Source organism: Labrys neptuniae (assembly GCF_040797145.1).
Taxonomy (GTDB): Bacteria; Pseudomonadota; Alphaproteobacteria; order Rhizobiales; family Labraceae; genus Labrys; species Labrys neptuniae.
In genome coordinates, this window is the sequence record NZ_JBFNQD010000001.1 from 96733 (window position 1) to 210290 (window position 113558).

Consider the following 113558-nt stretch of genomic DNA (forward strand, 5'->3'; position numbering starts at 1 on the left):
GCCGGCAACGAAGACGATCATCAGCTTGAGCGGGGGCGAGGTGCCTTCCGATGCCGGCCGCATGACCAGCCGCCGGCCGCGGCTGCGATCGTCCGGCAGGGACAGGCCGGCGAAAACCGTGAGTGCCGCCAGGATCGCCAGAATCGGCGGCACCGTCGTGATCGGCAGATGCTTCAGCACCAGACCGGCGGTGAGTCCTGAAACGAGCCAGGCGAGCGAGCCCCATTGCCGGATCTGGCCGTATTTATGGCCATGCAGGCTGACACCGCCCAGAACGATGGTGTCGAGCAAGGGCGTGGTTGCGGCCACGAAGGCAAAGGCGATGGCCAGATTGATGGCGACCGCGGTGAAACTCTCGGCAAAAGTGAGGCCGGCATAACCGAAGGCCGCGCAGCACACCATGAACAGAAAGGTGCGGCGTGGGCCGAGCGGACCGTCGCCGACCCAGGCGAAGGGGGCCGAAGTCACGCGCATCAGCATGGGGATGGCGAGCAGCAGGCCCATATCGCTGGCATCGAAGCCCCGCTCGACCAGCCAAAGGGGAAAGAAGGGCGTGTAGACGCCGGGGCCGGAGAGCAACAGGGCGTAGGTCACGCTGGCTGCGATCGCAGATTTGCGTGAGACGCTCCAATCCTTGAAGGAAATCAGCGACATCGGGGGAAAACAACCGCACAGGATTGGCTCCGGGCGGGCGCTTTGGATTATATGGGGTGAGAATCAGGACAACGACGATTCGTTGATTCTCTTACGCCCGCCTGTGCCAGTTGACGAGGGCCATTTCATGCAATCGCTTTCGCCCGAAACGCTGCTCAGCGAAGAGGATTACGGCGCCATCGAAGCGGCCGTGATGGAGACGGCGCGGGGGCGCTGGTTCCTGGCCGAATATGCCCGCCGAAACCGCAATGCCGACACCGAAGTGGTCTTGGCGGCGATCCGCCGTCTCGAGCGTCTCGTCCATAGTGCCGGGGCGCTGGATGCCCGTGACGAGGTCACGCGCGGTATGGCCGATATCGCGCAGGCGATCGCCGCTGCCCAATCGGCTCCGGTAACCGTGGAGGTTGCTGCCAGCGTGGCTTCGTCGCCGGGGAATGCACCGCCCTCCCTTGTCGAGCGCCGCGTGGAAGAGCAGACGTCGGTTTTCGGAAGGAGCGATGCGGCAACCCAGACAGACAGCACCGGATCCGTTTCCGAAGCCGGATCGGATGGCGTGGATGCTGGTTCCGCCATGACTCCTGAACTGGCGGAAGATACGCCCAAGGACGAAGTTGCAGAGCCGATCGAGGCGGAAGCTTCCACGATGATGGCGTCGTCGACCGCCGAACCGGAGCAGGCTGAACCGGTTGCCGGGCACGGGGCTGAAGTCACTGGCACCGATCGGGGATGGGCAGGGCTCGAACTTGCGGCAACCGAGATCGCGTCCTTGGGTCTGCCGCCCGACCTGGCGAGCCCTGACAGCCCCGATGCCCCGTTCACCCAGCTGGCCGACGAGCAGGCTGGAGGCGAGATCGGCGCCACTGCCATCGAGCAAGACGAGGCTGTTTCCGCGACCGGCGGCGGCACGGCGGAACCCGGAGAGCTCTTTCCGATCCTGGAACTCGATGAGGAGGCGACCGAGGCGTTGCTGACGCTGGACGTGCCGCGCCAGGAACTGATCCTGCCGCCCAATCACCTCGCTACTCAGCGCTGGCACAGGGAACTGGCGGCCGGCGAGGAGACGGCTCAGCATCGCCTCGACAAATGGGCGGCAATTTCGGGCAAGGGCGATGGCGCTGCCGGTCTTTCAATACCGGAGAGCGAGCGAGACAAGGTGCTCGACATGGTGGCGGTGGTGGAGGAAGCACTCGAGCCTGCACCTCCTCCCGGGCTGGTGACCTTCATCGATGAGGAACCGATGGAGGAGGAGCACTCGATCTTTACCGCTCCCCTCAGGCTCGAGCCTGAGGCGGTGGTGGACAAGGACGTTGAGGTCGCCGTCGCACACCGGCCCGCCCCGCCGAAGGCACGCGAACTCGCGCCTCACCTGACTCTCGGCGAAATCGAGATCATGCCGTTCACTAAGAAGGCTGCGCTGTTCAGCTGAATCGAACCGGCAGGCGGCGGAGGCATGATCGCCGGGGCGGGTTGAAGGGAATCAAAGGATATCCCTTTTGTTTCAATCTATTATGATTGAATCTTAATCGAAATTATGATGCCAGGGATGCCTTGCCCGTCGTCCAGGCCACGATCTCGATCAGCACTTTGCGCAGGGCTTGATCGAGGGTGGCGGAGGCCTGCTGACCGGTCAAGCCGGCGGCGGGGACACGGGCGGAAAACAGATTGGCGGCGACGATGCGCCCCGATTTCTGGCTGACCACCCGGGCGGCAACCGTGACCACGGCGACGGGCGAAGTGCCGGCATCGATCTGGAAATCACGCAGTTCCGTCACCAGCAGGGCATCGGGCGTGAACTTGTCGTCGGGTCGTCCAACCATGCCGATGCGGTGGGCATTCTCGAAGGTCTGGATCAGGCGGGCCTGCACCAGCACGGGCAGGCGGTCGGCCCATTGGGCCGCAGGCAGATAGGAAATCTGGCTGTTGGCGCTATGCACCAGGATGCGGTCGCTGTTGATGGCCTGCAGCGCGGTCGGCTCGGCCACCATGATCTGGGCGCGGCTGTTGCCGCGTGCCTCGACGTCCCGGGGGGCGCTGAGGTCATAGGTGGCCGGCGGTGGCGAGCCGGCCAGCGTGGAGCACCCGCCGGCCAGCAGGGTTGCCGCGAGCGCCAGGGCCTTTGCCGGACGGGCGGGCAGGGGGCGGAGGAGGGAACGCATACCGACACCACGCATATCATTTACCCTTGTAATCAGGGATATTCGATTTCGGCCCGAAGATCAGCTGTTGTGGATTGCGCTGAAGTCCGTTGAGGGTTCGCTGCAGATTCTGCAGGGTTTTCTGTCCGTCAACGGCCAATTGCCGATAATCCCGCAGACCGGCGCCGGTGAACTGGTCGAGATTCTTGGCCAATGCCGCAGTACGGGCGTCAAGATTGGTGGCGAATTGGCGGATGGCTTTGGCCGCTTCGGTGATCTCGGCGAACATGCCCTGGCCGCCCTGGCCCGAGGTCATGGCGGTGATGTTCTTCATGATGCCGTCGAGCTGGTCGGCTGCGCGGTTGAGCTTCTTGGAGATATCGCCGGCATCGGCGACCACTTGGCGGACCTGGGCGCTGGAGTCGCCGAGGGTGGTCGCAAACTTGTTCACATTGGTGACGACGCCGTCGATCTTGGCCGGATCGAGTGCGGTCGCGACCCTGTTGAAACTGTCGAAGGCAGCGGCAAGCTTGGGCGTCATTGCCGACAGGTCGCCCGAAATCCTGCGGGCATCCTTGACGAAAGCCGTGATTTCTTCGGCGTTCTGGCCGAGGGCCCCGGTGAAGGCGGCGACGTTGTCGACCACCTGGTTGACCTTCCCGCTATCGACGGCAGCTGTGATGCGGTTGATGTTTTCGAGGCCCGCATCGAGCTTCGGCGCCATCGCATTGAGCTGCGCCGTCAGCGAGGAGGCATTGGTGGCGAACGCCTGCAGCGGCTCGCGGCTGTCGGCCAGGGTCTTGCTGAAGGCCGTGATATTGTCCACGGCAGCCTGCGCCTTGGCGGCGTCGAAGGCCTTGGTGAACGACGTCAGATTGTCGGAAGCCAGGGAAACGTTGCTGACGATATGATCAATCTTCTCGGGTGAAACCGCCTTGAGCAAGGCCTGCAGGTCGGATGTCATGCCGTTGAGGTTGTCGGCCACGCGCTTGATGCTCTGGGCAGCCTCGCCGGTGCTGTGCAGGAAGTCGGAGACATTGGCGGAATTGTCGGCGAGCGCCTTGGTGAAGGCTTGGACGTTCTGGATGGTCGCCGTGGCATTGCCCTCGTTCTGGGCGATCCAGCCATCCAGGCGGTTCATGGTGGAGGCCGCCTGGGTGATGGTGTCGCGCGCGCCATCGACCAGGTTCTGCAGCTCCGAGCGCTGGGCCTGGATCACGGCATATTGCTGGTCGTCCTTGGGCTTGAGGTCCTCTGTGTTCGGCTTGCCGCCATAGAGCTGGATGTTGGCGCCGCCGGTGATACCGGTGAATTCCAGTCTCGCCGAAGTGTCGACCTTCACCGGGGTCTTGTCGCGGACGCTGATGATGGCGATCACGCCCGAGGGATTGTTGGGATTGATCTCCAGCGTTTCGACCTGGCCAACCCGGATACCGTTGAAAGTGACACTCGACCCGACGGTAAGGCCCGTGACGGAACCGGCGAAATCCACCTGGAAACGCCGGACCGTCTGGCTCTCGCTGATGCGGGCGAACCAGACCACAAAGCCGAGCGCTGCGGCGACGACTGCAAGCGTGAACAGGCCGATCAGGGCATTGTGAGCGCGTGTTTCCATGGGTCAGGCACTATCCATGTTCAGCTCGATGTCCATGCTCAACTCGGTCTCCATGCTCAACCCGGTTTCCTGGCGCCGCTACTGGCGGTCGCCAAGGCGGCGCGGGCACGGGGGCCATGGAAATAGGCGCGCAGCCAGGGGTGTTCGGAAGCGAGCATGGTCTCCATCGGGCCTTGGGCCAACACGCGTCCCTCGCCGATCGCCACGATGCGATCGCAGATCGCGTGGAGACTGTCGAGGTCGTGCGTCACCATATAGACGGTCAGGCCGAGTGTCTGCCTGAGCGTGGCGATCAATTCGTCGAATTCACCGGCGCCGATCGGATCGAGGCCGGAGGTCGGTTCGTCTAGGAAAACCAGGTCCGGATCGAGGGCCAGCGCCCGCGCCAGTGCCGCGCGCTTGATCATGCCGCCGGAGAGTTCCGAGGGACGCTTGTCGGCAGCATCGGGCTTGAGGCCGACCAGCGCGATCTTCAGCATGGCGAGCTCGTCCAGCAGCTTGGGCGAGAGCTTGAGATATTCGCGCATCGGAACCTGGATGTTCTGCTTCACCGTCAGGGAGGAGAACAGGGCGCCTTGCTGGAACAGCACCCCCCAGCGCCGGGCGATGCGCTGCTGTTCGCGCGGGCGCAAATTGAGATAGTCCAGGCCGAAGACCTCGATCTGTCCGGAGTGAAGCGGCGCCAGGCCGATGATGGTGCGCATCAGTACCGATTTGCCGGTGCCCGAAGCGCCGACAACCCCGAGGATCTCGCCGCGGTAGACGTCCAGGCTGAGACCGTCGAGGATGAATCGGGGTCCGAAGTTCACGCGGACGTCGCGGGCGGAGATGATGGTTTCGCGGGATTGGTCTGGGGGCGCCATGGTCAGAAACTGATGGATGCGAAGAAGATGGCGAAGAGGCCATCGACCACGATGACGATGAACATGGATTTGACCACCGAGGCCGTGGTCTGGCGCCCGAGCGATTCAGCCGATCCCTGGACCTTGAAACCTTCGATGCAGGCGGTAATGCCGATCATCAGCGCCATGACCGGCGCCTTGATCAGGCCGACCAGGAAAGTGTGCATGGTCATCGAATCGCGCAGGTTCTGCAGGAAGGTGGTGGGCGTGATGCCGCCATAGCCCCAGGCCACCAGAGCGCCGCCGAACATACCCGCCATCGCGGCCAGGAAGGTCAGCATCGGCAGGGCGATGATCAAGGCGAGGATGCGCGGGATGACCAGGACTTCCATGGGATCGATGCCCATGACGTGCATGGCATCGATCTCCTCGCGCATCTTCATCGAGCCGAGTTCGGCCGTGATCGCCGAACCCGAGCGGCCGGCCACCATGATGGCCGCAAGCAGCAGGCCGACTTCCCGGAACATCAGCACGGCCAGGGTGTACACCACCAGCAGCGTGGCACCGTAATAGCTCAGCTGCAGGATCATCTGCTGGGCCAGAATGGCCCCGACGAGGAAGGAGATCAGCGCGATGATCGGCACGCCGCGCAGGCCGATCAATTCGATCTGGTTGACCACTGCGGCCCAGCGAAAGCGTGTACGCGCCGTAAGCAGGCGTCCGATCGCGCGCATGGTTTCGCCGAGGAACACATTCATGTTCACGGCATCATGCACGATCCGGCGCATGGACTGGCCGAGATCGGCCAGGAGTTCGATGAGATGATGCGCTTCCGGCGGCTGTGGGGGCGACGTAATGTTCTGCGCCGCGATCTCCGCCAGCAGGATCGCCTGCGCTTCGGTAGCATTGGTGATCTCGAGCGTGGAGTTGCGCGCGCCGAAGGCCGCCCGGATATTCTCGATGACGACCCCACCGAGCGTGTCGAGCTGCGAGACGCCGGACAGGTCGAACTCCACCACCGTATTGGCCGGGGCGGCCTTGATCATGATCGCGGAGAGTTTTTCCAGATGCCGCGAATTGCGTGCGACCCAGGCGCCTGTTGGCGCCAGCCGAGCGGGACCCGTCTGGGTCAGATCGCTGTTGTCTATGTCCTGCTCGGGCTTCAAGTTGCGAAACGGGCTCTTGCGGGGGAATCACTGGAGGTCATACTAATCTTTCGGGCATGATGCGCAAAAAGCCCCGTGCCATTTTGCCAATATTTCTGTGCAGTCAATAGGATAGCGTGTGACGGCGCGACCCGGCAACCACTGCGCGCATATCTTCAGGAAGGTCGCCGCCCCCATGCAGATCGAAAAGCCCTATCTGATGTTCGTTGGCGACGTGGCCGACCAGCTTGCCGCCAAGACCGCGGCCGGTATCGTCGACTGGCGCAGGGACTGGTGCCTCGGTCAGTTGCGGCTGCCGGGGTGCAGGGCGGATCTGGGGCTGGAGGACATCGGCATTGGCGAGGGTGTTCGACGTGGCGCGCGGACGCTGGTGATCGGGGTGGTCAACGCCGGCGGCGTCCTGCCGGAGCATTGGATCAGCGTGATCGTCGAAGCGCTGGAAGCCGGGCTCGACGTCGCCTCGGGCCTGCATCGCCGGCTGGAGGAATTTCCGCAAATTGCCGAAGCCGCCCGGCGCCATGGCCGGCAGCTTCACGATGTGCGTATCCCGGGCCAGAGTTTTGCCACCGGCAAGGGCACCAAGCGCAGCGGCCTGCGTCTGCTCACTGTCGGCACCGATTGTTCGGTCGGCAAGAAATATACTGCCCTTGCCCTGGAACGGGAGATGCGGGCCCAGGGCCTCGACGCCGATTTCCGGGCCACGGGGCAGACCGGTATCCTGATTTCGGGGCGGGGCGTGGCTGTGGATGCGGTGGTGGCCGATTTCATTTCCGGCGCCGCCGAATGGATCAGCCCCGATGCCGACCCCCGTCATTGGGACGTGATCGAGGGGCAGGGCAGCCTGTTTCATCCCTCCTTCGCCGGCGTGACCCTCGGGCTGCTGCATGGCGCCCAGCCCGATGCTTTCGTCGTCTGCCATGAGCCGACCCGCACGACCATGCGTGGCGTGCCGGCCGCCTTGCCGAGCATTCGAGCCGTCATCGACGCCACCATCGCCAATGGCCGCCTGACCAATCCGGGCATTCAATGTGTCGGTATCGCCGTCAACACCCAAGCCCTGGACGAGACGGCTGCCAGGGCCTGCCTGGCCGAGATCGGCGAGACCGAAGGCCTGCCCACGACGGATCCCGTGAGGTTCGGTGTGGCCGATATCGTCAGGCGCTTGAGGGAAGTGTTCGACTGACTTGCGCTTGTCGGCGCGATGAGCCGGAGCGTTCTAATCAACCAGGAAGATCTTGCGATGGACTATGTCATTGAACCGCCGCCACAGGCCTTCGTAGCGGTCGCCGGTGAAACCGCCGTCTTTCCGGTGCGGCGCATCTGGTGCGTCGGCCGCAACTACGCCGATCATGCCCGCGAGATGGGAGCCGATCCTACGCGCGAGCCGCCCTTCTTCTTTGCCAAGCCTGCCGATGCCGTCAATCCCGGCGGCCTGTTGCCGTTTCCGAGCCAGACCTCGGATCTGCATCACGAAATCGAGCTTGTGGTCGCCATCGGACGGGGCGGACGGGACATGCCGGTCGAACGGGCGCTCGACCATGTCTATGGCTATGCCGTCGGCCTCGACATGACACGCCGGGACATCCAGGCCGAGGCCAAGAAGCTTTCCAGGCCGTGGGAGCTCGCCAAGGGCTTCGACCAGTCCTGCCCGATCGGCGCCATCGTGCCGGCGGCGCGCATCGGCCACCCCGACAAGGGCAGGATCGAGGCGACGGTCAACGGCAAGGTGCAGCAGTCCGGCGATCTGTCGCAGATGATCTGGTCGGTACCGGAGGCGATCGCCTATCTGTCGCGTTATGTGGCGCTGGCGCCCGGCGATCTCCTGATGACTGGAACACCGGCCGGGGTCAGCTCGGTGAAGCCGGGCGACACCCTGCGCGGCAGCTGCGAGGGGATCGGGGAGATCGTCGTGAGCTACGAGGAGTGACGGGGCGACGGCTTGTTCGCCGCACATTTCCCATGAAAATCCGGGCGGGACCGTAACCACCAAGGCCGCAGCAATCACAAATCCGCCGGAAAAGCCTGCGATTGCTGGGCCGATTCATGTAGATGATAGAGTTGGAATGACGAGGCGCATGATCGGTATTGGTGTTTCGATACTTGCGCTGACAGGAGCGTTCACGGCTTTGCCCGCGATGCTTGATCGCTCGGGGCTCCACCTGCCGTTCAAGGATGAAAAACCGCCTGTTTTTGCCGCCCTTCCGCCTGGTATTCCGCTCGAACAGCGTCACCTTCAACCCATACCGATGTCGGTTCGAACGGTGATGGCAAAAGCAGGCATGAAGAGCGCCGATCCGGTGTTGATCCGCATATTCAAGGCCGAAAACGAGCTTGAAATCTGGAAGAAAGGCGCAGACGGGCGCTTTTCTCTTCTGAAGACATGGCCCATCTGTAGCTGGTCGGGTGAACTCGGGCGCAAAAGGCGCGAAGGCGACCGTCAATCGCCGGAAGGGTTCTACACCCTGACCAAGACCTCGCTCAATCCGCGCTCGGCCTATTACCTTTCCTTCAACCTCGGCTTTCCCAACTCGCTTGAACGCTCCCTTGGCTATACCGGGTCTGCCCTGATGGTGCATGGTGCGTGCCGCTCTGTCGGCTGTTTCGCCATGACGGATGGTGGCATCAACGAAATCTATCCGCTGGTGCGCGACGCCCTGGATGCCGGGCAGCAAACCATTCAGGTGCAGGCTTTTCCTTTCCGCATGCATGCCCGGAACATGGCCGTCAATGCGAGTGGCCCCGACCTGACCTTCTGGCTGAATCTGAAGGAAGGGCATGATCATTTCGAAGCCACGCGGCGGGAACCAACCGTGGCAAGCTGCGGCGGGCGCTACGTCTTCAACGCCCGCAGCACGGTCCCGCTGGAGCCGGCAAAGCCGTGTCCTTCGCTGGTTGTCTCCCCGGATACTCTCGCTGCCGTTGCAAAGTACCGCGCCGGAGACGAAGCCGATTTTACCAAGGTGGCGGTTGACGTCGCACCAAGCTGGCGCCGCTGGCTGACTCGATTGGGTGCCAGCCTCTGATCCGGATGGATGTCACTTCAACGGCAGGTTCACGGCCGTCAGCCATTCGGACGGCGGCGCGCTACGCGGGTCGTTGAGATATTCCTCGAAGCAGGGCGCCTCGCCCGGCTGACGCCCGGAATGCGGCAGCCAGCTGTGGTAGAGATAGGCATAGGCGATATCGAGATCGGCATAGGGGCCCTTGTGCACAAGCCGGGCCACGGGGCCGCCGCCAACCTCGCGCCAGGCCATAGCCGGGGCGAGAGGACTATCTTCCGGTACGGCGAGCCCGGCTTCCGAGCGCAGTTCCGCGAGAGGCTTGCTGTCGGGATCGTCATAGTAGATGCCGATCATGCGGACGCCTGGGCGCAGCAGGCCGTGGCCGCCAGCCCAGGCCAACAGGCGCTCGAAACTGACGCCGATCTTCTGGTAGTCGCCGCGATGGGGCAGGGTGGCCAGGCGGAGTTTGGGCACAGTCTCGATGGTGACGTCGTAGTGCAGGGTTGAGCGCAAAGCAGTGGCACGGGTCATGGCTTGAGATCCTGATGGCTGAAGGACCGGGCGCAGATCCTGGCCCGCACGCCGATAGGCGGCCGGCGGCGAGCCATAGGAGGCCGCAAAAGCGCGGGTGAAGGCCGCCACCGATCCGTAGCCGGCCCGGGTGGCGATGCGTACCAGCGCGTGCTGCGAGCGATTGAGCTCGACGGCGGCACGATGGAGGCGCAGCCGCCGCACAGCCTCTGCCACGGTTTCTCCCGTGACCGCTACGAAAACGCGGTGGAAGTGGTAGGGCGAGAAGCAGGCAATGTCGCTCAGATCGTCGAGTTCGAGCCTGTCGTCGAGATGATCGGCGATATGGCTCATCACCCGTTCGATGCGAGCTGCATAGGCAAGGCTGGTTTCGTGTCGGGTCATGATCTGTCTCCGGTGGCCTCACCCTAGCTGCGCTGATTTGATCATGATTGCGGAGTTGACGAGGGCATGCGCTTCGTTGACTTTGGTCAGCCTTGCTGCCCTAGAGCAAAGCGCGTTTAGACGGAAACGCCGCATTGCTCTCACTCTTTGATTGGACGCGTCTTTGCGATTCTTGGCGATTCCGCCAAATCGCAAAACGCTTTAGAAGCTGCTGTGAACCACCTATCGGACAGATCATGACTGAGATTATCAAGACCGACGTGCTCATCGTCGGCGCCGGGCCTGTCGGCCTGTTCTCCGTATTCGAACTCGGTCTGCTCGATATCAGGGTGCATGTGGTCGACATTCTCGACAAGATCGGCGGCCAGTGCGCCGAGCTCTATCCTGAAAAGCCGATCTACGACATTCCCGGCTTCCCGATCGTGACGGGGCAGGAACTCGTCGACAATCTGCTCAAGCAGATCGAACCGTTCTCGCCCGTCTTCCATCTGTCGCGCATGATCTCCACGATCGAGCGCATCGGTGATCCCCTGTTCCGCGTCACCACGGATGCCGGCGACGTGTTCGAGACCAAGACCGTGGTGATCGCCGCCGGCGGTGGCTCCTTCCAGCCCAAGAAGCCACCGATCGAGGGCATCGAAGCCTATGAGGGCAAGTCGGTTTCCTATGCCGTCAGGCAGATGGAGGCTTTCCGCGACCGCTCCGTGCTGATCGTCGGCGGCGGCGATTCCGCCCTCGACTGGACGCTGAACCTGCAGCCCATCGCCAAGCGCGTGACCCTGATGCATCGCCGCGATGCGTTCCGGGCTGCTCCCCATTCGGTGGAGAAGATGCGGGCCTTGGCGGCAGAGGGGGCGATGGACCTGAAATTCGGGCAGGTCGTCGGCCTGGAGGGAGCGGATGGCCAGCTCTCGGGTGCGGTGATCCGCGAGGATTCCGGCACGGTCTACACCTTGCCGGTCGAGCACATGCTGCCCTTCTTCGGCCTGACCATGAAGCTTGGACCGGTGTCGAGCTGGGGGCTCGATTTGCACAATGACGAATTGGTGCTGGTCTCCACCGAGACCTTCGAGACATCGCAGCCGGGCATTTTCGCCATTGGCGACATCAACTGGTATCCCGGCAAGCTCAAGCTGATCCTGTCGGGCTTCCATGAAGGCGCACTGATGGCGCAGAAGGCTTTCCGCTATATCTACCCGGAGAAACGCTTGACGTTTCAATACACAACCTCATCGTCTTCCCTGCAAAAAAAACTCGGTGTGCTCTGAACTTTTTGGCATCCCAAGCGTTTGCAATTCGTCAGGGGGCCCTATATCGATTAGGTACAGCCATCTAAGGATGGCTGGGGCGTGCTCTTTCAACTGAGGCGTGACGCCATAACGTCTATTCTGTTCTGTGCGTCAGCTCGGCCAACGGGAGTAGACAAGATGTTCAAGTCGATCGTCGTTCCTGTCGATATTGCAGATCTGAAACTGGCCAGACTCGCCATCGACAGCGCAGTGAAACTTGCCGATACCGCCGGCGCGACGCTGACCCTGGTCCATGTCGTGCCGATCATGCCCCTGATGATGCTGGATACGGTGCCCGTAAGCTTTGAAGGCGAAGTGGCCGAAAAGGCCAAGGGCTCGCTCGCCGATCTCGCCCGCACGGTACTGCTGCCGGGCGGCCAGGTGCAGAGCGTGGTGCGGATCGGCGGCATCTACCACGAAGTTCTGGCCATCGCCGAGGAACAGAAGGCCGATCTCGTGGTGGTCGGTTCACACCAACCGAGTGTCGCCACCTATCTGCTCGGCTGCAATGCGAGCGCCATCGTACGCCATTCCGGCTGCTCTGTGCTGGTCATCCGTGAGGAGAAGCCGCACGCCGAGGAAACCACCGACGATGTGTCGCCGCATTTCGCCTCGGTCGACGATGCCATGCGGGCAGCCTGGGAAGCCGACAAGCTGCATTGAAGCGCGAGACGGCGCCGTTCCTGATGGATTAGGCCTCTGCCTCATAAAAAAGGCGCAGCGAGGCCGCGAAGGCCACAGCCTGTCCCGGGGCGTCGGGCTCTCAGGCGCCGCAGGACGCCATGGCGTCGTCGAGCGTTTTCGAGGCGTCTTCGGTCGGGATCGCTTCCGATCGACCGACCGGCTCACCGGCCTTGTCGAGCACGGCGACGGTGAGATTGCCGCTCCTGCGCAAATCCCTGACATCCTTGGCGGCGAGCAGGGCGGCAACGCTCTGTTCGCCATTTCCGGCCGCCTCTACGCTGTCTATCGCAATCTGGCGCCCGGCAATTCTAAGCGATCGCGCCGAGACGGCAGCAGCCCGCATACGTTCGAGATCGAGCGGCGCCAGGGCCTTGAAGGATAGTTCGAGGCGCGCCGTCTTGCTGTCGCGGCAGGCGAGGGCGACACGGAACTGCTCGCTGGCGAATTCCGCGGTTGCCGGCAGGCCCGCGGCCTGGATGAGGGTCCAGCGGCCGTGGCCGGCCGGCGGGATGCCCGGCGAGGCCTTGAGCCCCACGCTCGGCTTGGCGACAGCGGCCATCGGCTGGTCGTTCCCCCTGCCGTTGAGCAGGCTCGAGGTCGTAACGGGTTCATCGGAGGCCGGCAGCAGGGTCGTGGCGACCCCGACCGGGATCCACTGGCTTTCGGGCAGTACGTCGAGGCTGTTGAAGGGGGTGCGCAGGGTAGTGGTGAAGAACGCTTCGTTCACCCCCAGAGTCTTGACGAAATCATAGACACTGACGACCTCGCGACCATAGTCACGCACGATCTGGCCCATTTCGCGGGCATCGAAGCTTTCGCCATCGGTGAATTGCGGCGAGAACTGGTGCACGCCGACCTTCGAGCCCGGCACGACGAAACGCGCTGTACCGCCCAGCATCACCATGGTGCAGGCCGAGAAGCAGCCGGCCTGATTGAAGACCGGCTGGCCGCGCTGAAGGCGGGCCTGGCCGATCACGGTCGTCCATCCGGCCTTGCGGATGCGGCGCCCCATGATCAGGGCAGGCTGCACCTTGCCGCCGATCGACTCGAAAGCGATGATGACCTTCGTCGCATCGCTTGGTGGTAATTGCCCGTCCGCAGGTTCCGCCGGCAGCACACCGCTCAGGCGGTTCTGCGAGAGGAAGACGGCAAAATTTCGCGAGGTTTCGTCGACGATCTGGCCCGAGGCATTGATCACCACGCATCCCGGACAGGATTTGCCGGAGGCAATGATGCTGAATTGCATGGGCTGCGAATCGTCGCCTGCCTGGACCGTGCCGGTTGCTGCGAGCAGGGCGAGAACCGCGAGGCTGGCCGGTTTGCCCGGCCGTGGCATGAATTGTTTCGCAATGGCGGTTGCCTGGCGCAAATCCACGGCCTCTCCGATCCCGTACACAACACTTGGGTGGCAGCTTTCATGGCCGCAAGCGCTGCTTCGTTGCAAGGGTGAAATCGGCGAAATTGCCTTGAATCATGAGACGGTTGGTCGGCGTGACAATCCTGCCACAGCCATCGCTCCTCAAAATTGTGCTGGGGGCTCGATGTGCTTTTTCGCGCGTTCGATGTGTTAACAAAAGGTGATACTCTGTGAAGGTGCATAAGACCGGTCGGGCCATGATGATGCGACGTTATATGTGGGGTCTTTTTCTGCTCGCCGGCCTGCTTGTCGGGGGCGAGGCTCTGGCGGCCCAGAAGGCGGCGCTGGTGATCGGCAACAGCGCCTATCGCTCGGTGACGCCTTTGGTGAACCCGGCCAATGACGCCAACGACATGGCGGCGGCGCTGGGGCGGATCGGCTATGCGGTGACCCTGGTCAAGGACGGCGACCTGGCGGCGATGAATGACGGGCTGAGGGCGTTCCTGCGCGATGCCGACCATGCCGACAGCGTGGTGGTGTTCTATTCGGGCCATGGCGTGCAGGTGAAGGGGCGCAACTACCTGGTGCCTGTCTCGGCCAAGATCTCGGACGAGCTCGATCTGGACACCCAGACCCTGTCGTTGGACAAGCTGCTGGAACTGGTCGACAGCGCGGCGCCGAAGGTGAAGATCGTGATCCTGGATTCGTGCCGGGACAATCCCCTGACGCGCCAGCTGACGCGGGGGGCGGGGACGCGCGGGCTGGCCCGCATCGATCTCGACGCCTCCTCGGCCAAGGGCACGCTGATCGCCTTCTCTACGGCGCCGGGTTCAGTGGCGCAGGACGGCAGCGGGCGCAACTCGCCCTTCACCACGGCGCTGCTCGCCCATATGGAGACGCCCGGCCTCGACATCCGCCAGATGTTCGGCCAGGTCAGGGCCGATGTCGACCAGTCGACCCAGGGCGGCCAGACCCCCTGGGTGAACGAGGCCATCATCGGTTCCTTCGCCATGGCCGGAAAGGTCGAGACACCGCAACCGGTCAAGGCGATAACGGTGGAACCTCAGGTCACGCCTCAACCGACGCCCCAGCCCGTCGTGGAGCCCCAGCCGCAGCCTGAATTCCAACAGCAGGCGGCGATCGAGCCGGCGGAACCCACGCCCGCACCCCGCAACAACCAGGTTGAATTCATCTTGCCGGATTCGGGGAGCAGGCGATTGAACTGGAACGATATTTCGGGCCTGTCGGGGCAGCAGTTGCGTCTGGCCCGCAACGAGATCTATGCGCGCCGCGGCCGCTATATGAAGGACACGCAATTGCGCGCCTATTTCTCCCAATTCTCCTGGTATCGTCCCTGGACCTGGAATGTCGAACTCAGCGCCGTCGAAAAAGCCAATGTCGCCCTGATCCAGCGCGCCGAGGCCGGTCAATGAGGAATGTCGTTCGGACCGGAACGCTGGCCCTCGCTCTGTCGATGGCTTTTGCATCGGCGGCGATGGCCGATCCCACCCTGGATACTCTGGTGGCGGCCTATCCTGATTTCATCGCGGGCTACGACGCCAAGGATCTCATTCTGAAGAATGGCCAGCATATCGCGCTTTCCGACGGCGCTGCCAACAAGACGCCGCAGCAGCGTATCGAGAAGGCCGATATCCGCGACATGTTCGTGATGCCCTATACGCTCGGGGCCCATTACAAGCAGCCGGCCACGCCGGCGGACGATCCTGGCCGCGCTCGCAACCAGGCGCTGTTCGATGCCATGTATGGCGATTGCACGAAGGGGCAGGTCAAGCTCAAGACCATTCAGTGGCTCCCTGGTTTGGGAGGCGGCACGCTGCGCGTGGCCACCGCCAATGGCGTTGCCGATCGGCTGGAGGCCGTCTCGCGCGATCTCGAAGCCCTCCCGGCTAAATTCCACGTCTATCTCAAGCCTTCGGCCGGAACCTTCAACTGCCGCGTGATCGCCGGCACGTCGCGCATGAGCATGCACGCCTATGCCGCGGCGATCGACATCAATGTGAAATTCACCGATTATTGGCGCTGGGGCGGGGCCAAGAAGGAGACGGACAAGGTTTCCTACAAAAACCGTATCCCGATGGAGATTGTCGAGGTTTTCGAAAAGCACGGTTTCATCTGGGGTGGAAAATGGTACCATTACGACACCATGCATTTCGAATATCGACCTGAAATCATAGCTTTGTCGAAGAACTCTAAGTGACTGATTGATGAAGCGCCTGATATTGCTGCGGCACGCGAAATCGGACTATCCCGACGGTGTTTCCGATCACGAGCGTCCCCTTGCGCCGCGGGGGCAGCGGGACGCCCCGCGCATGGGAAGGGAGATCGCCCGCCGCGGTCTGCAGCCCGACCATGTGATCGCCTCGACCGCACGCCGCACGCGCGAGACGCTGGCCCTGATCGAGGGCAGCCTGGGGCCGCACACGCTGCATTTCGAGCGGGCGATCTACGAGGCACCGCCGGAAACGATACTGCGCGTCATTCGGGCGGTGGCACCCGAGGTGCAGACCCTGCTGATCGTCGGCCACAATCCCGGCCTGGAACAGGTCGCGGCCTTCCTGACACGGGGGGCGGGGACGGCAGCCGATCCGCTCAGCGGCAAATTTCCGACCGCTGCCCTTGCCGTTCTCGACTTCGAACTCGATGATTGGGCCGGGATCGCCGGCCATCAGGCGACGCTGGCCTTGTTCCTCTCGCCGAAGATGCTGGACCGCTAGCACCCGTTTTGGGCTGATTGCCGTGCCCATGCAGATGATTGGAGGGAGCCGCTGATGCGATTGATCGGAAACCTGATCTGGTTCGTCTTCGGCGGCATCTTCCTGGGGATCGCCTGGTTTCTGCTCGGCCTGCTGGCCTTCATCACCATCGTCGGCATCCCCTGGGGGCGGGCCTGCCTGACGATCTCGAATTTCTGCTTCTTTCCGTTCGGGCGCGAGGCGATCAGCCGGCGCGAACTCTATCAGAGGGACGATATCGGTACCGGCCGCCTCGGCCTGATCGGGAATGTGATCTGGTTCGTCTTCGCCGGCCTGTGGCTGGCGATCGGCCATGTCTGCTCGGCGCTGTTCTGCTTCGTCACCATTATCGGCATTCCCTTCGGCATCCAGCACCTCAAGCTCGCCGGCATCGCCATAGCGCCAATCGGGCAGACCATCGTCTCCAGGGAGGTGGCTGAGGCTGCCCGGCGCAGTAGCGCGCAGGCACGGGTCGAGACGCTGCGGCGCCGGTAGAAAAAATGCCGATAGTGCCCTGTATAACAGGGCGTTAGTCGAACTCTTTCAGGAATTGGCTTACGCGGGCCAGGCCCTCGCGCAGGACAGTGCTGCCATTGGCATAGCCGATACGCAGATATCCCTCCATTTCCATGGCACTGCCGGGCGTGAACAGCACGCCGGTGCGCTCCAGCAGGCGGATGCAGAACGCTTCCGAAGCGATGGGAAGGTCGTATTTCAAGAGGGCCGTGGTGCCGGAGCGGGGCTTGATATAGCTGATCCGTGGCTCGTCCTTGACCCAGGCATCGAGGATGGCGAGGTTGCCGCGCACGATCGAACGGCTGCGCGCCAGGACCTTGTCGCGGTTCTCCAGCGCCATGGTGGCGAAATGATCGTCGATCATGCCGACGCTGATGGTGTTGTAGTCGCGATGGATGGAGACGGCGTGGATTAGGTCCACGGGACCCGCGATCCAGCCAAGGCGCAGGCCCGCGAGCGAATAGGCCTTGGACATGCTGGCGGTGCTGATGCCCTTCTCATAGAGATCCGCCATGGAAGCAGTGAAGCCGTCGCCTTCCTGGTCTATGCCGCGATAGACCTCGTCGCACAGCACATAGGCGCCGCAGGCGCGGGCGATGGCAGCGATCTCGCCGAGGAAGGCTTCGTCCATCAGCGCACCCGTCGGATTGTTGGGATTGTTGATGGCGATCAGCTTGGTGCCGGGCAAAGCGAGGCGGCGCAGTTCTTCGAGATCGGGTAGGAAGCCGTTCTCCTCGCGCAGTTTGAGGATCTGCACGTCGGCGCCGTAGCTGGCGGGAATGGAGTAATGCTGCTGGTAGGTCGGCAGCACCGAGATCACGCGGTCACCCGGCTCGACCAGGGTTTCGTGCACGAGGGCATTGGCACCGATCGCGCCATGGGCCACCACGATGTTCTCGATTTTCTGGCGGGCATAGGTCGCCGCGATGGCAGCCCGCAGGCGATCGCTGCCCTCGATGGCACCATAGGTCATCTTCATCGCCAGCAGATCATCGAGCGCGCTCTGGGGCTTGCCGGCAATCTCGAGCAATTGCGCGATCGTCAGCGATTCGACGCAGGTCTCCGCCAGATTGTGCGAACAATGGTTCTCATACCCGTTCATCCAGATCTCGACGCCGAAATTGCGAATCTTCATGACCGATTGCCGCCTTGCCTGTTGCGCATTATATTGCTCATCCATATGTGCATTATATTGCGCAGTCAAGGGATGAGAGTGGAATGGCGGATGTACTCGTCCATGTCGGGGCCAATGTCAGGCGTCTGCGCGCCGAGGCAGGCATGAGCCAGGCGGCGCTGGCGGAGGCCAGCGGCCTCAGTCGGAGGCTGATCGTGGCAGTGGAGGCGGGAGACGCCAACATCTCCCTGGCCAATCTCGACCGGCTGGCCGGCGTGTTGGGGGTGGACTTCGGGGCGATCGTCCGCGATCCAGGCCAGGCCGGCAACCAGCGTGTCGATCAGCTTGGCTGGCGTGGGATGCATCCCGACAGCCGTGCCACCTTTCTGGGAGCGGCACCGGCGCGGCGAGCGGCCGAACTCTGGACCTGGAGCCTGGGGCCCGGCGATCGCTATGACGCGCTGCCGGATGCCGAGGGCTGGCGCGAAATGCTCTATGTCGTCGAGGGCGTGCTGATCGTCGAGACGGCCGGCGGCGGTGAGGTCGTCGCGGCCGGTGATTTCCTGATCTTCGACAGTTCGCAATCCTATAGCTACGTCAATGCCGGGCAGGGCATCGTGCGCTTCGTGCGCAACGTGGTGTCGTGACACAATGTACCCAAGGTGCGGGCGAGACATCCGCCCCTTCACCGTCACGCATGCAGCGTTTTCGCCGACATGCTGGAATTTTGCCGCGCTTGCCCTTAAGTGATGCGGACCATGCCGCCACAAGCCTCCTCCTGGATGTCCGTGTTCGACGAAGCGCTGATCGCGGCCAAGAGTTTGGCGGGTTTTGCCGCGTCGAGCTTCAATCCGACGGTCCGCCTCGGCGTCACTGGCCTTTCGCGCGCCGGCAAGACTGTATTCATCACCGCCCTGGTGCAGGCCCTGGTCGAGGGAGGGCGCCTGCCGGTCTTCCGTGCCCAGGCCGAGGGCCGCATTGCCGGCTCCTCGCTGTCGCCGCAGCCTGACGACACCGTGCCGCGCTTCGACTACGAGGTTCATCTGGCCGATCTGGCCGGCCCGGCCCGGCGCTGGCCCGATTCGACGCGCCAGATCTCGGAACTGCGCCTGGTCATCGATTTCCAGTCGAACCGGCGCTTTGCCGCCGGCATGTCGCGCCTGACCCTCGATATCGTCGACTATCCCGGCGAATGGCTGCTCGACCTGCCGCTGCTCAACATGAGCTATGCCGAGTGGTCGGCGCAGACGATCGCCGCCAGCCGCGAGGGATCGCGCCTGGCCATTGCCGGCCCCTGGCACGAAATGCTGGCCAGGCTCGATCCGGCGGCTCCCGAAAACGAGGCCCTGGCGCGCGAGGCTGCCGCGCTGTTCACCGCCTATCTCAAGGCCGGACGCGACGAGCGTTTCGCCCTCTCGACTCTGCCGCCGGGACGCTTCCTGCTGCCGGGCGATCTGGAGGGGTCGCCGGCCCTGACCTTCGCGCCGCTCGATCTCTCCAAGGCGGGGGATATCAGGTCCGGCTCCTTGCATGCCATGATGGAGCGGCGCTTCGAGGCTTATAAGCACAAGATCGTGCGCCCCTTCTTCACGCATCACTTTGCCCGGCTCGACCGCCAGATCGTGCTGGTCGACGCGCTGTCCGCCCTCAATGCCGGCCCCCAGGCTGTGCATGATCTAGAAACCGCGCTGACTTCGGTGCTGTCGGCCTTTCGCGTGGGCGCGAACAGCTGGTGGTCGGCGATCTTCCGGCCGCGCATCCAGAAGATCCTGTTCGCCGCGACCAAGGCCGATCATCTGCATCACACCAGCCATGACCGTCTCGAGGCGATCCTGCGCAAGATGGCGGATGGGGCGATCGGGCGCGCGGCCTTTTCGGGCGCCAGCGTGGATGTGGTGGCGCTCGCCTCCATCCGCGCCACCAGGGAGGCCAGCGTCAAGCAGGGGCGCGAGAACCTGCCTTGCATCATCGGTACGCCCATGGCCGGCGAGCGCTCGGGGGACGAGGTCTTCGATGGTGAGGCCGAGATCGCCGTGTTCCCGGGCGAACTGCCCGAAGATCCCAATGCCGTGTTCTCGGGTTCCGGCTTCAACGGCCTCGAAAACCTCCGGGAAGGCGGGGTCGACTACCGTTTCATCCGCTTCCGTCCGCCCAGACTGGAAGACGGGCAGATCTTTCCCCATATTCGCCTGGACCGGGCGCTCGAATTCCTGATCGGCGACAAACTGGCGTGAGCGAATGAATACGGAACCCCGCAAGCCGCGTGCCTTCCGCCTCGACGATCCCAATGTGGTGATGGCCGATACGCCGGTGGCGGCGGCGATGCGGCGCGGCCATGTGGTGGTGACGCCTGAACCGGAGGCCTTCGAGCAAGAGGCTGCCGAAGTCGCGCCGCAGCGGCCGCGCCGTTCGCGCTGGGGCACCTTGTTCTGGTCGGCCGTGGGCGGACTGGTCTCTCTCGCCGTCGGCCTGTCGCTGACCAAGCTGATCGACGACCTCTTTTCCTATGCCGGCTGGCTCGGCTGGCTCGGCGCCGCCCTGACGGGGTTGGCGGTTCTGGCTTTCGCTGTCATTGCCATCCGGGAAGTCATCGGCCTGATGCGGCTGTCGCGCATCGAGCATCTGCACGACAGGGCATTGCTGGCCATTGCCAAGGATGACCGCGATGCAGCGCGCGGTCTGTCGCGCGATCTCGTCAAGCTCTATGCCGCCAACCCGCGCATGGCCAGGGCCCGCGCGGCGGTGGAGGCGGCCGCCGGCGATATCGTCGACGGCGCTGATCTGATCAGGGTCACCGAGCGCGAACTGATGGGACCGCTCGATGCCGAAGCCCAGCGGATCATCGCCGATGCGGCCAAGCGGGTGTCGCTGGTCACCGCCGTCAGCCCTCGTGCTTTGGTCGACATGTTTTTCGTGGGTGCTGAGACGTTGCGGGTGATCCGACGGCTCGCGACCCTTTATGGCGGCCGGCCGGGCGGCCTCGGCATGATGCGCCTGCTGCGCCATGCCCTCGGCAATCTCGCCATCACCGGCGGCATGGCCGCCGGTGATTCCCTGATCAGCCAGGCGCTCGGCCACGGCCTGGCTTCGCGTATATCGGCCAAATTGGGGGAAGGCGTCCTGAACGGCATCCTGACGGCCCGCCTTGGACTTGCGGCCATGATGGCGAGCAGGCCGATGCCCTTCGATGCCTTGCCCAGGCCGGGCGTGACGGACGTCGCCGGAGGCCTCATTCTAAAGAGCAAGGAGGACACGGCCGGCTAAGCCATGTGCACAACTTTATCGTTTTCAACGAATCGGTGACAACGAAGAGCATTGTCGTGACGCGTCACTGCGACTATAGACCTCTCGCCCAGTAGCGGAGTGTTGGGATTCTTACATGACTTCATTGAGTGTAGATACCAATTATCGGCCGACTGACGACGAGCCTTTCATGAACGAGCGTCAGCGGGACTATTTCCGGCGCAAGCTCAATGCCTGGAAGCTCGACATCCTGCGCGAAGCGCAGGATACCATCGCCAATCTGCAGGCCGAGAACGAGAACCACCCCGATCTAGCCGATCGTGCCTCTTCGGAAACGGATCGTGCCATCGAACTGCGAGCCCGGGATCGCCAGCGTAAGCTGATCTCGAAGATCGACGCGGCCCTTGCCCGCATCGATGACGGCTCCTACGGTTATTGCGAAGAAACGGGCGAACCGATCTCTCTCAAGCGTCTCGACGCCAGGCCGATCGCGACCTTGTCGCTGGAAGCCCAGGAGCGGCACGAGCGCCGTGAGCGCGTCTATCGCGACGACTAGAGCATTTGCGGCCTGGTGAAGCCCACCGGGATACGCAGAGGCTTGTCGGAGCGAGGAGGTGGAGCAGGGAAGCGTTTTTAAAGAATGCGCCAGGCTCCGGAGATTTTTGACGACTGCCGGCCTTCTCAGCCCCATCAGGAGATGGAGTTGAGAAGGCCGGCATTTTTGTTTTCGGCGGGTGCCGAGGATCGGCGCTCCCCAGAGCGTTTTGCGATTTGGCGGAATCATCGGGTCTCGCGGAGACGCTGCGAAACAGGGCGTCAGTGCAGGACGCGCTCATGTTCGAACGTATGGCCCTGGGCGTTTTCATGCGCCATGGCGCCGCCTTGACTTTCGGCAGCGGCTCGGCTGCATATGCGGCCATGATCCTATCCCGCCACTTCCCATTGCTGCGGCAATGTCTGGCTGCCTTGCTGGCCCTTGGGCTGCTGCTCAACGGCATGGGCGGTTCGCTCGCCAGCGAGGAGGGCCGGGGAGGCGCGGCAACCGTCGTCATCGCCGGGACGGTGGTCACCATCTGCCAGTTCGGCGATGCGGATGCCGGCGGCAAGGCCCATGGTGGCCATTCCTGTGACCAGTGTGCACTTCGCCTGGCGCCGGCTCTGCCGCAGGTCCAGGCGGTCGCCAGCGTCATCCGCTTTCCGCAGGTCGTCAGGTTCCGCCCCTCGCAGGGCTTTTTCGCGGCGACCAGGCAGGATCGCAGGCCCGTCTGGCCGCGCGGACCGCCGATAGGCTGAACGGTTCACCGCCTTCACCCTTCCTCCTCCGCAGCCTGTGCAAGGCTGCTCGATTCCGTTCAGGTTTTCCCATGAAACTCGTTCCGTTCTTCGGCACCCGGATTTTCGGTGTTCTGGCGCTCGCCTCCACGCTCGCCTCCGGGGCCTTGGCCCATGACTACAAGGCCGGCACGCTCCAGATCGCCCATCCCTGGACCCGTGCCACCCCGCAGGGAGCGCCGGTCGCCGGTGGCTACACCATCATCGAGAACACCGGTGACCAACCCGACAAGCTGGTCGGCGGCAGCTTCTCGGCCGCAGCCGGCTTCTCGATCCATCAGATGTCGAACAAGGACGGCGTCATGAAGATGTCGCCCGTCGAAGGCGGGCTGGAAATTCCGGCCCATGGCAAGGTTGAACTCAGCCCGTCAGCCTTCCATCTGATGTTCACCGGGCTCAAGCAGCAGCTCAAGCCCAACCAGTCCATCGACGGCACGTTGGTGTTCGAGAAGGCCGGCACGGTGCCGGTGAAGTTCAAGGTCGAAGCCATTGGCGCCAAGCAGCCGGCCGAAGCCGACCACAGCAACCATTGAGGCGGGAGGTGTTCATGACCCTCAAATCCAGTCGTCTCCAACTGGTGGTTCTCGTGGCGCTGCTCGCCGTGCTGGCGGCCGCGGGCGTGCTGGCCCTGCAAAGCATGGGCGGCAAACCGACGGCCCAGTCCAGCTTCATCGGTGGTGATTTCAGCCTGACCAATCAGGACGGCAAGCCGGTGACACAGGCCACTTTCCTGGGCAAGCCCACCGCTTATTTCTTCGGCTACACCAATTGTCCCGATGCCTGCCCGACGACCTTGACCGACATGACGGACAGATTGAAGGCGCTGGGGCCGGATGGGGACAAGTTCAACGTCGTCTTCGTTTCCGTGGACCCGGCCCGCGATACGCCGCAACTGCTCAAGACCTATCTGGAGAGCTTCGATCCGCGCATCACCGCCGCCACAGGCACCCCCGAGCAGGTGGCCGACATCATCAAGAAGTTCCGCGTCTACGCCAAGAAGGTTGGGGAAGGGGACGGCTATACCTTCGATCATTCGACGGCCGTCTACATGATGAACGCCAAGGGCGAACTGGTGACGCTGATCGACTATCAGGCGCCCCGTGAGGAGGCGCTGGACAAGATGCGCCGCGCGCTCGCCTCGTGAGCAGGATTGTCTGGTTCGGCCTGGCCGCGGCACTCGGTGGTGTCGCGGTCGGGACTTTCATTGCCTTGCGCTCGGTCGGCGAGGTTGCTCCGCCCCCGTCGCCTGCCCAGGCGATTGCCGATATCCGCCCGCCGGAAGCGACCTTCGCCCCGGTGTTCGAACCCTGCGCCCACTGCCACCAGATCGGCCGCGGGGCCCGTTCGGCTACCGGACCGATCCTGCAGGGGCTCGCGGGCCGCAAGGCCGGCACGCTGCCGGGCTATCCCTTCTCGCCGGCCATGCAGGCGAGCGGGTTGACCTGGGACGCCGCCACCCTCGATGGCTTCATCGCGGCACCGCAGGCGGTGGTGCCGGGAACCCGGATGATCTATGCCGGAATGGACGATGCCGATCGGCGCAGGGCTCTGGTCGAGTTCATTCTGAAAGCCGGCTCGGGCTCCTGAGGGTCCAATCCGTAAATCGATTCACCAAATGGTTGCATTTGAACCAGCCCCTTGCGCGATGGGCGTGCAGACGCCATCATCATAGGCGGGGCTGGTCGTCCCTTGTCGGGATTCTCCCCCAAGATCAAGACGCTGCAGGCGCACGTTCAGTCTGAGGAGAGTACCCATGACCGTTGCACAGATCCTGAAGGGCAAGGGCCGCGACATCGTCACTCTGTCGCCGGACGCAACCATTGCCGACGCTTCCCGGACGCTCGCCGAAAAGCGCATCGGCGCGGTGTTGATCACCAACAAGAACGGCAGCATCGCCGGCATCCTGTCCGAGCGCGATATCGTGCGCGCGCTCGCCAAGGCCTCGGCCGAGGGGTTCGACCATCCCGTATCCAAGCATATGACGGCCAAGGTCGAGACCGTTCATGAGCAGGATACCATTCCCCACATCATGGAAAGGATGACGGCCGGCAAGTTCCGTCACATGCCGGTGGTCGAAAATGGCCTGCCGGTCGGCATCGTCTCGATCGGTGACGTGGTGAAGTTCCGCCTGGCCGAAATGGAGGCGGAAGCCAAGGCGATGCGTGAATATATTACGGCCTGATCTTAAAGTATTTTATGAGCGGGCGCCGTGGCGGATTGTGCGGCACGGTGGAACGAAAAGTCTGGTCAAAGAGCGTTCGTTGTGGACGCGCTTTGCTCCGGGAGCGTCAGGCGATCTTTTTGGGCAGGAGAGGCTGGGTCAGGCTCTCCCGCATGATCTCGCTCAGCCGGTCCGTGGCCGCATTGTGCTGAGCCTGCGTGCGATGCAGCAGCAGCGGCAGTGTCGGCAATCGCGCCGGCAGGCCGCTTTCCTCGCCAAGCACGGCAAGATGGCTCGGCAGGCCGATCTCGGTGCGCAGGGTCACGCCCAGTCCGCTTGAGATCGCCGCCCAGAGACCGGCGAGACTGGTGCTGGTCACCGCGATGCGCCAGGCAATGCCGGCGCGGTCGAGCACCTCGGTTGCGACGCTGCGGAACAGGCAAGGGGCCTCGAACATCACCAGCGGCAAAGGTTCATCCCGCTTCGTCAGCCGGTCGCCGAAGCGCTGCCCGGACAGGCCATCACGAAGGCCGATCCAACGCATGGCGATATCGGCGAGATGCTCGCCGGCCATGGCGGCTGGGGCCTGCCTCGTCTGGTCTCCCCAGGCGATGGCGAGGTCGAGCTCGGCACTGGCGATGCGTTTCAGCAGATCGGCATTGCGGGCAAGGCGGGTTTCGATGCGCGTCCTCGGATGGGCCCGCGCGAAACGGCCGAGGATTTGCGGCAGCAGCGTCTCTCCCAGATCTTCCTGCACGCCGAAGCGCACATGGCCGGCAAGATCTGCTCCGCTCAGGGCCGAGACCGCCTCGTCATTGAGGGCGAGCAGGCGGCGCGCATAGGTCAGCAGCGTTTCACCCGCCTCGGTGAGCGCCAGGCCGCGGCCGGCCCGGCGGAACAAGGCGGTGCCCGCTTGTTCTTCCAGCTTCTTGAGCTGGGCGCTGACCGCGGAAGTGGACCGGCTGAGATGGTCCGCGGCGCGGGCATAGCTGCCCAGTTCGATGCCCGTGACGAAGCTGCGCAGGACATCGATGTCGAAATTGACCAGGCGCATGAAAATTGTCCCGATTTTCAGGATGTATTATCAAATATTTCCTGATTTTCAGGACGAATATGCAGTGACATGATGGACGGGTCAAGGCAGCAGGCCTTGGCGTTGAGGACATCCGTCATGCCTTTCGCCCGCATTTCACTCCGCAAGGGGAAATCCCCTGATTATCTCCGCGCCCTGTCGGACAATCTGCATCGCGCCCTGGTCGAAGCCTTCGAGGTTCCACTGGCCGACCGTTTCCAGATCATCGAACAGCTCGATCCGGAGGCGCTGGTCTACGATCGCGGCTATTTCAGCGGTGAGCGTTCCGACGATTTCGTGCTGATCGCCATCACGGCCGGGCGCCCGCGCAGCACGGCGGTGAAGCAGCAATTCTACCGGCGCCTGGTGGAACTGCTCACTCAGGCGCCGGGACTTCGGCCCGACGACATCATGATCGTCGTCACCACCACCGAGCGCGACGGCTGGTCCTTCAGCAATGGCCTCACCCAGATGGTGGAAGAGGTGCCGGCATGAGCGGGCCGGGCCTTCCCGGCGAGATGACCGTGATCCGGGCCGGCGAGGCGATAGAGACTGCACCGGCGGGTATCGCGTCCGCGCCCTTCCGGGTGCAGCATCTGATCGCGGGTGTGCGGGATGGCGAGCCCACGGCCATGCGAGCCACGCTGGATCCGGGTGTGCGCACCCATTGGCACAGCCATCCCCGTGGACAATTGCTGCTCGCGGTGAGCGGCAGTGGCCTTGCGCAGCAGCGCAATGGCCCGATCATCGAACTCGACCCCGGCGATGCGGTCTGGTTCGCGCCCGGCGAGTTGCATTGGCATGGCGCGGGCGAAGCCGATGCCTTCGTCTATGTCAGCGTCCAGGCTGTGCAGGATGGCCGCGCCGTGCAGTGGCACGAACCGGTGTGAGGAGTTTCGAATGGAAGCGATGCATTATGCCATCACCTTGCCGGCCGATTACGACATGGCGATCATCCGCGCCCGGGTGGCCAGCAAGGGCCCGCTGCTCGACAATTTTCCGGGGCTGGGACTCAAGGCCTATCTGATCCGGGAAAAAGGTGTTCACGGCGCGGCCGTCAACCAATATGCCCCCTTCTATCTGTGGGCCGCGCCTGAAGGCATGGGCCGCTTCCTGTGGGAAGGCGGGGGCTTTGCCGGCCTCGTCTCCGCCTTCGGCCGTCCGTCGGTACGGCGCTGGGCTGGGGTCTCGTGTCTGTCCGGCCCGGAATCCCTGTCAGAGGCACGTTTTGCGACGCTTCGAGAGCAGAGGATGGAGGCCGAGATCGATCCGGCCGGCGACATTGCGCAAGCGCGCGAGCGCTTGGCTCTCGAAGCGGCCAGGGATGGGAGCTGCCTGTCGACCCTCGCGGTCGACCCCACGGATTGGACGCTGGTGGTCTTTCAACTGTGGGCGTGCGAGCCGCCTGAAGAGGCAGGAACCATCTATCAACTGCTGCATCTGTCCCGTCCCGGCGTCGACGGGTTGATCGCACCCTGATGACGACGACCGTCCTCCAGGCGTCGCGTTGAGATCCAGAGGCTTGTGCGGGATGGAGGGCGCTATGCCAGCGCTTCCATGGTCTCCTTGATGTCGTCGAGGGACTTCAAGGCGGCTTCGGCACCCATGTCGATCGCCTCGGCGGCGCGATGGAAGTCGAAGGGCGAGATGCGGCCGAGGCGCGGCCCGATCGAGACATCGGGCGGGTCGCCGGCCAGCCGCGAGCGGGAGATGCGGTCCTGGGTGATGTTGAAGGCCTCCATCATCACCGTGTGGATGCCGGGCGAGTTGCGGCGTTGGCGCGTTTCGCGCGATCTGGCGAAACCGAAGCGACGCCGGACCATCGAGGTGGCGGCACCGAAACCATTGCGCTTGGGCACGGGTGGGTCGTCCATTTCCATCGAGGTGGCCCCGAATGTATGGATGACGCCGCCGCGGCCTGTCAGTTCGCCATTGAGATTGACGGCGATTACCGCCCGGGCGCCGAGGGCGCGCGCGGCGGAGACGGGCACGGGATTGACCAGTGCACCATCCATCAGCCAGCGCCCGCCGATGCGGACGGGCTCGAAAATGCCGGGCAGGGCATAGGAGGCGCGCATGGCGGTGACCAGATTGCCGCGCGTCAGCCAGATTTCGTGGCCCGGCCCGATTTCGGTGGCGATCGCGACGAAGGGAATGCGCAGACTTTCGATCTGCACGCCGTCCAGGCCATTCTGCAGGAGCAGGGCCAGCTTGGTGCCGGACATCAGGCCGCTGCCGCCGAAATTCAGATCGAGAAAATTGAGGACCCGGCGCTTGGTGAGACTGCGGGCCCAGTCCTCGATGTCGTCGAGCCTGCCGGCAATGTAGCAGCCACCGACCACCGCTCCGATCGACGTACCCGCGATCACGTCGATGTCGTAGCCCGCTTCCACCAGCACGCGGATCACGCCGATATGGGCGAACCCTCGTGCGGCACCGCCACCGAGCGCAAGCCCCAGAACGGGGCGCGGCGGCTTGACGATTTCGTTCTGCGGAGGCGGAGACAATTCCGCCACGTTACCCTGACCTCGCCACGGCAAACTCTGAAACATGATGCATTCCTGACCCAAGAAATACGCCACTGGAACCAATAAGGATATGGGGACTCCAGCGAGACCGAACAGGATGGAGTCCTGAATGACGCTACAATAGCACGTGATCGGGGGATTGGCCCTGTATCATAAGGTCTACGACTTGCTCCGAATCAGGCATTTTCGGTAAGTCAACCGCATGGATGAGATGGACGATCCGCCGGAAGGCGATGGAGTCAGGACGGTCAATCTGCGCGCCGAGCTCGAGCAGCGCTACCTTGCCTATGCACTCTCGACAATCACGCAACGAGCCCTGCCGGATGCGCGCGACGGCCTGAAGCCGGTGCATCGGCGCATCCTGCATGCCATGCGCCTGCTGCGCCTCGATCCCGACCAGGCCTTCAAGAAATGCGCTCGCGTGGTGGGCGATGTCATCGGTAAGTTCCACCCGCATGGCGACCAGGCCGTCTACGACGCGCTGGTGCGCCTGGCGCAGGATTTCGCCCAGCGTTATCCGCTGGTGGACGGGCAGGGCAATTTCGGCAATATCGACGGCGACAATGCCGCCGCCTACCGTTACACCGAAGCGCGCCTGACCGAGGTCGCCACCCTGATCCTAGAAGGGATCAACGAGGACGCGGTGGACTTCCGCGCCACCTATAATGGCGAGGACGAGGAGCCGGTGGTGATGCCCGGCGCCTTCCCCAATCTGCTCGCCAATGGCGTGCAGGGCATCGCGGTGGGCATGGCCACCTCGATTCCCCCGCATAATGCCTATGAGCTCTGCCAGGCGGCGCTGCATCTGATCGACAATCCCCAGGCTTCGACCGCCGACCTCCTGCAATTCGTCAAGGGGCCGGATTTTCCCACCGGCGGCATCTGCGTCGAAAGCGCCGGCTCGATGCAGGAAAGCTACCGCACCGGCCGTGGCGGCTTTCGCGTGCGGGCACGCTGGCACAAGGAGGATCTGGGGCGGGGAACCTGGGTGATCGTGATCACCGAGATTCCCTGGCTGGTGCAGAAGGGCCGCCTGATCGAAAAGCTTGCCGAGCTCCTCGATGAGCGCAAGCTGCCGCTGGTTGGCGACGTACGCGATGAATCGGCCGAGGATGTGCGCATCGTCATCGAGCCGAAGTCGCGCAATGTCGACGAAGCCGTGCTGATGGAATCGCTGTTCAAGCTCTCCGAGCTCGAAAGCCGGATTTCCCTCAACATGAACGTGCTGGTCGATGGCCAGGTGCCGCGCGTGCTCTCGCTGGGCGAAGCGCTGCAGCAATGGCTGAGCCATCGCCGTAACGTGCTGATCCGGCGCTCCAAGTTCCGCCTCGCCGCCGTGGAAAGGCGCATGGAGGTCCTGGCCGGCTATATCATCGCCTACCTCAATCTCGACGAGGTGATCCGCATCATCCGCTACGAGGATGAGCCGAAGGACGAATTGATCAAGGCCTTCGACCTGACCGACGTGCAGGCCGAGGCGATCCTCAACATGCGCCTGCGCAATCTGCGCAAGCTCGAGGAGATGGAACTCAAGCGCGAACACGACGATCTCGCCAAGGAGAAGGCCGGCATCGAGAAGCTGCTCGCCTCCGAGGCGCTGCAATGGAAGACGGTGGGCTGGCAGGTCAGCGAAGTCGCCAAGAAGTTCGGCCCGGACACGCCGCTTGGCAAGCGCCGTACCGACATCGATGCCTCGAAGGCAGGCACCATCGATCTGTCGGCGGTGGCCGAGGCGATGGTCGAACGCGAGCCGATCACCGTGATCGTTTCCGAAAAAGGCTGGATCCGGGCCCAGAAGGGCCATCTCAGCGATCTCTCGGGCCTCAGCTTCAAGGCCGACGACCGGCTCAAGCTCGGCTTCCAGTCCGAGACGACGGCCCGGCTCCTCATCCTCGCCACCAATGGCAAGGTCTACACGCTGGAGGCTTCCAAGCTCCCGGGGGGCCGCAGCATGGGCGAGCCGATCCGCCTGATGGTCGATATCGACGAGGGGGCCGACGTGGTCGACGTGTTCGCCTATCAGGGCGGGCGACGGTTGCTGATTGCGGCGACCGACGGACGTGGCTTCCTGGTGCCCGAGGACGATATCCTGGCCAATACCCGCAAGGGCAAGTCGGTGCTGAATGTCGATGCGCCGGCGGAAGCCAAGCTGATCGTGCCCGCCATCGGCGACACGGTCGCCGTGATCGGCGAGAATCGCAAGATGCTGGTCTTCCCGTTGCACCAGATCACCGAGATGTCGCGGGGCAGGGGCGTCAGGCTACAGAAATACAAGGACGGCGGACTTTCCGACGTGCGTGTGTTCGACAAGGCGCAGGGACTGACCTGGAGTGATTCCTCGGACCGGACCTGGACCGTCACCGACCTGGTCGAATGGACTGGCAATCGCGCCGATGCCGGGCGCCTGCCACCCAAGGGCTTCCCCAAGAACAATCGGTTCACGGGCAAGTAGCAGTGGGGCGCCTGCTTCTGGAGCGCTTTGCGATTTGACGGGATCACGTCACGTCGCCAGGACGGACATTCGAGCGCCGGACACTCAGTCCAGCAGCGATGTCACGCGATCGAGAAAGCTCTCGATGTCGTCCGGGCTCGTGTCGATGGACATCGGCCTGTCGGCGCTGGGCCAAAGGCATCCGCGAGTCAGGTAGACCCCTTGTTGCTCCAGCACGTCGCTCAAGCGCATCTGGACGGCGTTCCAATGCCCGATACAGCCGACGACGGTGCCCGGCCCGGCAAAGACCGAGCCATGCAGGGCCGAGCCATATTCGCCGATGAGGGCGCTGGCCTGCGACAACGTTGCAATCTGGTCGGACAGGTTCAGTTCCTCGGGACGGATGACGTCGAAACCGCGTCGCCTGGCCTGCTGCTCAAAGAAGTCCCGCTGCCTGAAAGGCCGATTGGCCGAGGGGCCGGGACCGCCTCGTGAAAGGCAGAGGCGCCGGTGGGCCGGCGCCGAAGCCGGTACCAGCGACCGGTAGAATTCACGAAGATAGGGGTGGAAAGTATATTCGCCGGAAAAGCAGAATGTCGGTACCACCGCGCGCGCGAAGAGCAGGCGCTCCCGTCCCGGTGTGTAACGCAGGATTGCTTCCCGAGGCACGTTGCAGGCCGACAGTAGCAAATCCTCGACCCAGGACGGCGTGTCATGGGGCAGCGGGATGACCCATTTTTCACGCAGCGATGCCAGGAACTGGCTGGCAATGGGTATCCGCGGCAGGAATTCGACCAGCCAATGGCCCCAGATGGTATATCCCGGGCCGGCCACGACGAGAGCGGGGCGGTCTATGGGTCTGGCCGCCGTCTCGCTGAAACGCGAGGCAAAATTCGTGTCGGCGCGGGCCGTGGACAAGGCGACGTTGGTCGACAGATTGGCATCGTCGATGACCTGGCCGCCATGGACGAGGATGCCGGGACGCCAGACCTCGACGTCGCGCAGCAGGAAGCAACCGATCGGGTCGACCGTAGCCCGCGGCTTTTTCCAATGCAGAGCGTGGACCCAATCGTCCTTGCCGCCTTCGCCCAACATATGCGCGGGACGGGCCGCCGCCGCTTCCTGGGAAGAGCGAAATTCGAGAAAGCCGTTCCATGCCTGCGCGGCTGCCTCGTCGGGAAGCGAAACGGCCAGGGCGGATATCGGAACCGTGGCAAGGCTCATGATGCGCTGCCCTCACGGCAAGGAAGTGGCTTTGAATGAGGAACTCACGGTGGAGGACATGGGATCCCTTTCCGCAAGGACAATCAACCCGATCTGAATGCATGCTGAACAAAGGGTTAAAAAATAGCGACTTTCTGCCGCTGCCATTGCCACAATTACGCCCGTCGTTTCCGGGATTGTCGCAGCCATCTTGCCTTGCATTGCCCTGCAGGGCGCAACCCCGGGCGTTCTTCCGGGACGTGTGGTTCTCGACATGACGATTGCAAGAAAAGCACTTTTACCCGTCCTTGCCCTTCTGGTGATCGGGGGGGCGGCCCAGGCCCAGGAGTGGGGCTATCCTCCGGACGACGGCTATTATCAGGACGATGGCGTCTCCCGTCCGCGCCAGTGGCGGGATCCCCAGCCGACCTACCGGGCGGATCGGAACTTCGAGGAGCCTTACGACTATCAAGAGGATCCCTATGGCTATTATGGCGACCAGGATGGCGATGTGACGCCAGGCCGGCGCCCGCAGCGCCAGGCCTCGATCGATCCGAACAGCATCTCGCCCAATCTCGATTCCGGTACCAAGGACGATGGGCAGGCCATGCTGGCGCAGTCCCCGATCCCGCGCACGGTGGTGCCGTTCTCGGGCTACAGCCCCGGCACCATCGTGATCTCGACCAAGGAGAAGCGGCTCTATCTCGTGCAGGACGACGGCACGGCGCTCCGGTATGGCATCGGCGTCGGCAAACAGGGCTTCACCTGGAAAGGCACCGAAACCATCAGCCGCAAGGCTGAATGGCCGAGCTGGACGCCGCCCAAGGAAATGATCGCCCGCCGTCCCGAACTGCCCGATCATATGGAGGGCGGCCTCAACAATCCGCTGGGGGCGCGTGCGCTCTATCTGGGGTCCACGCTCTATCGCATTCACGGCACCAATGAGCCGAATACCATCGGCCGGGCGGTGTCCTCCGGTTGCATTCGCATGGCCAACCCGGATGTAATGGACCTCTACCAGCGGGTGGGGGTCGGCACCACGGTGGTGGTGCTCTGACGCCTTGTTTGGACGTGTCACGGCGATGCCCGACGTCACCGTCGGGTCGCCCGACCTGCCAGACAACCGCAGAGGATGCCGGCGAATCCGCCCCGACGTGCCTGCCCTCTCGTGGTTTGCTACGATCCGATCATGACGATACCGAATCTGATCACCATCCTGCGTTTTTGCCTGGTGCCGCTGGCGGTGCTGTGCATCACCTCGGGGGCATGGGGCTGGGCGTTCGTCACCTTCCTGGTTGCCGGCGTTTCCGATGGCGTCGATGGCTTCATCGCCAAGCGCTTCGACATGCGCAGCGAATTGGGGGCCGTGCTCGACCCGCTGGCGGACAAGGCCCTGCTGGTTTCGATCTTCGTCACGCTGGGGATCGTCGGTGTGGTGCCTGCCTGGCTGGTTATCCTCGCCGTCTTCCGCGATTTCATGATCATCGGCGCCGTGCTGGTGTCCTGGGTCATGAGCCAGCCGGTACAGATCGCGCCGCTGATGCTTTCCAAGCTCAACACCGCGGTACAGATCGCTTTTGTGGCGCTCGTGCTGTTCGCCAAGGGCACTGGATGGCCTTTTCCTTTCCTGATCGAAGTGGGTTCCATCCTGGTCACGCTCTTGACCATTGCCTCGGCTGCCGCCTATCTGCGCCAGTGGCTCAACCATATGGCCGGATGAATATTCCGGCCGCGGAAGGCCATCCGCCATCTCAGCCGTCCCGGACGAGGCTTGCTTGGCCGGGGAGAACGGTGTGGATCGAGCTTCAGGAGCGAATGGATGAGCCTCCAACGGCAGGTATTCTTCTGGCTCGGTGCGTTGGCCCTGTTCATCGCGCTGATCTGGCTACTCCAGGGCATGGTATGGCCCTTTGTCGCCGGCCTGGCGATCGCGTATTTCCTCGATCCCGTCGCCGACAGGCTTGAGAGGCTGGGACTGCCCCGTTGGGCAGCCGCCTCCCTGATTCTGCTCGGCTTCATCTTCCTCATCGTGCTGGCGATCCTCCTGCTGGTGCCGATGCTGGGCGAGCAGTTCAACGGCTTGCGCGAGAGGCTGCCGAGCATCGTGGCCTCCATGCAGCGCATTCTGGGCGAACTCAACCAGAGCTGGCTCGGGGGCTTGCTTACCGAACGGCTGCAGGACATCCAGAAGTCGCTCGGCGACTATGTCGGGCAGGGGGCCCAGGTCCTTGCCACCTTCGTCTCCTCGCTCTGGTCGGGCAGCCAGGCTGTCATCGGGGTGGTCAGCATCCTGATCGTCACGCCGGTGGTGGCTTTCTACATCCTGCTCGACTGGGATCATATGGTGGCGCGTGTCGACAGCTGGCTGCCGCGTGACCATGCCGACGCCATCCGCGGCATCTTCCGCGACATCGATGCCGCCATCGCCGGCTTCGTGCGCGGCCAGGCGACGGTCTGCTTCCTGCTTGGTCTGTTCTACGGCTCCTGCCTGACCTTTCTCGGTGTCAGCTTCGGCTTCCTCATCGGGCTGTGCACCGGTCTGGCCTCCTTTATCCCTTATGTCGGTTCCATACTTGGTTTCGTGGTCAGCGTCAGCGTGGCACTGGTCCAGGTTTGGCCAGATTGGCATTTGCCGGTCTATGCCGCCCTGGTCTTCGTGGCAGGGCAGATTCTCGAAGGCTATGTGCTCTCGCCACGCTTGGTCGGCGGTTCGGTCGGGCTGCATCCGGTCTGGCTGATGTTCGCCCTGCTGGCCGCCGGCAGCCTGTTCGGCTTCATCGGCCTGCTGGTCGCCGTGCCGGTGGCGGCGGCGATCGGCGTCCTGGTGCGCTTTGCCCTGTCGCGTTACCTCGCCAGCCAGTATTATACCGGCCATGTCGGCCAGGCTCAGGCCGCGGTGCTGCCATCGGACCCTTCGTCGTGACCCTTCCCCGCCAATTGGCGCTCGATCTGCCGCTGCGGGCCTCGTTCGCCCGCGAGGATTTCCTGGTCTCGCCGTCCAATGAGGCCGCCTATGCCTTCATCGAACGTTGGCCGGACTGGCCGTCCCGTCGTGCCCTGCTGATCGGCCCGAGCGGCTCGGGCAAGAGCCATCTGGCGGCGATCTGGTCCGAAGCCGCAGGCGCGGTCACGCTGACGGGCGAGGCGCTGCGGGACGACAATGTCCCCGTGCTGGTCTCACACAAGGCGGTGGTGATCGAAGATGCCGGGCGTGGCATCGACGAGAAGGCGCTTTTCCATCTGCTCAATCTCGCCGGCGAGGCGGGCGCCTCCCTGCTGATCACCGCTCACGAACCCCCCGAGCGCTGGGGTCTTGTGCTTCCCGACCTCATCTCGCGCCTGCGGGCCATGACGGCCCTGACCATCGCCACGCCGGACGACGATCTCTTCCGCATGCTGCTGGTGAAGCTCTTCCTCGACCGGCAGCTCATCGTCGATTCCAGCCTCGTCGACTTCCTCGTCCGACGCATCGAGCGCTCCTTCGCCGCAGCACGCCAGGTGGTTGCCGTGCTCGATCGCGAAGGCCTGTCACGCGGCCGCCGGATCACGCGGGCACTCGCGGCCGAACTTCTGAAGGAAGTGCTGGCGTCGCCATTCGACGAGGAATGAGGTCGATCGCGATCGGCCCGTAATGGTGCGAGCTCTATCGCAGACGGACGCACTGGCCGACGGTGTTCATCTGGAGCTGGCCGCCGGCGAAAGACGCAGCTCCGACGATATGGACAGCGGAACTCTGCGTTTTCGTGGTGAAGTCGAACACGAACGGACCGATACCCCGGATCTCCCCGCCCGACCATTCGCCGGTTTCCATGAACATGCCTTGTCCAGGTGCAACCGGCATCGCGGTGGATTGTGTACTGAAGGCCCCCTGGAAAGTTCGAACCTTCGCCCCACCGGCCGGCAGGAGCTGGAGCTGGGCGTGGCAACTCCAGACACCCGGCGCGAGGGAGAATGTGCCGATGTCCCGGACAGCTCCGTTGGTCATGTCGACTGATGGCGGCGATGTCTGCACGAGTTCGCCGGCGAGGCCTTGATAAAGGGCCGATTGGGCGTCCGAACCGGCCCACGAGAATGCATTGGGGGGCGGTGGTCCGGGCTTGAAGAACTCGGTGAAGAGGTTGCCGGCGACCACCACCCCGCTGGTGCTAGGGTCCTTGACGATCAGGGCGGTCGAGGTCTTCAAGCCCCGATATTCGATCTTGTTGTTGCGGATTTGCACATCCGATGCGCCGGCTCCATTCGGAATGCCGCAGGAGGCAGCGGTGACGTTGATAAGGGAGCGAACCTCGAGGGGTTGGGCATTGTTGGAAATCCAGGCTCCTTCGAGGCGTACCGTGGAGGCCCTGCAAAAGTTGAAGAAGTTCTTGCCGGCTGGTGTCCAGGATCCCGTGGCCGGGTGGATCAGCCAATTGCCACCTTTTATGGACAGATGAGAGACCTGTCTTGCATCGACATGGCCCTCATAGGCGTCGCAGGAGAAATTGTCCGCCACATATTGGAGGGGAGAGTAGCCCTTGTAGTCGGAATCGATCTGAATGCAGGTGCCGACTTCCCCGGCGGCCGAATTGATCAGGCTTTGATCCTCGAGCCCCAGCATCTTCGGGGGATTGGTCGACTGAAAGCGATAGCCGATCCGGTAATATTGCGTCAGCGTGTTCTGGATACGATTGACGAAGGTGTTCGTCCCGCGAAACCAGATACCGGTTCCTGTGTTGGCCAGACCTTTGCGCGATGGTCCGGCAGTGATCATACCGCCCTCGATCATGGTACCTGCCGAGTTGACCAGGACCATGCCGGTGTTGAAATTCTCGAGAGCGAAGTTGGAATAGGTCCCGTTGACGCGGGGCGTAAACCTGGCGTTAATTCCAATGGTGCTCGTGGAGGCGGTGTCGCTGGACTGGAACTTGATGCCGTGCAGCTCCAGCTTGTCGCCCTTCGGGGGCCCCGTCCGGCAGTGATCCCAGCCATTGCTGGCGCCGAAGCGAAATACGGTGAGTTCCGGTCCGGCCCCCTCGAAGCGAATGCTCTGGCCGCAAGCAGAGATGATCGGCGTGGAGAAACGGGCGGTCAGAGGTCCTAGGCGAAACTTCAGGGCGCTGGTTTTCGTCTGAATCAGCGTATTGATGACGACGCCGTCGATCTCGTCGGAAAGGGCGCGTGCGGCCGGGAGTATCACCTGCCATTGCACCAGGGACCAGCCTGCGGTGTTGCGGCCGTTGAGAGTGGTGATGCTGGATAGGGGATGGCTCTCTCCGTCACCGCGAAAACCATAAGATCGGAGGACGCGCTCGTCGATATCACCTTGGTTGCGCAGATTGGACGGAAGCTCGAAAGCACCCGTCGTCGGATTGATGCAACCGATGAGGGAGCCACCATTTCCACCCGGATTGCTGGAATCTTGCACCGAGACACATTCGGAAGTGCTGGATCGACCGGTCTGAAGCGTCGCGGAGGCATCGATCTGGGCTACGACATGCGTCGGTCGGGAGAGCAAGCCGGCCAGGATCATCATGGGAACAACTGCGGGCCTGGACATGCCGGATTTGCTCCTGGGGCGGACGGATCGCTTCGTCCGTTTGGAATGAGAGGCTCGATGGCCGCACGGAAGATGCCTCATGCTGTCCGCCCGGGTCCAGTTCATTGAGCAGCCAGCGACGGTTCCACAGGCGACGGGGCGAAGTTTTGCGAATTTTCCCCAGCGCGGCCATTTTATGTGACAGCATTGTCATATAGGCGGCCTAAGCAGGCTTCCCCATGGCGGACGGCGATTCCGACCGGCGGGATGGGGAACGGCAGCCCGGGACATAGCGAGCGGCATTGACGACCATGACCAGCACGGCACAGACGGTGGAGAGCGCGATGCAAGGCGATGAGATGCGGGAGGCGGCACGTGACGTGGCTCCCTCTCAAGACTCGATCGCGCTGCGCGTCAGCCCGGATCGCTTCATCAATCGCGAGATTTCCTGGCTGCAATTCAATCGCCGCGTGCTGGAAGAGGCGTCCAACAAGAGCCATCCCCTGCTCGAGCAGTTGCGATTCCTGTCGATCTCGGCCAGCAATCTCGACGAGTTCTTCATGGTGCGCGTCGCCGGCCTGATCGGCCAGGTGCGCGAAGACGTCACGGCGCGCAGTCCCGACGGCCTGTCGCCGGCCGAACAGCTCGTCAAGATCGGCGAGGCCGTGTCCAAGCTCGCCACCGACCAGCAGAAACGCTGGACCGAATTGCGCGACGACCTGCTGCTCGAGGGCATCGTGATCACCGAGCCGCGCGACCTTTCCAAGGCCGAACGCGCGTGGCTGGACGATTATTTCCTCAGCTACATCTTCCCGATCCTCACCCCGCTCGCCGTCGATCCGGCCCACCCGTTCCCGTTCATTCCCAATCTCGGCTTCACCATCGCCCTGCAGCTCAAGCGCATGAGCGACGGGCGCATGCTGAACGCCCTGATCCGTGCGCCCCACAAGGTCGAGCGCTTCATCCGCCTGCCGGACTTCGCCGAAACCGGGGCGGCCCGCTACATCACGCTGGAAAATCTGGCGGTGCTGTTCATCGCCAAACTGTTCCCCGGCTATACCGTGAAGGGGCAGGGCTCCTTCCGGGTCATCCGCGATTCCGATCTCGAAGTCGAGGAAGAGGCGGAAGACCTGGTGCTGCTGTTCGAGACGGCGCTCAAGCAGCGCCGGCGCGGCGTGGTGATCCGCCTCGAGATCGAGGCCGGCATGCCCGACAGCATCCGCCAATTCGTGACAGAGGAACTCGACGTCGCCGACGACGCGGTATTTCGCGTCGAGGGCATGCTCGCCCTCAACGAATTGTCGCAACTCGTCGGGCTCGATCGTCCGGACCTCAAATTCAAGCCCTATTCGCCGCGCTCGCCTGAGCGTATCCGCGATCACGGGGCCGATGCCTTCGCCGCCATCCGGCAGAAGGACATCCTGGTGCACCACCCCTACGAATCTTTCGATGTCGTGGTGCAGTTCCTCAACCAGGCAGCGCGCGACCCGAACGTGGTCGCCATCAAGCAGACGCTGTACAGAACCTCCTCCAACAGTCCGATCGTCAAGGCGTTGGCCGAGGCCGCCGAGGCCGGAAAATCGGTCACGGCGCTGGTGGAACTGAAGGCACGCTTCGACGAGGAAGCCAACATACGCTGGGCCCGCGATCTCGAACGCGCCGGCGTGCAGGTGGTATTCGGCTTCATCGAGCTGAAGACCCACGCCAAGCTCTCGCTGGTGGTGCGGCGCGAGATGGGCCAGCTCGTTTCCTATTGCCATGTCGGCACCGGCAACTACCATCCCATCACCGCGCGGATCTACACGGATCTGTCCTTCTTCACCGCCGATCCTGTGATCGCGCGCGACGTCTCGCGCATCTTCAACTTCATCACAGGCTATGCCGAGCCGGCGGCGCTGGAGCGCATGGCGGTTTCGCCCGTCTCGCTCAAGCAGCGCATCCTCGACCACATCAATGCCGAGATCGAGCACGCCAAGGCTGGCCGGCCGGGCGCTATCTGGTGCAAATGCAACTCGCTGGTCGACACCATGATCATCGATGCGCTCTATGCAGCAAGCCAGGCGGGTGTGCAGGTCGATCTGGTGGTGCGCGGCATCTGCTGCCTCAGGCCGGGCGTTCCCGGCCTGTCGGAGAACATCCGCGTCAAGTCGATCGTTGGCCGCTTCCTCGAGCATGGCCGCATCTATGCGTTCGGCAATGGCCATGGCCTGCCGCACCAGAAGGCGGCCGTCTACATCTCCTCGGCCGATCTGATGGAACGCAATCTCGACCGCCGCGTCGAAGCGCTCTGCCCCATCCTCAACCCGACGGTGCACGAGCAGGTGCTCGATCAGATCATGATCGCCAATCTTATCGACAATCAACAGAGCTGGAGCATCTTGCCCGACGGAACTGCGGAACGCATAGTCCCGCAGCCCGACGAAGAGCCCTTCAACGCCCACAAATATTTCATGACCAATCCCAGCCTATCGGGACGAGGCAAATCTCTTGAACACAACTCTCCCCGAACGCTCCTCAGCCGCAGACGCTGACACGCTGCCCCATGTCCAGGCCGCCGACCTGGCGGGGCCGAGCCCGGGACAGCCCGGTTTCGCGCAGGGGCGCATCTGCCAGGGACCGCCGATCGCGACGATCGACATTGGCTCGAACTCGGTTCGTCTGGTGGTCTATGAGGGGCTGACGCGCGCGCCGACGGCCGTCTTCAACGAGAAGGTGCTGTGCGGCCTCGGCCGTGGCGTGATGACCACCAAGCGCCTCGATCCCGCAGCCGTCGCCAAGGCCTATGCGGCGCTCATCCGCTTCCGCGCCCTATGCGACACCATGGGCGTGAAGGACCTCTACGTCCTGGCGACGGCGGCGGCGCGCGATGCCGAGGACGGCGAGGAGTTCATCGCCCGCGCCACGGCGATCTGCCGCTCGGAGATCGAGGTCCTGTCGGGCAAGCGGGAAGCGCGCCTGTCGGCCTATGGCGTGATCTCGGGGTTCCATATGCCGGACGGCGTGGTCGGCGATATGGGTGGTGGTTCGCTCGAACTGATCGAGGTGCACGGCCATCGCGCCGGAGCGGGCATGACGACACCGCTCGGCGGGCTTGCCTTGCAGGATACGTCCGGCCAGTCGGTGCGCAAGGCGTCGAAGATCGCCCAGGAAAAGCTCGCCAAGGCGGATCCGCTGAAACATCTGAAGGACCGCACCTTCTATGCGGTCGGCGGTACCTGGCGTTCGCTTGCCAAGCTGCACATGATGCAGCTCGGCTATCCCCTGCACATCATGCATGGCTACAGCGTGCCGGCGCGGGAGATGCTCGATTTCTGCAAGCTGATCATGCGGGTCGACAACACCACTTTGATCGGCAAGGACACGGTTTCGACCGGGCGCCTGCCGCTGCTCGCCTATGGCGCGGCGGTGATGAGCGAGGTCATCAAGGCCGGCAAGCCGCGCGATGTGGTGATCTCGGCCCAGGGCGTGCGTGAAGGCCTGCTCTATTCGCTGCTCGACGAGGAGAGCCGCAAGCTCGATCCCCTGATCACCGCGGCCAGCGAACTCAACATCCTGCGTTCGCGCTCGCCGCGGCACGGCGAGGAACTGGTGCGCTGGGGCGACCGCTTCATGGCATCGACCCACCTCGACGAGACGGCCGACGAGAAACGCCAGCGCCATGCGGCCTGCCTGGTGGCCGATATCGGCTGGCGCGCCCACCCCGATTATCGCGGCGAGCAGAGCCTCAACATCATCGCCCACGCCGCCTTTGTCGGCGTCGATCATCGTGGCCGCGCCTATATGGCGGTAGCGAACTATTTCCGCCATGTCGGCCTGAACGAGGAGGAGCTGTCTCCCCGCATCCGCGAGATCGCCACCGCGCGCATTCTCGACCGGGCGCGCATCCTCGGGGGGCTGATGCGGGTAGGCTACATCCTGTCCGCCTCGATGCCGGGCGTGCTACCGCGCGCGCCGCTCTATGTCAGTCATGGCAAACTGCTGCTCGATGTGCCCCGCGACCTGGAGGGGCTGGTGGGCGAACGCCTCAACGCCCGCATGAAGGCGCTCGGGCGCCTGATCGGTCGCGAGGCCGTGATCCGGATCATCGATCCGGCGGAGACTGTCACGGTCGCGGCGGAATAGGGGAGACAGGTTGGCAAAGGCCACACCCCGCTGTCTGCAGCCAGTGGGGTGTGGCCTCTGCCGGGATGAAGGACCGGAACGTTCAGGCCCCGTAGCGGTTCAACCCGAGGTCCGAGACGTCGATCTCCGGCTTCTTGCCGCTGACGATATCGGCCATCACACGGCCGGACCCGCAAGCCATGGTCCAACCCAATGTGCCATGGCCGGTGTTGAGCAGCAGGTTCTTGTAACGCGTACGGCCGATCACCGGCGTGCCGTCCGGCGTCATCGGACGCAGGCCCGACCAGAAGCTCGCGGCGGCCAGATCGCCCGAACCGCCGAAGAGGTCGCTTACCGACTGGGCCAGCGTGTCACGGCGGGCCGGCGGCAGGTCCTTGCTGAAGCCCGAAATTTCGGCCATGCCACCGACACGGATGCGATCACCGAGCCGGGTGATCGCGATCTTGTAGGTCTCGTCCATGATGGTGGAGACCGGCGCCCGGCTCTCGTCGACGATCGGAATGGTGAGCGAATAGCCCTTGACCGGGTAGACCGGCACCTTGAGGCTGAGCGGCGCGACGAAACCGGGTGTGTAGCTGCCGAAAGCCGCAATGTAGGCGTCGGCTTTCTCGACGCCTGTGCTGGTCTCGACGCCTTCGATCTTGTCGCCGGCGAAGACGAGCCGCTTGACCTCGACGCCGTAGCGAAAGCGCACGCCGAGCGTTTCGGCGAGCTGAGCCAACGCGCCGGTGAACTTGTAGCAGTCGCCGGTCTCGTCATTGGGCAGGCGCAGGCCGCCGCGGATCAGGGAACGGACATGGGCAAGAGCCGGTTCGGCGCCGATGCAGCCATCCGCATCGAGGACCTCGAAGGGGACACCGTCGCGCTTGAGCACCTCGACATCCTTGCCGATGCCGTCGAGCTGCTTCTGGGTACGGAAGAGCTGCAGCGTACCCTGCATGCGTTCGTCATAGCGGATGCCGGTGGCGGCCCTCAGCTCGATCAGCTTGTCTCGGCTATATTCGGCCAGGCGCACCATGCGGCTCTTGTTGATGGCATAGCGCTCGGAGGTGCAGTTGAGCAGCATGCGCCAGACCCAGGCGACCATCGCCGGATCGGGACGGGGGCGCAGGATCAACGGGGCATGCTTCATCAACAGCCACTTGATCGCCTTTTGCGGGATGCCGGGAGCCGCCCAAGGCGAGGCATAGCCGGGGGAAACCTCGCCGGCATTGGCGAAACTGGTCTCGAGAGCTGGGCCGGGCTGGCGATCCAGCACGACGACTTCATGTCCGGCCTTCGCCAGATAATAGGCGGAGGTCACTCCGATCACGCCGCTGCCGAGAACCGCGACCTTCATTTTATGCTCATACTCCTGCTTGCGATGCGTCCAAAGGCCCGGCGCATCGAACGATTCGCCCAGCCTTCACCCGGCTCATAGCGCAAGTCAATTACAGCCAGCTATCGGCTAATTGCCGCGACCTTGCCGCGTTCGATCGCCAGTGCCAGCTTGCCGTGCTTGAGGGCGAGCGCCTTCTCGCCGAACAGTTCGCGGCGCCAGCCATGCAGGGCTGGGACATCGGCTGTGTCACTGTCTGCGATCATGTCGAGATCGTCGGTGGTGGCGATCACCTTGGCGGCGACGCCCTGGCTTTCAGCCACCATCTTCAGCAGCACCTTGAGCAGTTCCACCGTCGCGCCGGCGCCATTGCTGGCGATCCGCGGCGGTGCCTGGCGTGGCAGGCTCGCTGGGTCTCGAGCCAGACCGGCCTTCACCGCTTCGATCAGGTCGAGGCCGGGGCGGGAGCGTTCCCATCCCTTCGGAATCATGCGGATACCGGCCAGCTTCTCCGGCGTGTCCGGGGCTTGCAGAGCGACTTCGGTGATGGCGTCGTCCTTGAGCACGCGCGAACGCGGCACGTTCTTCGACTGGGCCTCGCGCTCGCGCCAAGCTGCCACCTCGACCAGCACGGCAAGATCGCGCGGCTTGCGCACGCGTCCGCTTACCCGCCGCCAGGCGTCCTCCGGGGCCTGCCGATAGGTATCCGGCGAAGTCAGGACAGACATTTCGTCGCCGACCCAATGGCTCCTCTTTCTTTTCTCGAGCGACGCCGCAAGCTTGAGGTAGACGTCACGCAAATGGGTGACGTCCGAGACGGCGTAATTGATCTGGGCCTGGGTGAGGGGGCGCTTCGACCAGTCCGTGAAACGGGACGACTTGTCGATATGGGCGTTGGTGATGCGCTGGACCAATTGGTCATAGGCAATGGAGTCGCCATAGCCCAGCACCATGGCGGCGACCTGCGTGTCGAACAGCGGCGCGGGAATGAAGCCGGCGAGATGCCAGACGATCTCGATGTCCTGCCGGGCGGCGTGGAAGACCTTCAGCACCTTCTCGTTGCGCAGCAGCTCGAACAGGGGAGCAAGGTCTAGCCCCTCGGCCAGGGCGTCGATGACCACAGCCTCCTCGCGACTGGCAACCTGCACGACGCAGAGCTTGGGCCAAAAGGTGGTCTCACGCAGGAACTCGGTATCGACGGTAACGAACTCATGTGCGGCGAGGCGAGAGCAGGCTGCGGCGAGGTCCGGGGTTGTGGTGATGATGGCGACTGGGGAACTGGAGGATTGTGGCATGAATATGCTTATCGGGCACACGGCGCCACAAGGCAAGGATTTCGGCCTTAAATGCATGTTCAGGGCCTTGTTTGGCCCGGACAAGTCAAGCTGCTCCTTGACGGCGGCGGTGGCGTTGGGGTCTATGACCTCAAACTCCAGAGCAAGGCGCGTTTCGGCGAAAACGCACTTATACTCTGGCACCTTGGTTTGACGCGTCTTTGCGATTCTCGGTGATACCGTCCGATCGCAAAACACTTTGTCCGGAAAGACACGCCTATGCACCGTTATCGCTCTCACACCTGTGCTGATCTTCGCCTCGACCATGTCGGGCAGGACGTGCGGCTTTCCGGCTGGTGCCACCGCATCCGCGACCATGGTGGCCTGCTGTTCATCGACCTGCGCGACCATTACGGCCTGACCCAGTGCGTGGTCGATCCGGATTCGCCGGCCTTCAAGGTGGCGGAGACCCTGCGCTCGGAATGGGTCGTGCGCGTGGACGGCAAGCTGCGCAAGCGCCCCGAAGGCACCGAGAACCACGAGATGCCCACGGGCCTGGTGGAAGTCTACGTCACCGAGATCGAGGTGCTGGGACAGGCAGCCGAACTGCCGCTGCCCGTGTTCGGTGACCAGGACTATCCGGAAGAGACGCGCCTGAAATACCGCTTCCTGGATCTGAGGCGCGAGCGCATCCACAACAACATTATGCTGCGCGGCAAGGTGGTGGATGGCATGCGTACGCGCATGAAGGCGGCTGGCTTCAACGAGTTCCAGACGCCGATCCTGACGGCCTCCTCGCCGGAAGGCGCGCGCGACTTCCTGGTGCCCTCGCGTATCCATCCCGGCAAGTTCTACGCTCTGCCGCAGGCGCCTCAGCAATATAAGCAGCTGTTGATGATGGCGGGCTTCGACCGCTACTTCCAGATCGCTCCCTGCTTCCGCGACGAGGACCCGCGCGCCGACCGCCTGCCGGGCGAGTTCTACCAGCTCGACCTCGAAATGAGTTTCGTCACCCAGGAAGACGTCTTCGCTGCCGTCGAGCCGGTGATCACCGGCATCTTCGAGGAGTTCGGCAAGGGCAAGAGCGTCACCAAGGGCTGGCCGCGCATTCCCTATGCGGAGGCGCTGCGCAAATATGGTTCCGACAAGCCGGACCTGCGCAACCCGCTGATCATGCAGGAGGTCTCCGAGCATTTCCGAGGCTCGAACTTCAAGGTCTTCGCGCGCATGCTCGAAGACCCGGCCAACCAGGTCTGGGCCATCCCCGGACCGGGCGGTGGCCAGCGCACCTTCGCCGACCGCATGAATTCCTGGGCGCAGAGCGAAGGGCAGCCGGGCCTGGGCTACATCCTGTTCTTCGACAAGGCGACCGACGAGACGACGAAGCAGGCCGATCCCAATGCCGAAGGCATCGGCGCGCGCGGACCGATCGCCAACAATATCGGCCCGGAACGGGCCGAGGCGATCCGGCTGCAGCTCGGCCTGAAGGCCGGCGATGCCGCCTTCTTCGTCGCGGGCGATCCGAACAAGTTCTACAAGTTTGCCGGCGCCGCCCGCACCAAGGTGGGCACCGACCTCAAGCTGGTGGACGAGAGCCGTTTCGAGCTCGCCTGGATCGTCGACTTCCCGATGTTCGAGTGGAACGAGGACGAGAAGAAGGTCGATTTCTCGCACAACCCCTTCTCCATGCCGCAGGGCGGCCTCGATGCGCTCAACACCCAGGACCCGCTGACGCTGAAGGCCTATCAGTACGATATCGCCTGCAACGGCTTTGAAATTGCCTCCGGCGGCATCCGCAACCACAAGCCGGAAGCGATGGTGAAGGCCTTCGAGATTGCCGGCTATGGCGAGGAGACGGTGATCGAGCGCTTCGGCGGCATGTACCGGGCTTTCCAGTATGGCGCTCCGCCGCATGGCGGCATGGCGGCCGGCGTCGATCGCATCGTCATGTTGCTGGCGGGTGAACAGAATCTGCGCGAGATCTCGCTATTCCCGATGAACCAGCGCGCCGAAGACATCCTGATGGGTGCCCCCTCGGAAGCGACGCCCAAGCAGTTGCGCGAACTTCATATTCGTCTGAACGTCCAGGAAAAATAACAGTCTCGGGGCTGGCGGCCGTAATGGCATGCGCTAAAACGGAGAAAGCCGGGGCCGCGCAAGGCCCCGGACCAGAGCGTTTTACGATTTGAGGGGACTACCGAGAATCGCAACGACGCATTGAAACAAGGCGTTAGAGCAAAGCAGCGTTCGACGAATGCGCCTTGCCCTAGCCAACAGGACGGGAAACGCAATGTCAGATGTCCAGGCCGGCTCGGCAGCCCCTACGAACTCCTCGACCATGTCCGAGGATCTGCGGACCGGGGCACTGATCTACCACCGCTATCCCAAGCCGGGAAAACTGGAGATCCAGGCGACCAAGCCGCTCGGCAACCAGCGCGACCTCGCCCTGGCCTATTCTCCCGGCGTGGCGGCGGCCTGCGAGGCCATCCACGCCGATCCGCTCGAGGCCGCCAACCTGACGGCCCGCTCCAATCTCGTCGCCGTGGTCTCCAACGGCACCGCCGTGCTCGGCCTCGGCGATATCGGCCCGCTCGCCTCCAAGCCGGTAATGGAAGGCAAGGCGGTCCTGTTCAAGAAGTTCGCGGGCATCGACGTCTTCGACATCGAGATCGCTTCCAAGTCGATCGAGGAGATCGTCACCGTGGTCGCGGCGCTCGAGCCGACTTTCGGAGGCATCAACCTGGAAGACATCAAGGCGCCCGAGTGCTTCGAGGTCGAGCGCCTGCTGCGCGAGCGCATGGAGATCCCGGTCTTCCACGACGACCAGCATGGCACGGCCATCATCGTCGGCGCCGCCGTCCGCAACGGCCTCGAATTGGCCGGCAAGTCGATAGCCGACGTCAAGATCGTGGCGTCGGGGGCCGGCGCGGCCGCACTTGCCTGCCTCAACCTCCTGGTCTCGCTGGGCGCCAAGCGCGAGAACATCTTCATCTCCGACATCAAGGGCGTGGTCTATAAGGGCCGCACCGAGCTGATGGACCCCTGGAAGGACGTCTACGCCCAGGAGACCGAAGCGCGCACCCTCAACGACATCATCGAGGGAGCCGATATCTTCCTCGGCCTGTCCGCGGGCGGCGTGCTCAAGCCGGAGATGATCGCGCGCATGGCGCATAATCCGCTGATCATGGCGCTCGCCAATCCATTTCCGGAGATCATGCCGGAACTGGCCAAGGCGACCCGCCCGGATGCCATGATCTGTACCGGCCGCTCGGACTTCCCGAACCAGGTCAACAACGTCCTGTGCTTTCCCTACATCTTCCGTGGCGCCCTGGATTGCGGGGCCACCACCATCAACGAGGAGATGAAGCACGCGGCCGTCGAGGCGATTGCGGCGCTCGCCCGTGAGACGCCGTCGGATGTGGTCGCCCGTGCCTATGGTGGCGAAAGCCGCCGCTTCGGCGCCGATTCCCTTATTCCTTCGCCCTTCGATCCGCGCCTGATCCTGCGCATCGCTCCTGCCGTCGCGCGGGCCGCCCAGGAAACCGGCGTCGCGACCCGCCCGATCACCGACCTGGAAGCCTATGCCGAGAGCCTGACTCGCTTCGTCTTCCGCTCCGGCTTCGTGATGAAGCCGCTGTTCGCTGCCGCCAAGGCCGATCCCAAACGCGTGGTCTATGCCGAAGGCGAGGACGAGCGCGTGCTGCGTGCCGCCCAGGTGGTACTGGAAGAGGGGCTCGCCCGGCCCATCCTGATCGGGCGTCCCTCCGTGATCGAGACCCGTATCCAGCGTTTCGGCCTGACGATCAAGCCGGGGCATGATTTCGAGGTGATCGATCCGGCCGACGATCCGCGCTACAAGGATTACTGGTCGCTCTATCACCACCTGGCCGGGCGCGGCGGCGTTACCCAGGATACGGCGCGCACCATCGTGCGCTCGAATACATCAGTGATCGCCGCCCTGGCCCTGCATCGCGGCGATGCCGATGCGATGATCTGCGGGCTCGAAGGGGCCTATATGCGCCATCTGCGCTATGTCCGGCAGATCATCGGCCTGGCGCCCGGTGTGCGCGACTATTCGGCTCTTTCCCTGGTGCTGACCGCCAAGGGCGCCTTCTTCATCTGCGACACCCAGGTCAAGCCCGATCCCTGCGCGGAAGAGATCGCCGAAATGGCCATCCTGGCCGCCGAGCATGTCCGCCGCTTCGGCATCGACCCGAAGATCGCCCTGCTGTCGCATTCCGATTTCGGTTCTTACGACACCGACGCGGCCCGCAAGATGCGCAGGGCCCTGGAACTCCTGGTCGAGCAGCGTCCCGATCTGGAGGCAGACGGCGAGATGCAGGCAGATACGGCGCTGTCGGAAAGCCTGCGTGACCTCAAGCTGAGTTCCTCGCGGCTCCGGGGCGAGGCGAATGTGCTGGTGATGCCCAATTTGGATGCGGCCAACATCGCCTTCCAGCTTACCCGCATGCTGGCGGATGCCTTGCCCGTCGGTCCGATCCTGATCGGCGCCGCCAAGCCGGCCCATATCCTCAACCGTGCCGTGACCGTGCGCGGCGTGGTCAACATGACGGCGGTGGCCGTGGCAGAGGCGCAGGCCGCACAAGGCTGAAACCGAAGCGCCGGGATCGAAACAGCTCCCGGCGTCCCGCTTCAGGCCAGCATCTGGCCGAGGCCGCGTATGGTGTTCCAGTTGCGCGCAGTGCCGACGCCGAGCCGCTTGGTGGAAAGGGCGCCGGCAAGGCGACTTTCGCTCGGGCGCCCGGCGAAGGCGATCCAGAGATCGCCGCCGACCAGGGCAAGACGTTCGCCTCTATCGCAATAGCGTTCCAGCTTGACCAGGATGTCCTCGCCGAGCGGGGCTCGCATCAGGCGGGCGATGACAAGGCCGCCGTCGCGTTCGGCCTCGGCCGGGAATGGGTTGCCGGCAACGGTGCTCCGCCAGTTCTCGGCGCTGCGCACGATGATGTTGACATGTTTGCCGTAATGGCCGAGGAAGCCGGCCTCCAACCGGGCTTCGAGGACGGCGATGTCCTGTTCGGGCGCCTCGAAGACGAGATTGCCGGTCGAGGCCAGAGTGCGGGGACGATCAAAGCCGCATCCGGTGGCGATCGCGCGCAATTCCTCCATCACGACCCGCCGCTGTGGCGTCAGTACGATGCTGTAGAGGAGGGCGAGATAGCCGGCCATGGCGAAGGGCTCGTCGGGATGGTCCGGTGCGGGCCATGACGACCCGCCGGCTCACAAAGGCGATCAGGACGCGGCGACGGGCTGGAAGCGCGTTTCGATGGACTCCACATCCGCCCGGGTTGGCAGCTTGGCTTCGTTGCCGAGAAACTGAATCGCGTGGGTGGAGGCGCCGCGCGCGAAGCGGAAATGCTCCTCCCAGCGCGACAGCGGGCGGCTGAGATAGGAGTACATATAGGCGCCATGGAAGATGTCGCCGGCGCCGTTGGTATCCACCACCGAGGCCTTCGGCACGTTGAGGGCCGGCAGGCGCTGGACCTTGCCGCTCTCGTCATACCACAGCATGCCGCGCTCGCCGGCGGTCACCCCGGCGATCTTGCAGCCCTTGCCCTTGAGATAGTCGAGCATCTCGGTCTCGGTCAGGTTCATCTGCTCGCACAGGCGCTCGGCCACCACGGCGACATCGACATAGTTGAGCAATTCGTCGGTGTTGGAGCGCAGGCCGCCGCCATCGAGCGAAACCAGGCGCCCGAGCTTGCGGAATTCCTTGGCATAGTAGAGCGCGGCATCGGCCAGATGCCCGTCGAGATGCAGGGCGCGGCAATTGCCCAGATTGAGATGCGGATAGGGATGCAGGTAGTCGTCGTCACGCGCACGCACGATGGCGCGCTTGCCATCCTTGGGCATGATGAAGGAGAGCGATGAGCGCTTGACCTTGCGAGGATGGACGGAGATGCCGTATTTCGCCGCCATGTCCATGAACATGCGGCCGAGCCAGTCGTTCGAATTGGTGGTGATCAGGTCGGGGATCACGCCAAGCTTGGCGCAGCAGAAAGCGGCCGTCGTGGCGTTGCCGCCGAAAGCCACGGCATAGTCCTTGGCAACCGACTTTTCATCGCCGCGCGGCATGTCATCCGCAACGAAGGTCACGTCGATATAGGCATGGCCGATGAAGAGCGCTTCCATCGCTTGTCGCTCCAAACAAACTAGATCCTACAGCGTTTTGCGATTTGCGGGGCGCCAAGAATCGCAAAGACGCGCCTGGGTAACTGCCTCTAGAGCAAAGTGCGTTTCCGCTCAAACGCGCTTTGCTTCAGGATATCCCGCTTAATCGTCATGGCGCCCCGGCGCAAGCGGCCTTTCCGCACCTGCGAGAGAAGGATTGTTCATCGCCCGCGCGATCCCTTCGGAAAGGCACCGGTACACGGAAGGGAACTTGTCTTCGCCGTAGAAGTTTGTATGTCGGTGACATGCGTCATTTCGGTTGAGTCGGCAGTGAAATGCTCCGGCTTTGGCAGAAAGCGATGGCATCTGAAGCACGAGCTGTCCTTACGTAGTCATTCATCTCCGGTTCATGGTGTGCATGATGTAAGAATCGGGCTTTGCTCTCGGTTGTATCTGTATATGATCGATACGGATCGGCATCCACGGAGGATCTCCCATGAAGAAGCTTTTGATCGTAGCAGCTGCAGGGCTTTTGCTCGCGGGCTGCTCGGAATATTCGCGCGGTGACCGCGCGCTCGGTGGCGCTGCCATCGGTGCCGGCGGCGGTGCGCTGATCGGTGGCCTGGCCACCCGTTCGGCCGGCGGCGCCATCGTCGGCGGCGTGCTCGGCGGTGCTGCCGGTGCCATCGTCGGTGCCGAAACCACGCCGCGTGCTTGCACTCGTCGTTACTATGATTACTACGGCAACGTGCGGTATCGCCGCGTGCAGTGCCCGTAAGGGGTGAGATCCCTCGGAGAAAAGCGCGTTTTCACGAAAACGTACTTTGCTCTAGCTCCTCGTTTGGACGCGTCTTTGCGATGCTTGACGATTTCGTCAGATCGAAGAACGCTTTGAGGATCGCCATCTGACGCAAGTCACACCCACGCAGCCCGCTGCGTGGGTTTTTTCATGGAAAGGCCCGCCTTGTCGTTCTCCGATCTGACCTTGCCGGGTTTGAGCGTGTTGGCGTGGGCCTATTTCTATTCCGAATGGGCGGTCCGCCTCGTCATGATCGTGGTGGTGCCGTTCCGGCGCAATTCGGATGCGGCGCGCAGCTGGCTGCTGCTGGTGATGTTCCTGCCCTGGCCGGCCCTGCTGCTCTACCTCCTGATCGGGCGGGCCACCTATCCGCGCTGGCGGCGCAAGCGTTTCGAACGCCTTCCTGACATCCTGAGCCTGTCCGCCGAAAAGGTTCGCGAACTGACCGAAGTTTCACGCGAGCGGCTGCCGCGGCGCTTCACCCGTGCAGCGGTGCTGATCGAAAGAGTGGGCAAGCTGCCGGTCGTCGATGGCGCGAGAGTGGACTTCCTCGGCGATTATTCGCGGATGATCGATCGGCTGGTCTCCGATATCGACGCTGCCCAGCATCATGTCCACTTGCTGTTCTACATCTTCGCGGACGACGAAGTGGGGCAGAAGGTGATGCAAGCCCTCGGTCGTGCCCAGGCGCGTGGCGTGAAATGCCGCGTGCTCATCGATGCGATCGGCTCTCGGCCATGGGCACGCAGCGTGCTGACGACGCTTGCCGATTACGGTGTCGAGGCCCATCCCATCCTTCCGGTCACTTTCTTTCGGCGCAAGTCGGCGCGGGCGGACCTGCGCAACCACCGCAAGATTGCGGTGATGGACGGGCGGGTGGGCTATGCAGGGTCTCAGAACATCATTGCGGCCCGCACGGTGCTCGACATCTCGAACCAGGAACTGATGCTGCGCCTGGAAGGGCCGGTGGTGCTGGAATTGCAGGCCGTCTTCATCGCCGACTGGTTCCTGGAGACGGAGGAAGCGCTGCCGCTCGACAGCGTGATGTCGCCGACGCCGGCCTGCGGTACCCTGGCGATGCAGGTCCTGCCCAGCGGTCCGGACTATCGGGTGGGAGGGATCGAAAGCCTGATCGTCACCGCCATCCATTCGGCCCTGCAGCGTGTGGTGATCGTCACGCCCTATTTCATTCCCAGCGAGGCCGTTCACAAGGCGATGCAGATCGCCGTGCTGCGCGGCGTCGCCGTGCATCTGGTCGTTCCCAAGATTTCGGATCACCGCCTCGTGCGTTTCGCCCAGCAGTCCTATTATGGCGGATTGCTGGCTGCCGGCGTGAGCATCCACCTTTTCCGCGACAAGTTCCTGCATGCCAAGAATGTCTCGGTGGACACCGACGTCGCCCTGATCGGCTCGAGCAACATGGATATGCGTTCCTTCGTGCTGAACTCGGAGGTCACGGTGGTGATCTACGACCGCGAGGTCACGCTGCAATTGCGACGCATGCAGGATGACTACATCGCGGGCAGCGACCGGATGGAACTGGACAGATGGCGCCGGCGCCCCTGGATCCGCAAGGTCGCCGAAAATCTGGCGCGGCTGGTCAGCCCGCTTCTGTAGCCGGGCGACCCGAAGCGCCGCGTGGGGCACAGACAGGCGCCAGCAACGCAATGATCACGGTGAACACCGCTGCGACGTAGAAGATGCCGGCAAGCGTCGACACATGGGCAACGGTTCCGAGCAAGGGCGGCGCCGCCAGCAGGCCGGCATAACCCATGGTCGACACCGTTGCGATCTGCACTTCCGGGCGCGGCATGGCCCCGGCGGTGCTGAACAGGACCGGCACCACATTCGCAAAGCCGATGCCGGTCAAGCCGTAGCCGAGGATGGCGACATAGACATTGCCCGAAAGCGGTCCCATCAGGAGCCCGATCAAGGCGAGCAGACAGCCGCCTCGCACCAGATGAACGCCATCGACGTGACGGCGGATGGGATCGCCCAGGAAACGCACGCTTGCCATCGCCCCGGCGAAGACGGCATAGCCGACATTGGCCAATTCCTGGCCGGCTCCCAATTGTTCGCGCAGGAAGACGGCGGCCCAGTCCAGCACCACGCCCTCTCCGCTGAAGGCGAGCGCGGCCATCAGGCCGACCACGACCGCGAGGAAAGCCGGGCGCAGGGAAGGTGATTTGCCGGTGCCGGCGTCGGCAGTTGCAGCGACCTTGCCGGGAGCGAGGCCTCTCTGCCCCCAGGCAAAGATGACGGCCAGTGCCACCGTCACGATGAGCGCCTGGGAAGCGCCGTCGGTCCAGCGGAGCATCAGGGTGGCGATGCCAGCCCCGGTCAATCCGCCCAGACTCCACATGCCGTGGAACGACGACATATAGGGGCGGCCGACCTGCTTCTCGATCCTGGCGGCATCGGCATTCATCGCCACATCCATGCAGCCGCCGCTGGCGCCGAACAGGAAAACGATGCTGGAGAGCAGCCAGACGTCCGGCATGAGGGGGATGGCGGGCAGCAGGGCCAGGAAAATCACGCCGCTCAGCCGGATGAGAGCCGCGGTGCCGAGGCGCTGGATGATCCAGCCGCTGCCGGCCATGGCGAGCACGGCCCCGGCCCCGAGCATCAGCAGGACGATGCTCAGCACGATGGGATCGAGCCCCAGCCGCTCCTTGGCGAGAGGGATCTGCGTAGCCCAGACACCATAGAGAGCGCCATTGACGTAGAAGGTCGACGCCGTCGGGTGCCAGACCCGCCAGCCGGGCCGATAAGAGGATGTTTCAGACAAGATGGATCTCCACGCCACTTTCGCTGTAGCGCTGCAGAATGGTGTTCGAGCTCGCATTCTCGGTGACCATGCGATCGAGGCGAGCGAAGGGCATGACCTGATAGGTCGAGCGTGTGTCGAGCTTCTCGGCAGTGACCAAAGCCATCGTCGAGCGTGAGGCGGCGACCATGGCGCGCTTGAGATGGGCGTCGTCATGATCGACCACGGTCACGCCCTCGATCAGGTCGACGGCGCAGGCGCCCAGGAAACACAGATCGGGCTTGAGATAGGCGACCTGCTCCAGCGCGCCGGCGCCGCTGGCGCTGCGCGACTGGGTGTCGACCTGCCCGCCGATCAGCACCAGCTTGCCGATGCCGCGATCGAGCGCGGCGACGGCGATGTCGGGCGAGGGGGTGATCACGGTGAGGCCGGCCTCGACCGGAAGCTGGCGTGCCAGCATCAGATTGCTGGTGCTCTGGTCGAGCAGGACGACCATTCCCGGTTCGACGAAACGCAGGGCATAGGCCGCCAATTGCTTCTTCTGCGCCTCGTTGCTGATCAGGCGCCGATCAAATCGGTGTGAGGCGCGGGACTTGCGCAGGGCACCGCCATGCACGCGCTCGATCAGGCCGGCATCGGCAAGTTCCTTGAGGTCGCGGCGAATGGTGTCCTCCGACACCGCGAAATCCAGTGCCGCCTGGACAGAGGCGATGCGGCCGTCCTGTTCGATGCGCTGCAGGAGAAGACGCTGCCGCTCGGCAGGGATGAGGCCGGCATCGAGAAGGATGGAAGTTTCCATGGCAGGCTGGATCCAATGAACAGGCCGCTTATGTCCCTTGAGTGGGGGGAATGCAAGTATGAAAACGCACAAAGGCGCATAAACATGCGCACTCACGCATCGTGCCGGCTGTCGTACGCGTTACTCGCTTACCCTTGAGGATGACTCTGCCAGATGACCGGCTATAGTCGAGACGGAGAGTGATTCATGGTTGCACAATCCGGCGGGAAGCCTGCCGACGCGCCGAGCAACGAGCCGGACAAGCCTGGGCAGTCTGAGCAGTCGATGGGCGGGCTGCTGTTGCAGCTCAACATGATGGCCCGCGCCTTCGTTTCCTCGCCCCATCGCAACCAGTTGCTCCTGCTTCTCGTCGGGGTCGTCCTGGTGATTGCGGTCACCGGCTATTTCCAGATCCTGCTGAACGCTTGGAATCAACCCTTTTACGATGCCCTGGCCCGCAAGGACCTGGCACAGTTCCTCCAGCAACTCCTGGTCTTCATTGCGATTGCGGGTGGACTGCTGATCCTCAACGTCACCCAGACTTGGCTGAGCTGGATGGTCAAGCTCAAGCTGCGACAGGGGCTGGTGGAGGATCTCATCGGGCAGTGGATGCGGCCCCGCCGCGCGTTTCGTCTCGCCAATTCGAGTAAGATCGGCGTCAATCCGGATCAGCGCCTGCACGAGGACGCCCGCCACCTGACCGAATTGTCGACTGATCTCGGCATCGGACTCTTGTCAGCCTCGATCTATCTGGCGAGCTTCATCACGGTGCTGTGGAGTCTCTCCAGCGGTTTTGTCTTCAACGTCGAAGGCTACAGCTTCGCCATTCCAGGCTACATGGTCTGGGCCGCCTTGTTTTACGCCGTCACGGCTTCGCTGCTCTCGTGGCATGTCGGCGGTCCTCTGATCGGATTGAATGCGGATCGCTATGCGCGGGAGGCGGAATTCCGCTTTTCGCTGGTGCGGGTCAGTGAGCATGTCGATGCCATATCGCTGAACAACGGCGAAAAGGACGAGGAGCGCCAGCTCAATCTCGATCTCAAGGCTGTCCTGCAGGCAATGCGGCGGCTGGTAACGGCGACCGCCAGGCTCGCCTGGGTGACCTCCGGCTATGGCTGGTTCACCCAGGTCGCGCCGTTCCTGGTCGCCGCACCGATCTATTTTGCCGGGAACCTGACGTTCGGCGGCCTTATGGTGGCCGTTGGAGCCTTCAATCAGGTGCAATCGCAATTGCGCTGGTTCGTCGACAATTTCAACACCATTGCCGATTGGCGGGCCACGCTCTTGCGCGTGGCAAATTTCCGCTATGCCGTCACCAATATCGATATTCAACAAACGGAAGCCAGCCATATCGAGTTCACCGAGACCGACAATGACGGCATCCGCCTCGATGATCTGGTGATCGAAGCTTCGAGCGGGCACAGCCGCCTCAACGAAGACCATGTCCAGATCCAACCCGGCGAGCGGGTCTTGATCGTCAGCGAGGCCGGGGCGAACAAGACTCTGCTCTTTCGCACTCTGGCCGGTCTGTGGCCTTTCGGCTCAGGTCAGGTCAGCATTCCCAAGGGCGGGCAGGTCACCTTCATGCCGCGTCGTCCCTATCTGCCCCAGGGCACGTTGCGGCAGATCCTGTCCTATCCGCAGCCGGTGGCCAAGTTCGAGCAGGCCGATTTTGAACATGCTCTGTCCGCCGTGGGGCTTGGTCATCTGGCCGATGACCTCGACCGCAATGTGCGCTGGGACAAGGACCTCGCCGACGAGGAACAGCAGACGGTGGCTTTTGCCCGCCTCGCTCTGCAGCAGCCGACCTGGATCGTCATCGACGAAGCCCTGGAAGGTCTGGATGAGGGAACACGCGACAAGGTTTTCGCCATTTTCGAAAAGGATCTTGGCAAATCCACCATCATCCATATCGGCCGGCCCGGCTCCAAGGCCAGCTTCTTTCCACGTACTCTTCGGCTTCTCAATGACAGGACACAAGCGGACCGCGCGTCAGAGAAACCGGATCGGGATGAGGCGGACGAATCCAAAGGCAGTGTATAAAAAGACCATACTTTTCAAATAAATGTTCGCTTCTGTTGAAGCGTCTATCTAAAGATCGATCAGGCAGCCCTCATGGCTTGCAACGGGTGAAAGTCGGGACGATGGCAAAGGACAAGGCCGGCAAGAAGAAGCTCTCCAAGGGCGACAAGAAGATCGCGGCGGAGAAGGTGGATAAGGGCATGGCCAAGACTGAACCGGCTGGGCTCTACAAGGCCGCCGATCTCGTCAACCTGCCCGACGAGGAACTGCTGGAAGCCGTGCAGCGCCAGACCTTCCGTTTCTTCTGGGAGGGAGCGGAGCCGGTGAGCGGCATGGCCCGCGACCGTACCACCCGCACGATGGATACGCCCAACGACCTGGTGGCGATCGGCGGGACGGGTTTCGGCATCATGGCCATGATCGTGGCGATGGAACGAGGCTGGATCACCCGCGCCGAGGGCCTGGAACGGCTGACCAGAATCATCGACGTCATCGAGCCGACCACTTGTTTCCATGGCGCCTATTCGCATTTCATGCATGGCGAGACCGGCAAGGTCTGGCCCTTCAGCCGCAAGGATGATGGCGGCGACCTGGTCGAAACCGCTTTCCTGTTCCAGGGCCTGCTCTGCGCCCGCGAATATTTCGATACCGACACCCCCGCCGAGACCAGATTGCGCCAGCGCATCACCGGGCTATGGGGCGAGATCGAATGGAACTGGTATACGCAGGGGCGCCACGCGCTCTATTGGCACTGGAGCCCCAATAACGGCTTCGTGCTCGATCACGACATCCATGGCTGGAACGAGTGCCTGATCGCCTATGTGATGGCGGTATCGGCGCCGCGCTATCCCATCGATCCCGCCGCCTATCATCGTGGCTTCGCGGCCAGCAAGGATTTCGGGGCGCCGCGCAGCTATTACGACATCGAACTGCCGCTGGGCCCTGATCGCGGCGGGCCGCTGTTCTGGGCGCATTATTCCTTCCTGGGACTCGATCCTCGCGGCCTGAAGGACCGCTACGCCGATTACTGGCAGCAGAACGTGGCCCATACGATGATCAACCATCGCCATTGCGTACTCAATCCGCATGGCCACAAGGGCTATGGCCCCGATTGCTGGGGGCTGACGGCGAGCGATGATCCTGACGGCTATGCCGCCCATCAGCCGAGCGAAGACAATGGCGTGATCAGCCCGACGGCCGCCTTGTCGAGCTTTCCCTATGCGCCCAGGGAAGCCATGGCGGCGCTGCGCCACTTCCTCGCCAAATATGGCGACAAGGTCTGGGGGCGCTTCGGCTTCGTCGATGCCTTCAGCGAGGAACGGGACTGGTTCGCCGACACCTTCCTGTCGATCGACCAGGGCCCGATCATCGTGATGATCGAGAACTATCGCACCGGCCTGATCTGGAACCTGTTCATGCGCGTTCCGGAGATCCAGGCCGGTCTGCGTAAGCTCGGCTTCGAAAGCCCCCATTTCAAGGCAGATGCGGGAGCCTGAACGCGGCAGCGTCAGCCAAGCGCAGGTGAGGTTTGCCATTGCCGAGCTTGACCCGGCAATCCAGCTTCTTTTTGCCGTGGTTTCTGGATAGCCGGGTCAAGCCCGGCAATGGCAAATCGGGCGTTACCCATTCAGGGAACTGCATTATTTCTAATCTCGCAGCCGCCCGACATTGCGCACCAGCACGGCTGCCAGAATGATCAGGCCGGTCAGGATATCCTGCATGTAGTTGGGCACGCCGAGGATGGTGAGGCCATTCGCCACCACGGCGATGATCACAGCACCCAGCAGAGTGCCGAGGGCGTTGGCGTCGCCGCCACGAAAAGCCGTCATGCCGAGAAAGGCGGCGGCATAGGCCTGGAGCAGGAAGCCATTGCCGCCGGTCGGATGGGCGCTGCCCAGCCTCGCCACCAACAGGAGGCCGACAAGCCCGGCGAACAGCGTGCAGATCGCAAAGCCGAGCACCGTGCTGCGCACGATCGGAACGCCGGTGAGGCGAGCCGCTTCACGGTTGCCGCCAATGGCCGCCATGCGCCGGCCGGGCTCGGTGAAATCCAGCAGGATGACGCAGATGGCCGTCATGGCGATGGCCCACAGCGTCAGTACCGGCACGCCTGCCAGCGTGCCGCGCCCGAGGTCGCGGAAGGCCGGTGGAATATTGCCGAACAGCGTGGCGCCGTCGCTGATCCAGAAGGTGAAGCCGCCGACCACCGTGCCGATGGCGAGGGTGGCGATGAAGCTCGGCACCCTCAGGCGCGAGACGAGATAGCCGCTGACGCAGCCGACGACCGCCGACGACACCAGCGTGGCAAGAATGGTGGCCGGAATGCCCCAGCCTTGCGCGAACAGGCTGACGGCCAGGATTCCGGCCCAGGACACCACCGCCCCGACCGAGAGATCGAATTCCGACAGCACCATCACGCAGGTCGCGCCGAGAGCCACGATGGCGAGCAGCGAGGATTGCTGGGTGATGTTGATCAGATTGGAGGCCTGGGCGAAGGAACCCGGCGAAAGGGCCGAGAAAACCCCGACGATGACGAAAAGGCCAAGAAGCGTGCCGTAGCGGGCGGTGAAGTTCAAGCTGTCCTCCGGGAGTCCCGATGCGGTCTTGCTGTGCGAAAGGTCGCCGCGAGCACCTGCTGGCGGGTCAAGCCGGCGGCCGGAGCGTCCAGTGCGATCTCACCCTTGGCCATCACCACGATGCGCCCGGCCAGCGCGAACAGTTCCTCGATGTCGCTGGTGGCGAATAGGATCAGCGTGCCGTCGCCGGCGAGCTCGTGGCAAAGGGCGTGGATCTCGGCTTTGGAACGGACGTCGACGCCCCGCGTCGGTTCGTCCAGCAGGAAGAGGCGCAGACCCGGCCTGAACCATCGCCCGATCAAGATCTTTTGCTGATTGCCGCCGGAGAGAGTGGCGATGCGGTCGGCGAGGCGGCCGTAGCGGACGGCAAGCCGATCCAGCATCGCGCTGGCCTTGCGTCGCAAGGTCGGCCAGGACAGGAGGGGCAGGCCGGCCACGGCCCGACCGTCGGAAAGACGGGGGAGGGTGGCATTGTCCAGGATGGAGTGGTTGATCACCAGGCCGCTGCCGCGGCGGTCCTCCGGCGCAAACGCGACTCTTGCCCGAAGCCGGGAGGGGATGCCGGCCGGCGGCAAGGGCCGCCCGGCCAGAGATAACCTGCCGCTCGCCCGCGGCATCGCGCCCCAGAGCGCCTTCAACAGGCTGGAGCGCCCGCTGCCGACGATGCCGTACAAGCCGATGATTTCGCCGCCATGGGCGCTCAATTGCAGGGAGCCGTGCCGGGGCGAGGGGGAAAAGCCGTCGAGCTCGAGCAGCTTTTCGGCTCGCCTGGCCGGAAGCGGAAGGGCGTCGCGGAGTTGGGCGTCACCGGCCATCATCGCCACGACGGCGTCGGGCGTGGTTTCGGTGATCAGGCCTTGGCCGACGGTGACGCCGTTGCGCAATACCGTATAGTCCTGCGCGAGCTCGAAGACCTCCTCCATGCGATGGGAGACGAAGATCACGGCGCATCCCGCCTGCGCGAGAGTGACGACCACCTTTCTCAGGATCGCGGCTTCGCTTTCGCTCAAGGAGGCCGTGGGTTCGTCCAGCACCAGGATGCGCGCCTCGTCCATCAAGGCCCGCAAGATCTCGACCAGCTGGCACTGGCCCACCGAGAGATGGCGTACCGGGACGTCCAGCGGCAGGGCGATGCCGAGCCTGTCGCGGACAGCCGCCAGGCGGCGTTGCATGGCCTGCCGGTCGATCAGGCCGAAACGGCGCGGGTAGCGCCGGCCGACAAAGGCGTTCTCGGCCGCGGTGAAACCCGGTACCAGGTTGAGTTCCTGATGCACGAAGCGCAGACCCGCGGCCTCCGCCGCCCTGGGATCACGCGGAGCATGGAGCGCGCCGTCGAGCTGCATCGCACCACCATCGGGCTGATACACGCCCGACAGGCATTTGAGCAGGCTCGACTTACCGGCACCGTTCTCGCCCAGCAGGGCATGGATGCGTCCAGGCTTGACGTTGAGGTCGACGCCATCGAGGGCATGTACGCCGCCGAAATGTTTCTTCAGGCCGGTGATCTCGAGCCGCGGAACAGCGCGGCCGGAGGACTGGCTCATTGCGGACACGTCACGCCCAGGCTTGCCCGGTCGACGACCTTGGCCTCGACCTGGATTTCCTGTTTGCTGACGGGCTTGCCCTCCAGCACATTGGCGATTTCGGTCACGGCGCTATGGGCGATCCCCGGAAAGTCCTGGCGCACGGTCGCGACCAGGTCGGTGCATTGCTTGATCAGGTCGACGGCCTGCGGATTGCCGTCGATGCCGGCGATCACCATCCTGGAATCGGGCGCATCGCTCTGCTGGGCGAGGAGAGCCCCGATCGCCGGCTCATCCCAGGCGGCCCAGACGCCGTCGATCTTGGTGCCGTGCTGGCGGATGAAGGTTTCCATGGCCAGGCGTGAATCGTCGATCGGTCCGGGGACCTTCACATAATGCTCGGCGATCACCTTGATGCCCGGATTGGCGGCCAGCGCCTTGTCGAGGGCGAGTTCGCGCTGATGCACGCCGGGATGGGCCGAATAGTAGAACTTGACGATATTGCCCTTGCCGCCCAGCTGCTTGAACAGCTTGTCCGACAGGATGGTGCCGAGGGCGAAATTGTCGGTGGCGATGCTGGCGGTCACACCGGGCGCCAGGGCGCCGTCGAGGGCGAAGACGGGAATCTTCTTGGCCGCCGCGGCGGCGACCTGGTCGGCGATCTGCTTGGGATCGACGCTGACCAGGACGACGGCTTTCACGCCGGCATTGGTGACGTCCTCGACCCGGCTTGCCAGCTGCTGAAGGTCACCGCGGGTATCGACGACATTGACGTTCCAGCCCTTGCCGGCGGCATCCTTCTTGAAGGTTTCGACGATCTCGTTGGTCGCGACCGAGCTGATATAGGGCGTCAATACGGCGATATCCTCGGCCTGGGCCGCGTTCGCGACGACGCTGGCCAAGGTCATGGCCAAGATTGAAACACCGATCTTCACGTGGATCCCCCGATAGCTTCGACCCGGGTCGGATCTCCCGGGCAGTTTCTTTGCGTTGCTATGGCATAGTCCGCGGCAGTTCGCGCGCGAAATCCGATGCGGCACGATAGCTGTGATAGCGCCGTTCCGCGGCTTCCGCGCGAGAAGGATGAGGCTCGACCGTGACACTGCCCGTCAATTGCTGCACCGGCTCGAAGCCAAGCCTGGGGGCGAGCATGCGATAAATGCCGAGCGCCGGCATCTCCTGGCTGGCAGCCGGCGCAATCACGGGCCGGTTCAGCACTTCGGCGAGGAAGCGTTGCTGCAACGGGCTGCGGGCGCCACCGCCGATCACCGTCAACGGCTGGCGCGGCAGGCCGGCGGCTTCCAGATTGTGGCGGATGGCAAAGGCGATACCTTCGAGCACGGCCCGGCACAGAGCACCCGGCCCGTGACCGCGATCAAGGCCGAGGAAAGCACCGCGAACCGCGCGATCCTCGAAGGGCGAACGCTCGCCGAAGAGATAAGGCAGGAACAGCGGATGGGAGGCGGCGCCACCAGCCGAGGCGTGATCGAGCAGCGTCTCCACCGGCAGGGATGTGATCTCGCTCAGCCAATCGAGCGCCGCGCCCGCGCACAGGAAGGGCGTGATGACGATCGCGCGGCTGCCCTCGACGGGGTCGGCCAGAGTATAGCTGTCGCGCGGCGGGCGGGCATCGGCAATGTCCATGGTGCCGGCGACCCAGCCGGTCGTGCCGATATAGGCATAGGCCGTGTTGGGTGCATCGGCGAAGGCACCCCAGGTTGCGGCCGCGCCATCGCCGGCGCCATTGTAGACTGGGATGTCACGTGGCAGGCCGAGGGCGACGGCGCTTTCAGCGGCAAGCGGGCCGACGATTGCGTCTGCAGCCAGGATTTTCGGCATTTGCGCGGCTTTGACGCCGGCTGCCGCCAGCAGGGTTTCATCCCAGGCGCTGCTGACGATGTTGTAGAGCCCGGTCGTCGTCGCAGTGGTGGGATCGATGACGCTACGCCCGGTGAGGCGCTTGATCACGGCATCCTTGGCCCCGAAGAGAAAGCCGGTGACGGCGTCGAGCGACGGGCCTGGAAGGAAGCGCTCGAGCCGCATCAGCTTGAGGATAGGATGGGCAGGATCGAGATGATTGCCGGTGCGCTGGCCGTAATCTCCGGGAAGCCGGTCGCGCAGGGCCGCCACTTCATGCTGGTCGAGCCGGCGATCGGAATAGAGTATCGCCGGGCCAATGGGCTCGCCCGTCGGGGAAAGGGCGATGAGGTTCTGCATCGAACCGGCCAGGCCGATCGCGCAGACATCGGACCGAAAAGGCAGCTCGCTCACCGCCGCCTGAGCGGCGGTCCACCATTGGCGCGCATCCTGCTCGACGGACCCGTCCGAGAGGGTCTGCGTGGTCAGAGGCCGTGTCGCCGAGGCCACGGCCGTGCCGGTGCGGTCGTACAGCACCGCCTTGAGCGCGGTGGAGCCCACATCGAGAATGAGAAGCTTGTCGCCCACGTCTTGCTTCCAAGGGCTGCGGAGGCATCGCAAAGGGCGATGCGCTCCGTAATGCCGGCTTTTGGGAAATGCCTCAGGCTTCGTCGATCTGAAGGAAGGCCACGCAGGTCGGCGTGCCGATCTGGATCTCGGTGCCGGTCGGGGTCAACTCGCCACTCTCCTTGTTGACGGCGAAGACGACGAGCTTGTCGCTGTTCTGGCTGGCCGCCACCAGGAAATTGCCCGAAGGGTCGATGGCGAAATGGCGGGGAAACTGCCCGCCGCAGGGCACGTTGTGCTCCAGCACCATGCCGCCTTCGCTGTCGAGGGCGATGACGCCGATCGTGTCGTGGCCGCGATTGCCGACATAGAGATAGGCGCCATCGGCCGAAATCGCGATTTCCGAGCAGAAGCTGCCCGATCCGGCTGATTCAGGCAGTGCCGAAATCGTGCTGACCAAGGTGAGCTTGGCCTGGTCCGCCTCGAAGGCGAAGGAGGATACGGTGGAGTCGAGCTCGTTGGCGACATAGAGCAGATTGCCGCGCGGATGGAAGACGAAATGGCGCGGACCGGCCCCGGCTGGGACGGAGGCGGCTCCGGCGCGGGTGATCGCACCGGTCTGGGCATCGAAGCGATAGACCACCAGCAGGTCGAGCCCGAGATCGGCAACCACGATATAGCGGTTATCGGGCGTGACGCGGACGCAATGGGGGTGAGGGCGCTCTTGGCGCTCCGGATCCGGTCCCGTGCCGGCATGGGTGGCGTCGCTGACGGCTGCTTTCAGCCCACCATCCTCGCGGATCGGCAACACCGCGATGGCCTTGTTGGGCAGTTCGCCTTCCGCGGTCAGGCTGTAATTGGCGACGAGCAGGAAATTGGCGTTGCGGTCATGGCTGTTAAAGGCGGCGATGCTGCCCAGGGTCGGCTGCTTGTTGATATAGCTCAGCGTGCCGTCCGCGGGGTCGATGGCATAGGCCGAAACCGTGCCCTCGTTCCAGCCGAACACCTCGCTGTTGACATGCAGCACCTTGCGTTTGGCGTCGACGCCGATCCAGGTTGGGTTGTCGATACCCTCGATCAGTCCGACAGGTGTGATGGCACCGGTTGCCTGGTCGAAGGAGAAAGCGGAAATGCCCTTGGCGTTGTGGGTTGGGTAATATGGCGTTGGGCGCGTGGGGCCGCCGACATAAAGAAAAGTGCGCTGTCCGGACATAATCCCGCCTTGTCAGACTCAGAAACTCGATGCGGCGCCGACCATATGGGACAGGGATGGCCCGGGCAACCGGGCCCGGTCAGATTATACTCCCAAGGCGATGCGCGACGATTTGCGACGACCTTCGATTTGAATAATTCATACAAATGCAGCTATCAATCGGGAAGGGGCGCCGGTCCATTCAGGCAGGCGCGTCCCCAAGCAAAGCCGAGCACATGCAAAAGAGCCGGTTCGCCGGCGATCGACGACGGAGAGTGAAATGTCCCTACCCCTACAGGGCAAGACAGCCCTTGTCACCGCGGCCGCCCAGGGGATCGGCCGCGCCTCGGCGATAGCGCTGGCCCGCGCCGGCGCACAGGTGGTCGCCACCGACATTGCCGAAGACAAGCTGGCCGATCTCGCCGGGGTTGAAGGCATCGCCGTCGAACGGCTGGACGTGCTGTCGCCGGAGGCGATCGCCGCCTTTGCCGAACGTCATGGACCCCAGGCCGACATTCTCTTCAACTGCGCCGGCGTCGTCCATGCCGGCACCATTCTCGATTGCACGGAAAAGGACTGGAATTTCGCCTTCGATCTCAACGTCACGGCGATGTTCCGCATGATCAGGGCCTTCCTGCCGCATATGCTGCAGCGCGGCGATGGCAGCATCATCAACATGTCTTCGGTGGCTTCGTCGGTGAAGGGAATCCCCAACCGTTTTGCCTACCAGGCCTCGAAGTCCGCAGTGGTCGGCATCACCAAATCGGTGGCGGCGGACTATGTGAGCAAGGGCATACGCTGCAACGCCATCGCCCCCGGGACAGTCGAAAGCCCCTCCCTGCGCGAAAGGCTGGAGGCAACCGGCGACTATGAGGCGGCGCGTGCCGCTTTCGTCGCGCGCCAGCCGATCGGCCGAATCGGTCAGCCCGAGGAGATTGCCGATCTCGTCGTCTACCTCGCCGGTGCTACCTATACGACGGGACAGATCCACATCATCGACGGCGGCTGGACCGGTTGACGGGCGGGGCCTGGTACCCCGTCGAATGCGAACGGCAGCCCCCGCATTGCAGGCTCTGGTCATTCACATCGCTGGCGCGGGAAATGATTTGAACCACATTTGTCCACGGTGATGCGTGTTTCAGGGCTTGCCGGGCGGTAGTATGTGACAATTTGATCTGCCATAGCTCCACTTCGTCATCAAATCGTCATCAAAACGGGCGCGTCGGTCCGGTGACGACATTGCTCGGAGTAAAGACGTGGAAACAGGCAGTAGACCCGCACCGGCAGTGCCCGCACCGACCTTGCCGGCCCCGGCTGCCAATCGGGAAATCGAACTCAAGCTGCTGGCCCCCGCCGACAGCTTCGATTCTCTCGCTGCGGTTCCCGTCATTGCCCAGCATGCCCGCAATCGCGGCGTCTTTCGCAATTTCGAGAACGCCTATTACGATACGCCCGATCGCCAGCTCTATCGCAACAAGATCGCCCTCAGGGTACGCAAGAGCGGCAAGAGCTTTATCCAGACGCTCAAACGCCCGGCCGACGGCACCAATCCCCTGGCGCGCCATGAATGGGAAGTGCCCGTACCGAGCCTGGAGCCGGATCTGGCCCTCTTGCCGCCCGAAGCCCTGGAGATCGGCATGGACGGCGTCGGCAACGGCGTGCTCGAGGCCGTCTTCGTCACCAAGTTCCGCCGGCGTATCCAGGCGCTCGACCTGCCGGCCGCCAAACTGGAACTTGCCTTCGATCAGGGTGAGATTCGGGCCGGTGAGCGCCGCGAGGCCATCAGCGAGCTCGAACTGGAGCTCAAGGGCGGAGACGCGGGTGCCCTCTATGACGTCGCCCTGGCCCTGCTCGATGTCGCGCCCCTTCGCGTAGGTACGCTGGCCAAGGCCGATCGTGGCTATAAGCTCGCCTATGATCCGCCGGCCGAGGGCGTGCGGGCTGCCAAGGGCAGCATCGGCGCCGCCGACAATGTCGACGAGATCGTCGCTAAGCTGCTCGGTGACTGCCAGCGCCACATGGTCGCCAATCAGGCCGTGGTGGAGGAGGGCAGGACGCCGGAAGGTGTGCACCAGATGCGGGTGGCGTTGCGGCGCATGCGCACCGCCATTTCGATTCTCCAACGCCAGATCGGCTCACCGACGCTCGCGCTGCTGGCGGTGGAGGCCAAGTGGCTGGCGTCGACGCTCGGGCCCGTGCGCAATTGGGACGTGCTGGTGGTGGATACCATTCCCGGCATCGAGACACATTGCCCCGACGAGAAGGCCTTTGCGGCGATGCGGGCTCATGTCGAGCCGAGGCGGCTGCATGGCTATCAGCATCTGCGCGAACTGTTCGCCGGTGCCCGCTACAACCGTTTCCTGCTGACGCTCGGGCGCACCGTCGAAAGGCGCGTCTGGCGCAATGATATCGCCAGCGGCTCGCTTGGCATCCTGGCGGAGACCGCCGAGCAATTCGCTCGCCAGGCGCTGGAACGGCTGCATCGCCGTGCCCTGAAAGGGGGAAAGCATTTCAGGCGGCTTGAGCCGGTGGCTCAGCATGAGTTGCGGCTCGTGCTCAAGAAGCTGCGTTACGGTGCCGAGTTCTTCCGGGGCGTCTTTGACACCAAGGAAGAGGCGCAGCGTTATCTTGCCCGGCTGGCTGATCTCCAGGAAGGGCTCGGTCTGGCCAATGATGCGGCGACGACGGGCGGTCTGCTGGCCGTGCTCACGGACGAAACGCAGGATGCCGCCCTGCATCGTGGCGCCGGCCTGGTCACCGGCTGGCAGGCTCGCGACAAGGAAGTCGCTGCCGGTTCGCTGCACAAGCTCTGGAAGCGTTTTGCCCAGGGCGCGCCCTTCTGGCTGGCGTGACGGCTGATCGCGGGTTGTCACTGGCCTCAATCTGCGGCACACCGTCTGGGTTGCCAAATCTTGGCCGAGTCTTGGCGGCAGCCCTTGCCGCCCAATCCCGGTCGAAGCTTGCCTGAGGCCATCATGAGCCGCACCGCCTATGTGAACGGGGTCTATGTGCCGCTGCGCGACGCCTGCGTGCATGTCGAGGATCGTGGCTTCCAGTTTGCCGACGGGGTCTATGAGGTCTGCGAGGTTTTCGGCGGCCGGCTCATCGACGAGACCCGGCATCTTGCCCGGCTCAAGCGGTCCCTCTCGGAGCTGGGCATCGGCATGCCTGTCGGGGAGGGGGCGCTCAAGGTGATCCTGCGCGAGACCGTCCGGCGCAACCGTGTCCGCGATGGCTTGGTCTATCTCCAGGTCACGCGCGGAGCGGCCAGACGCGATTTCGTGTTTCCGGCAGCTGATACGCCGCCTACTTTGGTGGTGACCGCCCGCTCCGTCGACCGCAGCAAGGCCGAGGCGGGTGCTACCAACGGCATTTCGGTAATCAGCCTGCCGGATAATCGCTGGGAACGGGTCGACATCAAGTCCACGGGCCTTTTGCCCAATGCGCTGGCACGGCAAAGGGCCAAGGAGCGCGGCGCCAAGGAGGCCTGGTTCGTCGACAAGGACGGCTATGTCACCGAGGGGGCGGCCAGCAATGCCTGGATCATCACCCGCGAAAATACGCTGCTGACCCGCCCGGCCGAGAGCGGCATTCTGCGGGGCGTGACCCGAACCACGCTGTTGGACCTCGCCCGGCGCGATAATCTGCTGATCAGCGAACGGCCCTTCACGCTGGCGGAAGCCAAGGCCGCGAAGGAAGCCTTCGTGACCGCGGCGACGGCATTGATCATGCCAGTCGTGCGTATTGACGATACGGTGATCGGTGACGGTAAGCCGGGGGCTCTCACCACGCGTTTGCGCGCACGGTTCCATGAGGTGGCCGAGCGTTCACTTTAGTTTATGGTATACCATTGTTGCTTGACAGATGATGGCTTGGGGCCCATCTGCGATCATTCCGACAGATTGGGCGGAATGACGCGTGGCGATTGCAAACTTTTGCTTGCGCGACGCAGCATCCCCGTCGACTATGTAGGATGATTGCATGAAAGGCAGGCGCGTCAGCGTTGGCTGATTTTGCTTGTGAATGTCCGCGGACCAACCGCGGTCAAGGAGTTTCGGGGGTATTATGGCGGCGGAGCGCACCCAAAATCTACAGGACACGTTTCTCAACAATGTCCGCAAGAACAAGATCCCGCTCACGATCTTCCTGGTGAATGGTGTGAAGTTGCAAGGCGTTGTGACCTGGTTTGACAATTTTTGCGTGCTTTTGCGCCGCGACGGTCATTCCCAGCTGGTCTACAAGCACGCGATTTCGACGATCATGCCGGGCCATCCCGTCCAACTCTTCGAAGGCGGTGAGATCGAGGGCGCGGACAAGCTTTGATTCTTGCCGTACCGGCGGTGGCGGGGGCAACCCCGCCCGAAAGTTGACGTTTGACAGCAAATACTCTCAAGGATCCGGCGCATCGCATCGATGCGCATGAGCTGGAAGTTGCTTCCGGCACAAGAACTTATGTCGTCGCCCCGGTGCTGTCGCGCCGGAGCGAGAACGACCTCGTGCGATCACCCGAAGCCAAGCTCGAAGAGGCCGTCGGCCTAGCCGGCGCCATCGATCTCAATGTGGTCGGTGCCGTCGTGGTCGCGCTCGGCGAAATCAGGCCCTCGACCTATATCGGCAAAGGCAAGGTCGAGGAGATCAAGGCGGTCGTCGAGGCTGAGGATATCACCCTCGTGCTGATGGATTGCGCCCTGTCGCCCGTGCAGCAGCGCAATCTGGAAAAGGCCTGGGGCGCCAAGGTGATCGACCGCACCGGCCTCATCCTCGAAATCTTCGGCCGGCGCGCGCGCACCAAGGAAGGTACGCTGCAGGTCGAGCTCGCCCATCTCAACTATCAGAAGGGTCGCCTGGTCCGATCCTGGACCCATCTCGAACGCCAGCGCGGCGGCGGCGGCTTCCTCGGCGGTCCGGGTGAAACCCAGATCGAATCCGACAGGCGCCTGCTGCAGGATCGCATCGTGAAGCTGGAGCGCGAGCTCGAGCAGGTGAAACGCACCCGTTCCCTGCATCGCATCAGCCGGCGCAAGGTGCCTTATCCGATCGTGGCGCTCGTCGGCTATACCAATGCCGGCAAGTCGACCCTGTTCAACCGGCTGACCCGCGCCGAGGTGCTGGCCGAGGACATGCTGTTCGCCACGCTGGATCCGACGCTACGGGCACTCAAGCTGCCGCATGGCACCAAGGCGATCCTGTCCGATACGGTGGGGTTCATCTCCGAATTGCCGACCATGCTGGTGGCGGCCTTCCGCGCTACGCTGGAAGAGGTGTTGGAGGCGGATGTCATCCTGCATGTGCGCGACATCTCCCATGGCGACACCGAAGCCCAGGCGGGCGACGTGCGCTCCATCCTGCACAGCCTCGGCATCGAGGAGGGGACGAGGCAGACGGTGATCGAGGTCTGGAACAAGGTCGATCTCCTCGAAGAGCCGGGGCGCGAGGCGTTGCTGACGGCCTCCCGGCGCGAAGGCGGGAATCGGCCCGTGGTGGTCTCGGCCGTGACCGGGGAAGGGCTGCCGGCACTGCTCGACCGGGTCGAGGCGGTGGTTGCCGCCGGACGGCTGACACTCGCCATCGACATCCCTCCCGCGGATGGCGCAGGCCTTGCCTGGCTGCATGCCAACACCGACGTGCTGGCCCGCGAGACCGACGAGGATGGCGTCACCCATGTCTCCGTGCGCGTGGCCCCGGAACGTGCCGACCAGGTCAGGCGGCGGTTCGGGATCGCAGCCGTTGAATGAGCTGAGTGCGCATTACACCGATCCGCGCCTGGTGGCTCTCTACGACATGGAGAACCCGTGGGGACCGGACAGCGACTTCTACCTCGCCTTGGCAGGCAGACCGGCGCTCGCCATCCTCGATATCGGATGCGGAACCGGGATGATGGCGACAGCCTTTGCCCGGCAGGGGCATGCAGTCACCGCTGTCGACCCGGCCGCAGCCATGCTGGACGTGGCACGGTCGCGTCCGCAGGGGCAACTGGTGCGGTGGGTTCACGGACTGGTCGGAGAGGTCCAGGGAAGTTTCGACCTTGCCGTGATGACCGGGCACGCGTTCCAGGTTCTGCTCGACGACGAGACCACGCTGGCCTTCCTGCGGGCCGTGAAACAAAGGCTGTCGCCGGGCGGGCGCTTCGCGTTCGAGACGCGCAATCCCGACGCGCGGATCTGGGAAGAATGGGCGAAGCCGCTGGTGGGGAGTTCCGTGGCGGGGGCCACCGAAACGGCGCATGTCGATATCGAGAAACAGGGCGAGCTGGTATCTTTTCGTTCCATCTATCGCTTCGATGATGGAACGGAGATCTCCAGCCGCAGCACCTTGCGCTTCGCGTCCCAGGCGACGATTTCTGCTCTTGCCGAGAAGGCCGGATTTTCTCGCCAGATCTGGTACGGCGATTGGGATCGTCAGCCCGTAGAGGCGGGTAGCCGGGAGCTCATCCTGGTTGCGGGTTTTGCCTAGTCCGAACCTGCCTTCAACACGGGCCAGGCCGCAATGTCTGCGGACCGGTGATAGTGCAATGGCAATCGGATCCATCCCAATGCACGCTGTGCGACACCCATGAGGGACGCCGCCCGCAGGCATCGACCGGCGGCGAGCAGGAAGGGCAGACGAAGGCCCCCGAGTTGTTCATGGTGATGTCACCCGCCCCGTCTGCAGGCGTGGCGGTGATACCGAAATCTCCGTTGCGATAGAGAAAGACCTTCATCTGCCCGCGGCCGTCCAGTCCCTTCCAGCCATAGATTGCCCGGGGTGTTTCCAGATCGGTTTCGACGGCAAGAAGCTTGCCGCCGGAGCCGGCCGCCTTCTGCAGGCTGGCGAAGTCACGGATTTCTCGCAAGGTGGTGATCCAGCCCCTCGTCATGGCGACGTTCGCTTCGGGCTGTCCGGGATCGCGAGGGGGCCACGGCGCCAGCTCCGACGAGAGCGCCGGTAGAGCCAGGCAGATCGTCAGAATGATGGCTCCCGCCGAACCCGTGACCGGTCTCGACATCGAAGGCCCTCCACACACGGCGTGCGACGACAGCACGACTATGGCGCTTGGCGGTGTCGAGCGTCAAATGGAGAGGTGAACTGGAGCCAGTCGGCGTTGCCCTGGCTGTCCGTCTGGCGCAACGGACCCTGCTTCCTTGGGGCTTGGAGCGCTGGACTTCAGAACCAACTGGTTCGGGCGGGCTCCGGCGTCGTGACGAGACCGACGACAGCGCCGGTGGTTGCTCCGATGGCACCTCCGACCAGCGCGCCGGTGGTCGGCTGGCGAGCGACGAGACTGCCGACGATGGCGCCGCTGGTGCCGCCGATCAGGGCGCCGTTGAAGGCTCGCCCGGCCGGGCTCGAACTGCAGGAGGCCGTGCTGACGGCAAGGCCGGTGATCAGGATCAGACCCGGAAGTCTCTTCATGGTTGAGCATCCTTACGCTACGCTACGATGAATGGCTCATTTACTGAAAATTAACTTTTGGTCTTGAATCGGACGGAAGCAAGGCCCAGTCAGACAAGATTTGGCCCAATATATTAATTGCGATTCGCTCTGATAGTGTTCAAGGTCGTTTTACTGGCCGAAATGACGTCGATCGAGAGGAAAACGAGCGTTTTTCCTGATCTTCGGGGAGATCACCAGGCGGCCGGCATTCTCGCGACATGGTTAATCTTGGAGCCCGTTCGAGATTGCCCTTTCGGCACGGGCGGTCGCTACGGCGCCGGGGCGGTGGGTGCGGGCAATCCCAGCTTCTGGCGCAGAGCCTTCAGTACCCCGTCCCCCATGGCGGCCTGACCAAGCGCATTGGGATGGAAGGAGCCGCTGAGGGTGGCGGCCAGGACGGGCTGGGCGCGACCGTTCATGTGCGGATCGCCGCCACTGCCCGCCAGCGTACGCATGGTATTGGCGGCGAGAAAGGCATCGTTCGGTGTGACAAACCAGCGTTGCCGCGGGCGATAGGCCTGCCAGGCCGGCGGCGAAAACGGCGTCCAGCGTTGTCCGGTTGGATTGCTGATCGGAAAGCGAAGCCCGTCCGGGGCATTGCTGCCGTCCGCCATGCCAGGCTGGCACAAGGCGTGGCCCTTGAAGGCTGCAGCGAAGTCGCTGACCACCTGCCATCCGACCAGGGTCGGGATCTTGGAGTTGAGACCGTCGACGAAGGTGACCGATTCCGGGCCCGTGGTCGGCTTGCTGATCCGGAAGATCTCGTGAAGATCCATTCCGGCCGTTCCGGCTTCGCCGCTGGGGGCATGCGGACAGGTGCCGCTACCCGTGTGCAGCATTTGCGGGTAGCCGGTCTGGATGACCTGGGAGGCCGTCAGGCCCAGGAGCCGCTCGAAGGCCTGGGCCAGGACGCGATAGCGCTCGGCCAGCGAACTCTCCGCTGCCGTGGCATCCTGAAAGGTGATGGGACCAGCCCCCTTGATCCAAAGCCTTTCGGCGGTTCGTCTAAGCGACAGGAAATTGCTGCTGGCGGCCAGGGCCTCGCCGGCTATGACCCGGGAAAAGCCGATATCGTTCCCGCCGATGCTGAGCAGGAGGATGTCGGGTTTGCGCTTGAAGGCAGCGCAGCGCTTGAGATCGGTGTCCCAGGAAAAATGCGCCGGCGGCGAGAAGCGATTATAGCCCGTGAGGGGCAGGGGACAGAGGTCACGCAAGGCCCGCATGACCTGCGGCGAGGCATCGTACTGCCCGGCTTTGCCCGGCCTGTCCTTGGGGACGTCGTCGCGGGCGACCCAGTAGCCGAGCAGGCCCTCGAAGACTTCGGCGCCAGTGCAGCCATAGCCCAGATAGGTCACGCTCGCATGCGGCGCTTCCAGTGCGAGCGCCAGGGCCGCCTTGAGCTGGTGCGAATAGAGCGAGCGATGGCATTGCTGGTTGATCCACAGGGCACCGATCCCGAAGCTCTTGTCGAAATTGTGCTTGTAGCGGAGGGGGTAGAGGCGCAGCCTGCCACGCCATCCCGATTCACCCGGCAGATGCGACGATTCCTGGAAATTGTTGACGTCGGTGCCGAGCACCGCGGCCTTGTCGGGGTTCCCCTCGCCGGAGGCGAAGGAATCACCCATGCCGAGGATGGTGATCGGTCGGATCGTCTGGTCCGGCGCTTCGGCCAGGGTCGAGCCGTCAGCCTTGACGGACAGGGTGAAGGCGGTGCCGATGGGGATGTCGGTTAGGCGTATCTGCGCGGTGTCGCAAGCTGCCGTAGCGGCCACCGAGCCATTGACCAGCCATTGGCACTGGCGACCCGCAGGGGCTTCGGTGATGCTTGCGAGGATGTCGCTCTTGCGGGCGCCGACATAGTCCTCGCCATTGGCCAGCTTGCAGCCCCAATGCCCGCGATTGGTGGCGCTGAAGCAGGTGCTGCGGGCAAGGGCCGAGGCCCAGCCGAAACGCCAGATCGTCGCGGGATCGCCGAAAGCCTTGCCGAGTTGCCTGGCATCGGCGCGCTTTTCCAGCTCGACCTCGAGCGCCATCACGGGCTGGTTCTGGCGATCGGCCAAGGGCAGGTCGGCATAGAGGCCGGCGAGGGCACGGAAATGGTCCTCATTGCGAAACAGGGGAAAGCGATTGGCAACTTCCCACTGGATGGCCGGTGCGGCTTCGGCCGCTCCTGCAGCCATTGCAAGGCCGAAAACGACGGCGCACAGGCTTGCTCGGCTCCCGGCATGCCGCGCGCCTGATCGCTCCGTCCTGACAACGCCCATACGTGACATGGCAGCCCCCCGCATGCGATCGTCTCGCCACGGTACGGGGATGGGCGTGATGGCGCCGTTATCGCGGATGGCAGCACAGACGTCTGCGAGATCCGATAAACCGAAATAGCGCGTCGACGGTTGCTTGCACCGGTTGACGGGTGTCGATCTCGAAATCGGCCGAACGGCGCAGGAGCGGCTCGACCGCCATGATCAGTTCGGCGACCTTGCGACGCTCTTCCTCGGCATGGCCATAGCCCCAACCCGTTCGGGCGGCGAGCCGCGCCATGATGGTGGGAAGGGGAGCCGAGAGCAGGACGATGGCGTCGATCAAGGGAAAGACCTCAGCCATGTTCTCGGCGCAGCCGCTGACGAAGAAAGGCCCGGGGGATGATCGCGACAGCAGGGCCTCGACCTTGTCGAGTTGCCAGACCCAGTCCTCGCCCTGGCCGGGTGTCAGGTCATCTCCCGGGGCGGCCGGAACCCAATGCGACCATTCCGGCGTATCGAGGTCATGGGCTTGGTGGCCACGGGCGAGCAATTCGCGGATCACTGACGTCTTGCCGGTTCCGGACATGCCGGTGATCAGGATGCGTTTCATCGCTGTCTTGCTCCGAAAACAATCCGACGGGCCGGCTCATGACCATTGGTATAACTGTCACGTCGGGCTCGACGCGACAACGGCGGTAACAGCAATAAAAATGGCCGGACGAGCCGGCCATTTTCAAGAGTGGGGCATCTTGGTCTCTTGCGGGCATGCCCGTTACATCATGCCCGTCGCCTTCGCCAGCATGAGGGCGACGATGCCGCCGATCACCGGGCCGACGACCGGCACCCAGGAATAGCCCCAGTCCGAACCGCCCTTGCCGGCGATCGGCAGCACGGCGTGAGCAATGCGCGGGCCGAGGTCACGGGCAGGATTGATGGCATAGCCGGTGGGACCGCCGAGCGAGACGCCGATGCCCCAGACCACCATGCCGACGATGAAAGGCGCGAGATAGCCCGGCGTCGCCACACCCTTCGAACCGATGGCGGCGACGACGAAGAGCAGGGCGAAGCCGCCGATGATTTCCGTCACCAGATTGGCGCCGTAGTTGCGGATGGCGGGGCCGGTGCAGAACACCGCGAGCTTGAGGCCCTGGTCTTCAGTCTCACCCCAGTGCAGCAGATGCGCGAGCCACACCAGGATGGCTCCGATGAAGGCGCCGATGAACTGGGCCGCGATGAACGGGACGACATTGCTCCAATCGCCGGTCGCGGTCGCGAAGGCCAGGGTCACCGCCGGATTGAGATGACCCGGGGCACCCGCCGCGACGGCGACGAGCACGCCGCAGAGCACCGCGAAAGCCCAGCCGGCGGTGATGACGATCCAGCCCGAATTCTGGCCCTTGTTCTTGGCCAGCAATACGTTGGCCACGACACCGTCCCCGAACAGGATGAGCGTGGCCGTGCCCATCAGCTCACCAACAAACCCAACTGCCATGTTTTTCTTCCCTGTGTTGTGGGGCCGTCACCCCCCGGGTGCGGCCCTCCCTGGTTCGTGATGGTCAGACGGCCCAGTCGAGCGAGCGGCTGACGGCCTTGTTCCAGGCGCTGAAGAGCTTGCTGCGCTGCTCTTCCTTCATCATCGGGTGCCAGCGCTTGTCGACGCCCCAGTTTTCCGAGATGTCCTTGGTGGAGTTCCAGTACCCCGTCGCCAGGCCGGCCGCGTAGGCCGAGCCGAGGGCGGTCGTCTCGATGACCTTGGGCCGCACTACGGGAACGTTGAGGATGTCGGACTGGAACTGCATCAGCAGCTCGTTGACGACCATGCCGCCGTCGGTCCGCAATTCCTTGATCTGCACGCCCGAATCCTTGGTCATGGCATCGAGCACTTCGCGGGTCTGATAGGCGGTCGCCTCCAGGGCGGCACGCGCGATATGGCCCTTGTTGGCGAAGCGCGTCAGGCCGGCGATCACGCCGCGGGCGCTTTCCTTCCAGTGCGGCGCGTAGAGGCCGGAGAAGGCCGGCACGAAATAGACGTCGCCATTGTCCTTTACGGTATTGGCGAGGGCCTCGATCTCCGGCGCGGTCTTCACCAGATTGAGGTTGTCGCGCAGCCATTGCACCAGCGCGCCAGCAATGGCGATCGAGCCTTCCAGGGCGTAGATGGGTTTGTTGTCGCCGAGCTTGTAGCCGAGCGTGGTCAGCAGGCCGGCCGTGGAGTGGAAGGGCTTGTCGCCGGTGTTCATCAGCATGAAGCAACCGGTGCCGTAGGTGTTCTTGGCTTCGCCCGGCTGCAGGCAGGCCTGGCCGAACAGGGCTGCCTGCTGGTCACCGAGAATACCGGCCACCGGAACGTCAGCCAGCACGCCCGTGCAGGTACCATAGACTTCGCTGGAAGAGCGGATCTGCGGCAGGCAGGCGCGCGGAATATCGAACAGGTTGAGAATGTCGGCATCCCAGTCCAGCGTCTCCAGGTCCATCATCTGGGTACGCGAGGCGTTGGTAACGTCGGTCAGGTGCAGGCCGCCCTTGGTGCCGCCCGTCAGGTTCCACACCAGCCAGGTGTCGAGATTGCCGAAGAGAAGGTCACCGGCCTCGGCCGCCTTCTGGGCGCCGGGAACGTTGTCGAGCAGCCAGCGCAACTTCAGGCCGGAGAAATAGGTGGCAAGCGGCAGGCCGGTCTTGGCGCGCAGGCGATCCTGGCCGCCCTCCTTGGCGAATTTGGCCACGAGCTTGTCGGTACGGGTGTCCATCCAGACCAGAGCGTTGTGCACGGCTGCGCCGGTCTTGCGGTTCCACAGGACTGCCGTCTCGCGCTGGTTGGTGATGCCCACGGAGACCAGGTTGGCCGTGGTCAGTCCCTTCTTCTTCAGGGCACCGGCGATCACGCTCTGGGTGTTGCGCCAGATCTCGGCGGGATCATGCTCGACCCAGCCGGGCTTGGGATAGATCTGCTCGTGTTCCTTCTGGTCGACGGAGATGATCTCGCCGCGCCGGTCGAAGATGATGAAGCGGGTACTGGTCGTGCCTTGGTCGATGGACCCGACATATTTGGTCATGCTTTCCTCCTCGATATGTTCTTGCAGTCCGGTTGGATCTGGGAACGAGTTCAGTGGGGAACGGGCGCCTTCTGCCTGGCGGCGAGATAGGCGGAGATGTCACCGGCCGCCTCGGGCGGCAGATGCAGGCCAAGCTTGGAGCGGCGCCAGAGGATGTCCTCGGCGGTCACGGCCCATTCCTGGTCGACGAGATAGTCGATCTCGGCAGCGGTGAGGCCCATGCCGAAATCCCGGCCGAGATCGGCCATGCCGTTGGCACTGTCCAGGAACTTGAAGGCGCGCGTACCGTAAGCCTTGGCCAGGCGCCGGGCGAGGGCGGGGGACAGGAAGGGTTTGCGCGCCATCAGCGAGCGGATGAAGGCATCGAGATCGGCATTGGGCATGTCACCGCCCGGCAGGGGGGCATCGGCGGTCCAGGGCTTGCCCTTGGCACCCAAGGTCTTCTCGATATGCTCGAGGATCGATTCCGACAGGCGGCGATAGGTGGTGATCTTGCCGCCGAAGATGTTGATCAGCGGCGCGCCGTCGATCAACTCTTCCTTGATGACATAGTCGCGGGTGGCTGCCTGGGCGGCGGTGGCGTGATCGTCATAGAGAGGCCGCACACCCGAATAGGTCCAGACGATGTCGGCTGGCTTGATTTCCTTGGCGAAATACTCGCTTGCCGCCTTGCACAGATACTCCGTCTCGCCGGACGTGATCGCGACCTTGGCCGGATCATCCTTGTAGTCCTGGTCGGTCGTGCCGATCAGGGTGAATTCATCTTCATAGGGAATGGCGAAGATGATGCGCCCGTCCGGGTTCTGGAAGATGTAGCAGCGGTCGTGGTCGAAGAGCTTGGGCACGATGATGTGGCTGCCCTGGACCAGGCGCACCTGGTTCGGCTCCTTGTGCGCGACGACATCCGCCAGCACGGTGTCGACCCAGGGACCGGCGGCGTTGACGAGGAGACGGGCCGTGACCTCGTTCTCCGTGCCATTGATCTGGTCTCGCAGCCGGATGTGCCACAGGCCGGCGTCGCGGCGCGCCGAGACGACCTTGCAGCGAGTGCGGACAATGGCGCCGCGGTCGGCGGCATCGCGGGCATTGAGGGCCACGAAGCGGGCATCGTTCACCCAGCAGTCGGAATATTCGAAAGCTTTCGAGAAGATCGGCTTCAGCGATTTGCCGGCTTCGTCGCGCCGCAGATCGAGCGTCCGGGTGGGCGGCAGTTTCTTGCGGCCGCCGATATAATCGTAGAGGAACAGGCCGATCCGCAGCATCCAGGCTGGCCGCAGGCCCTTGAAATAGGGCAGCACGAAACGCAGCGGGTGGACGAGATGGGGTGCGTTGCGCCAGACGATTTCGCGTTCGGTGAGGGCTTCCCGCACCAAGCGGAACTCGTAATATTCGAGATAGCGCAGGCCGCCATGGATCAGCTTGGTAGCCTTGGACGACGTGCCGCTGGCCAGATCGTTCATCTCGGCCAGATACACAGAATAGCCACGACCAACGGCGTCCCTGGCAATGCCGCATCCATTGACGCCCCCGCCGATCACGAAGACGTCGAAAATCTCATTTGCGGAAGCCTGTTGATTCATGGGGTGTCACTCCGCGGCAGGGCAGTGGCGGGGACGGCGGTCGAGCATGGCGAGGTGGCGTGGACCATGGCGTTCCGTCTCCCTGTATTTCGATCCTTCATTGATGAAGGCGCTTGTTTCGGCGGCAATGTTGTCGCGCTTTCTTGTTTTCGCAACAGAAAGTTTTTTCTTTCGTTTCCATGGAAACGAACATTTTTGGTCGAGGTTGATTTATTCAGAAACGACATTGCAGGCGCCCAGGTTGCGCTGCAACATGAATGAACCAGTGGTCGGTTCGTCGAAAACACTGGGGTTATTTGGTGGTTTTACAAATCGCGGTACCATGGTAACGCGATTTTGCGGGGCGGCGAGAAAGATGAGCCGAGCATAGATGTAGAATGTCGCTTGCGCTTTAATGCGTCATTTTCGGAATGCAGGGATTCGAAAATGACGTAGCGGCGAATTTTAGGTGACAAACAGTGTCACAATTCTCGTCGAGGTGGTGTTGCGCAATCAGAGGTTGGCGATGTGAAGCTCCGTGCCGCTGCTCGCCAGCAATTCGGCAAGTGCCTGAGGGGGAGTCTGGTCGACGAAGACGGCGCTCACTTCGGTGATCGACGCCATGCGCAGCAGGGGTCTGCGCTGGAACTTGGTGTGGTCGGTGACGAGATAGGTCTTGCGGGCGTTGCGCAGGATGGTCTGGGCGGCGCGAATCTCGTCATAGTCGAAATCGAGCAGTGTGCCGTCGCTGTCGATGCCGCTGATGCCGATGATGCCGATATCGACTCGGAACTGGCTGATCATGTCCACGCAGGCCGGGCCGAGCACGCCGCCATCCCGGTTGCGCACGGAGCCGCCGGTGATGGTGATCTCGAAATCGGTGTGCCGCGAGAGAATCGTCGCCACGTTGAGATTGTTGGTGATCACCCGCAGATCCTGATGGTGGATCAACGCGGCGGCCACGGCCTCCGTGGTGGTGCCGATATTCATGAAGATGGAAGCGTGATCGGGGACGTGACGCGCCACCAGCTTGGCGATCTGCTCCTTTTCCGCCTGGTTCATGATCTGGCGAGCGCTGTAGTCGATATTGGCGACGCTCGAAGGCAGGCCGCCGCCGCCGCGATAGCGGGCCAGCCGTCCTTCGCCGCTCAGATCGTTGAGATCACGCCGGATGGTCTGGACGGTAACGCCGAATCGACTGGCCAGCATTTCGACGCCGACGAAGCCGTGCTGACGCACCAGATTGACGATGGCCTCGCGCCGTTCCTCCACGCTGAGGGCGGCGGATGCATCGGCAGGGGGGAGGCTGGACGACATGGCGGATCACGCGGGACGAGGAATGCGGGTGCGTCCGGGGTTGTCGCACGGAATGCCGCGCACGGCCAGCGAGGCTGTGCGACGGCTGGAAGTGCCATCGAACTCGCTGGGAAAGCGATGCTCACGGGAGAAGGAGAGGGGGTTACAGCCCAGCTCGCTTGGCCTCGTTCCACAAGCCATCCATCTCGTCCAGGCTCGACTGGGCCGGTGTCGTGCCCTTCTCGCTCAAGCGGGCTTCGATGAAGTGAAAGCGCCTCTCGAACTTGGCATTGGCACCACGCAGGGCGCCTTCCGCATCGACATGGGCATGGCGGGCGATGTTGGCGACGGCGAAAAGCAGATCGCCGATTTCCGCCGTCAGTGCGTCCTTGTCGGCCCCTTCATCGAGTGCGGCTTCGATCTCGTCCGCTTCTTCGCGTACCTTGGCAAGCACCATGCGGATGTCGTTCCAGTCGAAGCCCACCTTGCCCGCTTTCTCTTGAAGCTTGACGGCTCGCGTCAGCGCCGGCATGGCGGCAGGCACGCCTTCGAGGGCGCTTTCCGGGCCGGCGGGGGGATGACGGCGGGCGCGTTCGGCTTTTTCCTGCGCCTTGATCTCAGCCCAGAGTTTCTTCACCTCAGCCGGCGGCAGGTTCCTGGCCTCGCCGAAGACATGCGGGTGGCGGCGGATCAGCTTGGTGGTGATCGCCTCGACGACACTGCCGAAATCGAACAGACCTTCTTCGCGCGCCATCTGGGCATGAAAAACCACCTGCAGCAGGAGGTCGCCGAGCTCGTCGGTGAGATCGGCCATGTCGCCACGCTGGATGGCATCGGCCACCTCATAGGCCTCTTCGATCGTATAGGGGGCGATGCTGGCAAAATCCTGCTCGAGGTCCCAGGGGCAGCCGGTGCGGGGAGTTCTCAAGGCCGCCATGATCTCGAGCAGGCGCTCGATATCTCGGCTGGGCGTGATCGCGGAGCTGGGAATGGCGGCTTGGGACTTGGCAGTGCTGTTCATGCTGTCTCTCCTTGACGCTTCCTAGAACAAACTGCGTGTCAGTGGAAATGCTGGCTCGTCCCAGGCGCTTCATCGAGCCGATTTGCAATCTCGCGAACTCGCCCATCGCAAGATCGCCTGCGACATCCAAGGTCGGCTTGTTCTCCCGCCATGCCCTGCCGTGCGGGACGCTGGGCCGCGTCCGTGACGGTGTCCGTCACAAAGCTTGGGGGTGGTTGCGATTTTACCTTGATTGCCAGACCGGGATTGTCTATCCGGGTGGCAATGGAGACGTGGCCGAGAGGCTGAAGGCACTCGTTTGCTAAATGAGCATACCCCACAAGGGTATCCAGGGTTCGAATCCCTGCGTCTCCGCCACTTCCCTCATCGACGTCGATATTGCGCCATCTTCCCGGATGGGTTGAATGGGCGGCCCGCATTGTGGAAGGCTGCCTCTGGCGGGCAAGAACGGAAGATCCCGGCATTCATGTCTGTATTGGCCTGGCAACCGGCCTTTGTTTCAGAAGCCCCTCAGACTGCCTTGCGCGACAGCCCAATTTGCCTGCTTGTCATCGCTGCGGTTTTTCTTTGGGTAGCCCGATCGGGTGTTTGAATGGCGCCCGACCGGGCTGGAGCCAGCGACCGATGGTGAATTGGCACGCTGACTTATCCAGTGCGGCGTGTGCTACGCCGCACTGGAAATATCCTTGGCCAGGCCGGATGCGCCGCCGCTATATCCGGAAATTGCCGTGGCCAACGTCGGACTGGTCGCGGCCAGTTTGGCGTTTATAGCTTCGATCACAGCCGGAGTGAGAGGCTTGTTGGTCGCTGCCGCAAGGGCTGCCGCCAGTTGAGCGAGGGTCGGAGCCGTCGTGCCCTGCTGGGGAGAAAGATAGCCCTCCAGCAAGCCGCCATAGGCCACGACCTTCCCGATAGCCGACTTCGGCGACGCATGCTTGAGAGCAGATGGCGAAGCATGAAGAAAGCCGTTCAACTTACCAAGCTGGCTTGCCGAAAGGTCTGATGTGCTTCCCTGGTCGCTGTCTCCAGCAGAGGCGCTGGAGGAATGAGCCGAACCATTCCCATTACCGTGGCCACCGCCATTGCCACCACCGTCACCACCTCCCTTGCCATTGTTGGCGAGAACGGGAGTCGCGAACAGGGAAACCCCAAGGAGGGCGGCGGACAGGGCCTTTGTCAGGGTTGAGGTATTGCGAATGAAGCGCATGTGGTTCTCCATGGCGCCCCCCAATTCCTCCCTCGAAGTCAGGTGCTATCACTTCTTGTTCAGATTGTGGCATTTGCCGCCCACTCAACCGAAGGTATATGGTGCCCAAGGTACCTCGGGTCCCGGAGGGGCGAGGGCGCCACTGTCCGTGCGGTGCAATATCACGTTCGAATTATGCCGAACCTCCACAATTCACCTTGCGGTGCAATAAGGTGCCGCAGGCAACCACCTTGGCCCGGCGTCCGACAGCGTCGGGTTTTCTTTGGCCGACGAAAAGGATTCGCTTCACCGGGAACAAGGTTGGGCTCGGTGAGATCGCCTTTGGTTCGTGGGACCTAGACAGCCTGCCGGAGCAGCGAGCGCCGCTGAATTGGCACGCTGGCTTGACCGGATCGGCTTGATGAGGGGGAGGTAAAATAGGAGGCCCGGCTTAGGGCTGGGGGGCTGTCTGATTAAAGACCCGGGCCTCCAGCTTCCATTTCCAAAGAAGCCCTTGGATCGTAGAGACCGGCTCGGTTCCCAACAATCCATACCTTGGTATGGGGGCGCCAGGCGATCGCGTGCTGCCAGTCCTTTGTTGTCTTTCCACAATCCCTGTGCCGCCCGTGTCCACCGGTTGCAGCTTCCTGCCGGCTCGTCCGATAATTCAGTGCGACGGTCGGCAGTCCCCCTTCTGACCGGCGTACTCATTGTCATGTAACTGAATACCCGGCCGTCGATGCGCGCCGGGTTTTTTCTTTTGAGAGGCTGGCGGGCAGTTCCTCGCCGTGGCTGCGCCAAGTTTGGCTCAGGATCCTTCCCGTCGGGGGCCTCTCTCAAGCAGCGGACGTACCCATGGTGCTGCACCACCCCCATGTCTTGATCAGAAGGGGCGCGGTTGCTGATGAGCTTCACTGTGTTGGGGAAGAACGTGCCGGGCTGATGCTTCTGCCAAAAGAAAACCCTACCGGATCGGCAGGGCGTTCGTGCAGGCTGAAAAACCTGATAGGGGCTGTAGCCCGAATTTTACAGCGCCATAGATGAACAACCTCGACCCGTACGAATGACCGGCAAGGCGTTTGTTACGGCCGCAGGGCTCAGCGCGGGAACGGCGTATCCGGACCGACGACGTAAGCCGGACGGCGGTCGGCCTGACCATAGTCGCTGGCGCAGGCTGCCAGGCCGGCCAGGACGAAAACGGCGGTGAGGATCTTCAGAATTGTCATTGTCGCTTCCATTTTTTCGGAAGGCAGCGATGTAGGTCTAACACCGAACCATTACCGAGGGCACTTTTGTTTTCATCGCATAATGCTGCGAAACCGTAAACGTTTCATGCTGGCAATCGCGGTTCTCGCCGTTTTTTTGACCTCTTGTCATGTATCGATTGAGGGCTGGTGCTAGGATGCTACCCTGGGTGGTGACCGCCGCATGGCTACTCGGCGGCGCTCGCGCGTCGTTGTCTGTATCGAGGAAGGTTTGTGACGTGCGGAACTGTCCGTTGCCTCATCCATAATCCATAACAGCCTCAGGATGATCCACCTGCAGCGTGATAAACGCTCCCGTCACGGAGACTATCGAATGTGTCATGTGCGTTTCGGCACCTCGTTTCCGATCGCGACGGGGCCTAGTGCTGCTGTACCGGTTCAAAGCCGGTTCTGAACGTCCACCGCTCTTTCATCGACCCAGGCGTGCGCACCTCATGATTATGCGTTAAGAGTGCGCCGCGAAACGGCTTACCACCCACTGAAGGAAACTCCATGCAACTTCTTCGCATGAAACGCCGCAGTCCCGCCGCCAGGCTGGCTTTTCGGAGCACGCTGCTGGCCGCGACGCTGCTGAGCGCTCCCGCCTTTGCGCAGGGCGTATCGGCGGATGGCGCCAAGCAACTGCAGGACAGCCTCGCCAAGACGCTCGGCAGCGGCCTTTTCGAGAAGGGCATCCTGTCGATCACCCCGCAGGGCAGTGCCTATGCCGTGAAGCTCGACCTCAGCTCCACCCTGGCCCAGCTCAAGGGAGCCGGCGTCACTGCGAGCTTCGATCCGATCACCTATCTGGCCACGCCCAATTCGGACGGCACCTATGCGGTGACCAGCGATTCGCCGATCAACTACAATTTCAGCGGCACCCAGGGTGACAAGCCTTTCGCGATGAAGGTTACGGCGCCTTGCAAGTCGACGGGCGTGTTCGATCCCAAGATCTCGACCTTCTCGAGCTATGAAGCGACCTGCGCCTCGATGTCGATGGACATGGACGATGCAGAGAGCACCGTGACCGCGAGCATGGGCGCGATCACCTCCAAGCTGACCGGAGCCGCCGGCAGCAGTGGGGGCGTCGACGTCAGCACCACCGGTTCGGCCACCGATTTCGTCGAGAACATCGTCGGCAAGACCAAGCCCCTGACCATCAAGGTCGCGGCCAAGTCGCTGACCACCGATGGCAAGATCGACAATTTCCAGCTTTCCACGGTGCTGGAATTCATTGGCATGGCCGCCAATTCCAAGGATCCCAAGGAACTGATCGCCAAGCAGGCCGAGATCAAGCAGAAGCTGACTGCAGCCCTGCCGCTGTGGAACAACCTGTCCGGCACCACCAAGCTGAATGAAGTCACCATCGACACGCCTGTCGGTCCGGTCAAGCTTGGCAGCCTCAGCTACGGCGTCGGCATGACCGGTGCGGTCAAGGATGCCTCCTACGGCATCGACATCAAATATGATGGGCTGGTGCTGCCGCAGTCTCCGGTCATCCCAGGCTGGGTGGCTCCGCTGGTTCCGGGCCAGGGCAATATCGATGTGAAGTTCGAGGGCGTCGATCTCGAGGCCATCACCAAGCTGGCGATCGAGAATTTCGATGCGAGCAAGGATCCGCCGATCCCCAACGAACTGACGCCGCAATTCCTGGCCCTCTTCATGGCCGGACAGCCGCATGTGACCCTGGCGCCCAGCACCTTCACCGCCCCGGCCGGCGCCGTGAGCGCTGAAGGCAAGATGAGCGTCATGCCGAGCCAGAAGGGCAAGGTGACGATTTCGGCCACCAATCTCGACCAGATCATCGCGGCCGTGAACGCCGCGCAGGTTCCCAACAAGGAATCGGCCCTGATGGGCATCGCCCTGATCAAGGGACTGGCCAAGACCGGTGCTGACGGCAAGGCTGTGTGGGATGTCGATTTCGACGCGGCGACCAAGGCCGTGAGCGTCAACGGCCAGGTGCTCAGCGCTGGCAGCGGCGGCGGTGCCGGTGGTGGCGACGAAGGCGGCAGCAGCGACGACGAAGGCGAGGGCGACAACGCTCAATAAGGGCGCTTGTCGGTCCGGATGCCGGTGTGTTGAAGGGGCAGGCGCGAGCCTGCCCCTTTCGTTTGGGGCGAGGCGTTGCGCCACGAGGCGAAATCGATCGGACGCGCCTTGCTCCCGGCAGTTCCAGAGGGGGGAGGGCGGAAGTCCAAAGAAAAACCCCCGCGGATCGCTCCGCGGGGGTGATGTTTCCGGCGACGAAGAAAGGCTTAGTCAGCCTTGGCTTCGCCAGTTGCTTCGGCCGCAGCCGGCTGCTGGGTCGTTTCGGCGGCGCGGGCATTGTGCAGCGGGCGGATCGTCTGGAAGGAGGCGCGCTCCTGGGCCGCAGGGCGGCCGGTCAGGCTGACGACGTCGCGGCGGATCGAGGCGATCAGCTCGCGAATGGAACCGCTGTCGCCGTCGGGACGATATTCCTCACCGAGCACGTCGAGCTTGGCGCAGAGCTCGACCGCGTTCTTGGCGGGAGCGCGGGAGATCGAATTGGCGATGGAGCGCAGTTCGGCGACGAGTTCGTCGCGCAGGCCCTTCTGGTCGTCGGCATCGATGATCGGGGAAGCGAGCATGCCGCGCAAAGCGGCGCGCCGCAAACCCAGAGCCGCTACCGTGTTGGCCCCGTCGCTCGCTTCGCGCTGTTGTCCTGGTCCTGCCATGTTGCTGCCCTCGTATGGAACTAAGAATTGAAGTGTGCGGCTCCCCTGCACGCCCAATGTGGCGAAAGAGCGATGACGGAAAGCGCGGCTCGGATTTTCGACCTGCTTGTTGGGCAAGTTATCGGGCAAAGGCAAGGTTTTCTTGGCCGGATACGGCAGATTCCCACATGATTCGAGGCGAAATGGCCAAGTTCGACATGGCAGGGCCTTTGGTGCGGTTTGGTAAGCGGATAGTTAAGGTCAGGCGCTTGCATTGTGTGAACAAATGTGGAACAAACTAGTTGTGCATGAAGCCAATTCCCTTGCGGGTGCGGCGCCGGGAGCATGCTAGAGCAGGAATGATGGAGGCGCCCCTCGGGGCGCCATGGGGCGTGCGGGCCGGTTAGGCCGGCAGGCTGTGAAGCGAAGGAAGGAAGCCTCGATGTCGGGCTCGGTGAACAAGGTCATTCTGGTCGGTAATCTCGGCCGCGATCCGGAAGTGCGGCGGCTCAATTCGGGCGAACCGGTTGTCAACCTGCGTATTGCCACGACGGAGAGCTGGCGTGACAAGGCCACCGGCGAGCGCAAGGAGAAGACCGAGTGGCACAGCGTGGTCATCTTCAATGAAGGGCTGGCGCGCATCGCAGAGCAATATCTGAAGAAGGGCTCCAAGGTTTATCTCGAGGGCCAGCTCCAGACCCGCAAATACAACGATGCCTCGGGCGTGGAGAAATATTCCACCGAGATCGTGCTGCAGCGCTATCGCGGCGAGATGACCCTCCTGGATTCGCGCGGCGGCGGGCAGGGTGATGGCGGCCGGGATTATCAGGGCAACGATTTCGGCTCGTCGAGCCCGATGGAACGTCGCCCGGCACCGGCCGGCTCGAGCAAGTTCTCCTCGGCCGACATGGATGACGACATCCCGTTCTGAAATCGGACGAGGCCCATCGACAGGCTATCCGAAGCGCCGGTCACGTCCTGTGGCCGGCGTTTTGCTGTCGGGCGCGTCAGGAAGCGCGATCATCACGCCGCCCCGGTGACGGAAAAGAAGCCGAACGCGCTGCGGGCCCGCTATCCGGCCACGATCGCCCTGACCCCGTCGACGATGAACTGTACCGCCAGGGCCGACAGCACGATGCCGAGAAGCCGTGTCAGCACGACATTGCCGGTGATCCCGAGCAGCTTGTTGATCACCCCTGCCAGCCGGAACGAGACGTAGCAGCAGGCCGTGACGAAGGCGATGACGAGAAACAGCGAGGCGAATTTGGCGGGCTCGCCATGGGCCTGGGCGGAGAGCAGCATCACAGCCGTGATGGCGCCTGGGCCGGCGATCAGCGGGATCGCCAGCGGAAAGGCGGCGACATTGGAGATGAAATCCTTGGTGATGGCGGTCTCCGCGGTTTCGTTTTTGCGAACGTTGGAGCGGTCGAACACCATTTCATAGGCGATAGCGAACAGCAGGAGGCCACCGGCGATGCGGAAGGCCGGGGTGGTGATGCCGAGCAGCCTGAGGAAGGGTTCGCCGGCAATGGCGAAGAAGGCGAGCACGCCGAAGCCGATCACGCTGGCGCGCCAGCCGACCGAATGCTGCTGCTCCTTGTTCATGCCGCGCGTGACACCCAGGAAGATCGGGCCGAGGCCGGGCGGATCGACCACCACGAGCAGGGTGACGAGAGCGGCTGTCAGATAGTCCAGAAGCGGCGTCATGAAGCCCCTCGATCGATCATTTGCTCGCGCCAAGATTGACGCTGCGGCCCAGCCTGAATATGGCTGTGCCTTCCGCTTGCGGTCGAGGGAAATCAAGCCGTCTCGCACGCCGCCTGGCTTCCCCTCCACAAGCAGCAGAAAAAATCGGATCGAATATGTCAAATCTCTATCCGGCCGAGCTCGTCGCGGCCGCCAATGTCTCCGCCGCCTGGCCATTCGAGGAGGCGAGGAAGCTCGTCGCCCGTCTGCAGAAGCGGTCCGGCGACAAGAAAGAGGTCCTGTTCGAGACCGGCTATGGTCCCTCGGGCCTGCCGCATATCGGCACCTTCGGCGAGGTCGCGCGGACCACCATGGTGCGCAATGCGTTTCGCCTGCTGACGGAAGATCGCGTCCCGACCCGGCTGCTCTGCTTCTCCGACGATATGGACGGCATGCGCAAGATCCCGGACAATGTGCCGGATCCCGAAGCGCTCAAGCCCTATTTGCAGATGCCGCTGACCCGTGTTCCCAACCCGTTTGGCGGCGACTACAAGAGCTTCGGCGATCACAACAACGCCATGCTCCGCCGCTTCCTCGATACGTTCGGGTTCGACTACGAATTCGCCAGCGCGACGGAATACTACGCATCCGGCAAGCTCGATGCCGTGCTGCTGAAGGCTGCCGAAAAGTACGACGAGATCATGGCCGTCATGCTGCCGACCCTCGGCGAGGAGCGGCAGGCGACCTATTCGCCGTTCCTGCCGATCTCTCCGAGCAGCGGGCGGGTGCTCTATGTGCCGCTCAAGGATGTGAATGCCAAGGCGGGTACCATTACCTTCACCGATGAGGACGGTGTCGACAAGACGCTGCCGGTCACCGGCGGCAAGGTGAAGCTGCAATGGAAGCCGGATTTCGGTGCGCGCTGGGCGGCGCTCGATGTCGACTTCGAGATGTTCGGCAAGGACCACCAGACCAACGCGCCGGTCTATGACGCCATTTGCGAGATCCTCGGCGGTACGGCCCCGGAGCACTATGTCTACGAGCTCTTCCTCGACCAGCACGGCCAGAAGATCTCGAAGTCGAAGGGCAACGGCCTGACCATCGACGAATGGCTGACCTATGCCACGCCGGAGAGCCTGGCATTGTACATGTACCAGTCGCCACGCTCGGCCAAGAAGCTGCATTTCGACGTCATTCCGCGAGCCGTCGACGAGTATCTGCAATTTCTGGGCGGATTCGGGCGGCAGGATGCCAAGAACCAGCTCGGCAACCCGGTCTGGCATATTCACGGCGGAAATCCACCGGCGCCGGAGACGATCGGCCAGGAAGGCGCGCGGACTACGATCAATTTCGCGCTGCTGCTCAATCTGGTTGCCGTCGCCAATGCGGAGAACAAGGACGTGCTGTGGGGCTTCCTGCGCCGCCATGCGCCGGATGCATCGCCGCAAACCCATCCGCAGCTCGACAGGCTGGTCGAGTACGCGATCCGCTATTTCCGGGACTTCGTGAAGCCGGCCAAGCAGTATTCGGTGCCTGATGACGCCGAGCGCGCCGCCCTCGTGGCGCTGTCCGACGCCCTCGGCGAGCTGCCGGCCGATGCCGATGCGGCGATGATACAGGACAAGGTCTATGATGTCGGCCGCAGCTTGCCGCCCTATCAGGACTTCAAGGCCAAGGGCGCCACGCCCGAGCGCCCCGGCGTCTCGCTGGAGTGGTTCAACACGCTCTATCGCATTCTCCTGGGCGAGCAGCGCGGCCCGCGCTTCGGCTCCTTTGCGGCGATCTACGGTATCCCGGAGACACGGACCCTGATTGCCAAGGCGCTGTCGGGCGAACTCGTGCGCGAGCACGAGGCGTTTGTCGCCGCCAGGTAGCCCGCCTGAGCTTCAAGAACGGGGGCTGGCGCAACTCATGCCAGCTTCCCATATGACAGGGGTAGTCAGCGGCCCTCGCTTCGTGTAGGAACGCGCCCGAATTCTTTCCGGATCAGTCCATGCAAACCGTTCTCATCTCGATCCACCTGATGGTGGTCCTGGCCCTTGTTGTTGTGGTGCTGTTGCAGCGCTCCGAAGGCGGGGGGCTCGGCATCGGCGGCGGCTCTGGCGGTTTCATGACCGGACGCGGCCAGGCGAATCTGCTGACGCGGACGACGGCGGGCCTCGCGGCTGCCTTCTTCATCACCAGCCTGCTCTTGACGATTCTTGCCAATCAGCAGAGCCGTCCGGGTGGTTCGCTGCTCGACCAATATCGTCCGGCCGCGCCGACCAGCCAGCCGGCCACGCCTGCCCAGCCCGCACCGGCGGCTCCGGCTCCGGCCCCGTCCAATGGCGGATCGGTGTTCGACCAGCTGCAGGGCGGTGGCGAACCGGCTGCACCGGCCAAGCCGTAATGAACAGCCCGGCAGCGTGATTGTCGGGCTCGGGACTGTAGCGTCCTAGAGCAAAGCGCGTTCAAGCTCGAACGCTTATTTGCTCTAACTCATTGTTCCGACGCGTCTTTGTGATTCTTGGTGATTCCACCAAATCGCAAAACGCTTTGCGTCACTTGAAAATAATCCTGCGGGCAGCGATTGCCCGCTCGTCGAATCATTGTGTTTTTGTCTAAGTGGGGGTCCATGACGCGGTACATTTTCATCACCGGCGGCGTGGTCTCCTCGCTTGGAAAAGGGTTGGCTTCAGCCGCCCTCGGCGCCCTCTTGCAGGCGCGCGGCTACAAAGTCCGCCTTCGCAAACTCGATCCCTATCTCAATGTCGATCCGGGCACGATGAGCCCGTATGAGCATGGCGAGGTCTTCGTCACCGACGACGGGGCCGAAACCGACCTCGACCTCGGCCATTACGAGCGCTTCACCGGGCGTCCGGCCTCCAAGGACGACAACATCACCACGGGCCGGATCTATCTCGACATCATCACCAAGGAACGGCGCGGCGACTATCTCGGCGCCACCATCCAGGTCATCCCGCATGTCACCAATGCCATCAAGGACTTCGTCCTCAAGGGCAATGACGGCGTGGATTTCGTGCTGGTCGAGATCGGCGGCACCGTCGGCGACATCGAGGGGCTGCCCTTCTTCGAGGCGATCCGTCAGATCAAGTCCGATTTGCCGCGCGGCGCCTGTATCTACACCCATCTGACGCTGCTGCCCTTCATTCCCTCGGCCGGCGAGCTCAAGACCAAGCCGACGCAGCATTCGGTGGCCGAACTGCGCTCGATCGGCATCCAGCCCGATATCCTGCTCTGCCGTTCCGACCGGGAGATCCCCAAGGAGGAGCGCCGCAAGCTTGCTCTGTTCTGCAATGTGCGCGAGACCGCGGTGATCGAGGCGCGCGACGTCGCGTCGATCTATGACGTGCCGATCGCCTATCACGAGCAGGGGCTGGACACCGAGGTGCTGGCCGCCTTTGGCATCGAGGATGCGCCCAAGCCGGACCTGTCGCGCTGGCGCAAGATCTCCCAGACCATCCACAATCCCGAGGGCGAGGTTACCATCGCCATCGTCGGCAAATATACCGGCCTGAAGGATGCCTATAAGTCGCTTACCGAGGCGCTGACCCATGGCGGCATCGCTAATGGCGTCAAGGTCAAGCTGGACTGGATCGAGAGCGAGATCTTCGAGCAGGATGATCCGGCTCCGCATCTGGAGCACGTCCATGGCATCCTGGTGCCCGGTGGCTTCGGCCAGCGCGGCGCCGAGGGCAAGATCAAGGCGGTGACCTTCGCCCGCGAGCGCAAGGTGCCTTATTTCGGCATCTGCTTCGGCATGCAGATGGCGGTGATCGAGGGCGCCCGTTCGCTCGCCGGCATCAAGAATGCCAATTCGACCGAGTTCGGCGCAACGAAGGAGCCGGTCGTCGGCCTGATGACCGAGTGGATGAAGGGCAACGAACTCGAGCAGCGCGCTCAGGGCGGCGATCTCGGCGGCACCATGCGGCTCGGCGCCTATCAGGCGACGCTGAAGCCGGGCTCCAAGATCGCCGGTATCTATGACAATGTCTCGATCTCCGAGCGCCATCGCCATCGCTACGAAGTGAATATGAGCTATCGCGAGCGCCTGGAAGACAAGGGCATGGTGTTCTGCGGCACCTCGCCGGACGGCCTGCTGCCGGAGACGATCGAATATGCCGACCACCCCTGGTTCATCGGCGTGCAGTACCATCCCGAACTGAAGTCGCGTCCCTTCGAGCCGCATCCCTTGTTCTCGAGCTTCATCGCGGCTGCCGTCGAACAGAGCCGCCTGGTGTGACCGGGGGGGCGGGTCTTCAGACCCGCCTGATGGGCCGGTTCGTTTCCAAGCGGGTCTGAAGACCCGCTCCCCATCCGGAGTTGCGTCATGTCACGCGGTCTCGACCATCTCGTTCTTGCCGTTCGCGACCTCGAGGCCGCTGCCTCGCATTACCGGGCGCTTGGCTTCACGGTCGGCGCCCGCAACCGCCACCCCTGGGGCACCGAGAACCATGTGGTGCAGTTCCCGGGCACTTTCCTGGAGCTGATCACGGTTGGTAGCGAAGGCATCACCGATGCTGTCTGGGCCGATCGCTCGCGTTTTGCCACCTTCTCCCGAGATTATCTTGATCGCTATGGCGACGGCTTCGCCATGCTGGTGGTCGAGGCGCAGGATGCCGCTGCCGACAGGCTGGCCTTCGACGAGGCCGGTATCGGTGGTTTCGAGCCGTTCTTTTTCGAACGCCAGGCGAGGCGGCCCGATGGTTCGGAGGTCCGCGTCGCCTTCACGCTCGCCTTCGCCGCCGACGCAGCCATGCCGGCGTCAGGCTTTTTTGCCACGCAGCAGCACGAGCCGCAGAATTTCTGGAATCCCGACTTCCAGCGCCATGCAAACGGGGCCGTCAAGCTTGGAGGCATCGTCATGCTGGCCGCCGAGCCGGCGGCAACCGTGCCCTTCTTCGAAGCCTTCACCGGATCGAGGGCGGTCTGCGCCAGCGCCCGCAACATGGCGATCGTCACGCCCCGCGGGACGGTGGAGGCAATGTCGCCCGACTGCTACCGTGACGTGCTCGGCCTCGAGCCGACGCTATCGCTGGCCGATGGTCCGCGCCTTGCCGCTTTCAAGGTGACGGCGCCGCTCGAGGGCATGGCTGCCCGCCTCGATCAGGCAGGCATCCCCTTCGTCCGCCATCGCAAGCACCTGGCAGTAGCGGCCGCCGACAATTTCGGCACAGCCCTGATTTTCGAAGAGCCCAGGGCCTGAGCGGAGAGAGAACCGCTCCACGAGGGGAGTCGAACTTGCCTTCGCGCGCCTGCAGCCTTATCTCCGGCATGACCTCTCAGTTCCAGGATCGCCCATGACCGTCGCCCACTCCGTCGTTTCCCTTGGCAAGCTCCGCATCGGTAACGCGCTGCCGCTCACCGTGATCGCAGGCCCCTGCCAGATGGAGAGCCGCGACCACGCCATGGAAATGGCGACCGGCATCAAGGCGATCACCGACAGGCTCGGCATGGGCCTGATCTACAAGAGCTCTTTCGACAAGGCCAACCGCACCTCGGCCAAGGGGGCTCGCGGCGTCGGCCTGGACAAGGCGTTGCCGATCTTTGCTGAGATCCGCGAGAAGTTCGGCGTGCCCGTCATTACCGACGTCCATGAGAACGACCAATGCGCCAAGGTCGCCGAGGTCGTCGACGTGCTGCAGATTCCAGCCTTCCTCTCGCGCCAGACCGATCTCCTGGTGGCGGCCGCCCGTACCGGCCGGGTCGTCAACGTCAAGAAGGGGCAGTTCCTGGCGCCGTGGGACATGAAGAACGTCGTCGCCAAGATCACCGAGACCGGCAATCCCAACGTGCTGGTGACCGAGCGCGGCGCCTCCTTTGGCTACAATACGCTGGTGACCGACATGCGCGCGCTGCCGATCATGGCCGAGCAGATCGGTGCGCCGGTGGTGTTTGATGCCACCCATTCGGTGCAGCAGCCGGGCGGGCAGGGGACCTCGACCGGTGGCCAGCGCGAATTCGTGCCGGTGCTCGCCCGCGCCGCCGTGGCGGTCGGTGTGGCCGCTGTCTTCATCGAGACCCACCAGGATCCCGATCACGCGCCGTCCGACGGTCCCAACATGGTGCCGCTCGACCAGCTCGAGGCGCTGCTGGCACGCCTGAAGCAGTTCGACGCGATCGCCAAGGGCTGAGGGGACGGGCCTCCGGCATCCCGGTCGGCTCTTGGAAACGCGGCGCTTGCCTGCGAGGAAGAGCCGGCCGACGGGCCGGCGGCCCCGGATTCAGCCCCTGCCGCGATAGGTCGGTACGCCCTGGTCGGGCAGCCAGAGTTCTTCGGGCGGCTTGCCGGTCTGCCAGAACACGTCGATGGGAATGCCGCCGCGCGGATACCAATAACCGCCTATGCGCAGCCAGCGCGGCTCCAACAGTTCGACGAGGCGGCGGCCGACGGCCACGGTGCAATCCTCGTGGAAGGCTCCGTGATTGCGGAAGCTGGTGAGATAGAGCTTGAGCGACTTGGACTCGACCAGCCAGTCCTTCGGCGCATAGTCGATGACGAGATGGGCGAAATCGGGCTGCCCCGTCACCGGGCACAACGAGGTGAATTCTGGACAAGTGAAGCGGGCGAGATAGAGCGTGTCGGCCTGCGGATTGGGAACTCTGTCGAGCCGGGCTTCCTCGGGCGAGGCGGGGATCTTGCTTTCGCTGCCAAGCTGCAGCGTGGAAGGGTCGAAACTGGGCATGTCTGTCTCCCATGCACGGATAATCGGCTCGCCAATCGGCGATTTTCAACAGCCATGCAAGCTGTTTCCCAGGGCATTTTGCGATTTGCCGTCATCGACAAGGATCATGAAGGCAGGCCGAAACAGGCTGTGAGCGCAAACAGGTGTTCCTGCGCGAACATGCTTTGCGCGGAGCAACGTCGGCTGTCGTGACAATGTGACTATTTCGTGGCAAGACCTCCATACTAACGCTGGGGAATACTATGCCGGTCATTGCTTTGATCCTGAGTGCCTTCATGGGCTGGTTCGTCTTTTGGCTGATCCGCTTTGACGGGCATGAAGTCATCGCCTCCTATTTCAGCGCGGCGGCGCGCCAGCGGCGCATGCAGCGGGCTCGGGACGCGGAGGCGAAAGCGGCGGTACGCTCCGTAACGGAAGCACGCGATGGCGCTCTCGCCCTGCTGATCAAGCTAGGCAGCGTCGATCACGCTGTGCTGCCAGCTGCGGAAAAGCTGATCGACGAAGCCGCCCGCACTGTGTTCGGCTATGGCGATAAGCTGGTCGAACATCGCACCTTTGCGGAATATGTCGCCCGCAACACCCCGAGCTTCTCGGTGCTGTTCCGTGAATTGGCGCCGCTCTTCGACAAACAGCTTGCGGCAGACGAGCGCAAGGATCTGATCGATCTCATGCATAAGGTAGCCGAAGCTGCAGGCGGTATGACACCGACGCGGCAGGAAATGCTCGACGAAGTACAGGCCCGTCTATTGCCGTCCAAGGCCGCGCGTGTCTGAGATGGCAGTTTGGTGACGTTGTTTTGCTCTTTCGCCATGGCCGTTCATCCGCTATGAGCGCGACGAACAATCCGTCATCGCAAACAGGAGCAGCACCATGACCGCCATCAGCGACATCATCGCCCGCGAAATTCTGGACAGCCGTGGCAATCCGACGGTCGAGGTCGATGTCTTGCTGGAGGACGGTTCGACGGGCCGTGCGGCCGTGCCTTCCGGTGCCTCGACCGGTGCACATGAGGCGGTCGAGTTGCGCGATGGCGGCAAGCGCTATGGCGGCAAGGGCGTCGAAAAGGCGGTCGAAGCCGTGAATGGCGAGATCTATGAGGCGCTCGGCGGTCTGGACGCCGAAGACCAGATCCAGATCGACCAGGCCATGATCGATCTCGACGGCACGCCGAACAAGTCGCGTCTCGGCGCTAACGCCATTCTCGGCGTCTCCCTCGCCGTCGCCAAGGCGGCGGCCCAGTCGGCTGGCCTGCCGCTGTGGCGCTATGTCGGCGGTCCCGCCGCGCGCGTCCTGCCGGTGCCGATGATGAACATCGTCAATGGCGGCGTGCATGCCGACAATCCCATCGACTTCCAGGAATTCATGGTGATGCCGGTCGGTGCTCCGACCTTCGCCGAAGGCCTGCGCATGGGTGCCGAGATCTTCCACACCCTGAAGAAGGGCCTGAAGGATGCCGGCCACAACACCAATGTCGGCGATGAGGGCGGTTTCGCCCCCAACCTGCCGTCGGCCAAGGCTGCGCTCGATTTCGTGATGAGCGCCATCGAGAAGGCCGGCTACAAGCCGGGCGAGGACGTGATGCTCGCCCTCGACTGCGCCGCCACCGAGTTCTTCAAGGACGGCGTCTATGATTACAGCGGCGAGGGCGTGAAGCGCTCCATCGCAGAACAGGCGGACTATCTCGCCCAGCTGACGGCGGACTATCCGATCGTGTCGATCGAAGACGGGCTGTCCGAGGACGATTTCGAGGGCTGGAAGCTGCTCACCGACAAGGTAGGCTCCAAGGTGCAGCTCGTCGGCGACGACTTGTTCGTGACCAACACCGAGCGCCTGTCCATGGGCATCAAGAAGGGCCTGGGCAATGCGATCCTGGTCAAGGTCAACCAGATCGGCACCCTGACCGAGACGCTCGCCGCCGTGGAAATGGCCCACAAGGCCGGCTATCGCGCCGTGATGTCCCACCGCTCCGGCGAGACCGAGGATTCCACCATCGCCGACCTCGCCGTCGCCACCAATTGCGGGCAGATCAAGACGGGCTCGCTGGCCCGCTCGGATCGTACGGCCAAGTACAACCAGCTCCTGCGCATCGAAGAGGCCCTTGGCACCCAGGCGCTCTATGGCGGCCGCGCTGCCCTGAAGGCACTCGCCTGAGGCCGATTCACGCGATGTAAAAACGAAAGCCGGGGGGCTTCTACTCCCCGGCTTTTTATTTGGGCCGCATTTTTGCATGGCGGTCCTGCCGGCCCAGCATGCGGAAGGGGACGAAACGCCGTAGATTTTGCGCTGCAGCAAGCGGCGTCAACGGAATATCAACCATCCGGACTTAACCATGCCCTCATGGTCATTCGCACACGCATCCGCGCCATCCTGAACCAGCTCGCGCTCCTGGCGGGAGCGGCCGCAGCCATCGCTTATTTTTCCTATCAGGCCTTCAATGGCGAGCATGGCATCCAGGCACAGCACCAATTCGACCAGCAGAAGCAGGATCTGGGCAACGAACTGGTTCTGTTGCAGAAGGAACATGCCGCTCTCGATCGGCGTGTGAACCTGCTCAGGTCGCAGGCGATCGATCCGGACATGCTGGACGAGAAAGCGCGTGACGTGCTGGGCCTCGTTCACCCCAATGACGAAGTAGTCTTGCTGACCAAGTAGGGGCGGCTTTCCACTTGTTGCGGCTTCCCGCCGCTAAATCGATTTCTGTTTCGCGGCGGCTGTTTGTCCGTCCCGAAGTTTGACGAAAATGTGTAAAAGAATAACAGGAATTGAGTTCATTATTGAATGAACTGAATTTAAGTTAATTCATAATTGTGTTGCATGTTCAATATGTTGCACTGCAGCATTTGGGTGTAGCTCTCGCTTTTTGATATTGGATGCGCTAGCACTTCCTCAGCTTAGCCACCAATAATCGGAGGGTTCATGGCCGCTACAGCCGCAAAGGCCGCTGCTACCGCTAGCAAGGCTTCGAAGACTGCCGCCCGCTCGGGCAAGGCAGCGGGGGCAACCAAGACGGCATCGTCGTTCTCCCGCGAACAGGAGCTCAACGCTTATCGCGAGATGCTGCTGATCCGCCGCTTCGAGGAGAAGGCGGGGCAGATGTACGGCATGGGCCTGATCGGTGGTTTCTGCCATCTCTATATCGGGCAGGAGGCCGTCGTGGTCGGGCTGCAGATGGCTTCGCGCGAAGGCGACCAGGTCATTACCGGCTATCGTGACCATGGGCACATGATCGCGGCCGGCATGGCTCCCCGCGGCGTCATGGCCGAGCTGACGGGACGCCGGGGCGGCTATTCGCACGGCAAGGGCGGCTCCATGCACATGTTCTCGGTGGAGAAGGCCTTCTATGGCGGGCATGGCATCGTCGGCGGCCAGGTGTCGCTTGGCACGGGCCTGGCCTTTGCCAATGCCTATCGCTCCGACGGCAAGGTGAGCCTGACCTATTTCGGCGACGGCGCCGCCAATCAGGGCCAGGTCTATGAGAGCTTCAACATGGCGGCCCTGTGGAAGCTGCCGGTCGTCTATGTGATCGAGAACAACAAATATGCCATGGGCACCTCGGTCAACCGCGCCTCGGCCCAGACCGATTTCTCCCGTCGTGGCCTGTCCTTCAACATCCCCGGCGAGCAGGTCGACGGCATGGATGTGCGCGCCATCTATGCGGCGGGCCAGAAGGCGATCGAATATGCCCGCTCCGGCAAGGGCCCCTATATCCTGGAGATGCTGACCTACCGCTATCGCGGCCACTCGATGTCGGACCCGGCGAAGTACCGCACGAAGGACGAAGTCCAGAAGATGCGGACCGAGCATGATCCGATCGAGCAGAGCCGCGCACGCCTGCTCGGCGAGCACGGCATCAGCGAGGAAGAATTGAAGAAGATCGATTCCGAGATCCGCGACATCGTCAACGATTCCGCCGATTTCGCCACCAACGATCCCGAGCCCGATCCCTCGGAGCTGTGGACCGACGTCCTGAAGTGACGGTCGGCCGTCCCGGCCTGCTCGCGTAAATCCCATTCTCCAGACTTCGAGGCACCCATGCCTGATATCCTGATGCCGGCCCTCTCTCCCACCATGGAGCAGGGCAAGCTCTCCAAATGGCTCAAAAAGGAAGGCGATACCATCAAGTCCGGCGACGTGATCGCCGAGATCGAGACGGACAAGGCGACGATGGAAGTCGAAGCCGTCGATGAGGGCGTGCTCACCCAGATCCTGGTGCCCGAAGGCACCGACAATGTCGCCGTGAACACCAAGATCGCCTTCATCCAGGGTGAAGGCGAAGCCGCCGCCCCGGCAGCCTCGGCACCGGCCCAGCCGGCCGCCGCGCCCGTGGCGGCTCCCGCCGTCGCCGCACCCGCCGTGGCGCAGTCGGCTCCAGCACCGGTGGATGCCCACGACGCTTCCGGGGAGGTTCCGGCCGGCACCGAATTCGTCACCCAGACCGTGCGCGAAGCGTTGCGCGACGCGATGGCCGAGGAAATGCGTCGCGACGAGAGCGTGTTCGTGATCGGCGAGGAAGTCGCCGAATATCAGGGCGCCTACAAGATCACACAAGGGTTGCTGCAGGAGTTCAGCGCCCGCCGCGTGGTCGATACGCCGATCACCGAACATGGCTTCGCCGGCATTGCCGTCGGCGCGGCCATGACGGGCCTGCGGCCGATCGTGGAGTTCATGACCTTCAACTTCGCCATGCAGGCGATCGACCACCTCATCAATTCCGCCGCCAAGACGCTCTATATGTCCGGCGGCCAGATGGGCTGCCCGATCGTGTTCCGCGGCCCCAACGGCGCCGCGGCGCGCGTGGGTGCCCAGCACAGCCAGGACTACGGTTCGTGGTATTCGCATGTGCCCGGCCTGAAGGTGGTGGCGCCCTATTCGGCCGCCGATGCCAAGGGCCTGCTCAAGGCCGCCATTCGCGATCCCAATCCGGTGATCTTCCTCGAGAACGAGATCCTCTACGGCCACAGCCATCCCGTGCCCAAACTCGACGACTTCGTCCTGCCGATCGGCAAGGCCAAGGTGGTCAAGCCGGGCAAGGACATCACCCTGGTCGCCTGGTCGATCGGCATGACCTATGTGCTGAAGGCGGCCGAGACGCTGGCAGGCGAGGGGATCGATGCCGAGATCATCGACATGCGCTCGCTGCGCCCGCTCGACACCGCCACGGTGATCGCCTCGGTGCAGAAGACGGGCCGCTGCGTGGTGGTCGAGGAGGGCTGGCAGCAGTCGGGCGTGGGGTCGGAGATCGCGGCCCGCGTCAACGAGCAGGCCTTCGACTATCTCGACGCGCCGGTCCTGCGCGTCTCGGGCAAGGACGTGCCGATGCCTTATGCCGCCAACCTCGAAAAGCTGGCTCTGCCGAGCGTGGCCGAAGTCGTCGGAGCGGCCAAAGCCGTTCTCTATCGCTGAGGAGTTGCCGATGCCCGTGAATGTATTGATGCCGGCTCTGTCTCCCACGATGGAGAAGGGCAACCTGGCCAAATGGTTGAAGAAGGAAGGCGACACCATCAAGTCCGGTGACGTGCTGGCCGAAATCGAGACCGATAAGGCGACGATGGAAGTCGAGGCCGTCGACGAGGGCGTGCTGGCCAAGATCGTGGTGCCGGAGGGTACCGCCGACGTGCCGGTCAACGAACTCATCGCGGTGATTGCCGGCGAGGGCGAGGACGCCAAGGCGGTTGCTGCCGCCGGCGGTGCCCCGGCTCCCAAGGCGGCTGCTCAGGCTCCTGCTGCCGAGGCATCTGCTGCTCCGGTTCCTGCCGCTTCGAGTGCTCCTGCGCCAGCCGCCGCTCCTGCTTCGGCGCCTGTAACGGCTCCGGCCCAGGCCGGTGCGCGGATCTTCGCTTCGCCTCTGGCCAAGCGCCTCGCCAAGGAGGCCGGCCTCGACCTCGGTGCCATCCAGGGCTCCGGGCCGCATGGCCGCATCGTCGAGAAGGACGTGAAGGCGGCCATCGCCGGCGGCGGCGCCAAGGCGGCTCCCGCTGCGGCACCGGCCCAGGCCGCGGCGGCTCCCCAGGCCGCGCCTGCTCCGGCTGCGCCGGCCGGCACCTCCGACGAGACCATCAAGAAGCTGTTCGCTCCCGGTTCCTTCGAAGAAATTCCGCATGACGGCATGCGCAAGACCATTGCGCGCCGCCTGACCGAGGCCAAGTCGACCATCCCGCATTTCTACCTGACGGTGGAAGTCGAGATCGATGCCCTGCTGGCCCTGCGCGAACAGATCAACCACGGTGCGCCGCTGACCAAGGAAGGCAAGCCCGCCTTCAAGGTCTCGGTCAACGACATGGTGATCAAGGCCTATGCGCTGGCGCTCAAGGCCGTGCCGGATGCCAATGTCTCCTGGACTGACGGCGCCATGCTCAAGCACAAGCATGCCGATGTCGGCGTCGCCGTCTCCATCCCGGGCGGCCTGATCACGCCGATCATCCGCGCGGCGGAAAGCAAGACGCTGTCGGCCATCTCCAACGAGATGAAGGACCTTGCAGCGCGGGCCAAGAGCCGCAAGCTCAAGCCCGAGGAATATCAGGGCGGCACCGGCTCGGTCTCCAATCTCGGCATGTTCGGGGTGAAGTCGTTTGCGGCCATCGTCAATCCGCCGCACGCCACCATCCTGGCGGTTGGCGCTGGCATCAAGCAGCCGGTGGTGCAGGGCGGTGAGGTCAAGGTGGCGACCATCATGTCGCTGACGCTTTCCACCGATCATCGCGCCGTCGACGGCGCACTGGGCGCCGAACTGATGCAGGCCTTCAAGGGCTATATCGAAAAGCCCATGGGGATGCTGGTTTGAACGGCAGGACCGCAGGACGAGCTTGGGCGCCAGGTATCGCAATCCTGGTGCTGGCGGCAGGCCTCGGGGGCTGCAATACCCCCGGCCTAGCCGGCAAGCCCATCGTTGCGGCTCCGCCCAAGCCTGAGCCGACCATGGATCAGGCGCGCGAGATCGCCATGTCCGGCATTGCCTCCATTGGCGACGGCTATCGCGTCACGCTTGACCCGGACGGATCGGGCCGGGCCTGGCGGGATGGTGTTCCCGGTGTCGTTCCGGTGGCCTGGAGCGTGCTGGATTCGAGCAAAACCACGCTTGATCGCCCGCCGGCACCCGGCCAGCCCGCCGCCGCGCCGGCGATCGATCCTGCGACCGGACAGCCGCTGCCCCAGCAAGGAACGGGCAAGCCGGTGATCTGTGTGGAGCTGCCGCGAACCCTTAATATCGCGACGGGGTATTACAAATGCGCCTTCGCTCGCGATTGGAAGACCCAGCCCCGGAACTCGCCGGCGGGGGCAGCACCGGCCGGAACGCCCCCAATGTCGGCGCCTGCCGCCGATGCAGGCTAGAGAAGTGCGATTTCTCGGAATTGCACCTTCTCTCTAACTCTTTGTTTTGACGCGTTTTCTTGATTGAAAAGTCTATCGGTTTTTCTGGAAAACACTCTAGCAATCGGACGATCTGAGACCTGATTTCCGGCCCCGTGCCCAGACGAAGAGCGTTCCCGGCGCCAGGCCCAAGAGGAGACCCCAAATGAGTTCCTACGACGTCATCGTGATCGGCTCCGGCCCCGGCGGTTACGTCACCGCCATTCGTGCCGCCCAGCTCGGGCTGAAGACGGCCGTGGTGGAGCGCGAACATCTGGGCGGTATCTGCCTCAATTGGGGCTGCATCCCGACCAAGGCGCTGCTGCGCTCGGCCGAGGTGCTGCACAATTCCCAGCACGCCAAGGACTTCGGCCTCGTGCTCAACGGTTCGGTCTCGGCCGATGTCGGCGCCGTGGTCAAGCGTTCTCGTGGGGTCTCCGCTCAACTCGCCACCGGCGTCGTTTTCCTCCTGAAGAAGAACAAGGTCGACGTGATCTGGGGCGAGGCCGAGATCACCAAGCCCGGCGAGATCGTAGTCAAGGCTTCGACCAAGTCGGTGCAGGGGCCTGCCATCCCGGCGCCGAAGGGCGCCCAGGGGCCGGGAACCTACCAGGCCAAGAACATCATCGTCGCCACCGGCGCCCGCCCACGCGTGCTGCCGGGCCTCGAACCGGACAAGAAGCTGATCTGGACCTATTTCGATGCCATGGTGCCGCCGGACATGCCCAAATCGCTGATCGTGGTCGGCTCGGGCGCCATCGGCATCGAATTCGCCTCCTTCTATCGCACGCTCGGCGCCGAGGTGACGGTGGTCGAGGTGCTGCCGCAGATCCTGCCGATCGAGGACGAAGAAATCGCCGCCCATGCGCGCAAGCGCTTCGAGAAGGCCGGCATGAAGATCCTCTCCAACGCCAAGGTGACCAAGGTCGAGAAGACCGCCAATTCGGTCAAGGCGACGGTGGAGACTGCTGACGGCAAGTCCCAGGTGATCGAGGCGGACCGCATGATCTCGGCCGTCGGCGTGGTCGGCAATATCGAGAATCTCGGCCTGGAAAAGCTCGGCGTGAAGACCGATCGCGGCTGCGTGGTGGTTGATGGTTTCGGCAAGACCAACGTGCCCGGCATCTTCGCGATTGGCGATGTCGCCGGCCCTCCGATGCTGGCACACAAGGCCGAGCATGAGGGCGTGGTCTGCGTCGAGGCGATCGCCGGCAAGAATCCGCATGCCTTCGAGAAGGACAAGATCCCCGGCTGCACCTATTGCACGCCGCAGATCGCCAGCGTCGGCCTGACCGAGAAGAAGGCCAAGGAGGCGGGCTTTGCCGTCAAGGTCGGCCGCTTCCCCTTCATCGGCAATGGCAAGGCCATCGCACTCGGCGAGCCCGAAGGCCTGGTCAAGACGGTGTTCGATGCCAAGACCGGCAAGCTCCTGGGAGCTCATATGGTGGGTGCCGAGGTGACCGAGCTGATCCAGGGCTTCGTGATCGCCATGAACCTGGAGACCACTGAGGAAGAGCTGATGCATGCGGTGTTCCCGCATCCGACCCTGTCGGAAATGATGCATGAGAGCGTCCTGGACGCCTATGGCCGCGCCATCCATATGTAATCGGATATCGCGGCATGCACGCATGCCTGCGGCGACGTAGGCATGCGTGTGCGAGGGATTTGCCGAGCTTGTCCGGCAATGGTGAAACGCGAGCTTTCCTGATATATCGGCCTCAATGAACCGAAGGGCTTGTCATGGCTGTCGTCCTCGATCTCCTCAACAATGACAACCGGCCGCGCCATCCCGAGAAGGCGCACCGGCCGGATCAGCCCATGCTGCGCAAGCCGGACTGGATCCGCGTGAAGGCGCCGGGCTCGCCGGGCTGGCGTGACACCCAGGCGATCGTCAAGGAGAACAAGCTCGTCACCGTCTGCGAGGAGGCGGGTTGCCCCAATATCGGTGAGTGCTGGGACAAGAAGCACGCCACCTTCATGATCATGGGCGACACCTGCACGCGGGCCTGCGCCTTCTGCAACGTCAAGACCGGCATGCCCGGCCCGCTCGATCCCAAGGAGCCCGAGCACACCGGCATCGCCGTGGCCAAGCTCGGCCTCAGCCATGTGGTGATCACCTCGGTCGACCGCGACGACCTCAAGGATGGCGGCGCCCAGCATTTCGCCGAAGTGATCAAGGCGATCCGCCACCATTCGCCCGGCACCACCATCGAGATCCTGACGCCGGACTTCTTGCGCAAGGAAGGCGCCCTCGAGATCGTGGTGGCGGCCAAGCCGGACGTGTTCAATCACAATATGGAAACGGTCGCTTCCAATTACCTCACCGTCCGCCCCGGCGCGCGTTACTTCCATTCGATGCGGCTGCTGCAGCGGGTGAAGGAGCTCGACCCCTCCATCTTCACCAAGTCCGGCATCATGGTCGGGCTCGGCGAGAAGCGGAACGAGGTCCTGCAGCTGATGGACGATCTGCGCTCGGCCAATGTCGATTTCATCACCATCGGCCAGTATCTGGCGCCCTCGCGCAAGCACCATCTGGTGGTGGCCTACATCACGCCGGACGAGTTCAAGAGCTATGAGACGGTGGCTTATACCAAGGGCTTCCTGATGGTCTCCTCCTCGCCGCTGACACGCTCGTCCCACCATGCCGGTGACGACTTTGCCCGCCTGAAGGCCAATCGGGCAGCCAAGCTCGGTCGGGCCTAGGCCGCCAGCAAAGACGATCAGCCTTGCGGCTTCGGGCCATGCCGAAGCCGGTCCTTCAGCCTATTGGTTGGTCTACAGGCCGTCATGCGGAGCGCGCGCTTCGTTGATGTGCGCTCTGGCGAATTGTGTATTTTATGTAATGTATTGTTTTTGATAGATTTTGTCTGTCAAAAATCTGTCACGTTCGCTTGGAAATGCCTTAGTCTTGCCCCCAGCTTCACAGGCGCGTTGCCAATGCTGGGGGAGGAAAAATGAAGACATCACTGAAACGAAGAATGGCTTCCGGTGCTTCGCTTGGCGCTGCCTTGCTGTTCATGGCAACGACGAGCGCCTGGGCCGATAATGCCAAGGTGGTCCAGGCCGACGATCCCTATTTCAAGCAGGGCGACGCCACGCTCCAAACCATCCTCAAGCTGCAGAAGAACACCAACCGGGCCAAGAACGTCATCCTCTTCGTCGGCGACGGCATGGGCTTTTCGACCGTGACGGCCGCGCGCATCTTCGAAGGGCAGCAGCGCGGGGTCGATGGCGAATCCAATGTGCTGGCCTGGGAAGGCTTTCCCTATCTCGCGGCCTCCAAGACCTATTCGTCCGACGCCCAGATCACCGATTCCGCCCCGAGCGCGGTGGCGATGACCGCGGGCGTCAAGACCATCAACGACGTGATGGGCCTCAACCACACCGCCAAGCTCGATTCCTGCGAGGACCAGAAGACCAAGCAGGTCACGACCCTGTGGGAAATGGCGGAGACGCTGGGCATGTCGACCGGCGCCGTCACCACGGCGCGCCTGACTCACGCCACCCCCGGGGCGACCTATGCGCATATCGCCAATCGCGACTGGGAGGACGACGGCTTGATGCCGGCCGAGGCGGTGGCGGCCGGCTGCGCCGACATTGCGCGCCAATTGGTGGAAATGCGGTATGGCGACGGGCTGGAGGTTGCCATGGGCGGCGGCCGCGCCAATTTCATGCCGATCGGCACACCCGATGTCGAATATGGCGACGCCGCCAAGAAACAGGGCCGACGCAAGGACGGCAAGGACCTCACCAAGGCCTGGCTCGATCGCTATGGCGAGAAGGGGGCCTATGTCTGGAACAAGGAGCAGTTCGCGGCCATCGATCCGGCCAAGACCGATCATCTGCTCGGCCTGTTCGAGCCCTCGCACATGCAGTACGAGCATGACCGCCCCAAGGACAAGGCAGGCGAACCTTCCCTCGCGGAGATGGCGGAAAAGAGCATCGATATTCTCTCGCGCAATCCCGAAGGCTATGTCCTCCTGGTCGAGGGCGGGCGGATCGACCATGCCAGCCACGAGTCCAATGCCTATCGCACGCTCTCCGATGCCGCGGCGATGAACGAAGCCGTCAAGGCGGTTCTGCGCAAGGTCAACCTCGACGAGACCCTGATCGTGGTCACCGGCGACCATAGCCATACGCTGACGATGGCCGGCTATGCCAAGCGCGGCAACCCGATCCTCGGCATTTCCGTCGGGGTCGACGACGAACCGATCTACGGCACCGACGGCAAGACCTATACCACCATCGGCTTCGCCAACGGTCCAGGCGGCTACAAGCAGCCCAAGGAACGGCCGATGCTGACAACGGAGGAAACCACCAAGCCCGACTTCGTGCAGCACTCGCTGGTGCCGCTGTCGAGCGAAACCCATGGCGGCGAGGATCTGGGCATCTATGCCATCGGGCCCTGGGCGCATCTCTTCCAGGGCACGGTGGAAGAGAACTACACCTTCCACGTCATGAACTTCGCCTCGAAGATCGGCGAAAGGCTGAAGGCCAAGAGCCAGCAATAGCGCGGCTGGCGACAGTCGTCCCTTGCAAGTGCAGCCGGAGGAGCAATCCTCCTGCTGCCGTCGCTTTGCCAAACCTGGCTCTGCCTTCCGGCGAGGGCAGCATCGGACTCGAGCCCGATGCTGTAGGTTATTGTTGTCGCATCGCTTTTGCCGAAACCGGTGTCGACTTTTCGGCACGATGCTCTAGCAAGCTCGTTCGAGATCCAGCGTCCAGGTCTGGCCAACGAGGTCCTTGCCGAAGGAATGGTGGCGGTTTTCCGCCACCAGCTGGAAGCCTTCGGCCTGATAGATCTTCCTTGCCGCCGCCAGGATGTCGTTGGTCCATAGCGTGAGGGAGGCATAGCCGAGGGCTCGGGCGCGCTCGATGCAGGCGCGCACCAACCTCTTGCCCAGTCCGTGTCCGCGGGCGCTGGGATCGACATACAGCAGGCGCAGCTTGGCGACGGAGGGGGCATCGCTCTTCATCAGGAAGATCGAGCCGACGATGCATCCATCGAGTTCGGCAATCCAGGCATCCTCGCGCGCCGGATCGAAGTTGGCGACAAAATCACCCAGGATGGTGGCGACCAGCCCTTCATAGGTCCAATCCCAGTCATATTCCTGGTGATAGAGCTGGGCCTGGCGATGGGTGATCCAGCCAAGATCCCCAGGCCTGGGCTTGCGGAGCATGACGGGTTGCGGCGTGCGCTCCTTCACGTCGAACAGCTTCTTGATCTCCCGCATGGCGCCGACGAGTTGGCCGCGATCTGCCTCTCCGAGAGGGGTGAGCAGGCTGTCGAGCTGCGCGGTCGTGCCGGCTTCGAGTTCGGCGAAGGCATGGCGTCCGGCGGGAGACAGCGACAGCAGATCGCGGCGGGCATGAGCAGGGTCGGTGCGGCTTTCCACCAGCCGGTGGGCCTTCAGGCGCGCGATGATCCGGCTGAGATGTGCCTTGTCCATGTCGAGGCGCCGGCCGATGTCGGCGGCCGTCTGTTCCCCGGCGGTGGCGAGCTCGTAGAGCACGCGCGCTTCCGGCAAAGGGAAGGGGCTGGCAGGCATGTGCCGATCGAGCAGGCGCAGTTTATGGGTGTAGAAGCGGTTGAAGTCACGGATATCGTCGATGACGGACATGGGAGGAGCCATTGAATGTTGACTTAGTCAACATTTGAATCAAGTGTCGATTTGTCAAACGAAATCGTGGGTCGACTCCGCTCTTTGCCGTCCGGACCCCGCGATTAAACTGTTTTGCCTGCTGGCCGATCCCTATATGAAGGCATCGGAGTTTGATCATGCCTTCTTTCCGTACCACGCGCCGCGTGAAGCATTCGCCTGCCGACATGTTCGATCTGGTGGCCGATGTCGAAAAATACCCGCTCTTCGTGCCGCTCTGCTCGGCGCTGCGGGTGCGCAGCCGCCAGCCGCAGGACGATGGACGGCTGGTCATGGTCGCCGACATGACGGTAGCCTACAAGCTGATCCGCGAAACCTTTGCCAGCCGCGTGACCATGGACAGGGACAAGCTGCAGATCCTGGTCGAATATCTCGACGGCCCCTTCAGCCATCTGGAGAATCGCTGGTCCTTCAAGGAGGACGGGGCAGGGGGCTGCGTCGTCGAGTTCTTCATCGACTATAGTTTCCGCTCCCGCACGCTCGGCATGCTGATGGGGGCGATGTTCGAGGCCGCCTTCCGTCGTTTCGCCGAGGCCTTCGAGAAAAGGGCGGATGTCGTCTATGGCCGCAAGGCGATCGCGGCGTCTTAGCGCTATGGTTGCGTTCGCGTGAGGGAGCAGGAGCATCGGTTGGGGGGAGTGTCAACCTCCCGGCTGACAGCCCGCTTGCCGGCAAGCGCTTCCTTTCACGACGTCAGCCGGGAGGCCGACACTCCGGGTCCCCTTCGCATGAAAACACAACTGTAATGTTAGACGGTCACCCTGATCTCACCGGCAAGTCTCAGCAGGAGGTCGAGAGCCTGCTCCACCGCGTGCCTGCGGATCTGTGAGCGCGACAGGTCGCCAAAGCGGCGCTCGACATGCAGGCGCGGCCCTTGCCGGCTCCAGGCCGCAAAATGCACGAGGCCGACGGGCTTGGCGGCCGTGCCGCCGCCAGGGCCGGCAACGCCCGTGATCGCCACGGCCAGATCGGCGCGCGAATGGAGCACCGCTCCTTCCGCCATGGCGAAGGCGACGCTTTCGCTCACCGCGCCGTCGCGTTCGATCAGGTCCGGCGAGACGCCGAGCATCTGCGCTTTCGCCTCGTTGGAATAGGTGACGAAGCCGCGATCGACCACGTCGGACGAGCCGGGAATAGCGGTGAGGGCGCCGGCGACCAGCCCGCCGGTACATGATTCCGCCGTTGCGGCCATGAGGCCCTTGGCGCGGCAAGCCGCGAGCACCTTGGTGGCTTGTTCGAAGAAGATCTCGTCATTCATGGCCGGTATCCTCACTCGGAGCGCGGACATCCTGTCCGCTCTTGAAAGCATAAAGTTGGAGGCAAAGAGGCGGAGATCGCGACATGCCTCCATGTCGCTGAGATGTCCGCGCTCCGATCAGCCCCAGGGCAGCCTTACGGTCGCCGATGCCATGGCGGCGATACCTTCGCGCCGGCCGGTAAAGCCCAGGCCTTCGGTGGTGGTCGCTTTGACGCCCACCCGGTCGACGGCAATTCCGGCGATCTCGGCGATGCGCGCCCGCATGGCGTCCCGATGCGGACCGACCTTGGGCGCTTCGCACAGCAGCGTGACGTCGAGATGGGCGATCGCGCCGCCTCGCGCTCGCACCAGGCCGACGGCGTGCGCTAGGAAGCGATCGGACGAGGCGCCCTTCCATTGCGGGTCGGAAGGCGGAAAATGCGAACCGATGTCACCGTCGCCGATCGCACCGAGAATGGCGTCCGTCAGGGCATGAAGACCGACATCGGCATCCGAATGTCCCTTCAGCGCGCGCTCATGCGGGATCTTCACGCCGTTGAGCCAGACATGGTCGCCTTCGTCGAAGGCATGGACGTCGAAGCCGGTTCCGGTTCGGATGTCGCCGAGGGCCGCCAGGTCGTTGGCCGCCTGTTCCGCCCGCTGGAAGTCGCTTTCCGTCGTCAGTTTCATGTTGGTCGCTTCGCCTTCGAAGATGTGGAGAGGATGGCCGGCCCATTCGGCGACGGCGCCATCGTCGGTCAGGGTCTCGATGCCGGCTTCGGCTGCCGCGAGATGGGAGGACAGGATCAGGTCGAAGCCGAAGGCCTGCGGCGTCTGGACGGCGCGCAGGAGGCTGCGTTCCGGGGTCGCCTTGACCCGGCCGTCCATGTCGATCTGCTTGATGGTATCGGTAACCGCCAGCCCTGGCACGGCCGCCCCGTGCGCGCGCGCCGCCTCGATCGCCCGGTCGATCAAAGCGGGGCTCGCGAAGGGGCGTGCGGCGTCATGCAGCAGCACGATATCGGGCCGGTCGCCAATCAGCGCCTTCAGCCCGGCGAGGCAGGACGCCTGCCGGGTGCTGCCGCCGGGAACGGAGCCCGCCTGCTTGCTGATTCCCGCCGAGCATGCGGCAAACAGGTCCTCGTCTCCCGCGCCGATCACCGTGACGATGCTGTCGATGGCGGGATGCTGCTCGAAAAGGGCGAGGGTGCGGGCGAGGACGCTTTGCCCTCCCAGAAGACGATACTGCTTGGGAACGGCGCCGCCGACCCGCGATCCGCGTCCCGCCGCGACGATCAGCGCCGCCACACGCAATTTGGCTGGAGCTTTCATGATCTTGATAACACGAACATAGATGGAATTCTTTCTCGCCACCGGCGCGGAACTTGTTACACTCGCAAACGAAGTGGCGAAATGCCTGTGGCGCAGGAAAATTGCGACCGGGCACGGTCAAGGTAGTATTTTGGTGGATCGAAGTTTGGAGGCACAAGCGCCTCGGTCGAGTGATGGTGCACATCTATCCGTGCCGCAATTACGGCAAGGAGAGCAGGCGCGCCGTCACCACACCTATGCGGCGCTTGATCTCGGCACGAATAATTGCCGCCTTCTGGTTGCGCGCCCGACGGGAGAGGGATTTCGCGTCATCGACGCCTTTTCGCGCATCGTTCGGCTCGGCGAGGGACTGGGTGCCAGCGGCAGCCTGCATATCAATGCCATGGGGCGGGCTGTCGACGCCCTGGCCGTCTGTGCGCAGAAGATGCGGGACCGGCGCGTCGATCGGGCGCGGCTGATCGCCACGGAGGCCTGCCGCGCGGCCGATAACGGATTGCTCTTCGTCGAGCGCGTGCTGAAGGAAACCGGGCTCGATCTTGAGATCGTCGACCGGGAAACAGAGGCCCGGCTAGCCGCTGCCGGCTGCATCCCGCTGATCGACCGCAATCTCGACGGCGTGGTGCTTTTCGACATCGGCGGCGGGTCTTCGGAGATCGTCTGGCTCGACATCGATCCGGCCGACCGGAACCGACAGCCCAGGGTGCGCGGCTGGACGTCGCTTCCCGTCGGGGTGGTGACACTCTCCGAGCGCCATGGCGGCGTCAGGGTGACGCGCGAGAGTTTCGAGCGCATGGTGGACGATGTATCGGGTATGCTGGCCTCGTTCGCGCACCGCGAAGCGATCGCCAAGCGTGTCAAGCGCCTGCATCTGCTGGGCACTTCCGGCACGGTGACCACCATGGCCGGTATTCATCTCGATCTTCCCCGCTATGACCGGCGCCGGGTGGACGGCTTGTGGATGTCGCGCGGCGAGATCGACAACGTGCTCGAACGCCTCCTGGACATGACCTATGAGGAGCGCGTCGCCAATGCCTGTATCGGCCCGGAGCGGGCTGATCTGGTGATGGCCGGATGTGCCATTTTCGAAGCCATACGGCGGGCTTTTCCCTGTGAACGATTGCGCGTGGCCGATAGGGGCCTGCGCGAAGGATTATTGGTGCAGATGATGCAGGAGGATCGCGTCTGGCGTCACAATGGTGCGGGGCGCAACCCGTGAGTGGCGGAGCAGGCAAGGGTGGTTCCGGCAAGGGCAAGAACAGTTCGGGTCGGGGCAGCGGTGCGCGCGAACTGGGTGTGCGGCTGAAGACGGCGCGGGGGCGGACCCATTCCTCGCAGCTCTGGCTCGAGCGCCAGCTCAACGATCCCTATGTCGCCCGCGCCAAGCGCGAGGGACGGCGCTCGCGCGCGATCTACAAGCTGATCGAGATCAACGACAAGGCCAAGCTGCTCAAGCCTGGCCAGCGCGTGCTCGACCTTGGCGCTGCCCCCGGTGGCTGGTCGCAATTGGCTGCTGAGATCACCGATTCCGTCAACGGTCGCGGCAAGGTGGTGGCAATCGACCTCCTGCCCATCGATCCCATTCCCGGTGTCGATTTCGAGCAGATGGACTTCATGGACGATGCGGCGCCCGACCGGTTGAAGGCGATGCTCGGCGGCCCCGCCGATCTCGTGCTGTCCGACATGGCCGCCAACACGGTGGGCCATCGTGCCACTGACCATCTGCGCATCATCGCGCTGGTCGAGGCCGCGGCCTATTTCGCTGTGGAAGTGCTGGCTCCGGGCGGAGCCTTTCTCGCCAAGGTCTTCCAGGGGGGCACCGAAGGCGATGTCCTCACCTTGCTCAAGCGTGACTTCGCTGTGGTGAAGCACTTGAAGCCGGCGGCGAGCCGCGCAGGTTCCAGCGAAATGTATGTGCTTGCCACGGGATTCCGGGGCCGGAAGGAAACCGATTCCGCCGATTGAAGCTCGATTCCCGGAAGTGCGGGCATCCGGCCCGCCTTTTTCGCTTCTCTTCGCACCGCTTCCGGGAGCAGGCGGGATGCCTTGCGGCGCCCTGGAAACGCGCTCTATCCACCAAAGTTGGAAAGTTCATCGCGAGAAATCCCTGTCCGGATGACTTGATCCCGGCAGCGCGCCATTGCACAAGTGCGCAATCTCAAGTTCGGACTGATGATGGCTGATCCTCTTAAAATCGGTATTGCCGGCCTTGGCACCGTCGGTGCCTCCACCATTCGCCTTCTCGATCGTCGTGCCAATGCGCTTGCCGCCAGTTGCGGCCGGGCCGTGACGGTGACCGCCGTTTCCGCCCGCTCGCGAACGCGCGACCGCGGCCTGCCGATGGAGCGTTTCCGCTGGTTCGATGACCCCGTCGAACTGGCCCGTGATCCCGGGATCGACGTCTTCGTCGAATTGATGGGCGGTGAGGAGGGGGCGGCGCACGAGGCGGTGAAGGCGGCCCTCGATGCCGGCAAGCCGGTGGTCACCGCCAACAAGGCTCTGCTGGCGCGCCACGGCGTCGATCTCGCCAGGCGGGCCGAGAAGGCCGGCGTCGCGCTCAATTTCGAGGCGGCCGTCGCCGGCGGCGTGCCGATCATCAAGACGCTGCGCGAAGCCCTGATCGGCAACAATATCGATCGCGTCTATGGCATCCTGAACGGTACCTGCAACTACATCCTGACCAAGATGGAGGCCGAGGGCCTGTCCTTCGATGCCTGCCTGAAGGAGGCGCAGCGCCTGGGTTATGCCGAAGCCGATCCCACTTTCGACATTGGCGGCTTCGATACCGCCCATAAGCTTGCTTTGCTTACCAGCCTCGCCTTCGGCACGCAGGTGAACGCGGATGCCATCCATGTCGAGGGCATCGAGCGCATCACCACCGAGGATCTGCTGGCCGCCGACGAGCTCGGCTACCGCGTCAAGCTTCTGGGCGTCGCTACGCGCTCCGAAGCCGGCGTGGAGCAGCGCGTCCACCCGACCATGGTGCCGAAATCGACCCCGATCGCTCAGGTCAACGGCGTCACCAACGCGGTGGCGGTCGATGCCGATGCCGTGCCGGAACTGACCCTGGTCGGCCCGGGCGCCGGTGGAGAAGCCACGGCCTCCGCCGTGATCGGCGACATCGCCGATATCGCGCGCGGCCAGGCCGGAGCGCCGTTCGGGCGCAAGACCGGCGATCTCGAGCCCCTGCCGGCCGCCGCCATGCAGGCCCATAAGGGCGGGTATTATGTCCGTCTTTCGGTGGCGGACAGGCCGGGTGCCGCAGCAGGCATCGCCACGCGTATGGCCGAGCGGGGGATCTCGCTGGAATCGATCGTGCAGAAGCATCGAGGCGGCAAGGTCTATGGCGGCGACGATCCGAGCAAGGTCGCTGGCGCCGTGCCCGTCATCCTCATCACCTATGCCACCACCGAGGCCGATATTCGCGGGGCCGTCGATGCCATGGTTGCCGATGGCTACATCGTGGAAA

General features: G+C 63.5%; 103 protein-coding genes and 1 tRNA gene (2 of these 104 only partly in view). 64 read left to right on the plus strand and 40 right to left on the minus strand.

Going from position 1 to position 113558, the window contains the following annotated elements; genetic code table 11:
- A protein-coding gene (locus ABXS05_RS00415; protein WP_367622539.1) for an MFS transporter crosses the window boundary here: on the minus strand, nt 1-654 show its 5' portion. 549 nt of this gene lie to the left of the window's left edge; only the first 654 of its 1203 coding nucleotides appear in the window; its start codon is at nt 652-654; its stop codon lies off the left edge, out of view.
- Here ABXS05_RS00415 and ABXS05_RS00420 point away from each other — a divergent pair.
- Complete coding sequence (locus ABXS05_RS00420) at nt 635-2080, plus strand: hypothetical protein (protein WP_367622540.1); 1446 nt, start codon at nt 635-637, stop codon at nt 2078-2080. The genes ABXS05_RS00415 and ABXS05_RS00420 overlap by 20 nt on opposite strands.
- A gap of 103 nt (nt 2081-2183) precedes the next feature.
- Here ABXS05_RS00420 and ABXS05_RS00425 read toward each other — a convergent pair whose 3' ends face one another.
- The 4 genes from ABXS05_RS00425 to ABXS05_RS00440 are packed head-to-tail and all read right to left on the minus strand — an operon-like array spanning nt 2184 to nt 6292.
- Nucleotides 2184-2810, minus strand: a complete 627-nt coding sequence (locus ABXS05_RS00425; RefSeq protein ID WP_311940333.1) for an ABC-type transport auxiliary lipoprotein family protein — start codon at nt 2808-2810, stop codon at nt 2184-2186.
- Nucleotides 2811-2826: 16 nt separating this feature from the next.
- Nucleotides 2827-4404 (minus strand): MlaD family protein, encoded by a 1578-nt coding sequence (locus ABXS05_RS00430; protein ID WP_367622541.1) that lies wholly within the window; start codon nt 4402-4404, stop codon nt 2827-2829.
- Nucleotides 4405-4460: 56 nt separating this feature from the next.
- A complete protein-coding gene (locus ABXS05_RS00435) occupies nt 4461-5267 on the minus strand; it encodes an ABC transporter ATP-binding protein (RefSeq protein ID WP_367622542.1) in 807 nt (268 codons plus the stop codon).
- Nucleotides 5268-5269: 2 nt separating this feature from the next.
- A complete protein-coding gene (locus ABXS05_RS00440; protein WP_311940329.1) occupies nt 5270-6292 on the minus strand; it encodes an MlaE family ABC transporter permease in 1023 nt (340 codons plus the stop codon).
- Between the two features lie 295 nt (nt 6293-6587).
- Here ABXS05_RS00440 and dgcN point away from each other — a divergent pair, with 295 nt between their 5' ends.
- The 3 genes from dgcN to ABXS05_RS00455 all read left to right on the plus strand — a co-directional run bounded on the left by dgcN (nt 6588) and on the right by ABXS05_RS00455 (nt 9435).
- Entirely contained in the window at nt 6588-7595 is a 1008-nt protein-coding gene (gene dgcN / locus ABXS05_RS00445; RefSeq protein WP_367623412.1) for an N-acetyltransferase DgcN, read from the plus strand.
- A gap of 57 nt (nt 7596-7652) precedes the next feature.
- On the plus strand, nt 7653-8339 hold the full coding sequence (locus tag ABXS05_RS00450; RefSeq protein ID WP_367622543.1) for a fumarylacetoacetate hydrolase family protein: 687 nt from the start codon (nt 7653-7655) through the stop codon (nt 8337-8339).
- Nucleotides 8340-8487: 148 nt separating this feature from the next.
- Nucleotides 8488-9435 carry a L,D-transpeptidase family protein gene (locus tag ABXS05_RS00455; protein ID WP_367622544.1) on the plus strand — a complete coding sequence of 316 codons (948 nt, stop codon included), beginning with the start codon at nt 8488-8490 and terminating at the stop codon, nt 9433-9435.
- 12 nt (nt 9436-9447) lie between these two features.
- Here the strand turns inward: ABXS05_RS00455 and ABXS05_RS00460 are convergent, their stop codons facing one another.
- Nucleotides 9448-10329, minus strand: coding sequence for an AraC family transcriptional regulator (locus ABXS05_RS00460; RefSeq protein ID WP_367622545.1), 882 nt, complete (start codon nt 10327-10329; stop codon nt 9448-9450).
- 236 nt (nt 10330-10565) lie between these two features.
- On the opposite strand from ABXS05_RS00460, the gene ABXS05_RS00465 reads away from it, so the two are divergent.
- Nucleotides 10566-11597 carry an NAD(P)/FAD-dependent oxidoreductase gene (locus ABXS05_RS00465; RefSeq protein WP_311940320.1) on the plus strand — a complete coding sequence of 344 codons (1032 nt, stop codon included), beginning with the start codon at nt 10566-10568 and terminating at the stop codon, nt 11595-11597.
- Between the two features lie 159 nt (nt 11598-11756).
- The gene (locus ABXS05_RS00470) at nt 11757-12281 is read left to right on the plus strand and encodes a universal stress protein (RefSeq protein WP_367622546.1); all 525 of its coding nucleotides are present in this window, start codon (nt 11757-11759) and stop codon (nt 12279-12281) included.
- A 100-nt stretch (nt 12282-12381) separates the two neighbouring features.
- Here ABXS05_RS00470 and ABXS05_RS00475 read toward each other — a convergent pair whose 3' ends face one another.
- A complete protein-coding gene (locus ABXS05_RS00475) occupies nt 12382-13638 on the minus strand; it encodes a hypothetical protein (RefSeq protein WP_367622547.1) in 1257 nt (418 codons plus the stop codon).
- A 296-nt stretch (nt 13639-13934) separates the two neighbouring features.
- On the opposite strand from ABXS05_RS00475, the gene ABXS05_RS00480 reads away from it, so the two are divergent.
- The 4 genes from ABXS05_RS00480 to ABXS05_RS00495 are packed head-to-tail and all read left to right on the plus strand — an operon-like array spanning nt 13935 to nt 16907.
- Nucleotides 13935-15092, plus strand: a complete 1158-nt coding sequence (locus tag ABXS05_RS00480) for a caspase family protein (protein WP_367622548.1) — start codon at nt 13935-13937, stop codon at nt 15090-15092.
- On the plus strand, nt 15089-15877 hold the full coding sequence (locus tag ABXS05_RS00485; protein WP_367622549.1) for a M15 family metallopeptidase: 789 nt from the start codon (nt 15089-15091) through the stop codon (nt 15875-15877). The genes ABXS05_RS00480 and ABXS05_RS00485 overlap by 4 nt, the downstream gene beginning before the upstream one ends.
- Nucleotides 15878-15884: 7 nt before the next feature.
- Nucleotides 15885-16394 carry a SixA phosphatase family protein gene (locus tag ABXS05_RS00490; protein ID WP_367622550.1) on the plus strand — a complete coding sequence of 170 codons (510 nt, stop codon included), beginning with the start codon at nt 15885-15887 and terminating at the stop codon, nt 16392-16394.
- Between the two features lie 54 nt (nt 16395-16448).
- Nucleotides 16449-16907, plus strand: a complete 459-nt coding sequence (locus ABXS05_RS00495; protein ID WP_367622551.1) for a YccF domain-containing protein — start codon at nt 16449-16451, stop codon at nt 16905-16907.
- A gap of 34 nt (nt 16908-16941) precedes the next feature.
- Here the strand turns inward: ABXS05_RS00495 and ABXS05_RS00500 are convergent, their stop codons facing one another.
- Nucleotides 16942-18063 carry an aminotransferase gene (locus tag ABXS05_RS00500; RefSeq protein WP_367622552.1) on the minus strand — a complete coding sequence of 374 codons (1122 nt, stop codon included), beginning with the start codon at nt 18061-18063 and terminating at the stop codon, nt 16942-16944.
- 83 nt (nt 18064-18146) lie between these two features.
- Between ABXS05_RS00500 and ABXS05_RS00505 the strand changes: the two genes are divergently transcribed.
- The 9 genes from ABXS05_RS00505 (at nt 18147) to ABXS05_RS00545 (ending at nt 24799) form a co-directional block, all read left to right on the plus strand.
- A complete protein-coding gene (locus ABXS05_RS00505; protein WP_311938026.1) occupies nt 18147-18689 on the plus strand; it encodes a helix-turn-helix domain-containing protein in 543 nt (180 codons plus the stop codon).
- 111 nt (nt 18690-18800) lie between these two features.
- Entirely contained in the window at nt 18801-20276 is a 1476-nt protein-coding gene (locus ABXS05_RS00510) for a YcjX family GTP-binding protein (protein ID WP_311938028.1), read from the plus strand.
- Between the two features lie 4 nt (nt 20277-20280).
- A complete protein-coding gene (locus ABXS05_RS00515) occupies nt 20281-21306 on the plus strand; it encodes a YcjF family protein (protein ID WP_367622553.1) in 1026 nt (341 codons plus the stop codon).
- Between the two features lie 115 nt (nt 21307-21421).
- Nucleotides 21422-21841 carry an RNA polymerase-binding protein DksA gene (gene dksA / locus ABXS05_RS00520; RefSeq protein ID WP_105862881.1) on the plus strand — a complete coding sequence of 140 codons (420 nt, stop codon included), beginning with the start codon at nt 21422-21424 and terminating at the stop codon, nt 21839-21841.
- Between the two features lie 278 nt (nt 21842-22119).
- Nucleotides 22120-22578, plus strand: a complete 459-nt coding sequence (locus tag ABXS05_RS00525) for a hypothetical protein (protein WP_367622554.1) — start codon at nt 22120-22122, stop codon at nt 22576-22578.
- A 71-nt stretch (nt 22579-22649) separates the two neighbouring features.
- Nucleotides 22650-23150 carry a copper chaperone PCu(A)C gene (locus ABXS05_RS00530; RefSeq protein ID WP_367622555.1) on the plus strand — a complete coding sequence of 167 codons (501 nt, stop codon included), beginning with the start codon at nt 22650-22652 and terminating at the stop codon, nt 23148-23150.
- A gap of 14 nt (nt 23151-23164) precedes the next feature.
- The gene (locus ABXS05_RS00535; protein WP_311938038.1) at nt 23165-23761 is read left to right on the plus strand and encodes an SCO family protein; all 597 of its coding nucleotides are present in this window, start codon (nt 23165-23167) and stop codon (nt 23759-23761) included.
- Nucleotides 23758-24204 carry a c-type cytochrome gene (locus tag ABXS05_RS00540; RefSeq protein ID WP_311938040.1) on the plus strand — a complete coding sequence of 149 codons (447 nt, stop codon included), beginning with the start codon at nt 23758-23760 and terminating at the stop codon, nt 24202-24204. Before ABXS05_RS00535 ends, ABXS05_RS00540 begins: the two co-directional genes overlap by 4 nt.
- Nucleotides 24205-24370: 166 nt before the next feature.
- Complete coding sequence (locus ABXS05_RS00545) at nt 24371-24799, plus strand: CBS domain-containing protein (protein WP_311938041.1); 429 nt, start codon at nt 24371-24373, stop codon at nt 24797-24799.
- Between the two features lie 106 nt (nt 24800-24905).
- Here the strand turns inward: ABXS05_RS00545 and ABXS05_RS00550 are convergent, their stop codons facing one another.
- On the minus strand, nt 24906-25832 hold the full coding sequence (locus tag ABXS05_RS00550) for a LysR substrate-binding domain-containing protein (protein WP_367622556.1): 927 nt from the start codon (nt 25830-25832) through the stop codon (nt 24906-24908).
- 117 nt (nt 25833-25949) lie between these two features.
- Between ABXS05_RS00550 and ABXS05_RS00555 the strand changes: the two genes are divergently transcribed.
- The 3 genes from ABXS05_RS00555 to ABXS05_RS00565 are packed head-to-tail and all read left to right on the plus strand — an operon-like array spanning nt 25950 to nt 27329.
- Nucleotides 25950-26345 (plus strand): tautomerase family protein, encoded by a 396-nt coding sequence (locus ABXS05_RS00555; RefSeq protein ID WP_367622557.1) that lies wholly within the window; start codon nt 25950-25952, stop codon nt 26343-26345.
- Nucleotides 26342-26740 carry a cupin domain-containing protein gene (locus ABXS05_RS00560; protein ID WP_367622558.1) on the plus strand — a complete coding sequence of 133 codons (399 nt, stop codon included), beginning with the start codon at nt 26342-26344 and terminating at the stop codon, nt 26738-26740. Before ABXS05_RS00555 ends, ABXS05_RS00560 begins: the two co-directional genes overlap by 4 nt.
- Nucleotides 26741-26750: 10 nt before the next feature.
- On the plus strand, nt 26751-27329 hold the full coding sequence (locus tag ABXS05_RS00565) for a DUF4865 family protein (RefSeq protein ID WP_367622559.1): 579 nt from the start codon (nt 26751-26753) through the stop codon (nt 27327-27329).
- A 62-nt stretch (nt 27330-27391) separates the two neighbouring features.
- Here the strand turns inward: ABXS05_RS00565 and ABXS05_RS00570 are convergent, their stop codons facing one another.
- A complete protein-coding gene (locus tag ABXS05_RS00570; RefSeq protein ID WP_311938049.1) occupies nt 27392-28402 on the minus strand; it encodes a patatin-like phospholipase family protein in 1011 nt (336 codons plus the stop codon).
- A 178-nt stretch (nt 28403-28580) separates the two neighbouring features.
- On the opposite strand from ABXS05_RS00570, the gene parC reads away from it, so the two are divergent.
- Entirely contained in the window at nt 28581-30830 is a 2250-nt protein-coding gene (gene parC / locus ABXS05_RS00575) for a DNA topoisomerase IV subunit A (RefSeq protein ID WP_367622560.1), read from the plus strand.
- 84 nt (nt 30831-30914) lie between these two features.
- On the opposite strand, the gene ABXS05_RS00580 is transcribed toward parC, so the two are convergent.
- Nucleotides 30915-32033 carry a glycosyltransferase family 61 protein gene (locus ABXS05_RS00580; RefSeq protein ID WP_367622561.1) on the minus strand — a complete coding sequence of 373 codons (1119 nt, stop codon included), beginning with the start codon at nt 32031-32033 and terminating at the stop codon, nt 30915-30917.
- Between the two features lie 490 nt (nt 32034-32523).
- On the opposite strand from ABXS05_RS00580, the gene ABXS05_RS00585 reads away from it, so the two are divergent.
- From ABXS05_RS00585 to ABXS05_RS00600, 4 genes are all read left to right on the plus strand, one after another.
- Entirely contained in the window at nt 32524-33069 is a 546-nt protein-coding gene (locus ABXS05_RS00585) for a L,D-transpeptidase (protein WP_437178633.1), read from the plus strand.
- 132 nt (nt 33070-33201) lie between these two features.
- Entirely contained in the window at nt 33202-33732 is a 531-nt protein-coding gene (locus ABXS05_RS00590) for a CDP-alcohol phosphatidyltransferase family protein (RefSeq protein ID WP_311938057.1), read from the plus strand.
- A 99-nt stretch (nt 33733-33831) separates the two neighbouring features.
- Complete coding sequence (locus ABXS05_RS00595) at nt 33832-34935, plus strand: AI-2E family transporter (RefSeq protein ID WP_311938059.1); 1104 nt, start codon at nt 33832-33834, stop codon at nt 34933-34935.
- Nucleotides 34932-35621, plus strand: a complete 690-nt coding sequence (locus ABXS05_RS00600; protein ID WP_311938061.1) for a P-loop NTPase family protein — start codon at nt 34932-34934, stop codon at nt 35619-35621. Before ABXS05_RS00595 ends, ABXS05_RS00600 begins: the two co-directional genes overlap by 4 nt.
- A 34-nt stretch (nt 35622-35655) precedes the next feature.
- On the opposite strand, the gene ABXS05_RS00605 is transcribed toward ABXS05_RS00600, so the two are convergent.
- A complete protein-coding gene (locus ABXS05_RS00605; RefSeq protein ID WP_311938063.1) occupies nt 35656-37524 on the minus strand; it encodes a hypothetical protein in 1869 nt (622 codons plus the stop codon).
- Between the two features lie 362 nt (nt 37525-37886).
- Here ABXS05_RS00605 and ABXS05_RS00610 point away from each other — a divergent pair, with 362 nt between their 5' ends.
- A complete protein-coding gene (locus ABXS05_RS00610; protein WP_311938495.1) occupies nt 37887-40058 on the plus strand; it encodes an RNA degradosome polyphosphate kinase in 2172 nt (723 codons plus the stop codon).
- A 28-nt stretch (nt 40059-40086) separates the two neighbouring features.
- Entirely contained in the window at nt 40087-41649 is a 1563-nt protein-coding gene (locus tag ABXS05_RS00615; RefSeq protein ID WP_437178634.1) for a Ppx/GppA family phosphatase, read from the plus strand.
- Between the two features lie 82 nt (nt 41650-41731).
- Here ABXS05_RS00615 and ABXS05_RS00620 read toward each other — a convergent pair whose 3' ends face one another.
- Nucleotides 41732-42988, minus strand: a complete 1257-nt coding sequence (locus tag ABXS05_RS00620; protein ID WP_367622564.1) for a D-amino acid dehydrogenase — start codon at nt 42986-42988, stop codon at nt 41732-41734.
- Nucleotides 42989-43089: 101 nt separating this feature from the next.
- On the minus strand, nt 43090-44262 hold the full coding sequence (gene rnd, locus ABXS05_RS00625; RefSeq protein ID WP_311938068.1) for a ribonuclease D: 1173 nt from the start codon (nt 44260-44262) through the stop codon (nt 43090-43092).
- 258 nt (nt 44263-44520) lie between these two features.
- On the opposite strand from rnd, the gene aspS reads away from it, so the two are divergent.
- Both aspS and ABXS05_RS00635 read left to right on the plus strand, forming a co-directional pair.
- Nucleotides 44521-46338, plus strand: a complete 1818-nt coding sequence (gene aspS / locus ABXS05_RS00630; RefSeq protein WP_367622565.1) for an aspartate--tRNA ligase — start codon at nt 44521-44523, stop codon at nt 46336-46338.
- 193 nt (nt 46339-46531) lie between these two features.
- Nucleotides 46532-48853 (plus strand): NADP-dependent malic enzyme, encoded by a 2322-nt coding sequence (locus tag ABXS05_RS00635; protein WP_311938073.1) that lies wholly within the window; start codon nt 46532-46534, stop codon nt 48851-48853.
- Between the two features lie 41 nt (nt 48854-48894).
- On the opposite strand, the gene ABXS05_RS00640 is transcribed toward ABXS05_RS00635, so the two are convergent.
- The gene (locus tag ABXS05_RS00640) at nt 48895-49431 is read right to left on the minus strand and encodes a DUF1697 domain-containing protein (protein WP_367622566.1); all 537 of its coding nucleotides are present in this window, start codon (nt 49429-49431) and stop codon (nt 48895-48897) included.
- A gap of 63 nt (nt 49432-49494) precedes the next feature.
- Nucleotides 49495-50394, minus strand: coding sequence for a sugar kinase (locus tag ABXS05_RS00645; RefSeq protein WP_311938077.1), 900 nt, complete (start codon nt 50392-50394; stop codon nt 49495-49497).
- Nucleotides 50395-50869: 475 nt separating this feature from the next.
- Here ABXS05_RS00645 and ABXS05_RS00650 point away from each other — a divergent pair, with 475 nt between their 5' ends.
- Both ABXS05_RS00650 and cls read left to right on the plus strand, forming a co-directional pair.
- Entirely contained in the window at nt 50870-51151 is a 282-nt protein-coding gene (locus ABXS05_RS00650; RefSeq protein ID WP_105862901.1) for a YMGG-like glycine zipper-containing protein, read from the plus strand.
- Nucleotides 51152-51337: 186 nt separating this feature from the next.
- Entirely contained in the window at nt 51338-52789 is a 1452-nt protein-coding gene (cls, locus tag ABXS05_RS00655; protein ID WP_311938079.1) for a cardiolipin synthase, read from the plus strand.
- Here cls and ABXS05_RS00660 read toward each other — a convergent pair.
- Both ABXS05_RS00660 and ABXS05_RS00665 read right to left on the minus strand, forming a co-directional pair.
- A complete protein-coding gene (locus ABXS05_RS00660) occupies nt 52773-53960 on the minus strand; it encodes an MFS transporter (protein ID WP_367622567.1) in 1188 nt (395 codons plus the stop codon). The two genes, cls and ABXS05_RS00660, sit on opposite strands and share 17 nt — an antisense overlap.
- Nucleotides 53953-54738, minus strand: coding sequence for a DeoR/GlpR family DNA-binding transcription regulator (locus ABXS05_RS00665; protein ID WP_311938083.1), 786 nt, complete (start codon nt 54736-54738; stop codon nt 53953-53955). Before ABXS05_RS00665 ends, ABXS05_RS00660 begins: the two co-directional genes overlap by 8 nt.
- Nucleotides 54739-54924: 186 nt before the next feature.
- Between ABXS05_RS00665 and ABXS05_RS00670 the strand changes: the two genes are divergently transcribed.
- Together ABXS05_RS00670 and ABXS05_RS00675 are read left to right on the plus strand one after the other, a co-directional pair.
- Complete coding sequence (locus ABXS05_RS00670) at nt 54925-56760, plus strand: ABC transporter ATP-binding protein/permease (RefSeq protein ID WP_367622568.1); 1836 nt, start codon at nt 54925-54927, stop codon at nt 56758-56760.
- Nucleotides 56761-56861: 101 nt separating this feature from the next.
- Nucleotides 56862-58235, plus strand: a complete 1374-nt coding sequence (locus tag ABXS05_RS00675) for a glucoamylase family protein (protein ID WP_367622569.1) — start codon at nt 56862-56864, stop codon at nt 58233-58235.
- A 150-nt stretch (nt 58236-58385) separates the two neighbouring features.
- Here the strand turns inward: ABXS05_RS00675 and ABXS05_RS00680 are convergent, their stop codons facing one another.
- From ABXS05_RS00680 to ABXS05_RS00700, 5 genes are all read right to left on the minus strand, one after another.
- Complete coding sequence (locus ABXS05_RS00680; RefSeq protein ID WP_367622570.1) at nt 58386-59315, minus strand: ABC transporter permease; 930 nt, start codon at nt 59313-59315, stop codon at nt 58386-58388.
- Nucleotides 59312-60859, minus strand: a complete 1548-nt coding sequence (locus tag ABXS05_RS00685; protein WP_367622571.1) for a sugar ABC transporter ATP-binding protein — start codon at nt 60857-60859, stop codon at nt 59312-59314. The genes ABXS05_RS00680 and ABXS05_RS00685 overlap by 4 nt, the downstream gene beginning before the upstream one ends.
- Nucleotides 60856-61746 (minus strand): sugar ABC transporter substrate-binding protein, encoded by an 891-nt coding sequence (locus ABXS05_RS00690; protein WP_367622572.1) that lies wholly within the window; start codon nt 61744-61746, stop codon nt 60856-60858. The genes ABXS05_RS00685 and ABXS05_RS00690 overlap by 4 nt, the downstream gene beginning before the upstream one ends.
- Before the next feature lie 85 nt (nt 61747-61831).
- Nucleotides 61832-63283, minus strand: a complete 1452-nt coding sequence (locus ABXS05_RS00695; protein WP_367622573.1) for a xylulokinase — start codon at nt 63281-63283, stop codon at nt 61832-61834.
- Between the two features lie 73 nt (nt 63284-63356).
- Nucleotides 63357-64475: a lactonase family protein gene (locus tag ABXS05_RS00700; protein ID WP_367622574.1), complete on the minus strand. Its 1119-nt coding sequence runs from the start codon at nt 64473-64475 to the stop codon at nt 63357-63359.
- Nucleotides 64476-64734: 259 nt separating this feature from the next.
- Here ABXS05_RS00700 and ABXS05_RS00705 point away from each other — a divergent pair, with 259 nt between their 5' ends.
- The 6 genes from ABXS05_RS00705 to ABXS05_RS00730 all read left to right on the plus strand — a co-directional run bounded on the left by ABXS05_RS00705 (nt 64735) and on the right by ABXS05_RS00730 (nt 70907).
- A complete protein-coding gene (locus ABXS05_RS00705) occupies nt 64735-65472 on the plus strand; it encodes an SDR family oxidoreductase (RefSeq protein ID WP_367622575.1) in 738 nt (245 codons plus the stop codon).
- Between the two features lie 238 nt (nt 65473-65710).
- Nucleotides 65711-67306 carry a CYTH and CHAD domain-containing protein gene (locus ABXS05_RS00710; RefSeq protein ID WP_367622576.1) on the plus strand — a complete coding sequence of 532 codons (1596 nt, stop codon included), beginning with the start codon at nt 65711-65713 and terminating at the stop codon, nt 67304-67306.
- Between the two features lie 123 nt (nt 67307-67429).
- Nucleotides 67430-68290: a D-amino-acid transaminase gene (locus ABXS05_RS00715; protein WP_311938103.1), complete on the plus strand. Its 861-nt coding sequence runs from the start codon at nt 67430-67432 to the stop codon at nt 68288-68290.
- 229 nt (nt 68291-68519) lie between these two features.
- Complete coding sequence (hfq, locus tag ABXS05_RS00720) at nt 68520-68777, plus strand: RNA chaperone Hfq (protein ID WP_068290859.1); 258 nt, start codon at nt 68520-68522, stop codon at nt 68775-68777.
- 50 nt (nt 68778-68827) lie between these two features.
- Entirely contained in the window at nt 68828-70189 is a 1362-nt protein-coding gene (gene hflX / locus ABXS05_RS00725) for a GTPase HflX (protein WP_394309253.1), read from the plus strand.
- Nucleotides 70182-70907, plus strand: a complete 726-nt coding sequence (locus ABXS05_RS00730) for a class I SAM-dependent methyltransferase (RefSeq protein WP_367622577.1) — start codon at nt 70182-70184, stop codon at nt 70905-70907. Before hflX ends, ABXS05_RS00730 begins: the two co-directional genes overlap by 8 nt.
- Nucleotides 70908-70920: 13 nt before the next feature.
- Here the strand turns inward: ABXS05_RS00730 and ABXS05_RS00735 are convergent, their stop codons facing one another.
- The 7 genes from ABXS05_RS00735 to glpD form a co-directional block, all read right to left on the minus strand.
- Nucleotides 70921-71439 (minus strand): hypothetical protein, encoded by a 519-nt coding sequence (locus ABXS05_RS00735; RefSeq protein ID WP_367622578.1) that lies wholly within the window; start codon nt 71437-71439, stop codon nt 70921-70923.
- Nucleotides 71440-71597: 158 nt separating this feature from the next.
- The gene (locus ABXS05_RS00740) at nt 71598-71846 is read right to left on the minus strand and encodes a YMGG-like glycine zipper-containing protein (protein ID WP_105862915.1); all 249 of its coding nucleotides are present in this window, start codon (nt 71844-71846) and stop codon (nt 71598-71600) included.
- Between the two features lie 290 nt (nt 71847-72136).
- Nucleotides 72137-74140: an SGNH/GDSL hydrolase family protein gene (locus ABXS05_RS00745; RefSeq protein ID WP_367622579.1), complete on the minus strand. Its 2004-nt coding sequence runs from the start codon at nt 74138-74140 to the stop codon at nt 72137-72139.
- A 58-nt stretch (nt 74141-74198) separates the two neighbouring features.
- Nucleotides 74199-74720: an AAA family ATPase gene (locus ABXS05_RS00750; RefSeq protein WP_367622580.1), complete on the minus strand. Its 522-nt coding sequence runs from the start codon at nt 74718-74720 to the stop codon at nt 74199-74201.
- A 162-nt stretch (nt 74721-74882) separates the two neighbouring features.
- Nucleotides 74883-75602 carry an MIP/aquaporin family protein gene (locus tag ABXS05_RS00755; RefSeq protein WP_311938115.1) on the minus strand — a complete coding sequence of 240 codons (720 nt, stop codon included), beginning with the start codon at nt 75600-75602 and terminating at the stop codon, nt 74883-74885.
- Nucleotides 75603-75666: 64 nt separating this feature from the next.
- Nucleotides 75667-77163, minus strand: coding sequence for a glycerol kinase GlpK (gene glpK / locus ABXS05_RS00760; protein WP_367622581.1), 1497 nt, complete (start codon nt 77161-77163; stop codon nt 75667-75669).
- A 50-nt stretch (nt 77164-77213) separates the two neighbouring features.
- Nucleotides 77214-78743 carry a glycerol-3-phosphate dehydrogenase gene (gene glpD / locus ABXS05_RS00765; protein WP_367622582.1) on the minus strand — a complete coding sequence of 510 codons (1530 nt, stop codon included), beginning with the start codon at nt 78741-78743 and terminating at the stop codon, nt 77214-77216.
- Here glpD and ABXS05_RS00770 point away from each other — a divergent pair.
- Nucleotides 78735-79004, plus strand: a complete 270-nt coding sequence (locus tag ABXS05_RS00770; protein WP_367622583.1) for a hypothetical protein — start codon at nt 78735-78737, stop codon at nt 79002-79004. The genes glpD and ABXS05_RS00770 overlap by 9 nt on opposite strands.
- A 231-nt stretch (nt 79005-79235) precedes the next feature.
- Here ABXS05_RS00770 and ABXS05_RS00775 read toward each other — a convergent pair whose 3' ends face one another.
- Together ABXS05_RS00775 and mazG are read right to left on the minus strand one after the other, a co-directional pair.
- Nucleotides 79236-80039: a DeoR/GlpR family DNA-binding transcription regulator gene (locus ABXS05_RS00775; protein WP_311938122.1), complete on the minus strand. Its 804-nt coding sequence runs from the start codon at nt 80037-80039 to the stop codon at nt 79236-79238.
- 142 nt (nt 80040-80181) lie between these two features.
- Nucleotides 80182-80994 (minus strand): nucleoside triphosphate pyrophosphohydrolase, encoded by an 813-nt coding sequence (gene mazG / locus ABXS05_RS00780; protein ID WP_367623414.1) that lies wholly within the window; start codon nt 80992-80994, stop codon nt 80182-80184.
- A 311-nt stretch (nt 80995-81305) separates the two neighbouring features.
- On the opposite strand from mazG, the gene ABXS05_RS00785 reads away from it, so the two are divergent.
- Nucleotides 81306-81396, plus strand: a tRNA-Ser gene (locus tag ABXS05_RS00785).
- Nucleotides 81397-81703: 307 nt separating this feature from the next.
- On the opposite strand, the gene ABXS05_RS00790 is transcribed toward ABXS05_RS00785, so the two are convergent.
- On the minus strand, nt 81704-82246 hold the full coding sequence (locus ABXS05_RS00790) for a hypothetical protein (protein ID WP_367622584.1): 543 nt from the start codon (nt 82244-82246) through the stop codon (nt 81704-81706).
- A 1076-nt stretch (nt 82247-83322) separates the two neighbouring features.
- Complete coding sequence (locus ABXS05_RS00795) at nt 83323-83451, minus strand: YgdI/YgdR family lipoprotein (protein ID WP_245197435.1); 129 nt, start codon at nt 83449-83451, stop codon at nt 83323-83325.
- A gap of 531 nt (nt 83452-83982) precedes the next feature.
- Between ABXS05_RS00795 and ABXS05_RS00800 the strand changes: the two genes are divergently transcribed.
- Nucleotides 83983-85518: a hypothetical protein gene (locus ABXS05_RS00800; RefSeq protein WP_367622585.1), complete on the plus strand. Its 1536-nt coding sequence runs from the start codon at nt 83983-83985 to the stop codon at nt 85516-85518.
- Between the two features lie 206 nt (nt 85519-85724).
- Here ABXS05_RS00800 and ABXS05_RS00805 read toward each other — a convergent pair whose 3' ends face one another.
- Nucleotides 85725-86165 carry a hypothetical protein gene (locus ABXS05_RS00805; protein WP_367622586.1) on the minus strand — a complete coding sequence of 147 codons (441 nt, stop codon included), beginning with the start codon at nt 86163-86165 and terminating at the stop codon, nt 85725-85727.
- Nucleotides 86166-86586: 421 nt separating this feature from the next.
- On the opposite strand from ABXS05_RS00805, the gene ssb reads away from it, so the two are divergent.
- On the plus strand, nt 86587-87075 hold the full coding sequence (gene ssb, locus ABXS05_RS00810; RefSeq protein ID WP_068290831.1) for a single-stranded DNA-binding protein: 489 nt from the start codon (nt 86587-86589) through the stop codon (nt 87073-87075).
- A gap of 140 nt (nt 87076-87215) precedes the next feature.
- Here the strand turns inward: ssb and ABXS05_RS00815 are convergent, their stop codons facing one another.
- Nucleotides 87216-87851, minus strand: coding sequence for a MarC family protein (locus ABXS05_RS00815; protein ID WP_068290829.1), 636 nt, complete (start codon nt 87849-87851; stop codon nt 87216-87218).
- Between the two features lie 155 nt (nt 87852-88006).
- On the opposite strand from ABXS05_RS00815, the gene ABXS05_RS00820 reads away from it, so the two are divergent.
- The 5 genes from ABXS05_RS00820 to kdsA all read left to right on the plus strand — a co-directional run bounded on the left by ABXS05_RS00820 (nt 88007) and on the right by kdsA (nt 93964).
- A complete protein-coding gene (locus ABXS05_RS00820) occupies nt 88007-89704 on the plus strand; it encodes a lysine--tRNA ligase (protein WP_311938131.1) in 1698 nt (565 codons plus the stop codon).
- Between the two features lie 119 nt (nt 89705-89823).
- Nucleotides 89824-90219, plus strand: coding sequence for a preprotein translocase subunit SecG (gene secG, locus ABXS05_RS00825; protein WP_311938133.1), 396 nt, complete (start codon nt 89824-89826; stop codon nt 90217-90219).
- Between the two features lie 225 nt (nt 90220-90444).
- A complete protein-coding gene (gene pyrG / locus ABXS05_RS00830) occupies nt 90445-92073 on the plus strand; it encodes a CTP synthase (protein WP_311938135.1) in 1629 nt (542 codons plus the stop codon).
- An 87-nt stretch (nt 92074-92160) separates the two neighbouring features.
- Nucleotides 92161-93036, plus strand: a complete 876-nt coding sequence (locus ABXS05_RS00835; RefSeq protein WP_367622587.1) for a VOC family protein — start codon at nt 92161-92163, stop codon at nt 93034-93036.
- Between the two features lie 94 nt (nt 93037-93130).
- On the plus strand, nt 93131-93964 hold the full coding sequence (gene kdsA / locus ABXS05_RS00840) for a 3-deoxy-8-phosphooctulonate synthase (protein ID WP_367622588.1): 834 nt from the start codon (nt 93131-93133) through the stop codon (nt 93962-93964).
- Nucleotides 93965-94054: 90 nt separating this feature from the next.
- Here kdsA and queF read toward each other — a convergent pair whose 3' ends face one another.
- Nucleotides 94055-94516 (minus strand): preQ(1) synthase, encoded by a 462-nt coding sequence (queF, locus tag ABXS05_RS00845; protein WP_068290819.1) that lies wholly within the window; start codon nt 94514-94516, stop codon nt 94055-94057.
- Nucleotides 94517-94758: 242 nt separating this feature from the next.
- Here queF and ABXS05_RS00850 point away from each other — a divergent pair, with 242 nt between their 5' ends.
- From ABXS05_RS00850 to ABXS05_RS00895, 10 genes are all read left to right on the plus strand, one after another.
- Nucleotides 94759-95289, plus strand: a complete 531-nt coding sequence (locus ABXS05_RS00850; protein WP_367622589.1) for a tellurite resistance TerB family protein — start codon at nt 94759-94761, stop codon at nt 95287-95289.
- A gap of 97 nt (nt 95290-95386) precedes the next feature.
- Entirely contained in the window at nt 95387-96667 is a 1281-nt protein-coding gene (gene eno, locus ABXS05_RS00855; protein WP_311938143.1) for a phosphopyruvate hydratase, read from the plus strand.
- A 186-nt stretch (nt 96668-96853) separates the two neighbouring features.
- Entirely contained in the window at nt 96854-97168 is a 315-nt protein-coding gene (locus tag ABXS05_RS00860) for an FtsB family cell division protein (protein WP_068290812.1), read from the plus strand.
- A 264-nt stretch (nt 97169-97432) separates the two neighbouring features.
- Nucleotides 97433-98491, plus strand: a complete 1059-nt coding sequence (gene pdhA / locus ABXS05_RS00865) for a pyruvate dehydrogenase (acetyl-transferring) E1 component subunit alpha (RefSeq protein WP_311938146.1) — start codon at nt 97433-97435, stop codon at nt 98489-98491.
- Nucleotides 98492-98548: 57 nt separating this feature from the next.
- A complete protein-coding gene (locus ABXS05_RS00870; protein WP_367622590.1) occupies nt 98549-99919 on the plus strand; it encodes a pyruvate dehydrogenase complex E1 component subunit beta in 1371 nt (456 codons plus the stop codon).
- A 10-nt stretch (nt 99920-99929) separates the two neighbouring features.
- Nucleotides 99930-101297, plus strand: coding sequence for a pyruvate dehydrogenase complex dihydrolipoamide acetyltransferase (locus ABXS05_RS00875; protein WP_367622591.1), 1368 nt, complete (start codon nt 99930-99932; stop codon nt 101295-101297).
- Nucleotides 101294-101845 (plus strand): hypothetical protein, encoded by a 552-nt coding sequence (locus tag ABXS05_RS00880; RefSeq protein ID WP_367622592.1) that lies wholly within the window; start codon nt 101294-101296, stop codon nt 101843-101845. Before ABXS05_RS00875 ends, ABXS05_RS00880 begins: the two co-directional genes overlap by 4 nt.
- Nucleotides 101846-102029: 184 nt before the next feature.
- On the plus strand, nt 102030-103469 hold the full coding sequence (gene lpdA, locus ABXS05_RS00885; protein ID WP_367622593.1) for a dihydrolipoyl dehydrogenase: 1440 nt from the start codon (nt 102030-102032) through the stop codon (nt 103467-103469).
- 134 nt (nt 103470-103603) lie between these two features.
- Nucleotides 103604-104566, plus strand: a complete 963-nt coding sequence (lipA, locus tag ABXS05_RS00890; RefSeq protein ID WP_367622594.1) for a lipoyl synthase — start codon at nt 103604-103606, stop codon at nt 104564-104566.
- A gap of 275 nt (nt 104567-104841) precedes the next feature.
- Nucleotides 104842-106374 carry an alkaline phosphatase family protein gene (locus tag ABXS05_RS00895; RefSeq protein WP_367622595.1) on the plus strand — a complete coding sequence of 511 codons (1533 nt, stop codon included), beginning with the start codon at nt 104842-104844 and terminating at the stop codon, nt 106372-106374.
- Nucleotides 106375-106557: 183 nt separating this feature from the next.
- Here the strand turns inward: ABXS05_RS00895 and ABXS05_RS00900 are convergent, their stop codons facing one another.
- A complete protein-coding gene (locus tag ABXS05_RS00900; protein WP_367622596.1) occupies nt 106558-107484 on the minus strand; it encodes a bifunctional helix-turn-helix transcriptional regulator/GNAT family N-acetyltransferase in 927 nt (308 codons plus the stop codon).
- Nucleotides 107485-107642: 158 nt separating this feature from the next.
- Here ABXS05_RS00900 and ABXS05_RS00905 point away from each other — a divergent pair, with 158 nt between their 5' ends.
- A complete protein-coding gene (locus ABXS05_RS00905) occupies nt 107643-108113 on the plus strand; it encodes a type II toxin-antitoxin system RatA family toxin (RefSeq protein WP_367622597.1) in 471 nt (156 codons plus the stop codon).
- Between the two features lie 158 nt (nt 108114-108271).
- Here the strand turns inward: ABXS05_RS00905 and ABXS05_RS00910 are convergent, their stop codons facing one another.
- The gene (locus ABXS05_RS00910) at nt 108272-108781 is read right to left on the minus strand and encodes a CinA family protein (RefSeq protein ID WP_367622598.1); all 510 of its coding nucleotides are present in this window, start codon (nt 108779-108781) and stop codon (nt 108272-108274) included.
- A gap of 117 nt (nt 108782-108898) precedes the next feature.
- Entirely contained in the window at nt 108899-110092 is a 1194-nt protein-coding gene (locus tag ABXS05_RS00915) for a bifunctional 2-C-methyl-D-erythritol 4-phosphate cytidylyltransferase/2-C-methyl-D-erythritol 2,4-cyclodiphosphate synthase (RefSeq protein ID WP_367622599.1), read from the minus strand.
- A gap of 100 nt (nt 110093-110192) precedes the next feature.
- Here ABXS05_RS00915 and ABXS05_RS00920 point away from each other — a divergent pair, with 100 nt between their 5' ends.
- The 3 genes from ABXS05_RS00920 to ABXS05_RS00930 form a co-directional block, all read left to right on the plus strand.
- Nucleotides 110193-111308: a Ppx/GppA phosphatase family protein gene (locus tag ABXS05_RS00920; RefSeq protein WP_376717697.1), complete on the plus strand. Its 1116-nt coding sequence runs from the start codon at nt 110193-110195 to the stop codon at nt 111306-111308.
- Nucleotides 111305-112054 (plus strand): RlmE family RNA methyltransferase, encoded by a 750-nt coding sequence (locus ABXS05_RS00925; RefSeq protein WP_311938175.1) that lies wholly within the window; start codon nt 111305-111307, stop codon nt 112052-112054. Before ABXS05_RS00920 ends, ABXS05_RS00925 begins: the two co-directional genes overlap by 4 nt.
- Before the next feature lie 210 nt (nt 112055-112264).
- Nucleotides 112265-113558 carry the 5' portion of a homoserine dehydrogenase gene (locus tag ABXS05_RS00930; protein WP_311938177.1) on the plus strand. The gene runs 32 nt beyond the window's last position, so only the first 1294 of its 1326 coding nucleotides appear in the window; the start codon lies at nt 112265-112267; its stop codon lies beyond the right edge, outside the window.

Excerpts from the sequence above, each read along its gene's own strand:
- ABXS05_RS00580 (WP_367622561.1), bottom strand. The coding sequence starts at position 32,033 with ATGAGCCTTGCCACGGTTCCGATATCCGCCCTGGCCGTTTCGCTTCCC.
- ABXS05_RS00460 (WP_367622545.1), bottom strand. The coding sequence starts at position 10,329 with ATGACCCGACACGAAACCAGCCTTGCCTATGCAGCTCGCATCGAACGG.
- ABXS05_RS00905 (WP_367622597.1), top strand. The coding sequence starts at position 107,643 with ATGCCTTCTTTCCGTACCACGCGCCGCGTGAAGCATTCGCCTGCCGAC.
- ABXS05_RS00565 (WP_367622559.1), top strand. The coding sequence starts at position 26,751 with ATGGAAGCGATGCATTATGCCATCACCTTGCCGGCCGATTACGACATG.
- ABXS05_RS00505 (WP_311938026.1), top strand. The coding sequence starts at position 18,147 with ATGGCGGATGTACTCGTCCATGTCGGGGCCAATGTCAGGCGTCTGCGC.
- ABXS05_RS00820 (WP_311938131.1), top strand. The coding sequence starts at position 88,007 with ATGTCAAATCTCTATCCGGCCGAGCTCGTCGCGGCCGCCAATGTCTCC.
- ABXS05_RS00515 (WP_367622553.1), top strand. The coding sequence starts at position 20,281 with ATGAATACGGAACCCCGCAAGCCGCGTGCCTTCCGCCTCGACGATCCC.
- ABXS05_RS00465 (WP_311940320.1), top strand. The coding sequence starts at position 10,566 with ATGACTGAGATTATCAAGACCGACGTGCTCATCGTCGGCGCCGGGCCT.
- ABXS05_RS00705 (WP_367622575.1), top strand. The coding sequence starts at position 64,735 with ATGTCCCTACCCCTACAGGGCAAGACAGCCCTTGTCACCGCGGCCGCC.
- secG (WP_311938133.1), top strand. The coding sequence starts at position 89,824 with ATGCAAACCGTTCTCATCTCGATCCACCTGATGGTGGTCCTGGCCCTT.
- ABXS05_RS00875 (WP_367622591.1), top strand. The coding sequence starts at position 99,930 with ATGCCCGTGAATGTATTGATGCCGGCTCTGTCTCCCACGATGGAGAAG.
- ABXS05_RS00900 (WP_367622596.1), bottom strand. The coding sequence starts at position 107,484 with ATGTCCGTCATCGACGATATCCGTGACTTCAACCGCTTCTACACCCAT.
- ABXS05_RS00525 (WP_367622554.1), top strand. The coding sequence starts at position 22,120 with ATGTTCGAACGTATGGCCCTGGGCGTTTTCATGCGCCATGGCGCCGCC.
- hfq (WP_068290859.1), top strand. The coding sequence starts at position 68,520 with ATGGCGGCGGAGCGCACCCAAAATCTACAGGACACGTTTCTCAACAAT.
- ABXS05_RS00795 (WP_245197435.1), bottom strand. The coding sequence starts at position 83,451 with ATGACAATTCTGAAGATCCTCACCGCCGTTTTCGTCCTGGCCGGCCTG.
- dksA (WP_105862881.1), top strand. The coding sequence starts at position 21,422 with ATGACTTCATTGAGTGTAGATACCAATTATCGGCCGACTGACGACGAG.
- pdhA (WP_311938146.1), top strand. The coding sequence starts at position 97,433 with ATGGCCGCTACAGCCGCAAAGGCCGCTGCTACCGCTAGCAAGGCTTCG.
- lpdA (WP_367622593.1), top strand. The coding sequence starts at position 102,030 with ATGAGTTCCTACGACGTCATCGTGATCGGCTCCGGCCCCGGCGGTTAC.
- ABXS05_RS00470 (WP_367622546.1), top strand. The coding sequence starts at position 11,757 with ATGTTCAAGTCGATCGTCGTTCCTGTCGATATTGCAGATCTGAAACTG.
- glpK (WP_367622581.1), bottom strand. The coding sequence starts at position 77,163 with ATGACCAAATATGTCGGGTCCATCGACCAAGGCACGACCAGTACCCGC.
- ABXS05_RS00750 (WP_367622580.1), bottom strand. The coding sequence starts at position 74,720 with ATGAAACGCATCCTGATCACCGGCATGTCCGGAACCGGCAAGACGTCA.
- ABXS05_RS00435 (WP_367622542.1), bottom strand. The coding sequence starts at position 5,267 with ATGGCGCCCCCAGACCAATCCCGCGAAACCATCATCTCCGCCCGCGAC.
- ABXS05_RS00645 (WP_311938077.1), bottom strand. The coding sequence starts at position 50,394 with ATGGAAGCGCTCTTCATCGGCCATGCCTATATCGACGTGACCTTCGTT.
- glpD (WP_367622582.1), bottom strand. The coding sequence starts at position 78,743 with ATGAATCAACAGGCTTCCGCAAATGAGATTTTCGACGTCTTCGTGATC.
- ABXS05_RS00560 (WP_367622558.1), top strand. The coding sequence starts at position 26,342 with ATGAGCGGGCCGGGCCTTCCCGGCGAGATGACCGTGATCCGGGCCGGC.
- ABXS05_RS00850 (WP_367622589.1), top strand. The coding sequence starts at position 94,759 with ATGCCGGTCATTGCTTTGATCCTGAGTGCCTTCATGGGCTGGTTCGTC.
- ABXS05_RS00675 (WP_367622569.1), top strand. The coding sequence starts at position 56,862 with ATGGCAAAGGACAAGGCCGGCAAGAAGAAGCTCTCCAAGGGCGACAAG.
- ABXS05_RS00650 (WP_105862901.1), top strand. The coding sequence starts at position 50,870 with ATGAAGAAGCTTTTGATCGTAGCAGCTGCAGGGCTTTTGCTCGCGGGC.
- ABXS05_RS00775 (WP_311938122.1), bottom strand. The coding sequence starts at position 80,039 with ATGTCGTCCAGCCTCCCCCCTGCCGATGCATCCGCCGCCCTCAGCGTG.
- ABXS05_RS00815 (WP_068290829.1), bottom strand. The coding sequence starts at position 87,851 with ATGACGCCGCTTCTGGACTATCTGACAGCCGCTCTCGTCACCCTGCTC.
- ABXS05_RS00870 (WP_367622590.1), top strand. The coding sequence starts at position 98,549 with ATGCCTGATATCCTGATGCCGGCCCTCTCTCCCACCATGGAGCAGGGC.
- ABXS05_RS00685 (WP_367622571.1), bottom strand. The coding sequence starts at position 60,859 with ATGAGCCAGTCCTCCGGCCGCGCTGTTCCGCGGCTCGAGATCACCGGC.
- queF (WP_068290819.1), bottom strand. The coding sequence starts at position 94,516 with ATGCCCAGTTTCGACCCTTCCACGCTGCAGCTTGGCAGCGAAAGCAAG.
- ABXS05_RS00895 (WP_367622595.1), top strand. The coding sequence starts at position 104,842 with ATGGCTTCCGGTGCTTCGCTTGGCGCTGCCTTGCTGTTCATGGCAACG.
- ABXS05_RS00805 (WP_367622586.1), bottom strand. The coding sequence starts at position 86,165 with ATGGCAGGACCAGGACAACAGCGCGAAGCGAGCGACGGGGCCAACACG.
- ABXS05_RS00455 (WP_367622544.1), top strand. The coding sequence starts at position 8,488 with ATGATCGGTATTGGTGTTTCGATACTTGCGCTGACAGGAGCGTTCACG.
- ABXS05_RS00500 (WP_367622552.1), bottom strand. The coding sequence starts at position 18,063 with ATGAAGATTCGCAATTTCGGCGTCGAGATCTGGATGAACGGGTATGAG.
- ABXS05_RS00545 (WP_311938041.1), top strand. The coding sequence starts at position 24,371 with ATGACCGTTGCACAGATCCTGAAGGGCAAGGGCCGCGACATCGTCACT.
- ABXS05_RS00665 (WP_311938083.1), bottom strand. The coding sequence starts at position 54,738 with ATGGAAACTTCCATCCTTCTCGATGCCGGCCTCATCCCTGCCGAGCGG.
- ABXS05_RS00910 (WP_367622598.1), bottom strand. The coding sequence starts at position 108,781 with ATGAATGACGAGATCTTCTTCGAACAAGCCACCAAGGTGCTCGCGGCT.
- ABXS05_RS00590 (WP_311938057.1), top strand. The coding sequence starts at position 33,202 with ATGACGATACCGAATCTGATCACCATCCTGCGTTTTTGCCTGGTGCCG.
- ABXS05_RS00430 (WP_367622541.1), bottom strand. The coding sequence starts at position 4,404 with ATGGAAACACGCGCTCACAATGCCCTGATCGGCCTGTTCACGCTTGCA.
- ABXS05_RS00450 (WP_367622543.1), top strand. The coding sequence starts at position 7,653 with ATGGACTATGTCATTGAACCGCCGCCACAGGCCTTCGTAGCGGTCGCC.
- ABXS05_RS00555 (WP_367622557.1), top strand. The coding sequence starts at position 25,950 with ATGCCTTTCGCCCGCATTTCACTCCGCAAGGGGAAATCCCCTGATTAT.
- ABXS05_RS00640 (WP_367622566.1), bottom strand. The coding sequence starts at position 49,431 with ATGGCCGGCTATCTCGCCCTCCTCTACAGCATCGTACTGACGCCACAG.
- ABXS05_RS00835 (WP_367622587.1), top strand. The coding sequence starts at position 92,161 with ATGTCACGCGGTCTCGACCATCTCGTTCTTGCCGTTCGCGACCTCGAG.
- ABXS05_RS00620 (WP_367622564.1), bottom strand. The coding sequence starts at position 42,988 with ATGAAGGTCGCGGTTCTCGGCAGCGGCGTGATCGGAGTGACCTCCGCC.
- lipA (WP_367622594.1), top strand. The coding sequence starts at position 103,604 with ATGGCTGTCGTCCTCGATCTCCTCAACAATGACAACCGGCCGCGCCAT.
- ABXS05_RS00715 (WP_311938103.1), top strand. The coding sequence starts at position 67,430 with ATGAGCCGCACCGCCTATGTGAACGGGGTCTATGTGCCGCTGCGCGAC.
- ABXS05_RS00635 (WP_311938073.1), top strand. The coding sequence starts at position 46,532 with ATGTCAGATGTCCAGGCCGGCTCGGCAGCCCCTACGAACTCCTCGACC.
- ABXS05_RS00495 (WP_367622551.1), top strand. The coding sequence starts at position 16,449 with ATGCGATTGATCGGAAACCTGATCTGGTTCGTCTTCGGCGGCATCTTC.
- ABXS05_RS00790 (WP_367622584.1), bottom strand. The coding sequence starts at position 82,246 with ATGCGCTTCATTCGCAATACCTCAACCCTGACAAAGGCCCTGTCCGCC.
- ABXS05_RS00670 (WP_367622568.1), top strand. The coding sequence starts at position 54,925 with ATGGTTGCACAATCCGGCGGGAAGCCTGCCGACGCGCCGAGCAACGAG.
- ABXS05_RS00595 (WP_311938059.1), top strand. The coding sequence starts at position 33,832 with ATGAGCCTCCAACGGCAGGTATTCTTCTGGCTCGGTGCGTTGGCCCTG.
- ABXS05_RS00570 (WP_311938049.1), bottom strand. The coding sequence starts at position 28,402 with ATGTTTCAGAGTTTGCCGTGGCGAGGTCAGGGTAACGTGGCGGAATTG.
- ssb (WP_068290831.1), top strand. The coding sequence starts at position 86,587 with ATGTCGGGCTCGGTGAACAAGGTCATTCTGGTCGGTAATCTCGGCCGC.
- ABXS05_RS00550 (WP_367622556.1), bottom strand. The coding sequence starts at position 25,832 with ATGCGCCTGGTCAATTTCGACATCGATGTCCTGCGCAGCTTCGTCACG.
- ABXS05_RS00745 (WP_367622579.1), bottom strand. The coding sequence starts at position 74,140 with ATGTCACGTATGGGCGTTGTCAGGACGGAGCGATCAGGCGCGCGGCAT.
- ABXS05_RS00535 (WP_311938038.1), top strand. The coding sequence starts at position 23,165 with ATGACCCTCAAATCCAGTCGTCTCCAACTGGTGGTTCTCGTGGCGCTG.
- ABXS05_RS00485 (WP_367622549.1), top strand. The coding sequence starts at position 15,089 with ATGAGGAATGTCGTTCGGACCGGAACGCTGGCCCTCGCTCTGTCGATG.
- ABXS05_RS00755 (WP_311938115.1), bottom strand. The coding sequence starts at position 75,602 with ATGGCAGTTGGGTTTGTTGGTGAGCTGATGGGCACGGCCACGCTCATC.
- ABXS05_RS00690 (WP_367622572.1), bottom strand. The coding sequence starts at position 61,746 with ATGACCTTGGCCAGCGTCGTCGCGAACGCGGCCCAGGCCGAGGATATC.
- ABXS05_RS00530 (WP_367622555.1), top strand. The coding sequence starts at position 22,650 with ATGAAACTCGTTCCGTTCTTCGGCACCCGGATTTTCGGTGTTCTGGCG.
- ABXS05_RS00860 (WP_068290812.1), top strand. The coding sequence starts at position 96,854 with ATGGTCATTCGCACACGCATCCGCGCCATCCTGAACCAGCTCGCGCTC.
- dgcN (WP_367623412.1), top strand. The coding sequence starts at position 6,588 with ATGCAGATCGAAAAGCCCTATCTGATGTTCGTTGGCGACGTGGCCGAC.
- ABXS05_RS00605 (WP_311938063.1), bottom strand. The coding sequence starts at position 37,524 with ATGATGATCCTGGCCGGCTTGCTCTCCCGACCGACGCATGTCGTAGCC.
- ABXS05_RS00700 (WP_367622574.1), bottom strand. The coding sequence starts at position 64,475 with ATGTCCGGACAGCGCACTTTTCTTTATGTCGGCGGCCCCACGCGCCCA.
- ABXS05_RS00490 (WP_367622550.1), top strand. The coding sequence starts at position 15,885 with ATGAAGCGCCTGATATTGCTGCGGCACGCGAAATCGGACTATCCCGAC.
- ABXS05_RS00800 (WP_367622585.1), top strand. The coding sequence starts at position 83,983 with ATGCAACTTCTTCGCATGAAACGCCGCAGTCCCGCCGCCAGGCTGGCT.
- ABXS05_RS00735 (WP_367622578.1), bottom strand. The coding sequence starts at position 71,439 with ATGTCGAGACCGGTCACGGGTTCGGCGGGAGCCATCATTCTGACGATC.
- rnd (WP_311938068.1), bottom strand. The coding sequence starts at position 44,262 with ATGCCACAATCCTCCAGTTCCCCAGTCGCCATCATCACCACAACCCCG.
- ABXS05_RS00740 (WP_105862915.1), bottom strand. The coding sequence starts at position 71,846 with ATGAAGAGACTTCCGGGTCTGATCCTGATCACCGGCCTTGCCGTCAGC.
- ABXS05_RS00915 (WP_367622599.1), bottom strand. The coding sequence starts at position 110,092 with ATGAAAGCTCCAGCCAAATTGCGTGTGGCGGCGCTGATCGTCGCGGCG.
- pyrG (WP_311938135.1), top strand. The coding sequence starts at position 90,445 with ATGACGCGGTACATTTTCATCACCGGCGGCGTGGTCTCCTCGCTTGGA.
- parC (WP_367622560.1), top strand. The coding sequence starts at position 28,581 with ATGGATGAGATGGACGATCCGCCGGAAGGCGATGGAGTCAGGACGGTC.
- ABXS05_RS00610 (WP_311938495.1), top strand. The coding sequence starts at position 37,887 with ATGCGGGAGGCGGCACGTGACGTGGCTCCCTCTCAAGACTCGATCGCG.
- aspS (WP_367622565.1), top strand. The coding sequence starts at position 44,521 with ATGCACCGTTATCGCTCTCACACCTGTGCTGATCTTCGCCTCGACCAT.
- kdsA (WP_367622588.1), top strand. The coding sequence starts at position 93,131 with ATGACCGTCGCCCACTCCGTCGTTTCCCTTGGCAAGCTCCGCATCGGT.
- ABXS05_RS00510 (WP_311938028.1), top strand. The coding sequence starts at position 18,801 with ATGCCGCCACAAGCCTCCTCCTGGATGTCCGTGTTCGACGAAGCGCTG.
- eno (WP_311938143.1), top strand. The coding sequence starts at position 95,387 with ATGACCGCCATCAGCGACATCATCGCCCGCGAAATTCTGGACAGCCGT.
- ABXS05_RS00480 (WP_367622548.1), top strand. The coding sequence starts at position 13,935 with ATGTGGGGTCTTTTTCTGCTCGCCGGCCTGCTTGTCGGGGGCGAGGCT.
- ABXS05_RS00425 (WP_311940333.1), bottom strand. The coding sequence starts at position 2,810 with ATGCGTTCCCTCCTCCGCCCCCTGCCCGCCCGTCCGGCAAAGGCCCTG.
- ABXS05_RS00475 (WP_367622547.1), bottom strand. The coding sequence starts at position 13,638 with ATGCCACGGCCGGGCAAACCGGCCAGCCTCGCGGTTCTCGCCCTGCTC.
- ABXS05_RS00440 (WP_311940329.1), bottom strand. The coding sequence starts at position 6,292 with ATGATCAAGGCCGCCCCGGCCAATACGGTGGTGGAGTTCGACCTGTCC.